Origin of the sequence: Pseudomonas haemolytica (genome assembly GCF_009659625.1) — a bacterium.
Classification (GTDB): domain Bacteria; phylum Pseudomonadota; class Gammaproteobacteria; order Pseudomonadales; family Pseudomonadaceae; genus Aquipseudomonas; species Aquipseudomonas haemolytica.
The window spans coordinates 56,631-169,940 of sequence record NZ_VOIW01000003.1; the positions used below are offsets into that span (position 1 = coordinate 56,631).

The following is a 113,310-nucleotide window of genomic DNA, read 5'->3' on the forward strand; positions in this document are numbered from 1 at the left end:
TGATGCCGAATGCCTTGCACATCACGTCGTAGATCGGCACCAGGGCAAAGCCGAAGGCGAACATTGCCAGCACCAGGATCAACAGGCGGGTGACAAGGCGTTTGATGGGTACGGAGTCAGCCATGACGATCACCCGAGCCGAACTCGGTCAATGTGGGAGCGGGCTTGCTCGCGAATGCGGTAAGCCAGGCGCCACCTGCGGCGACTGATACACCGCTTTCGCGAGCAAGCCCGCTCCCACAGGGGGTATGTGTAGGTATAGCGAACCGGGTATTCACTTGACCTCCGGCGGCGTAGTGAAGGTGTGATACGGCGCCGGCGAAGGCACGCTCCATTCCAGGCCCTCAGCGCCATCCCACGGCTTGGCCGGTGCCGGTGGGCCACCGCGAATGCACTTGATGACAATGAACAGGAAAAAGATTTGCGTGGCACCAAACATGAATGCGCCGATGGACGAGACCATGTTGAAGTCAGCGAACTGCAGGTTGTAGTCCGGCACCCGGCGTGGCATACCGGCCAGCCCCACAAAGTGCATTGGGAAGAACGCCATGTTCATGCCCACAAAGGACAGCCAGAAGTGCAGCTTGCCCAGGGTTTCGTCGTACATGTGGCCGGTCCATTTCGGCAGCCAGTAGTAGGCCGAGGCGAAGATCCCGAAGATCGCGCCGGGCACCAGTACGTAATGGAAGTGCGCCACCACGAAGTAGGTGTCGTGGTACTGGAAGTCCGCCGGCGCAATCGCCAGCATCAGTCCAGAGAAACCGCCGATGGTGAACAGGATCACGAAGGCCACCGCAAACAGCATCGGCGTTTCGAACGTCAGTGAGCCTTGCCACATGGTGCTGACCCAGTTGAACACCTTCACCCCCGTGGGCACAGCGATCAGCAGGGTGGCGTACATGAAGAACAACTCACCCACCAGCGGGATACCCACCACGAACATGTGGTGCGCCCACACGATGAACGACAGGAACGCGATGCTCGCCGTGGCGTAGACCATCGAGGTGTACCCGAACAGCGGCTTGCGCGAGAAGGTCGGGATAATCGAGCTGACGGCACCGAAGGCCGGCAGGATCATGATGTACACCTCGGGGTGGCCGAAGAACCAGAACACATGCTGGAACAGCACCGGATCCCCGCCACCGGCCGCACTGAAGAAACTGGTACCGAAGTGGATATCCATCAGCATCATCGTTACGCAACCCGCCAGCACCGGCATCACTGCGATCAGCAGGAATGCAGTGATCAGCCAGGTCCACACGAACAGCGGCATTTTCATCAGGGTCATGCCCGGCGCGCGCAGATTGAGGATGGTGGCGACCACGTTGATCGCGCCCATGATCGAACTGATGCCCATCAGGTGGATGGCAAAGATGAAGAACGTCACGCTTTCCGGCGCATAGGTGGTGGAAAGGGGGGCATAGAAGGTCCAGCCGAAGTTCGGCCCGCCACCGGGCGTGAACAAGGTGGAGACCAGCAGCAGGAATGCCGCAGGCAGCAACCAGAAGCTGAAGTTGTTCATGCGTGGCAGGGCCATGTCCGGCGCGCCGATCATCAGCGGGATCATCCAGTTGGCCAGGCCGACGAACGCCGGCATCACCGCGCCGAACACCATGATCAGGCCATGCATGGTGGTCATCTGGTTGAAAAACGCCGGCTGCACGATCTGCAGGCCCGGCTGGAACAGCTCGGCGCGGATCACCATGGCGAACGAGCCGCCGAGCAGGAACATGGTGAAGGCGAACCACAGGTACATCGTACCGATGTCTTTGTGGTTGGTGGTCAGCACCCAGCGCATCAAGCCTTTGGCGGGGCCGTGGGCGTGGTCGGCATGACCATGGTCGATCACAGTGCTCATGGCCGTTCTCCTGCAAGCGAGTAAGCGGGGCGATTCAGGGCATTCGCAATGAAGGTAGTCATTTGCTTTCCGCCTGTTTCAGAGCCAGCACGTCTTTGGGCGTAACCATGTCGCCTTTGTTATTACCCCAGGCGTTACGCTCGTAGGTGACCACGGCGGCGATATCCACTTCCGAAAGCTGCTTGCCGAACGCAGCCATCGCGGTGCCGGGCTTGCCGTGATAGACCAGACTCAGGTGATCGGCTGCAGGCCCGGTGGCGATTTTAGAACCCTTGAGCGCCGGGAACATCGGCGGCAAGCCTTGACCTTCGGCCTGGTGACAGGCGACGCAGGTGGTGTGGTAGACCTTGTCACCACGGGCCACCAACTCGTCCAGCGTCCACTCTTTGGAGGTCAGCTCCTTGAGCTTGGATGCTTCCTCCTTGCGCTCGCCAATCCAGGTGTCGTAGTCGGCCTTGGACTTGACCTCGACCACGATGGGCATGAAGCCGTGGTCCTTGCCGCACAGTTCAGCGCACTGGCCACGGTAGATGCCGGGTTTCTCGACGCGTGTCCAAGCCTCGTTGACGAAGCCGGGGATGGCGTCGCGCTTGACCGCAAAGGCCGGCACCCACCAGGAGTGGATCACGTCGGCGGCGGTCACCAGAAAGCGCACCTTGGCGCCCACTGGCAACACCAACGGCTGGTCGACTTCCAACAGGTAATGTTCGCCCTTGGTGGCCTGGTTATGGATCTGCTCGGCGGGCGTGGCCAGGTTGCTGAAGAACTCCACATCCTGGCCCAGGTATTTGTAATGCCACTTCCACTGGTAGCCGGTGACTTGGATATCGATATCCGACTCACTGCTGTCGTAGATGTTGATCAGGGTCTTGGTCGCCGGGATGGCCATGGCCACCAGGATCAGCAGGGGCACCACAGTCCAGAGGATTTCCACGGTAGTGCTTTCGTGGAACTTGGCTGCTACCTGGCCCGTAGACCGGCGGTGCAGGATCATCGACCAGAACATCGCGCCAAACACGACAATGCCGATCACCACACAAATCCAGAAAATGGTCATGTGCAGGTCAAACACAGCGTGACTGACTTCAGTAGCCCCTGGCGCCATATTCGTTGTCCAGGCGGCGTGCGCCTGGCCGAATACCGACCACAAAAGTAGGCCCATCCAAACGTGTGGATGTCGCGTCATTGCGGGTTCCCCTTTATGTTTCTTGTTATCCCGCCGGTTTGCACCTGCGGCGAAGGGAGCGGCTTCCATACTGCTTACAACCGCCAAGCCTTGCCTGCGTCATGCAGTTGGGCGTCATCAGCTAATTGCGTACAAAAACGAGTATAGACAGCCAGGGCAACCCCGCAATGTGTAGGGGGAAATGAGCGAAAACAGACCGGCGGCCCCAATAAAACCGGGGGCGCAAACGTTTATCCGACGAACGATGGCATTTCGATATAACACACATGCATAACCATGAAATAATTATGACAAATGCGTCTTAGGTGCTCGTATAAACGAGCTACCTTTTCCTCTCCCTTTTCCTACGCCTGCTTCACTGGAGCCTTCATGAACACCGCCGCATTGCGCGAGCAGATTTCCCGTGCCCATCAACACGAAGCCAGCACTGGCCAGCTTGCCACCCAGCTGGAAAAACAATTGCCGCACCTGCATTCGGCCATTTCCCTGGCTGACGGTGATAGCACCCAAGTCATGACCCGTTTTGTCACTGCCTACATCGAACTCGTCCCGGAGTTGCTGGAAGCCGCCAACGACGTGGCCCGCGAAGCCGGTATCGAAAGCCAGATCAAACCCGTGCTTAAGATCGCCGAACATTTTTTCCTGCAGCCGCCCGCGATCCTGGCGGGTCATGAAGGGCTCGACGGCCTGCTGGACGAGGCCTACCTGGCCCATCGTTTAGTGGAGGAGGTCAACGATCTGTATATCAAGCACTTCGGCCAACCGTTGATTCCGGCGGATACCACCGTTGCCAACGTCATTGCTCATCGATTGATCGGCGAAAAATTCGCCAACCAATTGGATGAAGCCGTACACCACGCGGTGGATGAAATGCTCAACGAAGACAGCTTTGCGCTGGAGTCGGTCGAGGCGTACCGCGAACAGCTCAAAAGCCCGCAAACAGAAGCGGCGTGGAAGCGCTGGCCATGCCTGTCGCGCCAACTTGGGGTTGAGTTGACGTTGGATCAGATGGCGTAAATCGTCCGGCTTACCAAGATCAAATGTGGGAGGGGGCTTGCCCCCTCCCACATTTTTGATCGGGTTCGTCAGGGAGTAGACGGCGCTGACCCGATCCCCACCGTCGTGCGCACCCGGCCTTCCAATCGGCGCTTCAACCCGCGAGCCTCGATCACCAGTGTCGAGCCCTTGGCCGCATTGGCCCGGCCCCACTCCTCCAGCAACTCCAGGCATGAATGGTCGATGTAACTCAAGTTGCTCAGCGGCACATGCAACGTGGTTCCCGCAGGCACCGTCGACAGTACCTGAGTCAGCGCCGGCACTTTCAGAAAGGTCGCCGCCCCCGTCAAGCGCAACTCCATCTCACCGTCCTGGGGCAGGTCGATCAGGCTGACTTTCAGTCGCGAAGCCTTGAATGCCAGTTTGAGCAACGTCAGCCCGAAGCCCACCAGCACACCAGTCAGCAGGTCGGTAAAGATGATTGCCAGCGCCGTGGCCGCATAGGTAAACATCGGCATCCGCCCATAGCGCCCCAGCGCCTTGAACGCCTTGACGTCCACCAGCTTGATCCCGGTGTACACCAGCACACCCGCCAGGCTAGCGACCGGAATGCTTTGCAGCACGCTCGACAGCAAGAGCACGAAGCCCAGCAGCCACAGGCCATGGAACATCGCCGACAGCCGCGTGGTAGCACCTGCCTGCACGTTGGCCGAGCTGCGTACGATCACGCCAGTCATCGGCAAAGCGCCAACCAGGCCACAGAGCATGTTGCCGACACCTTGGGCAGACAACTCCTTATCGAAGTCAGAACGCTGGCCGCTGTGCATACGGTCCACCGCGGCGGCAGACAACAGGGTTTCAGCACTGGCGATAAAGGCTACGGCGAATGCCGCGATCAACAGTTGTGGATCAGCCAGGTTCAGCAGATCACTGGGACGCAGCCAGTCGATAGCGTCCGCGAGGTTTTCCGGGACCTCCACGCGCTTGACCTCCAAGGCCAGCACCAGGCTGGTGACGGTCGCCAGGCCCACGCCAAGCAAGGCACCTGGAACAAACCGCAACTGTTGTGGACGGAATTTATCCCACACGTACATCACCAACATGGTCGACAGACCGAGCAGACCCGCCTGCCAACCGAGCCCTCCACCGAGGGTAGGAATCGCTTCAGCCACCGCAGCCGGGAAGCCTGCCAGGTTATCCAGCCCAGACGGCTTGGGCGCCCCGTCGAGCATCACATGGATCTGCGATAGCACAATCAACACGCCAATCCCCGCCAGCATGCCGTAGACAACAGCCGGCGCCGTGACACGAAACCAGCAGCCCAGGCGCAGACGCCCGGCCACAAGTTGCAGGAAGCCCGCCAGCAACAGGATCGGTCCTAGCATCAACATGCCATGCTGGCGCACCAACTCGAACACCAACACCGCCAAACCCGCCGCCGGACCACTGACTTGCAGCGGCGACCCCGCCAACCAGCCCACCACCAAGCCACCGATGATCCCGGTGATCAGCCCCTTGGCCGGCGGCATGCCGGACGCGATCGCAATCCCCATGCACAGGGGCAGGGCGACCAGAAACACAACCACGGAGGCGAGCAGCTCCCGTGGCAGTACAGCTTTCAATTGAGCAGCACGCATGATGGCTCTCCCGAGGCATTCGCCGGGCACGGCAAAGCCCGGCTGCATCCATGGCAGCCACCGCTTTACCCGGCAGGGAAGTGTTTTAGAAGCGCGCTCTAGGCGTCGCGGATGGGATGGGCTCAGTGCCGTTCAACGGTCTGAATGCCGACTTTTCCGCATCGTAAGCCCGAATTTCACTGGTCTCGATGTTGTAGATCCAGCCATGGATAAACAGATGACCATTGGCCATGCGCGAAGCTACGGAGGGGTGGGTGCGCAGATGCTGCAACTGGGCGATGACGTTTTCTTCGGTCAGTACCTTCATGCTCTCGCCTTCATTGGCGCAGTCGCAGTTGTCATGGACCATGGTCTTGGCGACCTCGGCGTGACGCAGCCATGCCTTGACCGTCGGCATTTTTTCCAGGCTGTCAGGGTTGAGTACTGCACGCATGGCGCCGCAGTCGGAGTGCCCACACACGATAATGTGCTGTACGCCAAGGGCGAGCACTGCGTACTCGATGGCCGTGGAGACACCACCGTTCATCTGGCCATAGGGAGGCACCACGTTACCGACGTTACGGGTCACAAACAGGTCGCCGGGGGAGCTTTGGGTAATCAGCTCAGGCACGATGCGCGAATCGGCACAGGTAATGAACATCGCCCGCGGGCTCTGGGCCGTGGCGAGTTTCTTGAAGAGTTCTTCCTGCTGGGGGAAGACGTCGTGATGGAAATGCAAAAAGCCGTCAACAATATGCTTCAACGCTGCATCGGCGGACTCCGCCACAGGGGCTGAAGCCGACGCAGCCAACGGCTGTTTATCCTTGTCACTCATGATTCATCCTCTTGATTAATGCAGGGGAGTGTTCAAGTCTGTTCGACGCCGGGAGAGTGGGATAGTTGGAAAAACCCCGACAAACCACGGCGCCGACTTATCAGTCACTCGTGGAACAAGGTAACCGCCGAAACTTAACTCAAACTGAATGAACCGCTCTAGATCGCGGGTTTCGGTGATGTCAAAACGCGACTATTCCTACAAGTGCTTCGCGGTGTTCCTCTTCAGTTTACAGCAATGCCATCTGCCTGCCCGGAGGACAGAACGCCGTGCAATCCAGGTTGAACCCTTCACGACGGTTCAGCCCCAATCGCTTGATCGCCTTGCTGAAGCGTTGCGCCAGCAGATCAGCAAAAGGCCCCTCACCCCGCATGCGCACACCGAAACGGCTGTCATAGACCTCACCACCGCGTACCTGGCGCACCAGGCTCATGACATGGGCCGCACGCTGCGGGTAATGGGCCGCCAACCACTCCTCGAACAACGGCGCCACCTCCAACGGCAGGCGCAGCATCATATACGCTGCGCTTTGTGCACCGGCCGCGTGAGCCTCGGCGAGCAGGCTCTCCAGTTCGCTGTCGTTGATCATCGGAATCATCGGCGAGCACAGCACGCCCACCGGGATACCCGCGTCATGCATCACCCGAATCGCCCGCAGCCGCGCCTTGGGTGCTGCCGTGCGCGGCTCCAGGATGCGCTTGAGCTCGTCGTCCAGGCTGGTGAGGCTGATCATCACCGCCACCAGGCGCTGGCGGGCCAACTCGGTCAGCAGGTCAAGATCGCGCAGGATCAGCGACCCCTTGGTGATGATAGTCACTGGGTGCCGGTAGCGCAGCAGCACTTCCAGGGTTTGCCGAGTGATCCTGTATTCGCGCTCGATAGGCTGGTAAGGGTCGGTATTGGAGCCCAGGTTGATCGGCGCGCACACATAGCCAGGCTTCGACAACTGCTGCTCCAGCACATCGGCCGCGTTGCTCTTGGCGATCAACCTGGTTTCGAAGTCCAGCCCCGGGGACATGTCCCAATAGGCATGGCTGGGCCGCGCATAACAATAGATACACCCATGCTCGCAGCCGCGATAAGGGTTGATCGAGCGATCAAAGGGCAAGTCCGGCGAGTTGTTGCGGGTGATGATGGTCTTGGCCGTTTCGATACGTACTTCGGTGCCTTGAGTCTGGGGCACCTCCTGATACCAGCCGTCGTCCTCCGCCACGCTGACCGTAGGTGCGAACCGATTGTGCAGGTTGGTGGCGGTGCCCCGACCACGGGGCGGCAGCGGAGTAGACATGAAAACGCCTCGATACTGTTTTTATATACAGTATCGAGGCGCAGGGGTTCTGACCAGTGCCGTTTGGCGGTCAGCGAAGGATCAGTGTTTTTGCGTCACCTGCCCCAGGTCATCCCCCGAGGTGGTGCGCATATCACTTTTGCGCAAGTTCGCCACATCACTGGCATTAACCGGTGCACCTTTGTTGCCCCAACTGCCACGGATGAAACTGACCACATCCGCCACTTCCTGGTCCGACAGGCGCCACGCGAACGCCGGCATGGTGAAGGTCGACGGCGCCGCATGCGTCGCCGGCAAGGTGCCGCCGTTCAACACAATGTTGATCAACGACGTGGCATCCGCCGTCTGCAATACCGGGTTGCCCGCCAGCGCCGGGAACACCCGCGTATAGCCATGGCCATCGGTGCGGTGGCAGGCCGCACAGTTGTCGATATACACCGATGCGCCCGGCTTGCTGTCATCACCTTTCCAGAGCGCCTCGGCTACCTGCTTGTCGTACTGGTGCGGCTGGTCCTTGGGGTCGACCGCCGGCAGGCTCTTGAGGTAACGAGCGATAGCGGTCAGGTCGTCTTGCGACATGTACTGCATACTGTGGACAACCACGTCGCTCATACCGCCGAATACCGCGCTGCGGTCACTGCGACCGGTCTTGAGAAACTGCACCAGTTGCTCTTCGCTCCAACTGCCGAGGCCGTCCTTGTGGTCACCGCGCAGGCTTTTCGCGATCCAGCCTTCCAGCGGTGCACTGCCGGACAGAAAAGCGTTGCCGTCTGTGGCACTCAGGGCTTTTTCCTGCATGGTCAGGGCGCGAGGCGTATGGCAGGCGCCGCAGTGGCCCAGACCTTCAACCAGATAAGCGCCACGATCGATCACCGGATCAGCAGCGGCTTGCGCCTGATGTTCCTCGACAGCGGGTGCGAACATCCAGCGCCAAGCCGCCAAAGGCCAACGCATGCTCAACGGCCAGGGTATTTCGCTGTCCTTGTTCTCCTGGGCGACCGGCTCAACGCCCTTCATGAAATACGCATACAACGCCTGCATATCGCTGTCGCTGACACGCGCGTAAGACGGGTAGGGCATCGCCGGGTAAAGCGTACTACCGTTCTTGGCGACGCCATGACGCACGGCCTTGTCGAAATCCTCGAAGCTGTAGTCGCCCAGGCCGGTCTTGTCCGGGGTGATGTTGGTGGAATAGATCACACCGATGGGCGTTTCCATCGGCAGGCCGCCGGCGAAGGGTTTGCCACCCTTGGCGGTGTGGCAGGCCACGCAGTCACCAGCACGTGCCAGGTATTCACCTTGTTTGATCAAGTCGGTTTCGGCGGCGCTTACCGAGCAGCTGCTGAAGAGCGCCAGGGAGGCGATAACGAATGCTTTCATGGTCATCGCTCCTTATGCCTGAACCAGTGGGCCGGGGTTTTTCAGGTATTGCTCGCGGATAGCCCGAGCCGACCAATAGGTCAACGCTGCCACCAGGCCTGTAGGGTTGTAGCCCAAACCTTGTGGGAAGGCGGACGCACCCGGGACAAACACGTTGTGTACATCCCAGCACTGCAGGTAGCGGTTCAACGCGCTGGTTTTCGGGTCGGTACCCATGATCGCGCCACCGTTGAGGTGAGTGGTCTGGTACGAGGCGGTGTTGAAGTGATCACCGACCTTCTTGCCCAGTACGGCGATGGCCTTGGGGTTCATGGCTTGGGCGACCTTGCCCATTTTCTCGATCATGAAGCGGTTCATCTTGATGTCGTTTTCTTGCCAGTCGAAGGTCATGCGCAGCAGCGGCAGGCCGTAGGCATCGCGGTAAACCGGATCCAGATCCAGGTAGTTACTGCGGTAAGACTGATGGGCACCGTGGGCATCCATCGACACCTGATGGGTGTAGTAATCCGCGGTGGCACGCTTCCAGGCGCTGCCCCAGGCCGGTGTGCCCGGTGGGTTGGAGGTACCGGCGATCGGCCGGCTGCCCGCCTGGTTGACCCACATCGGCGAACCACCCACGAACCCGTGAGGGCCATGGTCGAAGTTGTCGGCATTGAAGTCGTCGATGGCCACGCCATTGCCGCCCGCACCGATAAAATTGTTGGTGTGGGTGTCCTTGTCGAAGAACGCCTTGATGGTGCCCATGTTCTGGTAGGCAAAGTTCCTGCCCACCACGCCCTCATTGGTAATCGGGTCGTAGGGCTTGCCGATGCCCGACAGCAGCATCAGGCGCACGTTGTGAAACTGGAATGCGCCAAGGATCACCAGGTCTGCCGGCTGCTCGCATTCGCGGCCCTGGGCGTCGATATAGGTCACGCCGGTGGCTTTTTTCTGGGTGCTGTCCAGGTTGACCTTGAGCACGTGGGAGTTAGGCCGCAGCTCGAAGTTCGGCACCTGGCGCAAGGCCGGCAGGATGTTCACGTTCGGTGATGCCTTGGAATACATGTAGCACACGTAACCACTGCAGAAACCGCAGAAGTTGCACGGGCCCATCTGCGCCCCGTACGGGTTGGTGTACGGCCCGGAAGTGTTGGCCGACGGCAGGTTGTAAGGCTTGTAACCCACTTCAGTCGCTGCTTTCTGAAACAGCTGTGCGGAGACAGTATTTTTCTGCGCCTCCAACGGGAAAGGGTTGGAGCGATCCGGCGCATACGGGTTGCCACCGCGGCCTTCGCCTACCAACTGGCCTTTGACGGTCCAGGCCTGGCCGGAGGTGCCGAAGACTTTTTCCGCATAGTCGAAAAACGGCTCGAGCTCTTCATAGCTGACGCCGAAATCCTGGATGGTCATGTCCTTGGGAATGAAGTTCTTGCCGTAGCGTTCTTCGTAATGGCTGCGCATGCGCAGTTCGATGGGGTCGACGCGAAAGTGTACGCCCGACCAGTGCAGGCCCGCGCCCCCTACGCCATTACCCGGCAGAAATGCACCCAACTGACGGTTGGGCAGGGCAACATCATTCACGCTATGGCGAATGGTCACCGTCTCTTTGGAGATGTCTTGGAACAGCTTCTTACGAACGCTGTAGGTCAATTCGTCGATGACCTGGGGATAGTTGCCGTCCGGATAAGTGTCCTGCATCGGGCCGCGCTCCAGCGCTACCACGTTGAGGCCCGCTTCCGTCAGCTCCTTGGCCATGATCGCGCCGGTCCAGCCGAAGCCCACAATCACCGCATCCACTTTCTTCATGATGGTCGCCACGTTTATGCCCTCTCGCCGCGAATGGAAACAGCCGGGAAGGGGTATTGCTCGTTGCGTTCCACCCAATCCATAAAGTCGGCGCGGGCGCCGGGGAAGCCGATCATGGTCCAGCCGACCATGCCTTTATTGCCGCCGTGGATCGGGTCGCAGAAGAAGCCTTCCTTGGTATTTTGCAGCAGGAGGTTAAAGAACATCTTTGGCGGTACAGCGTCGAAATGCGCCGTCACTTCGCTGCCGCCAGCCTCAAGGCGCCGCAGCATATCGTCTCGGGTAGCGCTGTCTTGCGCGGCAAAAACCTTACCGTTGAACGCCTTCGACCACGCATCCGTAGCGGCAATACCCAAGCGATAGATCTCCTTGGGCACTAATTTGCTCTGCCAGCCCATCTCTGGCGGCGCATCGGCATTGAACGGGCCTTGCATAAACCATAGGGCGCCGCTGGCATACGGTGTGTTCATCTGACGGTCGATGTATTCCGGCGCGCCAGCCTCCAAGGCGCCTGGGCCCTGGGCATCAGCGGGAATCAAGCGCTCGACAGCAGCGTTGATAAACGCCCATTCCTCGGCTGTGAAGTAGCTGGGCTCGTACGCTTTTTCACTCCCCGCAGGTTTGGCCGGCGCCGCCTGGGCTGGCTCCGGCGTGGCCATCAGCATCGAACCGCCAAGGCCGGTACTGGCAACCGTGACCACCGGGATCAAGGTCAAGGATTTGCGTAGAAAGTCACGCCGGGGGTTGTCTTGATCTTGATCAGACATGGGTACACCTCATCATGTGGTCACGGGTTTATCCGCCGCTTCTGGGAGCAACGTGAAGGTTTACCAAGCAATGGGATCCAAAAACATAGAACACACTGGCAAACAATAGTTACAAATGATAGCAGGCTAAGAATTGAGAAGACTCGATCCAGTGACAAAAAACACCGGATCAGATTGGGTGAATCACGATTCTTTGACGAAGACCTCACGCGGCATTGACCCTGCGTAAGTGAATCTGCGCCCCATCAGCCACTTCCTTATGCGGTCACAGAGTTCATGTTCAACACACGATTACTGCCCATTCTCGGCCTGGCGGTCATGACCCTGTTCAACACACTTCAAGCCCAAGCCGATGACGCTGGCTCGATCCGCTCGCCGGAATGGGCCCAACCGGTAGGTGACCAATACAACCTGCATCAAATGACGCCCACGCTTTATCGCAGCGCGTTACCGGACAGGGGTGCGCTGCCGGTATTGGAAAAGCTCAAGATCGGTACGGTAATCAACTTTCTGCCGGAATCTGATTCGGCGTGGCTCAAGTCATCTGATATCAAACAGGTGCAGTTGAGTTATCGCACCAACCATGTCGACGACTCCGACGTGCTGGCGGCGCTTAGGGCGATCCAGGCAGCAGAAGCCGACGGGCCAGTGCTGATGCACTGCAAGCATGGCGCCGACCGCACCGGGCTGATGGCCGCGATGTATCGGGTGGTGATTCAGGGATGGAGCAAGGAAGACGCACTGAACGAGATGACGCTGGGCGGTTTCGGCAGCAGTAACGGCTTCAAGGATGGGGTCCGCTACATGATGAAGGCGGATATCGACAAAATACGCGCCGCTTTGGCCAATGGCGATTGCAGCACCAGTGCATTCGCGTTGTGCTCAATGAAGGACTGGGTGACCACGACGGGCAAGGAAGAGAAAAAACTGTAGGAGCGAGTTCGCCCCTACAGTGAGTCAGGTTTTAGTCTTTTTTGAGCTTCGGATTAGGAAAGAACTGCACCGCCTGCACCTTTGGATCCGCCGGCGCTTTCAATGCCGATGTATTAACCCGCGTGCCCAATTCCTTGGGCACCGAAAGCCCCTGATCATTGAGCGTATCGGTATAGCCGCAGGCCACACATTCGCGGTGCGGCACGTTGTCTTCGGTCCACATCTTCAACTTGTCCGGCTCGCTGCACGCCGGGCAGACCGCCCCGGCGATAAATTGCTTTTTGGTAATCACAGACCCTTCGCTCATGCTGCCGCGTCCTCACTCAGGCCGCTGTGGCGCAAGAGTGCGTCAATCGACGGCGCCCGTCCGCGGAAGTCGACGAACAGCACCATCGGCGCCTGGGAGCCCCCACGGGCCAGGATCGCTTCACGGAACGCTCGGCCCGTCTGGGCATTGAGCACGCCGTCTTCTTCGAACTTGGAGAACGCGTCAGCCGACAGCACTTCAGCCCACTTGTAGCTGTAGTAACCCGCCGCATAACCACCGGCGAAAATGTGCGCAAAGCTGTTGGGGAAGCGGTTGTAGGCCGGCGGGCGCATGACCGAAACTTCATCGCGCACGCCCTCGAGCACCTGCGCCACGCTGCGACCATCGCCATGGGTGGCGTGCAGCTCAAAGTCGAACAGCGAGAACTCCAGTTGACGCACCATCATCAGGCCGGACTGGAAGTTTTTCGCCGCGAGCATTTTTTCCAGCAGGTCCTGAGGCAATGGCTCGCCGGTTTCATAGTGGCCGGAGATCAGCGCCAGGCCTTCGGGCTCCCAGCACCAGTTCTCCATGAACTGACTAGGCAGTTCCACCGCATCCCATGCCACGCCGTTGATACCGGATACGCCGGCATGTTCAACGCGGGTCAGCAGGTGATGCAGGCCGTGGCCGAATTCGTGGAACAGAGTGGTGACTTCATCGTGGGTCAGCAGCGCAGGCTTGCCGCTGTCGGCCGGAGTGAAATTGCACACCAGGTTGGCGACAGGGCTTTGCAGCACGCCATCGACGGTGCGGCGGCGGTCACGGGCACCGTCCATCCAGGCACCGCCGCGCTTGTTGGCGCGGGCGTACAGGTCGAAGAAGAAGCGCCCGACGTGCTCGCCGTTTTCCTTGATTTCAAACAGGCGAACATCCGGGTGCCAGGTGTCGAAGCCTTTCTGTTCGGCGATCTCGATGCCATACAGGCGCTGCACAATGGCAAACAGACCGCCCAGCACCTTGTCGATGGGAAAGTAGGCACGCAGGGCTTCCTGGGACACGCTGTAGCGCTGTTCGCGCAGTTTTTCGCCGTAGAAACCACTGTCCCAGCTCTGCAGGTCGGCGCAGCCTTGTTCGGCGGCGTAGGCCTTGAGCTGTTGCAGATCCTGGGCGGCAAACGGCTTGCTGCGCTTGGCCAGGTCACGCAGGAAGCTGAGCACCTGGTCGCTGGACTCGGCCATTTTGGTCGCCAGGCTCAGCTCGGAGAACGATGCGTAACCCAACAACCGGGCCAGTTCCTGACGCAGGTCGAGGATCTGTTCCATCACCGGGCCGTTATCGTTCTGGCCGGCGTTCGGGCCTTGGTCCGACGCACGGGTGCAATAGGCGGCGTAAACCTCTTCACGCAGGGAACGGTCCTGGGCGTAGGTCATTACCGCGTAGTAGCTAGGAAACTCCAGGGTAATCAGCCAGCCATCAAGGTCTTTGGCCTGGGCCGCGGCGGCCATTTGCGCTTTGGCCGAGTCGGTCAGGCCGGCGAGGGTGACTTCATCGGTGACATGCTTGGTCCACGCCTGGGTGGCGTCCAGCAACTGGTTGGAGAACTTGCTGCCCAGCTCGGAAAGCTTGCTCTGCACTTCGGCATAGCGCTTTTGCTGCTCCGGCGGCAGATCGATGCCCGACAGACGGAAGTCGCGCAGGGCGTGTTCCAGAATGGTTTTTTGCGCCACATCGAAACCGCCAGCTTCGGGGCTGTTGGCCAGGGCTTCAAAGGCCTGGAACAGTTCACGGTTCTGGCCCATCTCGGTTGAGTAGGCACTCAATGCTGGCAGGCAAGCCTCGTAGGCTTCGCGCAGCTCGGCGCTGTTGCACACGGCATTGAGGTGGCTGACAGGGCTCCAGGCAGCCCCGAGGCGATCATTCAGCTCATCCATGGCGAGGACCAGACCGGCCCATGTCGGATTTTTACCCTGGCTTTGCAGGATGTCTGCGATAGCCACACGGTTGTCGGCGAGGATCTGTTCGATGGCCGGCTGGACGTGCTCGGCACGGATCGCCGAGAACGGCGGCAGGTCGTAGGACTGCAAAAGAGGGTTGTTCGCGCTCACGGTTGGCACCTTGGCTGAAGAAACATGTAAGAACAAAGATGGGGCCATCTTAATTACAATCAACACCCACCGCAGCTATCAGCAGAAGAGAGAGAGGCTATCGTGACGCTTCGCACCTATCAGAACCATACGCCAACCCTGGGCGCCGGGGCTTTTGTGGACATTTCGGCGGTGGTGATCGGCGATGTCGAAATCGGCACCGACAGCTCGGTTTGGCCGCTGACCGTGATCCGCGGCGACATGCACCGCATCCGCATTGGTGCGCGCACCAGCGTGCAGGACGGCTGCGTGCTGCACATTACCCATGCGGGGCCGTTCAATCCCGAGGGTTTCCCGCTGCTGATCGGCGACGACGTGACCATCGCCCACAAAGTTATGCTGCATGGCTGCACCGTGGGTAACCGCATCCTGATCGGCATGGGCAGCATTGTGATGGATGGTGCCGTGGTGGAGGACGACGTAATTATCGGCGCCGGCAGCCTGGTGCCGCCAGGCAAGAAACTCGACAGTGGTTTTTTGTACGTGGGCAGCCCGGTTAAACAGGTCCGCGCACTGACAGACAAAGAGCGTGCCTTTTTCACCTACAGCGCCGCGAACTACGTGAAGCTCAAAGACCTGCACCTGGCTGAAGGATTCGATCAATGATTCTGAACTACCCAACCGTCCTGTTCGACCTGGACGGCACGCTCACCGACCCGCGTGAGGGCATTACCCGTTCGATCCAGTATGCCCTTGGCAAACTGGGCATCGACGAGCCCGACCTGACCAAACTCGAACACTTCATCGGCCCACCCTTGCTGCAGGCGTTCATGCAGTTCTACGGCTTCGACGAGGCCAAGGCGTGGGAAGCAGTGAATTTCTATCGCAAGCGTTTCAAGGTCACCGGGCTGTATGAAAACCGTGTATTCGACGGCGTCATGCCATTGTTGGAAGAATTGAACAGCCAAGGGCGCCAGTTGTACGTGGCTACCTCCAAACCGTGGGAATTTGCCCGTGAGATTGCTCGGCATTTCGACTTTGCCAAGCACTTCAAGGTGATCTACGGCAGCGAGCTGGACGGCACGCGCACCAACAAGGTCGAGTTGATCGCCCACTTGATGCGTGAGGAAGGGCTGGACCCGGCCACCACTTTGATGATCGGTGATCGCAAGCATGACCTGATCGGCGCACGCAGTAACGGGTTGGATTCGGCAGCGGTAGGGTATGGGTTTGGCAGTTTTGAAGAGTTGAATGCCGAGGCGCCGACCTGGCATTTCGAGACGTTGGCACAGATGCACCAGGCATTTTTGCAGCGTTCTTGAAACCGCTATCGGGGGCAAGCCCCTCCCACAGTTGGCCTGTGTACACCGCTCAAAATGTGGGGGGGCTTGCCCCCGATGAGGCCCTAACGGCCAACCCCTTCCAACTGCCTCAACGCCGCCTTGCGCTGCACCACCGGCAACCCGCCCAACCTCTCCACAGCCGCATAAAACCTCACCCAATTCCCACCTTCCTGTGCAAACAACGCCGCAAACGCCGGCACCCATTGGTCATACAGCCCGAATGGCAATAACCGCGCATTGTTCATCGGTTGGTTGATCCAGGCGTCATAACGCTTGTCGCCGCCCCATTGGCTATCACGCATCTGCCGGTATTCATTACGCAAGTGCTCGAACCGCGCCGCCTTGGCACGCCGCATCACGTCCACTGCCAACGGCTGCGCGTACAACGCATCCAGGCGTTTGCGGGTATCGAGAATCAGCCGGATAAATTGATCACGTTGCTTCAACGCCGCATCACTGACAGGTGGCAAGCCGCGTGCCGCACGCCATTGGCGGGTGCCTTCCTGCTCGACGAAATTGGCATAAGACTCGTTGAACTCGGTGTCGTCCTTCACATAAAAGCGCTGATGCGCCAGCTCATGAAAGATCAGCGTAGCGAGGCGCTCATCGCCCCAGCTCATCATCGAACTCATGATCGGGTCGTTGAACCAGCCCAAGGTTGAATAGGCCTCGACGCCACCAATCGACACGTCCAGGCCTTGTTGTCGCAGCAGCGCCGCCTCGCCGCGCGCCGCGCCTTGGTTGTAGTAGCCGCGGTAGGCGACGCAACCGGCGATGGGAAAGCAGTGGTTTTCCGGAGACAGAGAAAATTCCTGCGTGGCAAAGACATTCCAGACCACGTAGGGCCGGCCGATATCGGCGTATAGCCGGTAACTTTGATTGTCAGGCAAATGCAGGTGCTCGCTGGCAAAGGTACGAGCTTTTTGCGATTGAGCGAGGTGCTCGCGCAGTAATTGAGGCCGAGAGGGGTCGGCGATGACCTCGGCAACCGGCTCCCGCGCCCGCAACAGCTGCCACTGACCGCTGGCCAACTGGCTGTAATAACTGACGCTGGAGCAGCCGCTGAGTAGCACAACCATCAACCCTGGAAGAAAACGCCTGATCATGCCCCAACTGCTCCCGGGTGATTTGTTCGCCAGACTATCGCGCTTGAAGGGGATTTTTCCACGGCGCGGCATGTTTATACTCAAAGCTCTCCTCGCGTTGAGTACCTGCCATGCGTCAGTTTCTGTTGCCAATCGCCGCCCTGTTGCTCAGCGCTTGCGCCTCGACCCCGATCCCACCCGTTGACCCGCAGCAGGCCTGGGTCGACTTCACCACGCCGACACCGGGTTCCAAGTTGGTCATGGCTCAGCGCCTGGATGGGAAAAACCTCGACGACGGGCGCTATTTCCAAATGCCCCCCGGCCCTCACGAACTGATGGTGCGCTTTGACTTTGAAGTGCCCGCCGGGGGCGGCCTGGGCGGCCTCAGCCAGATGATGTATCGAACCTGCTTCATGACCCTGCAGTACGACCATTTCCAGGCAGGCCAGCGCTATGTGCTCGAAGGCCGCTCGCTGGCGTTCACGCCCAACATCCGCCTGTACGACTCAACACGGCAGTTGCTGGCCGAGGAGCGCAGCGTGAACTGCATCTGAGTCAGTCGTTGTTTTTCTGGTAGATGATGCGCTTGGTACCGTTTTCGCAAGAACCGACAATCATGGCTTCATCATGGTTCTTGGCTTCTTCGGCAGTGATAATTTCCAGGGTGTAGGACGGAATCGCCTTGGCCTGGATCTTCACTTCAATTTCCTTCCTGAGCTCTTCACAATCTTTTGGAGCGGCCACGGCCGAAGTGGCCAATACACCGCAGATGATCGCCAAGGCAAAACGTTTCATGTGTGTAGCTCCCTGAATGCATGCGCACGAGTGTGCACCTAAGGCTGCATAGGCTATAGGACCACATAGGGGAAACACGAGTTCTGATTTAACGCAGAACTAAATGAGAAGAGGGCAAGCCCCCCTCCCACACAGGAAGTGCAGTATTAATTAACCAGCGTGCCATCCAAAGTGATGGTCGCATTCAATACCTTGGAAACCGGGCACCCCTCCTTGGCCTTTTTGCTCAGTTCATCGAACTGCGCCTGGCTCGCGCCTGGGATCTTGGCTTTCAGGATCAGGTGCACCGCAGTAATCGCAAAGCCGCCATCGACTTGATCCAGGGTCACTTCGGCCTGGGTGTCGATGCTGTCTGCCTTGAGCCCGGCATCGCCGAGAATCATGGAAAACGCCATGGAGAAACACCCGGCGTGAGCCGCGCCGATCAGTTCTTCAGGATTGGTGCCTTTACCGCCCTCGAAACGGGCCTTGAAGCCGTAGGGCGCTTCGCGCAGTACGCCGGTTTCCGTCGAAATGGAACCCAGACCAGTCTTCAGATCACCTTCCCAATGCGCGGATGCCTTTTTAACGATACTCATAGCTTTCTCCTCGAACGGTGGTTTTGTTTCAGTAAGGTTCTGAGGATAGACGCACCGGCAAAGTTCACTCGTAAGAGAAACCTAGTGATTAAGTAGGAAATTTCGCACTTACTATTGAATCTCGGGTATATGCCCTCATTGCATAGAGCATGCACATGCAGCGGCAGGTTTTGGTTCGTCTATAAAAGCCTGTGCGCCCCCAATGGAGAAGCAGGCTTATGAAATCGCTGTCCGACGTAAAGTTTTCGACCCTCGACCTGGTGCCCGTGCGCGCCAATGGCAGTCCGGCACAATCGCTGCGCAATTCCCTGGACCTGGCCCAACACGTGGAAAAGTTCGGCTACCACCGCTTCTGGGTGGCTGAGCACCACAATATGGACGGCATCGCCAGTTCGGCCACCTCGGTACTGCTCGGCTACCTGGCCGGTGGTACCTCGACCATCCGCGTGGGTTCCGGCGGGGTGATGCTGCCTAACCACGCACCGCTGGTGATCGCTGAGCAATTCGGTACGCTGGAAAGCCTCTACCCCGGGCGCATCGACCTGGGCTTGGGCCGCGCCCCCGGTTCCGACCAGATGACCGCCCGCGCCCTGCGCCGTGAACGCTCCGGCAGTGCCGATGACTTTCCCGAAGACGTGGCCGAGCTGATGGCGTACCTGGGCCCACGTACGCCCGACCAACGGGTTATCGCTGTACCGGGCACCGGCACCAATGTGCCAGTGTGGCTGCTGGGCTCAAGCCTGTTCAGTGCACAATTGGCCGGCGAGCGTGGTTTGCCCTATGCCTTCGCCTCCCATTTCGCACCGCGCTTGATGCATGAGGCGATTCGCGTGTACCGCAATCACTTCAAGCCTTCGGCCGTGTTGGACAAACCCTACGTGATGCTCGGCATTCCACTGGTGGCAGCGGACACCGATGAACAGGCCGATTACCTGGCCACCTCGGTGTACCAACGCATCCTCGCACTGATGCGCGGCCAGAGCCTGGTGCAACGCCCACCGGTAAAAACCATGGACGGCCTGTGGCTACCCCATGAAAAAGACGCGGTCGGTAGCTTCCTTGGTTTAGCCATGGTGGGCAGCCCGGCGAAGATCCGCGCCAAGCTGGAGGTGTTGATCGAGCAGACCGGCGCCGATGAACTGATCTTCACCTGCGACCTATACGAGCACGCCGATCGGATTCATTCCTACGATCTGCTGGCGCAGGTGATGAAAGGCTGAATGCCAGGCGAAAAAAACGACGCACCTGTGCGTCGTTTTTATGTCTGCAGCACGGGATTAACCGCGCTTGTAGGCAATTTCCTTGGTGCCACCATCGCACGTGCCGACCACTTTGTGATCGCTCGGCGTAGATCCTTTTTCCACCACTTGCAGGGAATAACCCGAGGCGCCATTGGCCTCGATCTTCGCTGCGATCTCGCCTTTCAGCTCCTCACAGTCCTTGGCTGCCATAGCCGTACCTGCAATGCTCAACAAACCCACCGCCAACAGAAACTTCTTCATCCGTTACTTTCCTTGCGCTGATCAAATAGAGCGTGCCGACGCTCATCGCATCGGCACCCGTTGTTTGTAGCGCAGGTTATGGCAATCGGCCAGCGGGCAAAGTTCAATCCACCCGATCAACTACTGGCAATTCGGAATCCCACTTTAAGCGTGACCTGGAAGTGCGCGGCCTTGCCGTCCTTGATGTGCCCGCGGGTTTCGGTTACCTCGAACCACTCCAGATGCTTGATGCTTTTGTTGGCTTCAGCCAGGGCATTGTTGATCGCGTCTTCGATGCTGGTGGTGGAAGAGCCCACCAGTTCGACTTTCTTGTAGGTGTGATGATCACTCATGGCGTTTCTCCTAGGGGGTCGTTAATCAAGACTAGCAGTGAATGTTCTTACTGCTTCTGGCGACCGTTGGGAGGCGAAAGTTCAGAATTACTGCACTTTCTGAAACCGCCGCAGTCGGTATCTACACACGCCACTCAATCACTTCAGGAGATGTCCAAATGGCCAACACTTCTTTACGCAAAGCGTCGCTGGAAAGCATGGAAGCCGAGATTTCGAGCCTGCTCAAATCCCTTGAGAGCCTCAAGGATGACGCGTCCGATGAGTCGCGCAAAACGCTGAAGGCCCTGAAAAGCAATGCCGAGAACGCCCTCAAGCACTCTCGTCACCTGATCAGCGACGCTTACGAAGAAAGCAAAGTCAAAATCCGCGAAACCGGTGCTGCCACCCGGGACTACGCACAAGAGCACCCTTGGACTACCGCAGGCGTCGCCGTTGGCGCGCTGGGCCTGCTGGCGGCTTACCTGCTGTGCAAACGCGGTGACTGATTGACCGGTTATAGCGGTTGGCGCAACAGCTCAGCCTTGAGCCATTGCGCCAACTGCCCAGCGCGCCCATCTGCGGCGCGCTTGGGTAGCCACAACGCCAGATGCGCCGGGGTTTCACTGAAACCCCACGGCGCCACCAGGCGACCCGCACGCAGGTCCTCTGCCACCAGCGGTTCTGGCGCGATCGCCACCCCCAACCCTGCAACGGCCGCCTCCAGCAAATAATACAAGTGCTCAAACCCCTGGCCGAGTTTCAACGCGCCCGGCTCGATGCCATGTTGCCGCGCCCAACTGGGCCAGGCTTGCGGCCGAGACGTGGTGTGCAGCAACGCTTCACCCATCAACGCCGACGCCGGTGCCTCACGCAGTTGTTCATAACCAGAAAAGCGTGGGCTCAGCACCGGGCCGATACGCTCGCTGGTCAGTTCATACACCTGCATATCCGCCGGCCACGGCGGCTCGGTAAATACCAACAAGGCATCCAACCCAGGGCGACGAGGATCCAGATCGCCTTCGCCTGCCGACAGGTGCAGGCGCAAGTCGGGCAAATCTGCATTCAAGCGCCCCAGGCGCGGAATAAACCAACGCGCCAGCAAACTGCCCGAACACCCCAGCACGAAAGGTGCATCGGCGCTGCTCTGGGTGAGCTCAGCGCACACGTCCCGCAAACGCTCGAACGCCTCCGCGCTGGTATCCCGCAGCCGCACGCCCGCATCTGTGAGTTTAAGGCCACGCCCCTCCTTGACGAACAGGCTCACACCCAAGTGTTCTTCAAGCACTTTCAACTGGCGACTCACCGCGCCGTGGGTCACGTGCAGTTGCTCCGCAGCCTGGCTGACGCTGTTGAGGCGGGCAGTGGCTTCGAATGCGCGCAAGGCATTGAGGGGCGGGAGGTCGCGGCTCATGTGTGAGTTTTCCTGACAGGTTACGGCGATCTTATCGGTTTTCAGGCTAAAGCGTGAGGGGTAGAGTGGCCGTCATTGCCTCTCACACACATTCCTTCCTGGAGCGTCCCATGACTCAGTCCCAGACCGACCTTCGCAACGGCCCTGACGCCAACGGCCTGTTTGGTGCGTTCGGTGGCCGCTACGTCGCCGAAACCCTGATGCCGTTGATCCTCGACCTGGCCCGTGAATACGAAGCCGCCAAGGTGGATCCGGCGTTCAATGAAGAATTGGCCTACTTCCAACGCGATTACGTCGGACGCCCAAGCCCGCTGTACTTCGCCGAACGCCTGACCGAGTTCTGCGGCGGCGCCAAGATCTACCTCAAGCGCGAAGAGCTGAACCACACCGGCGCGCACAAGATCAACAACTGCATCGGCCAGATCCTGCTGGCGCGGCGCATGGGCAAGAAACGCATCATCGCCGAGACCGGCGCCGGCATGCACGGCGTGGCCACTGCCACCGTGGCGGCGCGCTTTGGCCTGCAATGCGTGATCTACATGGGCACCACCGACATCGAGCGCCAGCAGGCCAACGTGTTCCGCATGAAGTTGCTGGGCGCCGAAGTGATCCCGGTGGTTGCTGGCACCGGCACCCTGAAAGACGCGATGAACGAAGCGCTGCGTGACTGGGTGACCAACGTCGACAGCACCTTCTACCTGATCGGCACCGTGGCCGGCCCACACCCGTACCCGGCAATGGTGCGCGACTTCCAGGCCGTGATCGGCAAGGAAACCCGCACCCAGCTGCAAGCCCAGGAAGGCCGCCTGCCGGACAGCCTGGTGGCGTGTATCGGCGGTGGCTCCAACGCCATGGGCCTGTTCCACCCGTTCCTGGATGACACCAGCGTCGAGATCATCGGCGTGGAAGCGGCAGGCCACGGCATCGAAACCGGTAAACACGCCGCCAGCCTCAACGGCGGCGTACCGGGTGTGCTGCACGGCAACCGCACCTTCCTGCTGCAGGACGACGACGGCCAGATCATCGACGCCCACTCGATTTCCGCCGGCCTCGACTACCCTGGCATCGGCCCGGAACACGCCTGGTTGCATGATATCGGCCGTGTCCAGTACACCTCGGTGACCGACGACGAAGCCCTCGACGCCTTCCACAAATGCTGCCGCCTGGAAGGGATTATTCCTGCACTGGAAAGCGCCCACGCCCTGGCTGAAGTGTTCAAGCGCGCACCGACTTTGCCCAAAGATCACCTGATGGTGGTTAACCTTTCTGGCCGTGGCGACAAAGACATGCAGACCGTGATGCACCACATGGAAACCGCTAAGCAGGAGAAACACTGATGAGCCGCCTGCAAACCCGCTTTGACCAACTCAAAGAACAAAACCGCGCCGCCCTGGTGACCTTCGTCACCGCCGGCGACCCGGGTTATGACACCTCGCTGGCCATCCTCAAAGGCTTGCCAGCGGCTGGCGCCGACGTGATCGAACTGGGCATGCCCTTCACCGACCCGATGGCTGACGGCCCGGCCATTCAATTGGCCAATATCCGCGCGCTGGAAGCCAAGCAGAACCTGCTCAAAACCCTGCAAATGGTTCGCGAGTTCCGCAAAGACAATAACGACACCCCGCTGGTGTTGATGGGCTACTTCAATCCGATCCACAAATATGGCGTACCGAAGTTCATCGCCGATGCCAAGGAAGCCGGCGTCGACGGCCTGATCGTGGTCGACATGCCGCCTGAGCACAACGGTGAGCTGTGCGACCCGGCCCAGGCTGCAGGCATCGACTTTATCCGTCTGACCACGCCAACCACCGATGACGTACGCCTACCCACCGTGCTCAATGGCAGCTCCGGCTTTGTGTATTACGTGTCGGTCGCCGGTGTGACCGGTGCGGGTGCCGCCACCCTCGAACATGTCGAAGAAGCCGTCACCCGCCTGCGTCGTCATACCGACCTGCCGATCAGTATCGGCTTTGGCATCCGCACCCCGGACCAGGCCGCGGCGATTGCACGCCTGGCCGATGGTGTGGTGGTGGGGTCGGCGCTGATCGATCACATCGCCAACGCCAAGAATGACCAGCAAGCCATTGATGGGGTGTTGAGCCTGTGCGCGGCGCTGTCCGAAGGTGTGCGTAACGCTCGTAAGTAATCCCCTGGTCAGATCGCACCCTCTGAACACTTTCGATTTATACGCTAGGCTCAAAGGGGCGGGCATTTCGCCCCTCCCTTTAACGAACTTCGTGCCCTTTGCCGTCTAACCTCCCTCGCAAGCCCGGCAGTCCTTGCCCCTCGGTCGTTAAGTTAGCCGCATCAGAAGTCATCCTTGGCTCTTTAAGGAGTACATCATGGCATTTGATCTCGTCCCCCCTTCAGATCGCCGTCATTCAACGTTGCAAAAAGGCTTCAACCTGCGCTGGCCGCTAGGCAACGTGCAGGGCCAGTCCTCACCCAATGGCGCCAACCTGATCTACCTCTGCCGTAGCCCCCAAGACATCATTGACGCCGCCGCACAGGCGTTGGCGCAACCCAATGGGCGCATCACCGTACGTAGCGGTGGCCATTGCTACGAGGGTTTTGTCGCCAACAAGATGCCCGACAACCCCCATGAGATGCTGTCGATTCTGGATATCAGTGCGCTGAACCGAGTGGTCTACAGCGCCAACGGGCAACTCGGTTCCGAGCTGGAGCCCAGCGCAACTGAACGCTATAGCTTTCGCCTGGAAGCCGGGGCCCAAAACTGGGATGCCTATGTCACGTTGTACAAATTGGCCAACAAAACCCTGCCCGGTGGCTCGTGTTATTCGGTGGGCCTGGGCGGGCACATTTGTGGGGGTGGCTATGGGCTGCTGTCGCGCAAATATGGATTGGTGTGTGACTGGCTGAGTGGTGTGGATATCCTGGTGCCCGACAGCCACGGCAAAGGCCTCGAACCGCGCCACGTGTCCAGGGACAGCGCCAGCCAGGACGAACTGGACCTGTTCGCTGCGTGCTGCGGTGCGGGCGGCGGACAGTTCGGCATCATCACCAGCTATTACTTCAAAGACCTGCCACCGGCACCGAAAGAGGTGCTGTGGCTGGTGTTGGAATGGGACTGGTCCGTACTGACCAAGCCTGCACTCGACAACCTGCTGGTGGCCTATCAGTCATGGTTCGCCAGCAATCAAGGCAACCCGGACACCTGGGGCCTGGCGACCAAGCTGGAGATGCGCCATCAGCACACGGGCAATGTGACCCTGGGAATTCACTATGTAGACAAGGACGGGGAGCTCAAAGACCGGGCGCCCTTCAATGACTTTGTCGACAAGATGCTCACGGCCATCGGCCTACCCGCCACTGAGTCGCTGGTGCCGTTTCACGTCATCCATCTGCCCCGTAGTACCACCGGCGGGCGCGCCATCAACTCAGTGTCATCTGCCCAAGCAGCGGCCCAACGCCTGGATTGGCTGGTGTGCCAGCAAACATTGAATGGATCGGGGGACAACCAGCGTGGGCGCTATAAATCGGCCTACCAGAAGGGCGAGTTTATCCCTCAAGTGCTGGACGCCATCTGGAAAGCACTGACCTGGCCAGACCCCGATAACCGCCTGACACAAAGCCTTATCCAGATTCAGTCCTTCGGCGGCCAGATCAATGCCGCCAGCGGGCTGGTACGCAAGGAGTCGTCGGCCGTACAGCGCTCGTCATACCTCAAGTGGCAACCACAATGTTACTGGCGTGACGACAGCGCTGCCTCGGACCAAGCTCATGCCGACTGGATCCGAGGGCTGTACTTCAACGCGTTTGCCAATGATCAAGGAGTACCGGTCAACGACGAGTTCGAAGGTTGCTACATCAACTACCCCGACCTCGACATGACCTACGTGGGAGGCAACCCAGCCAATGGCGAAAACCCCCAGTGGTACAAGATCTTCTTTCCCGACCAGAACATCGAAAGGCGCCTGCGGCGTACCAAACAGCGCTGGGACCCGCACAACATTTTCCATAACGAAATGTCGGTGCGGTAATCGCGAAAAAAGGGCGGCCCCAAGGCCGCCCTTTTTTACAGCTCGATCCGCTCGACTTTACCTACAAGCAATATGTAGGAAAGTGCTCCCAGCAACGCCAGTACCGCGATGTAGGTAATCGCTGGCGCAAACGACGAACCACTGGCCAGAAAGCCAATCACGATCGGCGTCGCGATCGCGGACAGGTTACCGATGAAGTTGAACACGCCCCCGGTCAGCCCCAGCAACCGGGCAGGCGCCAAGGTCGACACCAGCGACCAGGTAATCGATGCCAGGCCATTGCCGAAAAACGCCACCGCCAGAAACGCGATGACCCACGCCGTCGAGTCCACATAGTTGGCACCGATGATTGCCGTGGAAATCAGCAGCCCGCTGATGATCGGCAACTTGCGCGCAAAGCCCACCGAGGCACCACGGCGAATCAGCCAATCGGAAAACACCCCCGAACATAGAACGCCCACAAACGCTGCCAGGAACGGCAACGATGCCAGCAAGCCTGACTGGATGAAGTCCATGCCGCGATATTTCACCAGGTAGGTCGGAAACCAAGTCAGGAAGAACCACAGCGTGGAGTTCAGGCAGAACTGGCCCAGGTAAATGCCCCAGAGTTTGCGCTTGCTCAGCACGATGCCGAGGTCGACCCAACTGAAGGGTGCCTTGGACGTTTGCGCCTGCATGTCCACCAGGCCGCCGCCGTCACGGATCAACTGGATTTCAGCGGCATTGACCCCTTTGAAATCCTTCGGCTCGCGATACACCGCGTACCAGATCGCCGCCCACAGGATGCCGACGCCACCGGTAACGACAAATACCATGTGCCAGCCGTAATGGTGCTGAAGCCAGGCCAGTACCGGCGTGAGGAACGCCAGGCCAACGAATTGCCCGGAGGTGTAGACGCCAATCGCGGTCGCGCGCTCGCGCTCGGGAAACCAGGTGGTGACCACACGGCTGTTGATCGGGTAGGCCGGCGCTTCCAGCGCGCCCACCGCCATGCGCAGCACAAACAGCGCGATGAAGCTCGCGGCGAACCCCAGCATGACGGTGGCAATCGACCACAACAGCAGGGCGACCGTATAAAGAATGCGCGGCGGCACGCGGTCTACCAGCCAGCCGCCGGGGATTTGCATGGCGGCGTAGGTCCAGCCGAACGCCGAGAAAATCAGCCCGACCTGCATCGGGTCAATACCCAAGTCGCTGGTCAGCGCCGGGGCAGCAATCGACAGGTTGCTGCGGTCGAGGTAGTTGATCACCACCGTAATGAACAGCAGCACCATGATGAAGTAGCGCTTTCTACTGGGCGTCACTAAAGAAGCCTGCCCAGGGAGGGGTTCAGCGTGCATGGGGTTGCCTCTTCTTGTGTTTATTGAGGATTGGGCTTACTGAGGGAACCGGATCAAATGTGGGAGGGGACAAGCCCCCTCCCACATTTTCAACCGCGTTTCTTCAAGCAGGAATCACCACTCGGCAAAGCTGCCATCGGCATGGCGCCAGATCGGATTGCGCCAGCGATGACCGATGGCCGCACGCTCAACCACATATTCCTCGTTGATCTCAATGCCCAGGCCCGGGCCATTGGGGATCCTCACAAAGCCCTGGTCATAGTCGAATACGCCCGGGTCACGCACGTAGTCGAGCAGGTCATTACTCTCGTTGTAGTGAATACCCAGGCTCTGTTCCTGGATAAACGCGTTGTAGCAAACCGCATCCAGTTGCAGGCACGCCGCCAGGGCGATCGGGCCGAGCGGGCAGTGCAGGGCCAGAGCCACGTCGTAGGCTTCGGCCATGTTGGCGATCTTGCGGGTTTCGGTAATACCGCCCGCGTGGGAGGCGTCCGGCTGGATGATGTCCACATAGCCTTCGCTGAGCACCCGCTTGAAATCCCAACGCGAGAACAGGCGCTCGCCCAGGGCAATCGGCGTACTGGTCAACGGGGCCAGTTCTTTCAGCGCCTCGTAGTTTTCACTGAGCACCGGCTCTTCAATGAACATCAGTTTGTACGGGTCGAGCTCTTTCATCAGCACCTTGGCCATGGGCTTGTGCACGCGGCCGTGGAAGTCGACGCCGATACCCACGTTAGGGCCAACCGCATCGCGCACGGCGGCGACGTTGGCCAAGGCCAGGTCGACTTTTTCGAAGCTGTCGATGAACTGCAATTCTTCGGTGCCGTTCATCTTCACCGCAGTGAAGCCACGGGCCACGGCATCTTTGGCGGCACGGGCAGTGTCGGCGGGGCGGTCGCCGCCGATCCACGAGTACACACGGATCTTGTCACGCACCTGACCACCCAGCAGATCGCTGACCGAGACGCCCAAGGCCTTGCCCTTGATGTCCCACAGCGCCTGGTCGATGCCGGCGAGGGCGCTCATGTGCACGGCACCGCCACGGTAGAAACCACCGCGGTAAAGCACGGTCCAGATATCTTCGATATTGCGTGGGTCTTTGCCGATCAGGTAGTCGGACAGTTCTTCGACAGCGGCGGCAACGGTATGAGCGCGGCCCTCAACCACGGGCTCACCCCAGCCAGTCACACCCTGGTCGGTTTCGACCTTGAGGAAGCACCAGCGCGGCGGGACGATAAAAGTCGTCAGTTTGGTGATTTTCATCTCTTGTCTCTCTTATAGATGCAGCGCCTGTGGGCGCGGAACTTGTTCTCAGCTCAGGGCTTTCCAGGCGGCTACATAAGCCTGGGCTCGGCTCGCGACCTGATCCACTGTCATTCCCGGTTTGAACAAACCGGAACCCAACCCGAACCCCTTGGCGCCGGCGTCAATGAACACCTGCATGTTGTCCGCAGTAATTCCGCCCACCGGCAGCAACAAGGTGCCCGCCGGCAATACCGCCAGCCATGCCTTGATCACCGAAGGGCCCATTTGCTCGGCCGGGAACAGCTTCAATACGTCGGCGCCTTCGGCCAGTGCGGCGAAGGCTTCGGTGGGCGTCGCCACACCAGGCGACAAGTACAGGCCCGCAGCCTTGGCAGCACGCAGTACCTTGGCATCGCTATGGGGCATGACGATCACCTGGCCACCTGCGGTCTTTACCTGATCGACCTGTTCCGCCGTTAACACCGTGCCGGCGCCAATCAGGCAATCGGCGGGCAGGCTGTCGCGCAGGGTGCGGATGCTGGTGTACGGGTCTGGCGAATTGAGCGGGACTTCGATCACGCGAAAACCCGCGTCGTACAGCACCTGGCCGACGGCCTGGGCTTCGTCCGGGCGTATGCCGCGCAGGATTGCGATCAAACCGTTTTGCGCGAGTGCTTGCTTGAGCATGTCAGGCCTCCGTTACAGGTTGAGTGAGCCCAGCCGCCACGGCCAGTTGCCACAGGCCGCGCTCGGTGGCTTCCTGCGCCAGACTCACGTGGGCGAAGCCGCACAAGGCGAGGGCACGTTGATAGCGGGCGCAGAGTGGAGCAGCACCCACCAGGATGATCGGCTTGTGCCTGGCGTGGTCTGGCAAGCCAGCAAGTTCGTGGCCGATCAGCAGGCCAGACAGATAGTCAGGTTGCTGGTCGGGCGAGAGTTCGGCGGTCAGGCCCAGGGTACGGGCACTGAACAGGGTCGACAGCACGCCACGCTGGCCGTCTTTCGAAAGTGCCACCTGCACGCCGCGGTCGAAAGCCTCGGCCTGGAACTGGTCGCACGGCTGCTGGGTACGGCCTAGGATGCTGTGCTTGCTCAATACCGCGAACAGTTCACCGGTCATGAAGGTGTCGAAATGAGTAATGCGACCTTCGATCACCTCAACCCACTTGGAATGGCTGCCGGGCAACCCAATCAACACTTGGGTCCCAAGGCCTTGCAGCACGCCGACCACCTGGGTCTCTTCGCCGCGCATCACATTGGGCAGGCCGACCTGCTCGATCACTCCGGGCACGATATGCACATCCACCCCACGCAGGCTGCGTACACAGTGCAACGCCTGGCCGAGGCTGGCGACATCCACAGGTGTGTTGCGGTAAGCCGCCTCACTCCAGCCCTGGGCGCTGCCGACCATACCGCAAGCGATAACCGGCAACCCGGGCTGTGCGTCGAGCCAATCGCCGCAAGCGGTATCGAACGCCAACTCGAAGCCGTTCGTACAGTAAATGCCGGCGATGTCCCGGGGTTCGATGGGTAAATGCATGATGCCGCAGGCCAACGAGCGCTGTTCCAATACAGCGCCGGCGGGGCCGAGTTTGTAAGCACGAAGGGAGCTGGTCCCCCAATCGAGCGCGATCAATTGCGCTTGCATCGCTTCACCTGAAATAAGTGGGTGCTGAAAAAAGCAGATGGGCGAATATAAACCTACGCTCGGCGATATCTCAATATATAAATAGCAATCCCATATATTGAGATAAAACGAGATGAATCCTACAGCCCTCCCTATTGTTGCAACGGGAACGGCAGGGCTTTAACTGATAAGCAAGGTTAAAAAATCGACAGGTCAAGCTCGCGCATCGCGCCCATCCAGATCGCGTAATCGGTGTGATCCTTCAGGTCATCGCCGGTTTCGGGGTGCAGGAACACCACCAGGCCATTACGATGCAGCGCCAGCCACGGCAGTACCACGCCGATGTATTCCGGGTCGAATGCCAGCTGGCAACTCCAATCCGGGTGCGGACCTACGGGCCGCTCATGCACACGGCCCATGTGTAACGGGAACAGCTTGACCGCATCTTCACAGAGCGTGCGCGCCTGGTCGATGGTGTTGGCGTCAAAGTAGACATGGGCGTGATAGCCCTTGATACGTTGCATGGGGGACTCCGGAACCAATATTCCCCGATCCTAGACCGCAATCGATGGCAGGGCCAGCCCGGTCAACGACTGCGCACTGCTGGCCTGTTCCGCCACCAGCCACTCGACAAAACGCTCGACCAACGGCCCCCGACGTTTGCGCTGGGGCTGCACCACGTAATAGCCGAAGCGTGAGATCACCGTGTCGCTGATCGGTCGGCACAGCCAGTGTTGTTCCAGCAGGTTATCCACCAGATGACGCCAGCCGATGGCAACACCCTGGCCGGCAATCGCGGCCTGGATCAGCAGGGTGTAATTATCGAAACGCAATTGGCCCGGGGTGGGTGCCGCCGTGATACCCAGTTCGCGAAACACCCCGCTCCAGTCGAACCACTGGCTGTTGTTTTCCTGGCGCAGGTGCAGCAGCGGGCAGTCTTGCAAGGTCTGCACGGTCAAGGGCGCGGCCTGGCTCTTGAGCCATAGCGGGCTGCACACCGGGAACACTTCCTCATTGAACAACCACAGGCTGTCGCCCTGCCTGAAACGACCATCGCCGAACAGCACCGCCACATCAATATCGCTGCGCAGGGTGGCGTGGTTGCGCTCGCTGGTGACCAAGCTCACATCCACCTGCGGGTTGGCCTGGTGGAAGCGATGCAGGCGCGGCATCAGCCAATACGCGGCAAAGGCGAAGTCGGTGGCCACTTGCAGCACTTCATGCTGGTCTTGCTGGGAGATAGCACTGAGGCCTTGGTTGATGCTCTGCAAGCCGTTTTGCACGTGCTCGAACAGCAGGGCACCGGCGTCAGTCAGCTCGGTACCGCGATAGATTCTGTCAAACAGGCGGATTGCCAGTTGTTCTTCAAGACGCTTGATCTGCTGGCTGACAGCCGGTTGGGTGGTGCCCAGCTCCGTCGCGGCAGCGGTAAAACTGCGGTGGCGCGCCGCCGCCTCAAAGGCACGCAGCAGGTCGAGAGAGAGGTCGCCAAGCGCTTCATACATAAGCTGTACTTATCCTAGACATTGCTTGCCGTGGGCTTTACCCCATTTTCCATGGGCCGCATGCTCATTCGCATAAACACTGCCTATGGAATGCCGAGAGCCCATGAAGCGCAAGAACATTCTTTTCATCATGGCCGATCAAATGGCCGCGCCGATGCTGCCGTTCTACGGTCCGTCCCCGATCAAGTTGCCTAACCTCAGCCGCCTCGCCGCGCAAGGCGTGGTGTTTGACGCCGCCTATTGCAACAGCCCGTTGTGCGCGCCGTCGCGCTTCACCCTGGTCAGCGGCCAGTTGCCGAGCAAGATCGGCGCCTACGACAACGCCGCCGATTTCCCCGCCGATGTACCGACCTATGCCCACTACCTGCGTCGCCTTGGTTACCGCACCGCGCTGTCGGGCAAGATGCACTTCTGCGGCCCCGACCAACTGCACGGCTACGAAGAACGCCTGACCAGCGACATCTACCCCGCCGACTATGGTTGGGCGGTGAACTGGGATGAACCGGACGTACGCCCCACCTGGTACCACAACATGTCCTCGGTGCTGCAAGCCGGCCCGTGCGTGCGCACCAACCAGCTGGATTTCGACGAAGAGGTGGTGTTCAAGGCCCAGCAATACCTGTTCGACCATATCCGCGAAGACGGCAACCAGCCATTCTGCCTCACCGTGTCGATGACCCATCCCCACGACCCCTACACCATTCCCAAGCCGTTCTGGGACCTGTACGACGACAACGACATCCCAGTGCCAGCGACGCCGGCCCAGTCCGACCTCGACCCGCACTCCCAGCGGCTGCTCAAGGTTTATGACCTGTGGGACAAACCGCTGCCTGTGGATAAGATCCGCGACGCACGGCGCGCCTACTTTGGTGCGTGCAGCTACATCGACAGCAATGTCGGCAAGCTGCTGCAGACCCTGGAAGACACCGGCCTGGCCGACGACACCCTCATCATCTTCTCCGGCGACCACGGTGACATGCTCGGCGAGCGAGGCCTCTGGTACAAAATGCACTGGTTTGAAATGGCCGCACGCGTACCGCTGTTGATCAGTGCGCCGGGGCAGTTCGCGCCGGGGCGCGTGTCCAAAGCCGTGTCCACCGCCGACCTGTTGCCGACCCTGGTGGAACTGGCCGGCGGTGAGCTGGACCCGCGCCTGCCGCTGGACGGCCGCTCTCTGGTCCCGCACTTGCAAGGGCAGGGTGGGCACGACGAAGTGTTCGGCGAGTACATGGCCGAAGGCACCGTCAGCCCGCTGATGATGATTCGTCGGGGCGCCTACAAATTCATCTACAGCGAAGACGACCCTTGTCTACTGTTCGATGTGCACAACGATCCGCACGAGCGGGAGAACCTCAGCCAGTCAGCGGAACACCGATCGCTGTTCGAGGCGTTTTTGCGTGAAGCGCGGGCCAAATGGGACATCCCGGCGATCCACCAGCAGGTACTCGCCAGCCAACGCCGTCGCCGCCTGGTGTTTGAGGCACTGACCCAAGGCAAGCTGAAGAGCTGGGATCACCAGCCACGGGTGGACGCCAGTCAGCAGTACATGCGCAACCATATCGACCTCGACGACCTGGAGCGCAAGGCACGTTATCCACAACCCTGCCAAAACCAATAAAACAAAGAGGGAAGGCCATGCAAAAGTTGACGGTTGTGCTGGGCATGCTGGCGTTGACCAGCGCCAATGTTTACGCGGACGCCACCTGTGAAACGGTAAAAATGGCCGACCCAGGCTGGAGCGACATTGCCGCCACCAACGCCATTACCGGCTTTTTGCTGACAGGCATGGGCTACAAGCCCAAGGTCGATACCCTGGCAGTGCCGATCACCTTTGGCGGCCTCAAGGATGGCCAGGTGGATGTGTTCCTCGGCAACTGGATGCCGGCGCAACAGGGTTTCTATGACAAGTTCGTGGCCAACGGCGATGTGGTGCAGTTGGCGAAGAACCTCGAGGGCACCGAGTTCACCCTCGCGGTACCAGATTATGTGTGGGATGCCGGGGTGCATGACTTTGCCGACCTGAACAAGTTTGCCGACAAGTTCGACAAGAAGATCTACGGCATCGGCTCCGGCGCGCCGGCGAATATATCGTTGCAGGAGATCATCAAGAAGAATGACTTCGACCTGGGCCAATGGAAGCTCATCGAGTCCAGCGAACAGGCGATGCTTGCCGAAGTTTCGCGAGCGGTGAAGAAACAACGTTTCGTTACCTTCCTCGGCTGGACACCACACCCGATGAACGTGCAGTTGAAAATGCATTACCTCAAGGGCGGGGAGAAGTATTTTGGTGACACCGGGAGCGTGTATACCCTGACCCGCAAGGGTTACGCACAAGCCTGTCCAAATGTCGGAAAACTGCTGACCAACCTGAGTTTCACCCAGGAGATGGAGAACAGCATCATGGCGCAAGTGGCCAACAACAAGGTCAGCAATGCCGAGGCGGCGAAAGCGTGGATCAAGGCTAATCCGGGGGTATTGGATAAGTGGCTTGATGGCGTGAAAACCGTGGATGGCCAGGATGCGTTGCCGGCGGTAAAAGCCAAACTGTAAAGATCACACTCCCCCTTGTAGGAGCTGGCTTGCCAGCGAGGAACTCGAAAACGCCGCGTTTTTTCAGACAGCCCGCGTTATCGTTAACCCTCTTCGCGAGCAAGCTCGCTCCTACAGTATTTCGAGCGACTCATGCGCCGGCCCAACCGCCATACACTTTTCCCCTTCCTCAGCTGGCTCCCGCGCCAAACCCGCGCCAGCGTAGGCCGGGATGCAATCGTCGGCCTCAGCGGCGCCGTGCTCGCCCTGCCGCAGTCGATTGCCTACGCACTGATCGCCGGCCTCCCACCAGAGTACGGGCTCTACGCCGCAATCATCCCGGTATTGATCGCTTGCCTGTGGGGCTCTTCCTGGCACCTGATCTGCGGTCCTACGGCAGCGATTTCCATCGTGCTTTACGCCAGCATCAGCCCTTTGGCCGTGCCAGGCTCCCAGGACTACATCACCCTCATCCTGTTGCTGACCTTCCTCGCCGGGGTGTTCCAGTGGTTGCTCGGCCTGCTGCGCTTCGGCGCGTTGGTGAATTTTGTATCGCATTCGGTGGTGTTGGGTTTCACCCTGGGCGCCGCCGTGGTGATCGCCTTGGGGCAGCTGCCTAACCTGCTGGGGCTGGATTTACCGAGCCAGGCGACGGCTATCAATAGCCTGCTGACGCTGATCGACCAGGGTGGCGAGTGGGACCATGCGTCCTTGGCGCTTGGGCTCGGTACGTTGCTGGCAGGCATGCTGCTCAAGTACCTGGTACCTCGCTGGCCGACCCTGTTGATCACTCTGGTCCTGGCCAGCCTGGCGACCTGGCTATGGCCGGCAATGTTCGGGCATGTGGCGCTGGTCAGTTCGTTTATTGGCACAGTGCCGCCGTTCAGCCCGTTGCCGATGGACCTGGACATGGTCCTGCGCCTGCTGCCCAGCGCCGTGGCGGTGGGCATGTTGGGCTTGGTGACCAGCCTGTCGATTGCACGCTCGCTGTCAGCCCGCTCGCAACAGTTGCTCGACGCCAACCAGGAAGTACGCGCCCAGGGTTTATCCAACATCGTCGGTGGATTTTTCTCCGGCTACCTGTCAGCCGGATCCTTCACACGCTCGGGCCTCAGTTACGAGGCGGGTGCCTGTTCACCGTTGGCGGGGGTGTTTTCCGCCTTGTGGGTGGCTTTATTCGCGTTGTTTGGAGCGACATTGATCGCGCATATTCCGATCCCGAGCATGGCAGCGAGCATCCTGCTGATTTGCTGGGGCCTGGTGGACCACCGTGGCATTCGAGCGTTGTTCCGGGTCAGCCGCGCCGAATTCGTGGTGATGAGCCTGACGTGTGTCGCCACCTTACTGCTGGAACTGCAAACGGCGATTTATGCCGGGGTTCTGGCATCGCTGTTTTTCTACCTCAAGCGCACCTCGCAGCCGCGGATTCAGCAATGGCGCGACGGTGAAGAAGACGTGTTGCGGGTAGGCGGCTCGATCTTTTTTGGCGCCAGCCATTACCTGCAGGTGCGCTTGCAAAGCTTGCAGGGCGAGCGGGTGGTGATCGAGGCGCAGCAGATCAATTTTATCGACTACTCCGGAGTGGAGATGCTGCACCAGGAGGCGCGGCGGTTGGCGGGGCTGGGGCGCAGCCTGACGTTGCGTCGAGCCAGGCCGCAGGTAGTCGAGGAGTTAAGAAAACTGGAAGGGGCCGACAACTGCCCCATCCATTTCGAAGACTGAATATGATCAAAACTGTGGGAGCAGCTCCCACACATTGAAGTGGGAGGCTAGGCCAACTGGCGGCGCAGTTCAGCCAACACCGGCGCCGAATCCGGGCGCACACCGCGCCACAGGAAGAAGGCTTCCGCCGCCTGCTCCACCAGCATGCCCAGGCCATCCATTGCCACCGCAGCACCGTGTTGCGCAGCCCAGCGGCAGAACGCAGTGGGTTCCTTGGCATACATCATGTCGTAGCAGAACGTCTTGCCCGGTTCGATCAGGCTGCCGGCAATCGGCGGTACATCGCCCGACAGGCTGGCTGAAGTGGCGTTGATGATCACGTCCACCGGCTCACGCAGCCAGTCGAAACCACTGGCAGACACCGGGCCCAGGTCGTTGAACAGCTCAGCAAGCAACTCGGCCTTTTCCACCGTGCGGTTGGCGATGATCAACGAAGAGGGTTGCTGCGCCAGCAACGGCTCCAGTGCACCGCGCACCGCGCCACCGGCACCCAGCAACAGGATGCGCTTGCCGTGCAGGGTCAACCCGGCATTCACCGTCAGGTCGCGCACCAGGCCGGCGCCGTCGGTGTTGTCACCCAACAACGTGCCGTCAGCCTGTTTGCTCAGGGTGTTCACCGCCCCGGCGCGTTTGGCCCGTTCGGTCAAGGCATTAGCCAGGCGGTAGGCTTCTTCCTTGAACGGTACGGTGACGTTGGCGCCACGGCCCTGTTGAAAAAACTCACGGGCGCAGTTGGTGAAACCCTCCAACGGCGCGAGCAACGTGTTGTAGTCCAGTTGTTCGCCGGTCTGCTCGGCAAACATACGGTGGATCAACGGCGATTTGCTGTGGCCTATGGGGTTGCCGAAGACGACATAATGGTCCATCACACCGCCGCCTTGGGCGCGACAATGCCGAGCCAGTCGCGGTCTTGCAGGAAATAGTCAGTAAGACGCGCTTCTTCGCTGCCGGCCTCGGCCTTCCAGTCGTAGCTCCAACGTACCTGGGGTGGCAGCGACATCAGGATCGACTCGGTGCGCCCGCCCGACTGCAGGCCGAACAGGGTGCCACGGTCATAGACCAGGTTGAACTCGACGTAGCGGCCCCGGCGGAATTCCTGGAACTCGCGCTGTTGCTCGGTATACGCCATGGCCTTGCGACGCTGCACAATCGGCAGGTAGGCGTCGATATAGGCGTCGCCGATGGCGCGGATAAAGGCAAAGCAGGTGTCGAAGCCCCACTCGTTCAAGTCATCGAAGAACAGGCCGCCGATGCCACGGGGTTCATTGCGATGCTTGATGTGGAAGTAGCTATCGCACCAGGCCTTGTAGCGCGCGTAAACGTCCGGGCCAAACGGCGCACAGGCCTGCTCGGCCACGCGGTGCCAGTGGACGCAATCTTCTTCGTTGCCGTAGTACGGCGTGAGGTCAAAGCCGCCACCAAACCACCACACTGGTTCTTCGCCGTCTTTTTCAGCGATGAAAAAGCGTACGTTGGCGTGGGAAGTCGGTATATGCGGGTTGTGCGGATGGATCACCAACGACACACCCAGGGCTTCAAAGCCGCGACCGGCCAGCTCAGGGCGATGGGCACTGGCGGACGGCGGCAGGCCGCTACCGAACACGTGGGAAAAGTTGACGCCACCTTTCTCGATCACCGAACCGTTTTCGATCACACGGGTGCGACCGCCGCCGCCGGCAGGCCGGGTCCAGGCGTCTTCGATAAAGCGAGTGTCCGTCTCGAAGGTTTCCAGGGCGCTGCAAATGCGGTCTTGCAGATCAAGCAGGTAGGCTTTAACAGCCTCGGTGCGGGTAGTCATGGCATCACCTTGAATCGGGCAAAGCTACGCGAGGCCATTGGGCGTCGGCGGCAAATGGGCGCACAGGATACCACTGCAATCCGTTGCGCCGCAGTTGACGAGGATCAAGCTTAGGAGTGGGATAGGGGGCTACGCGAATGCAACCTCAGGAGAAGTGCAGATGGCCAAACGTATCCAGTTCAGTGCCCATGGTGGCCCCGAAGTGCTTGAGTATTTGGACTACACGCCAGCGGAGCCTGGCCCACAGCAGGTTCGCGTGCGTAACGAGGCCATAGGCCTGAACTTCATCGACACCTATTTCCGCAGTGGCCTCTACGCGCCGCCAGCCTTGCCATCGGGCCTGGGCGCGGAAGGCGCCGGGGTGGTTGACGCCGTGGGCAGTGAAGTCACCCAGTTCAAGGTCGGCGACCGCGTGGCTTACGGCAGCGGCCCGCTGGGTGCCTACAGCGAGTTGCATGTACTGCCCGCCGCCAACCTGGTGCACCTGCCGGATGACATCAGCTTTGAACAGGCTGCCGGTGCCATGCTCAAGGGCCTGACTGTGCAGTACTTACTTCGCCAGACCTACGAATTGAAAGGTGGCGAGACCATCTTGTTCCACGCCGCTGCCGGTGGCGTGGGTTCCCTGGCCTGCCAATGGGCCAAGGCCCTGGGCGTGAAGTTGATCGGCACAGTCAGCTCCCCGGAAAAGGCCGCCCTGGCCAAATCCCTCGGTGCCTGGGAAACCATCGATTACAGCAAGGAAAACGTCGCCCAACGCGTACTGGAATTGACCGACGGCAAAAAAGTGCCGGTAGTGTACGACGGCGTCGGCAAGGATACCTGGCTGACGTCTTTGGACAGCGTGGCACCGCGCGGGCTGGTGGTGAGTTTCGGTAATGCGTCGGGCGCGGTGGATGGGGTGAATTTGGGGATTCTGTCAGCCAAGGGTTCGCTGTATGTGACCCGGCCGACACTCGCGACCTACGCCAGCAACCCGCAGGCCTTGCAGGCGATGGCGGATGATCTGTTTTCGATGATCAAGAGCGGCAAGGTGCGCATTGATATCAACCAACGGTTTTCGCTGGCGGATGCGGCGCAGGCGCAGACGGAGTTGTCGGAGCGCAGGACGACGGGGTCGACCATTCTGTTGCCATAAGCCTTGAGACAGGTGGAGGCTTGAAGGGCCTCTTCGCGAGCAAGCCCGCTCCCACATTTGGATGTATTCACAGATCAAAATGTGGGGGCGGGCTTGCTCGCGAAGGACACGCAGCGGTGTCAGGAAGGCCGCACCACATTTCCCGTCGCCAGGTCACGAATCAGGCTCGGGTTCTTGCGCCCACCCAGCGCGCCACCCAGCACCAAGTCCAGCTGACCGCGAAAATACTGCTCAACGCGAATCCGCGTGCGTGCCGCCGGGCGCCCCTGAGGGTTAGCCGAAGTGGAAATCAACGGCCCGACCTGCGCGCACAAATCCCTCACCAGCGGGTGATCGGTGACCCGCAACGCCACCGTGTCATGCACACCCGTGACCCATTCCGGCAGCAAGTCCTGGTGGGGTACCAACCAGGTGTTAGGCCCAGGCCAGGTACTGGCCATGCGTTCGATCCAGGTGTCCGGGAAGTCTTCAAACAGAAAGTCGAACTGACGAATATTGTCCGCCACCAGGATCAGGCCCTTGTCCACCGACCGGTTCTTGATCGCCAGCAGCCGATCCACCGCTTCTTCATTCCACGGGTCGCAGCCAAGGCCCCAGACCGCTTCGGTCGGATAAGCAATCACCGCGCCTGCGCGAATTTCCCGTGCGGCTTCAAGCACACGCCACCTGTTGACCATTGTTTACTCTCCGGACTAAAGCTCTGGGCAGTTTACCGATCTTCGTTACAAAACCTAGCTCCAATAAACTGGCCGCTACAAAAGCTGGCTGCGTGCAACCCAGCGGCCGCTTTCGCAGATCACCTGACCTTCCAGCTCCAGTTCTGTAAGGGTTGCGAGCACGTGGGACAACGGTCGACCGCTGGCAATTGCCAGGGCTTCGCTGCTATGTGGTGCCGCATGCAGCAGCGCGACCAGTGGATGGGTGACCGGCATCGGTACCGGACGCGACAACGCTTGCCAACCGCGCAGGCCTTCAAGGATGTGCTCAATAGTTTCCACCAGCACCGCGCCATCACGGATCAATTGATGACAGCCCTTCGCCCCGGGATGGTGGATGGACCCCGGGATCGCATACACCTCACGCCCTTGCTCCGCGGCCAGCCGTGCAGTGATCAGCGAACCGCTGGCCATACTGGCTTCCACCACCAGAACGCCTAATGAAAGCCCGCTGATAATCCGATTACGCCGTGGAAAATTGGCAGCCTGGGGCGCGGCATCCAGCGGAAACTCGGAAACCACGGCGCTACCTTGGGCAATCATCGCCGCCGCGAGCTTGCGATTACGCTGTGGATAAAAATTTTCCAGGCCAGTGCCGAGCACACCGATTGTATGACCGCCCACATCCAATGCCGCCTGATGTGCCGCCCCGTCAATGCCCAATGCGAGACCGCTGGTGATGACAAAACCGGCGCTTGCCAGGCTGCGGGAAAAGGCAGCGGCAGTGTCCATGCCGGGGCGCGACGCACGCCGACTACCGACCATGGCCAGCTGAGGTTTTTCCAGGATGCCTGGGTCACCCGCGACGAATAGCAGCGGCGGAGCATCATCGATCTGTGCAAGCAGTGCGGGATACTCAGGCTGGTCCCACATCAGCAAATGCTGGGCCGGCTGGGCCAACCAGGCCAATGCCTCACTGGCACCGTCACGGATTTGCGGGCTACGCCGTACATCGGCACTGATGGCGGGCAAGCCGAGGGAACGCCAGGCGCTGGCGGGGGCACTGATGGCCTTGGAGGCGCAGCCGAAGGCTTCGATCAACACATGAAAACGCTTGGGGCCTAGTTCCGGCAGCCTGTGCAAGCGTAGCCGTGCTTCCAGCTCTGCTGGGGAAATTTCACTACTGTTTATCGGATTCATTTGATCATCCTTGACCGTAACAAGCTGTGGATAACTCTGTTGGTAACTTATTTAGCAGGCTATTTATTGCGCTTGTTGAGCAGTCTCAAAACGATCCTGCACCGCCAATGAGCGTGAAGCACTCAGCACCAAGGCATAACTGAGCTTTTCATAAGTACGAAACACCAGCAGGGTGCCGGCCCGCTCATCGGGAAGTTGTGTTGGCATACCGGTGACGGTGTCTCGCACGGTGGCGCCGGCCTTGATGACCGTCAGCAACTGGCCTTCTACCAGGCCATTGCGACGGCCCTTGTTCAGGGTCACGGCATCCAGCACGCCTATCTGAGTGATGCCCTTGGGGATGTCGATGATGTGCCCTTCGATGAAGGATGCTGATTTGGCTGCATCCAGGTTGCCCAGCGCGACAGGCGGTTCGGCGCGAAGCAACCGGTCACCAGGGCGGATTTCCTGGGTAACCCTCTGCACCGCCAACGTGGTGAGATTGTCTGCGAGTAAAAAGCGTGCGGTGCCGATGTCATCGGCATTGATGCCCAGTAGTTCCTGGGTGTCGGGGTCGATGTAGACCTTGCCCCGACGAAAGATGCCGTAGCTGCGCTGGATCGCGTCCAGGTTACCGCGGGCATGTATGCGGTCGCCGTTGGTGCCCAGTACGCGACCGCCCTGTGCTGCGACAATGTAAGGCGCGTTGTCCAAATCCTGGGGCGAGTCAACAACACGGTTGTGCAGTAAAAAGTGCTGGATGGCCTGTTTCGCCGCCTGATCCAGGCGTTCACTGGGCTTAGGAATCAGCGCCGTGGCGAACGGGGCCCACAGCAGCAAGACGAGTAGCGATTTCCTCATGGGGTGAATCTCCTTTATTATGTGCGTTCGCGTGAAATGTCATGGCCTTCGCGGCTTTTGAGCGTTTCACACCGGCCGTGTGGGTCCATCCCACCGCCGATTTGTCTCTACCTCACATGTGCAGCAATTACGCTTATGGCTATTTTGAACATCCTCGAATTTCCCGACTCGCGCCTGCGCACGATCGCCAAGCCGGTGGCCGTAGTGGACGACAAGGTTCGTCAGTTGGTCGATGACATGTTTGAAACAATGTATGAAGCCCCGGGCATCGGCCTCGCCGCCACCCAGGTCAACGTGCATCTGCGCGTCGTGGTCATGGACCTGTCGGAAGATCGCAGCGAACCACGGGTGTATATCAACCCCGAGTTCGAACCGCTGACCGACGAGATGGGCGAATACCAGGAAGGCTGCCTGTCGGTGCCGGAGTTCTACGAGAACGTCGAACGCCCGCTGCGCGTGAAGATCAAGGCCCTGGACCGTGATGGCAAACCGTTCGAACTGGTTGCCGAAGGCCTGCTGGCGGTGTGCATCCAACACGAATGCGACCACCTCAACGGCAAACTGTTTGTCGACTACCTGTCCACGCTCAAGCGTGACCGGATCAAGAAGAAGCTGGAAAAAAAGCATCGCCAGCAAGCTTGATGCCCCTCTTCCAAAGGCTTGCTGCGGCAAGCCTTTTTCTTTTGTGACTGCTTTTAACCGAGAACGCCCATGACCGAGCCACTGCGCATTGTTTTTGCCGGCACCCCTGAATTCGCCGCTGAACACCTCAAGGCGCTGCTTGCCAGCCCTTATGACATCGTCGCGGTGTATACCCAGCCGGATCGCCCGGCCGGTCGCGGGCAAAAACTGATGCCGAGCCCGGTCAAGCAACTGGCGCTAGAGCACAATATTCCCGTGATGCAACCGCCGACCCTGCGTAATGCCGAGGCCCAGGCCGAAATGGCCGCGCTGAAACCAGACCTGCTGGTAGTGGTGGCCTACGGCTTGATCCTGCCCCAGGCGGTGCTGGATATCCCGCGCCTGGGTTGCATCAACAGCCATGCTTCGCTGTTGCCACGCTGGCGCGGCGCGGCGCCGATCCAGCGTGCTGTGGAAGCGGGCGACAAGGAGAGCGGCGTGACCGTGATGCGTATGGAAGCGGGCCTGGACACCGGCCCGATGCTGCTCAAGGCCACTACGCCTATCACTGCCGAAGATACCGGTGGCAGCCTGCACGACCGCCTGGCTGAACTGGGCCCGCCCGCAGTGATCCAGGCGATCGCCGGCCTCGCGACCGGCACCCTGGAAGACGAAGTCCAGGACGACAGCCTGGCCACCTACGCTCATAAGCTGAACAAAGACGAAGCGCGCATCGACTGGAGCCGCCCCGCCGTCGAGCTGGAACGCCTGGTGCGTGCATTCAACCCGTGGCCGATCTGCCACAGCAGCCTCAACGGCGAAGCTTTGAAGGTACTTGCCGCGACCCTGGCCGACGGCAAAGGCGCCCCCGGCGAAATCATCGGCGCCAGTAAAGACGGCCTGCTGGTGGCTTGTGGTGAACAGGCGCTGTGCCTGACTCGTCTGCAATTGCCCGGCGGCAAAGCATTGAGCTTCAGCGATTTGTTCAACAGCCGTCGTGAGAAATTTGCCCTGGGCACGATCCTTGGGGTGGCCGCTCAATGAACCCACGTCTGGCCGCCGCCAAGGCTCTCGCCGCCGTCCTCAACGGCAAGGCTTCGCTGAACAGCTCATTGCCGACACAGCTGGATAAAGTCGAAGACCGCGACCGCGGCTTCACCCAGGACCTGGCCTTTGGCACCGCCCGTTGGCAGCCGCGTTTGTCTGCGCTGGCGGCCAAGCTGCTGCAAAAGCCGTTCAAGGCGGCGGACGCTGACGTCGAGGCCCTGTTGCTGGTGGGCCTCTATCAGTTGCTCTACACCCGCGTGCCGGCCCACGCTGCCATCGGTGAAACCGTCGGTTGCGCCGACAAACTGAAAAAGCCCTGGGCCAAGGCCTTGCTCAATGCCGTGCTACGCCGTGCCCAGCGCGAGAGTGAAGCGCTGCTGGCCGAGCTGGAACATGATCCGGTAGTGCGTACCGCCCACCCACGCTGGCTGCAAAAGTCCCTGAAAGCCTTCTGGCCCGAGCAATGGGAAGCGATCTGCACGGCCAATAACGCACACCCGCCGATGATCCTGCGGGTCAACCGTCGTCACCACAGCCGTGATGCGTATCTGCAGTTACTGGCCGACGCGGGCATCAACGCGACGCCGTGCGTGTACAGCACAGACGGCATCGTGCTCGAAGCTGCCACCGATGTGCGTGGCCTGCCAGGTTTCGCCGAGGGCTGGATCAGCGTGCAGGACGAGGCCGCGCAATTGGCTGCCGACTTGCTCGACCTGGCGCCCGGCCAGCGTGTACTCGACGCCTGTTGTGCGCCCGGCGGTAAGACGTGTCACATCCTGGAGGTCGAAAAAGACCTGGCCGGCGTGGTGGCGGTGGATCTTGAAGCTAAACGGCTGGTGCGCGTACGGGAAAACCTCGCACGACTGGGCTTGAGCGCCGAACTGATCGCCGCCGATGGTCGCGACACCGCCACTTGGTGGGACGGCAAGCCATTCCAGCGCATCCTGCTGGACGCCCCCTGCTCGGCCACCGGCGTAATCCGTCGGCACCCGGACATCAAGCTGACCCGCCAGCCCGACGACATCGCCGCCCTGGCCGTGCTGCAAGGCGAACTGCTCGATGCGCTGTGGCCGACCCTGGAAGTCGGCGGCATCCTGCTTTACGCCACCTGCTCCACCTTGCCCACCGAGAACACCGAGGTTGTCGCAGCCTTCCTCGCCCGCACCAGCGGCGCGCGTGAGCTGGACCTCGCTACCACGGCCGGCCTCAAGCAGCCCCATGGTCGCCAACTGCTTGCGCAGGAAGGCGGGCACGATGGCTTCTACTACGCCAAACTGATCAAGATCGCCGCCGCACGCGGCTGAATGGTTTTAAGGGAGTGACCGGATGAAAATCATCATCCTTGGGGCAGGGCAGGTCGGTGGCACGCTGGCCGAACATCTGGCCGGCGAAGCCAACGACATCACCGTGGTCGACACCGATGCCGAGCGCCTGCGCAACCTGGGCGACCGCCTGGATATCCGTACGGTGCAAGGCCGCGCGTCGTTTCCGACGGTGCTGCGCCAGGCGGGTGCCGACGATGCCGACATGCTGGTCGCAGTAACCAACAGCGACGAGACCAACATGGTCGCCTGCCAGGTGGCCCACACCTTGTTCCACACCCCGACCAAGATCGCCCGGGTGCGCGAAGCGGCCTACCTGACCCGTGCCGGCCTGTTCGATAACGACGCCATCCCCGTGGACGTGCTGATCAGCCCGGAACAGGTGGTGACCCACTACATCAAGCGCCTGATCGAGATTCCAGGCGCCTTGCAGGTGATCGACTTCGCTGAAGGCAAGGCGCAGTTGGTGGCGGTAAAGGCTTACTACGGCGGGCCGCTGGTGGGCCAGCAACTGCGCCAGCTGCGCGAACACATGCCGAATGTGGAAACCCGCGTAGCCGCCATTTTCCGTCGTGACCGGCCGATCCTGCCCCAGGGCGATACGGTGATCGAGGCCGACGACGAGGTGTTTTTCATCGCCGCCAAAGCGAATATTCGTGCAGTCATGAGCGAAATGCGCAGGCTCGACGAGAGCTACAAACGCATTGTGATCGCGGGCGGCGGGCAGATTGGCGAGCGTTTGGCCGAGGCCATCGAAAGTCGCTACCAAGTGAAGATCATCGAGATGAGCCCTGCGCGTTGCCGGCACTTGTCCGACACCCTCGACAGCACCGTCGTACTGCAAGGCAGCGCCTCGGACCGTGACCTGCTGATGGAAGAGAACATCGCCGACGCCGATATCTTCCTGGCCCTGACCAACGATGACGAAGCCAACATCATGTCGTCGCTGCTGGCCAAACGGCTAGGGGCTAAGAAGGTGATGACGATCATCAACAACCCGGCCTATGTCGACCTGATCCAGGGCGGCGACATCGACATCGCCATCAGCCCGCAGCTGGCGACTATCGGCACCTTGCTCGCTCACGTGCGCCGTGGCGATATCGTCAGCGTGCACTCCCTGCGCCGGGGCGCGGCGGAAGCCATCGAGGCGATTGCCCACGGTGACTCGAAGTCGAGCAAGGTGATTGGCAGGGCCATCCGCGATATCGGCCTGCCGCCGGGCACCACCATTGGCGCAATCATTCGCGATGAAGAAGTGATCATTGCCCATGACGACACAGTGATCGCCACGGGTGACCATGTGATTTTGTTCCTTGTGGATAAAAAACATATCCGCGATGTGGAGAAACTGTTCCACGTGGGATTGAGCTTTTTCTGATACGACGGAGTACATCGGCATGCTCGAATCCCTGGAAAAAATGCTCGCCAAGGGTGTGGATAATTCGCTGCTGCGCTTTGGCTTGGGCAAGGGTTATCTGGACCTGAAGGACCACGCCAAGGCGGCGGAGCATCTGCAAAAGTGCGTCGAGTTTGATCCGAAGTATTCGGCGGCGTGGAAGTTGTTGGGCAAGGCGCACGCTGCGCTGGACGATAAAAACGCAGCACGGCAGGCATGGGAGCAGGGGATTGCAGCGGCCCAGGCCCACGGAGATAAGCAGGCCGAAAAAGAGATGACGGTATTCCTGAAAAAGCTCGACCGCCAGGCTTAATGCCGGATTCAAATGTGGGAGGGGGCTTGCTCCCGATAGCGGTAGTCCAGTCAAATATATATTGGCTGACACACTGCTATCGGGAGCAAGCCCTCTCCCACATTTGTTTTGTGCCAACCTTGAGTCAGCGATACATCAGTACCACCGCGCCTCACCCGGTGGGCGCTTCTTGAAGCGCTTCATGCTCCACATGTACTGGCTCGGGTAGGCGCCTACATAACGCTCCACCACCTTGCTCATCGCCGCGCAGGACGTGGCAGTGTCGGTGCTGTACATGTCTTCCGGCGCCGCTTCCAGGATCACCTTGTAGCCCGAGCCATCCGGCAGACGCAGGGCGTGCAGGAATACGCCGACCGCCTTGTGGCCCGCGAGCATGTTCGGCACGAATTTGCTGGTGAGTGCCTGGGTGGCGAAAAACGGTACGAAGATACCGGCGGATTCGGCCGGCTCCGGGTCGGCAGGAATGCCCACCTGGCCGCCTTTGCGCACTTCCTTGATCACGCTGAGGATGCCTTCCTTGGTCGACGCCGCCACGCGGTTGCCCAGTTGCACGCGCTGTTTACGCAGCAATTCGTCCACCGCCTTGAGCTTGGGCGGGCGATAGAAAATGATCGGTTTGCACTGGCTGCAATAGAAGTGGTTCAACACTTCCCAGTTGCCCAGGTGGCTGGTGATACCCACCACGCCTTTGCCGGAGGCCAGGGCTTCGTGCAGCACTTCCAGGCCCTCGACTTCGCGTACCAGGTCGATGGAACGCTGGGCCGGCCAGATCCACGCGCAGGCGCTTTCGGTCAGGGACTTGCCGATGTCCATCAGGCTGCGGCCCACCAGGCGTTCGCGCTCGGCTGGGTCCATGTCCGGGAAGCATTTGGACAGATTGATCCGCACCGTGTCGCGGGAGCGGTTGGGGGTTTTCCACATGATCCAGCCGATGCCCGTGCCGACGGCTTGTACGGCGCGCCAGGGCAGCAGGGCAAATAACCGGAGAGCGCCTACCAGCAAGGCGCCTTTAAACTTTTCCACAGGTCACTCCTGATCGTGTGTGGTGCGCGAAGCCGGCATTCTAACCGGCGTTGGCCAAGTCCGCGTAACGGTCGCAGTCCTGGGTGTGGTCCATGACCATGCCCGAGGCCTGCATGAAGGCGTAGCAGATGGTCGGCCCGACAAAAGTGAAGCCGGCTTTTTTCAAGGCTTTGCTCATGGCTTCGGCCTCGGGGGTAATCGCCGGGACTTCACTGCGATCCTTGAAGTGATTGACCTTGGGCATGCCGCCGACGAACGACCAGAGCAGCCCCACCGGATCTTCCAACGCCAGCCAGGCGGCGGCGTTGCGCCGGGTAGCGTTGAGCTTCAAGCGATTGCGCACGATGCCCGGGTCCAGCATCAGCACCTCGATTTCGTCATCGCTCAACTGCGCCAGACGCTGCGCATCAAAGCCGAACAATACCTTCCGATAATGCTCGCGTTTGCGTAAAACGGTGATCCAGGACAGGCCAGCCTGGAACCCTTCGAGCAAAAGCAACTCGAACAAACCCTGCGCATCGCGCAGCGGCGTTCCCCACTCCTGATCGTGATAAGCCATGTACAGCGGATCTTCAGAACACCAAAAGCAGCGTGGCATAAGGCTCCAGGGGGTGGTGGCAGGGCCGAATCGGGTATACTCCCGCTCTTTAAATCGCAGCCCAAGTAACAGGTGAATTTCGTGAGCCAGCCTACGCCAGCCGTGCGTACCTTCCAAGACTTGATCCTCGCCCTCCAGCAATACTGGGCCGAGCAAGGTTGTGTGGTACTTCAGCCCTACGATATGGAAGTAGGCGCCGGCACTTTCCACACCGCTACATTCCTGCGGGCCATCGGCCCGGAAACCTGGAACGCCGCTTATGTGCAGCCCAGTCGTCGCCCGACTGACGGCCGCTACGGCGAAAACCCGAACCGTCTGCAGCACTACTACCAGTTCCAGGTGGTACTGAAGCCCAACCCGGACAACTTCCAGGAACTGTACCTGGGCTCGCTGAAACATGTTGGCCTGGACCCACTGGTGCACGACATCCGTTTCGTCGAAGACAACTGGGAGTCACCAACCCTGGGCGCCTGGGGCCTGGGCTGGGAAGTCTGGCTCAATGGCATGGAAGTGACGCAGTTCACCTACTTCCAGCAAGCCGGTGGCATCGAGTGCTACCCGGTGACCGGCGAGATCACCTACGGCCTCGAACGCCTGGCCATGTACCTGCAGGGCGTGGACTCGGTCTACGATCTGGTGTGGGCTGACGGCCCGTTCGGCAAAGTCACCTACGGCGACGTGTTCCACCAGAACGAAGTGGAGCAGTCCACCTACAACTTCGAACACGCCAACGTCGAGAAGCTGTTCGAACTGTTCGACTTCTACGAAAGCGAAGCCAAGCGCCTGATCGAACTCGACCAGCCGCTGCCGTTGCCAAGCTATGAAATGGTGTTGAAGGCGTCCCATACCTTCAACCTGCTGGACGCCCGCCGTGCTATCTCGGTGACGGCGCGCCAGCAATACATCCTGCGTGTACGCACCCTGGCGCGTTCCGTCGCCCAAGCCTACCTGCTGGCTCGCGCCAAGCTGGGCTTCCCGATGGCAACCCCGGATTTGCGTGATGAAGTGTTGGCTAAGCTGGAGGCTGCACAATGAGTGCTCAAGATTTCCTGGTTGAACTGGGCACCGAAGAGCTGCCACCCAAGGCACTCAATACCCTGGCCGATGCGTTCCTGGCCGGTATCGAAAAAGGCCTGCAGGGCGCCGGCCTGAAGTTTGAAGCGAAGAAAGTCTACGCCGCGCCGCGTCGCCTGGCTGTACTGCTGACCGCCCTGGAAACCCAGCAGCCGGACCGCAGCATCAACCTGGACGGCCCACCGCGCCAGGCGGCTTTCGATGCCGAAGGCAACCCGACCCAAGCCGCCCTTGGCTTTGCCAAGAAATGCGGCGTCGAGCTGAGCGAGATCGACCAGAGCGGCCCGAAACTGCGTTTCAGCCAGGTCATCACTGGCAAGCCGACCGCCAGCCTGCTGCCGACCATCGTTGAAGACTCCCTGAACGACTTGCCTATCCCTAAGCGCATGCGCTGGGGTGCGCGCAAGGAAGAGTTCGTGCGCCCGACCCAATGGCTGGTGATGCTGCTCGGTGACCAGGTCATCGATTGCACTATTCTCGCCCAGAAGGCCGGTCGTGACTCCCGTGGTCACCGCTTCCATCATCCGGAAAGCGTACGCATCACCTCGCCGGCCAACTACCTCAACGACCTGCGCGCCGCTTACGTGCTGGCCGATGCCAATGAGCGTCGTGAGCTGATCAGCAAACGTACCGAAGAGCTGGCGCGTCTGCAGGAAGGCACTGCCATCGTGCCGCCAAGCCTGTTGGACGAAGTGACCGCCCTGGTGGAATGGCCAGTGCCGCTGGTGTGCTCGTTCGAAGAGCGTTTCCTCGATGTGCCGCAAGAAGCGCTGATCACTACCATGCAGGACAACCAGAAGTATTTCTGCCTGCTGGACGCGGACGGTAAGTTGCTGCCGCGTTTTATCACCGTGGCCAACATCGAAAGCAAGGACCCACAGCAGATCATCGCCGGTAACGAAAAAGTCGTTCGCCCGCGCCTGACTGACGCCGAGTTCTTCTTCAAGCAAGACAAGAAGCAGAAGCTCGAAGACTTCAACCTGCGCCTGCAAAACGTGGTGTTCCAGGAAAAACTCGGCAGTGTCTACGACAAGGCCGCGCGGGTTTCCAAACTGGCGGCCTACATTGCCCCGCGTATTGGCGGCGACCCAGCCTGGGCCGCACGTGCCGGCTTGCTGTCCAAGTGCGACCTGGCTACCGAGATGGTCGGCGAGTTCCCTGAGATGCAAGGCGTTGCCGGTTACTACTACGCCCTCAACGATGGCGAGCCGGAAGAAGTCGCCCTGGCCCTGAACGAGCAGTACATGCCGCGCGGTGCCGGTGCAGAACTGCCGACCACCCTGACCGGTGCGGCCGTGGCCATCGCCGACAAGCTGGATACCCTCGTGGGCATCTTCGGTATCGGCATGCTGCCAACCGGTAGCAAAGACCCGTATGCCCTGCGCCGTGCGGCCTTGGGCGTGCTGCGGATCCTGATCGACAAGAAGCTGGACCTCGACCTGACCCAGGCCGTGGTGTTCGCCGTCGGCCAGTTCGGTGCCAAGGTCAAGCAAGCCGGCCTGGCCGAGCAAGTGCTGGAGTTCGTGTTCGACCGCCTGCGTGCGCGTTACGAAGACGAAGGCGTGGACGTTTCCGTCTACCTGTCGGTGCGTGCCCTGCAACCGGGTTCGGCGCTGGACTTCGACCAGCGTGTACAAGCCGTACAAGCGTTCCGCAAGCTGCCGGAAGCCGATGCGCTGGCCGCCGTGAACAAGCGCGTGTCGAACCTGCTGAGCAAGGCCGACAACCTCGGCAATGCCGAAGTTGACCCGAGCCTGTTTGCCGATGCCAAGGAGTTCTCGCTGAACTCCGCCATCGCCAAGGCTGAAAACGCCGTCAAGCCGCTGATCGCCGAGCGTAACTACGCTGAAGCGTTGGCGCGCCTGGCGTCGTTGCGCGAACCGGTGGACGCGTTCTTTGAGGCGGTGATGATCAATGCCGACGATGCCGGCGTGCGGAAAAACCGCTACGCCATGCTCGCGCGCCTGCGTGGCCTGTTCATCAATATCGCTGACATTTCCGTACTGGGCTGATCATGTTGAAGCTGCTGATTCTCGATCGGGACGGGGTGATCAATTACGACTCCGACGCTTACATCAAGTCGGTGGATGAATGGATCCCGCTGCCCGGCTCGATCGAGGCCATCGCGCAGTTGAGCAAAGCCGGCTGGACGGTGGCCATCGCTACCAACCAGTCCGGCATCGCCCGTGGCTATTACGACATCGCTACCCTGGACGCCATGCACGCGCGTATGCGCACGTTAGTGGCCGAGCAGGGAGGCGAGGTGGGGCTAGTGGTCTACTGCCCCCACGGGCCGGATGAGGGCTGCGATTGCCGTAAGCCCAAGCCTGGCATGTTGAAAATCATTGCAGAACATTACAAGGTGCCGTTGGCTGGGATATGGTTCGTCGGGGACAGCCTCGGTGACCTGGAGGCGGCCAAGGCCGTCGACTCTCAGCCAGTTTTGGTTAAGACCGGAAAAGGCGAAAAGACCCAGGCGAAAAACCTGCCGGTAGGCACCTTGATTTTTGACGATCTGGCGGCCGTTGCCGCAGAACTTATCAACAACTAGCCGCCCTCGACTTCCTGACCAAGGATTGTTCGGGAGTGCGCTTTTAACAGGCGGGCCGTGTCCCGCAACGGTAAATGCCGCCATGTCGATCTTGCAGGCCATCAGAACCTTTTTCTTTTACCTGCTGCTGGGCACCAGTTCGTTTCTCTGGTGCACCCTGAGCTTTTTTATTGCACCGTTCCTACCCTTCAAGGCGCGCTATCGCTTCATCAACGTTTATTGGTGCCGCTGCGCGTTGTGGCTGAGCAAGGTATTCCTGAACATCCGCTTCGAGATCAAGGGCGCTGAAAACGTCCCGGAACAGCCCTGTGTGATTCTCTCGAACCACCAGAGCACCTGGGAGACGTTCTTCCTTTCGGCCTACTTCTCGCCGCTGAGCCAGGTGCTCAAGCGGGAGCTGTTGTATGTGCCATTTTTCGGCTGGGCCATGGCCATGCTCCGGCCGATCGCCATCGACCGCGACAACCCCAAGGCGGCGCTCAAGCATGTCGCCAAGAAGGGTGACGAGCTGCTCAAGGATGGCGTGTGGGTACTGATCTTCCCGGAAGGCACGCGGGTGCCCTACGGCACGGTGGGCAAGTTCTCACGGGGCGGTACCGCGCTGGCGGTCAACGCCAACTTGCCGGTGCTGCCAATTGCGCATAATGCGGGCAAGTTCTGGCCCAAGACCGGCTGGGCCAAACGCCCAGGCACCATCACCGTAGTTATCGGCGAACCTATGTACGCAGAAGGCGAAGGGCCGCGTGCCATTGCCGCGCTGAATGACCGCGCCGCAGCGTGGAATGAAGCGCAGCAGCGGGCCATGGGCTCCTTGCCTCCAGAACCTGTTGTGGTGGAGACGCCAGCGGTTTGAGTATCTGTGGATAACCTGTGTACGCTTTGTTGGCGAATCGGCTTTTTTGCTTCATAAGAAGCTGATTTACTTACATATTTCTAGAGCTCATAAAATCTCGAAAAACGTGCATAAGTTTTTTCTTCATTAAAAAACCGGTCCTTGTGACCGGTTTTTTATGCACAGCAGAAAAGTGCGTTTTTCATTCGTCCAACTGCGGCACTAGCAAGATGAATGTCGAGCCCTTGCCCAGCTCACTTTCACAAACGATGCGCCCGCCATGCCGTTCAACCACGGCTTTAACCATAGTCAGCCCAAGCCCAAGACCGTCACTGCCCTGGGCGGAATCGAAGCGCCGGTATTGGCTGAACAACTCCGGCAAATCCTTGGCTGCAATGCCCGGCCCCTGGTCGCTGATACGGCATTCCAACCAACCTTGCGCGCTGGCATGCCTCAGCCTGACGGTGGTACCGGAAGAAGAGTATTTGATCGCGTTTTCCAGCACATTGAACAATGCCCGGGTGAGCAATGACTGATCGGCGTAAACCATGGCCTCGTCGGCCTCATCCAGATCGTGGACCAGGTGGATGCCCTTGAGTTGCGCAATCACTGCCACTTGATCAAAGGCGTCCATCACCAACATGGCGAACAGGGTCGGTTGGAACTGGTAGCCGTCTGCCTCGGCCTTGGCCAACTGCACAAAAGATTCGGTAAGGCTTAAGGCCCGTCGAACCTGCTGTTCGATTTGAGCAAAGACTGGCGACTCACTGTTATGCACATCCAGCAAAGCAAGGATCGCCGAGTGCGGTGCACGCAGGTCGTGGGAAAGGAAACGCAACATGGTCTCACGGTGCTGCTGGGCTTCGCGCTCCTTGCTCAGGTCAGTCAGGCTCAACAGCCAGCCGAGGGCAAAATCACCTTCGGCCGGAAGCAAAGGTGCAAGCTCCATGCGCAAACTGCGTTGGTGGATGTCGCGGAACTCGACCAGCTCCAGTGCCGACAGGGCAGGGCGTACGCCGTTATGCAGCGGGGGATAACCCAAATCGGCGAGTTGTTCGACGAGGTTTTCGCTGACCAGATCATTGCCGAATACTTCACGGGCCACGCGGTTGGCCAACAGAATACTGCCCTGGGGGTCGGTAATCAGCGTCGCGACGGGCAGGCACTCCAATCCATCGGCCATAAAGCGCCGTGTATCCCGCGTGCGGCTCACTGCTTGCTCAAGGGCAAAGATCCGCCCTTGCAGTACGTCACCTTTACTGGCGGGTGCACGACGACGCTCAGGCAGCACCTTGGGCTCGTTATCCAGGCGGGCCAGCTCCCAGCCGAAGTAGGCAAGGATCACGCTCAAGCGTCGCCAGTTCCAGATCAGATAGCTGAGCAGCAGACCAATCATGCACGCCGCGGGCGACCACCAGTGGCCCAGGCGCAACAGCGCCCATGACCCCACCAACGCCGTGACCATGCCCGCCAATGTCATCCACAGGGCGTAGCGTGGGCGATATAACAGAAGGCCCAGCAGCAACGTTACCAATGACGTTGCCAACAGCGCTGCCAGCCAACCGGGCAGGTCGACAATGCTGCGATCCTGCAGTAAGCCGTTGAGCACATCCGCCTGGATCTCCACACCCGCTGTCGTGCCAACGGTGGAGGAGAGTGGTGTAACGAAACGATCAGCCATTCCATAGGCGGTAGCGCCTATTAGAATCAGCCGGCCACGCAGCAACTCGGGAGGCACCTCACCGTGTAGTAGGCTGACGTAGGACACGCTGGGAAAGTGGTCAGCCGTGGAGGTGAAAGGTACACGAATCTCATGTTCCTGGTGCCACCGTTCGCTGCTGGGCGCTTGCGTCAGCCCAGGCATGATCCGCGCCTGCCCATTCAATGTGAATGCCAGCCATGCCAATTGCGGGAGCGTCCTGCCGGGAGGACCTTCACGCAGATACATGCTGCGTACGACACCGTCTTTATCTGCTTCGACGTTGATATGCCCGACGCCTTTGGCGCACTTGAGCAGTGGTGACAACGGCTCTTCTGGGGGGCTAGGGCTCACACTGCTGTCACCGATGACAGGCAGCAATACATTGCCGGCCTTGCATACGGCATCGGCCAATCGCTGGTCATCGGCATCACTGCCGGGCTCACTGAAGATTACATCAAACAAAATGCCCGCCGGCTGGGCGCTGCTCAGGCGTTCAATCAGGTCGGCATGCACGCTACGCGGCCAGGGCCATGGGCCGAGTAATTCCAGGCTGGGGGCATCAATGGTCACCAGCAAAATTCGTGGATCTACCGGCAAAGGTGTCAGCCGGCGCAAGCTATCGTAGAGCGGGTTATTGAGGGCCAGTCCTGAGCTCAAGGATAAGTAAACAGTAAAGGGCAGCAATACCAAGCCGATCAGCAGCCATTCGCGCACCAAACCATGAAACAGAAGCTGTGCCTGGGTAGGTTGGCGTTTCTCGGCCTTGCTCCATAGTTTCACAGGACTAGTTCCCTCTCCAGATGGTTACGATGAAGCGCATGCGATGTTCTGAAACCAGTGAAGCTTATTTCGGTCTCATTGGAGGACTTTGTGCAGGACAGCGTAATAATCCATACCGCACATAAGAGTATGGGCATCACGTACCGGCGAGGCTATTGGCAGCGAACCTTTTCCTTATAGACGGGAGTCGGTATCTTTCCCTGAGGAAGAAAGGCTCTTGAAGTTGATATCAGCGTATCGAGAGAACCAGGGATCTTAGAATCCGTCCATAATTATTCAGATTCAGAGACCGGCCTTTGCGCAGCATGTGCCTCCCATTGAAGCTGTCGTATTTTTTGTAGGAAGGACCCACCCATGCGAGTCGCAATACTGGATGACGAACCCGCCGAATTGCGACGGGTGGAACAGACACTGCGACAAATTCCCAGCCCTGCGGAGCAGCCATGGTCCCTGCATTTCTTCGAACGCGGTGAAGACCTGCTGCGCCAGTTGCGTCGGGAAACCTTTGACCTACTGATACTTGACTGGCAACTGCCGGATATCTCGGGCATTGCATTATTGCGCTGGACCCGCGAGCACATGGAATCGCCCCCTGCCGTGATCATGCTCACCAGTCGCGATGCCGAGAGCGATATCGTCACAGCGTTGAACAGCGGGGCGGATGATTACGTCAGCAAGCCCTTTCGACCCAACGAACTCAAAGCCCGAGTCAGCGCTGTTTTGCGTCGCCACGGCCTGCAGAAGTCGGCTACCCAGGAAGTGCAGAGCTTCAATGATCTGACCTTCGACGACGCTGAACTGACCGTCACCCGCGCAGGCAAACCCATCAACCTGACGGAACGGGAATACCGTCTGGCCAGTTGCCTGTTCGCCAACTTGGCCCGACCGCTGTCTCGCGAGTATCTGTATGAGCGGTTCTGGAGCCACGAGGAAATGGTTTCGTCACGACCTTTGGATACGCACATCTACCGTCTGCGCAACAAACTTGGGCTGACGGCGGACCGCGGTTGGCAACTGTTGACGATCTATGGGTACGGGTATCGGTTAGAGAGCGTGGCGACTGCCACAGAGAGTTAAAACCGTTGATGTTCCACGTGGAGCATTTTAAAAGGCTCAACCAGCAGCCAATAAAAAAGGCCAACGCTAGCGTTGGCCTTTTTGTTTTAGCAGTGAGCCTGTTCAGAAGTCCAGGTTAGACACGGCCAAGGCATTGCTCTCGATGAAGTCACGACGAGGCTCGACCGCATCACCCATCAGGGTGTTGAAGATCTGGTCTGCGCCAATGGCGTCTTCGATGGTCACGCGCAGCATGCGACGCTGAGCCGGGTCCATGGTGGTTTCCCACAACTGATCCGGGTTCATCTCGCCCAGACCTTTGTATCGCTGGATGGTATGGCGCTTGGTGCTTTCGGCCATCAACCAGTCCAAAGCTTCCTTGAACTCCTTGACTGCTTTCTTACGCTCGCCACGCTGAATGTATGCACCGTCGTCCAGCAGGGTGCTCAGTTGCGCGCCGAGGGTGACTACAGTCTTGTAGTCGTTGCTGCCGAAGAAGTCGCGGTTGAAGGTGACATAGTTCGACAGGCCGTGTGAGATCAGTTCGACCTCTGGCAGCCATACGTTACGTTCACGGTCTTCACGCAGGCTGGCTTTGTATACCAGGCCGGACTTCTCGACGGTACGCAGACGCACTTCGTATTGGGCCAGCCAATCCTGCATGTGTGCGTGGTCACCCAACTGCTCCAGGCTCACCGATGGCAAGTAGATGAAGTGCTCGGTCAGCTCCTGAGGGTACAGGCGTGACAAACGCTTGAGCGTTTTCATCACCATACGGAAGTCGTTAACCAGGCGCTCCAGCGCCTCACCGGAGATACCCGGGGCTTCGTCGTTCAAGTGCAGGCTCGCATCTTCCAGGGCCGACTGCGTCATGTACTCTTCCATGGCGTCGTCGTCTTTGATGTATTGCTCTTGCTTGCCTTTTTTCACTTTGTACAACGGCGGCTGGGCGATGTAAATGTAGCCACGCTCGATCAGCTCAGGCAACTGACGGAAGAAGAAGGTCAGCAGCAGGGTACGGATGTGCGAACCGTCGACGTCAGCATCGGTCATGATGATGATGTTGTGGTAGCGCAGCTTGTCGATGTTGTACTCGTCACGGCCAATACCGCAGCCCAATGCCGTGATCAAGGTGCCGACTTCCTGGGAGGAAATCATCTTGTCGAAGCGAGCCTTCTCGACGTTAAGGATCTTACCCTTCAACGGCAGGATGGCCTGGGTGCGACGATTGCGACCCTGCTTGGCGGAACCGCCAGCAGAGTCACCTTCCACCAGGTACAGTTCGGAGAGGGCAGGGTCCTTCTCCTGGCAGTCAGCCAGTTTGCCCGGCAGGCCAGCAATATCCAGCGCGCCTTTACGGCGGGTCATCTCACGGGCTTTACGCGCGGCTTCACGGGCGCGGGCAGCATCGATCATCTTGCCGACGACCAGCTTGGCTTCGTTCGGGTTTTCCAACAGGAAGTCGGAGAAGTACTTGCCCATTTCCTGCTCAACCGCAGTCTTCACTTCGGAAGACACCAGCTTGTCTTTGGTCTGGGAGCTGAACTTCGGATCCGGAACCTTGACCGAGATAATCGCAGTCAGACCTTCACGAGCATCATCACCCGTGGTGGCGACTTTATGCTTCTTCGCCAGGCCTTCCGCCTCGATGTAGGTGTTCAGGTTACGCGTCAGCGCAGAACGGAAACCCACCAGGTGAGTACCGCCATCGCGCTGTGGAATGTTGTTGGTGAAGCACAACAGGTTCTCGTTGAAGCTGTCGTTCCACTGCAGGGCGATTTCCACGCCGATGCCGTCTTCACGCTGGATGTTGAAGTGGAACACCTGGTTGACCGCAGTCTTGTTGGTGTTCAGGTATTCAACGAACGCACGCAGGCCGCCTTCGTACTTGAACAGTTCTTCCTTGCCGCTGCGCTCATCCTTGAGGACGATGCCGACACCGGAGTTGAGGAAGGACAGTTCGCGAATCCGCTTGGCCAGAATGTCCCAGCTGAAGTGGATGTTCTTGAAGGTTTCAGCCGAGGGCTTGAAGTGGATCTGGGTACCGGTGGTTTCACTGTCGCCAACAATTTTCATCGGCTCCTGTGGCACACCATGGACGTAGGTCTGCTCCCAGATCTTGCCGCTGCGGCGAACGGTAAGAATCAACTCTTCGGACAGTGCGTTCACTACCGACACACCCACACCGTGCAAACCACCGGATACTTTATAGGAGTTGTCGTCGAACTTACCGCCGGCGTGGAGCACGGTCATGATGACCTCTGCCGCCGAAACGCCTTCTTCTTTGTGTACGTCTACCGGAATGCCACGACCGTTGTCACGCACGGTAATGGACTCATCCGGGTGGATGATAATGCTGATGTCGTCGCAGTGACCGGCCAGAGCTTCGTCGATGGAGTTATCGACCACCTCAAACACCATGTGGTGCAGACCGCTACCATCATCGGTGTCGCCAATGTACATACCGGGACGTTTGCGTACGGCATCCAAACCTTTCAGCACTTTAATGCTGGTCGAGTCGTACGTGTTTTCTTCGCTCATGCCTTCACTCCCGATGGTCGTGGGTCTGGGTGATACGGCCTTGTTCCACGTGGAACAAAGCGACTGGCGTTTCCGTCTGCCAGCCTTCCCTCAATAATTCGTGGTCTACACAGGTGATAAACACCTGGCAGCGTAAGTCTTCCAACAAGCGGCATAGCGAACGGCGGTGCTGCTCGTCGAGCTCCGACGGCAAGTCATCCACCAGATAAATACACTGACCGCGTCGGGCCTGGCTAACCAGATGCCCTTGTGCGATACGCAGCGCACACACCACCAACTTCTGCTGGCCACGGGACAAGATATCCGCAGCATTATGTGCGCCTAATCTAAGGCGCAAGTCAGCGCGTTGGGGTCCGGCCTGGGTGTGTCCGATTTGCTGATCCCGCTGCAGAGACGTCGCAAGCACTGCACTCAGCTCACGTTCTTTGTCCCAACCCCGGTAGTAACTCAGCGTCAGTCCCTCGAGATCCAACAATTCGCTCAAGGTCTGCTCAAAGACTGGTTTCAAGGCTTTGATATAGGCACGGCGGTATTCATCTATTTCGTCGCTGGCCAGGCACAGTTCCCGGTCCCAGGCTGCTTGCGAAGCGGCGTCAAGTGTACCACGCCGCAGCCATGAGTTCCGCTGCCGCAGGGCCTTCTGCAGGCGCTGCCAAGTGGCCATGAAGCGTGGTTCCACGTGGAACACGCCCCAATCAAGGAATTGCCGGCGAATTTTAGGTGCGCCTTCCAACAATCGGAAACTGTCGGGGTTGATCAACTGCAACGGCAAAATTTCAGCCAGTTGCGCTGCACTACGAGCGTTTTGCCCGTCAATTCGGATTTGAAACTCACCGCCGCGATCACGGGATATGCCCAGGCTGCTATGACCGCCCTCCGCCAGTTCAACTTGGCCAAACACGGTGCAGGCCAATTGCTCGTATTGAATCACTGGTAACAGGCGGGCACTGCGGAAAGAACGGGCAAGCCCCAGCAAGTGGATGGCTTCCAGCACGCTGGTTTTGCCACTGCCGTTGGCGCCATGGAGGATATTGATGCGGGGGGAAGGGGAGAAGGTCACCGGGTGCAGATTGCGCACCGCGGTGACCGAGACGCGACTGAGGGACATCTAGCTTCTGCTGAGCATGATTACAGGCGCATCGGCATGACAACATACGCCGAGTCGTCGTTGTCAGATTCTTGCACCAGGGCGCTGCTGTTGGAATCCGACAGGATCAGGCGAACCTGTTCGGTCGTCATGACACCCAGCACGTCCAACAAGTAGCTCACGTTGAAGCCGATCTCTAGCGAACCGCCGTTGTAGTCGACGCCCACTTCTTCTTCCGCCTCTTCCTGTTCCGGGTTGTTGGCCTGGATTTTCAGTTGGCCGTTGGCCAGTTGCAGGCGAATGCCACGGTACTTTTCGTTCGACAGAATCGCAGTACGGCTGAACGCTTCACGCAGCGCCTGACGATCACCAATCACCAGCTTATCGCCACCTTTAGGCAACACGCGCTCGTAATCCGGGAACTTGCCGTCAACCAGTTTGGAAGTGAAGGTGAACTCACCCGTGGTTGCGCGGATGTGGTGCTGACCTAGAACAATACTGACGTTGCCATCCGGTTCGGTGAGCAGACGTGCCAGCTCGAGGATACCTTTGCGCGGCACAATCACCTGATGACGATCCGGCTGACCAATATCGGCACGCATCGAGCACATCGCCAGGCGGTGGCCGTCAGTGGCCACGGCACGGATGATGCCTTCCGACACTTCCAGTAGCATGCCGTTGAGGTAGTAGCGTACGTCCTGCTGGGCCATGGCGAAGCTGGTACGCTCGATCAAGCGACGCAGTTTGCTTTGCTCCAGGCTGCAGGTCAGCGAACCCGGCCCTTCTTCCACGGTAGGGAAATCATTGGCCGGTAAAGTGGACAACGTGAACCGGCTGCGACCGGCCTTAACCACCAACTTCGCCTCATCAACCTTGATGTCGATCAGCGCGTCGTTCGGAAGGCTCTTGCAGATGTCCATCAGCTTGCGCGCTGGCACAGTGATCTCGCCTGGTTCGGCGGGCTCTTCGAGTTGGACGCGACCAACCAGTTCGACTTCCAGGTCGGTACCCGTCAGAGACAATTGCTGGCCTTCGACTACCAGCAATACGTTAGAGAGCACCGGCAAGGTCTGTCGGCGCTCGACGACGCCTGCGACCAGTTGCAGGGGTTTCAACAGGGCTTCGCGTTGAATGGTGAAATGCATGGTCTAGTCCCTTGCCTTAATAAGCTGCGCTGGTGTCATCAAGTTGTCAGTGTACGCAGCAGGTTCTTGTAGTCCTCGCGAATATCCGCGTCGGATTCCTTAAGTTCGTTGATCTTGCGGCATGCGTGCAAGACCGTGGTGTGGTCGCGCCCGCCAAACACATCACCGATTTCCGGCAAGCTGTGGTTGGTCAACTCCTTGGAGAGGGCCATGGCCACCTGACGGGGACGCGCGACCGAGCGCGAACGGCGCTTGGACAGCAGGTCGGAAATCTTGATCTTGTAGTACTCGGCCACGGTGCGCTGGATGTTATCCACACTTACCAGTTTGTCCTGCAGAGCCAACAAGTCTTTGAGGGATTCGCGAATCAGCTCGATGGTGATATCGCGGCCCATGAAGTGCGAGTGAGCGATGACCCGCTTGAGTGCGCCTTCCAGCTCGCGCACGTTGGAGCGAATGCGTTGGGCGATGAAGAACGCCGCGTCATGGGGCAGGTCGACTTTCGCCTGGTCGGCCTTTTTCATCAGGATCGCGACGCGGGTTTCCAGTTCCGGCGGTTCTACCGCCACGGTCAAGCCCCAGCCAAAGCGCGATTTCAAGCGTTCTTCCAGGCCCTCGATTTCCTTCGGGTAACGGTCACTGGTCAAGATGACCTGCTGGCCGCCTTCGAGCAGGGCGTTAAAGGTGTGGAAGAACTCCTCCTGGGAACGTTCCTTGCGAGCGAAGAATTGAATGTCATCGATCAGCAAAGCGTCAACGGAGCGGTAGAAACGCTTGAATTCGTTGATTGCATTGAGCTGCAGGGCCTTGACCATGTCAGCCACGAAGCGCTCCGAGTGCAGGTACACAACCTTGGCATTCGGATTCTTCTTTAATAGATGGTTACCCACAGCGTGCATCAAGTGCGTCTTACCCAAGCCAACGCCACCATAAAGGAAGAGTGGGTTGTAACCATGCTTGGGATTATCGGCAACTTGCCAGGCAGCCGCTCGAGCCAGCTGGTTTGACTTACCTTCGACGAAGTTTTCAAAGGTAAAGGTGCGGTTCAGGTAGCTGGTGTGCTTGAGCGCACCCTCAACCTGCACGGTGCGCTGTTCAGCGCGGATCGGTGCTTGCTGGGAGCTGGCGCCCGCCATCGGGTCGAAGCTGTCACGGGACGGCTCTTCATTCGCTGGCGCATTTTTTTGCGCAGAGGATTTGGACTGCATCGCGGTAGGAGCGGCGGAAGCGGCAACCGGTGCCGATGCGGCCTGGGCTTGCGATGCTGCAGCTGCCAAAGGCGCATTCGGCGCAGCACGCGGTGCCGAGCTACGTTTGCTGCCTATTAATAAGGAGAGCACGGGCGCGAGGCCATTACCGTGTTCGTCGAGCAATTCGAGAACGCGGCTCAGGTACTTCTCGTTGACCCAGTCGAGAACAAAACGATTGGGTGCGTAGACACGCAACTCGTCGCCTTCGGCTTCGACCTGTAGCGGACGGATCCAGGTGTTGAATTGCTGGGCAGGCAGCTCATCGCGCAAAAGCTCCACGCACTGCTGCCAAAGTTCCACTGACACGGATATCCCCTAAGTTGAAAGCCGGTGAGGCAAAAACAGCCGCCATTGTAGCGGCCAGCCGCCCACTTATCCACATGTAGGTTGCTCACAGGGCAGCCAAAATCAATGCCTTAACCGCGAAAAAGGCGACCAGTGGTCTGTGCATAAGGTCTGTGGATAAGCGCCCTTAAGCTCGTTGTACAAGTGGGGTCGAAAGTCTGTGGGTAACTGGCCTGTGGATAACAACCCATTCCACACACAGCTTATCCGATAGCGCAGCACAGGCAGAGCACCGCTTCTCCCCCGTGTTGTCATTCTTTGTACATCACGTAGAACAAGGGATAGAGGTAGTTATCCACAGATGATCGCGCCCCTAGCTTTTATAAGCTTTACAGAAAAGCTTTAAATAACTTCCTTCTTTATTTTTATATCTATGGGGTCGCTGATGAAAGCTGGATGCCTCGTAGGACCAGATAACCGCCTGGAGATCTAATTAAAGGAAAAGCTGGTTGGAAATTGACCTAGAGGCTTGCTTTCTCTAGAATCGCCGGTCTCTTAAAACGGGGGCCATTCCGGCCCGTTGTGGACGAACCAGGTAACAACGCCATGAAACGTACTTTCCAACCAAGCACCATCAAACGCGCCCGTACTCACGGCTTCCGTGCTCGCATGGCTACCAAGAACGGCCGTGCTGTCCTGTCGCGTCGCCGCGCCAAAGGTCGTGCGCGTCTGGCAGTTTGATAATCCGGTACTGGTGGTGAGTCAGGACTTCAGTCGGGAAAAGCGTCTGCTAACTCCCCGGCATTTCAAGGCAGTCTTTGACTCCCCCACCGGCAAGGTTCCGGGGAAAAATCTCCTGCTCCTTGCGCGTAACAACGATCTTGATCACCCCCGTCTCGGGTTGGTGATCGGCAAGAAGAGCGTAAAGCTCTCCGTTGAGCGCAATCGCCTCAAGCGTCTGATGCGCGAATCGTTTCGCCTCCACCAGGACACTCTGGTTGGTTGGGATATTGTTATCGTCGCGCGCAAAGGCTTGGGTGATGTAGAAAACCCCGAATTGATTCAGCATTTCGGCAAGCTCTGGAAACGTTTGGCGCGTACCCACAAGCCAGCACCAGCAGTCAGCACCGAAACTGTAGGGGTAGACAGCCTTGATGCGTAAACTGGCAATCGTTCCGATCCAGTTTTATCGCTATGCCATTAGTCCCCTGATGGCAAACCACTGTCGTTTCTACCCCAGTTGTTCCTGCTACGCGTTAGAGGCCATAGAAAATCATGGTCTTCTGCGCGGTGGCTGGCTGACCTTTCGTCGTTTAGGTCGCTGTCATCCGTGGAATCCCGGTGGTTATGACCCGGTTCCACCTATCCCTACCTCCCGTTCTTCTTCGATGGCCGAGTAATCATGGATATTAAACGCACGATCCTGATCGTCGCCCTGGCAATCGTGTCCTACGTCATGGTTCTTAAGTGGAACCAGGACTACGGCCAGGCTGCCCTGCCGACTCAGAATGTTGCTACCAATCAGGCCGCGCCGGCTATCCCGGACGCCCCGCTGGGTAATAATGCGTCCGCGAATGCCGATGTTCCCAGCGCGAATGGCGAAACCAGCGCCCCTGTAGAAACGCCAGTGGTCACCAATAAAGACCTCATCCACGTGAAAACGGATGTGCTCGACTTGGCTATCGACCCGCAAGGTGGTGATATCGCGCAGTTGAAACTGCCGCTGTATCCACGTCGCCAAGACCATCCGGATGTTCCGTTCCAACTGTTCGATAACGGTGGCGAGCGTGTTTATCTGGCGCAAAGTGGCCTGACCGGCACCAATGGTCCGGATGCTCGTGCTACCGGTCGTCCGGTTTATTCGACCGAACAGAAGACTTATCAACTGGCTGACGGCCAGAACCAGTTGAACGTCGACCTGAAATTCAGCCTCGACGGCATCAACTACATCAAGCGTTTCAGCTTTACCCGTGGTTTGTACGACTTGAAGGTCACTTATCTGATCGACAACGAAAGCGACAAACCCTGGAGTGGCAACCTGTTTGCCCAGCTCAAGCGTGATGGCAGCTCCGATCCTTCTTCCAGCACCGCCACCGGCACCGCGACTTACCTGGGCGCCGCCCTGTGGACAAGTGGTGAGCCGTACAAAAAAGTGTCGATGAAAGATATCGACAAGGGTTCGCTGAAAGAAACCGTTCAAGGTGGCTGGGTTGCCTGGTTGCAACACTACTTCGTGACCGCTTGGATCCCGAACAAGGGTGAAGCCAACCTGGTTCAGACCCGTAAAGACAGCCAAGGCAACTACATCATTGGTTTTACCGGCCCGGCGTTGAGCGTCGCTCCAGGTGCCAAGGCTGAAACCAGCGCCACTCTGTACGCCGGCCCGAAAAGCCAGGCCGTACTGAAAGAGTTGTCCCCAGGTCTGGAGCTGACTGTGGACTACGGCATTCTGTGGTTCATTGCCCAGCCAATCTTCTGGTTGCTGCAACATATCCACAGCATCGTCGGTAACTGGGGCTGGTCGATTATCTTCCTGACCATGCTGATCAAAGGGATTTTCTTCCCACTGTCGGCAGCCAGCTACAAGTCGATGGCCCGTATGCGTGCCGTGGCACCTAAACTGGCCGCGCTGAAAGAACAACATGGTGACGATCGGCAGAAAATGTCGCAGGCCATGATGGAGCTGTACAAGAAAGAGAAGATCAACCCGCTGGGTGGATGCTTGCCGATTCTGGTGCAGATGCCGGTGTTCCTGTCGCTGTACTGGGTACTCCTGGAAAGCGTGGAAATGCGCCAGGCGCCGTTCATGCTGTGGATAACTGACCTGTCGATCAAAGACCCGTTCTTTATCCTGCCGATCATCATGGGCGCGACCATGTTTATCCAGCAGCGTCTGAACCCAACACCGCCGGATCCGATGCAGGCCAAGGTAATGAAAATGATGCCAATCATCTTCACCTTCTTCTTCCTGTGGTTCCCTGCTGGCTTGGTACTGTACTGGGTGGTCAACAACGTGTTGTCGATCTCTCAACAGTGGTACATCACACGTAAAATAGAAGCGGCTACCAAAAAAGCCGAGGCGTAATTTACTCTGTGGATAACCACTCAAGACGCCCCCTAGTGGGGCGTTTTGCTTTCCGTCACTTTTGTTCTGGAACCTGCTGATGAGTGCTCCTCGTGAAACCATCGCTGCTGTGGCCACCGCTCAGGGTCGAGGTGGTGTGGGTATCGTTCGTATTTCCGGACCGCTTGCCGGCATTGCAGCCAAGGCCATCAGCGGTCGCGAATTGAAGCCGCGCTATGCGCATTACGGTCCGTTCCTGGATGCTGACGAAAGCGTTTTGGACGAGGGTCTGGCGATTTATTTCCCGGGGCCTAATTCCTTCACCGGCGAAGATGTCCTTGAATTACAAGGTCACGGCGGCCCGGTCGTATTGGATATGTTGTTGCACCGCTGCCTGCAACTGGGCTGCCGCCTGGCCCGCCCTGGCGAATTCAGCGAACGCGCATTTTTGAACGACAAGCTTGACCTGGCCCAGGCTGAAGCCATTGCTGACTTGATCGAAGCCAGTTCCGCACAAGCCGCACGGAATGCATTGCGCTCGCTGCAGGGCGCTTTTTCCCTACGTGTGCATAACTTGACCGAGCAACTGATCAGCTTGCGCATCTACGTTGAAGCGGCGATTGATTTTCCGGAGGAAGAAATCGACTTTCTCGCCGACGGTCACGTATTGGCGATGCTGGATAAGGTTCGCGACGAGTTATCCACAGTCCTGCGCGAAGCCGGGCAGGGTGCCTTGCTGCGGGACGGCATGACAGTGGTGATCGCGGGCCGGCCAAACGCGGGCAAATCCAGCCTGCTCAATGCACTGGCGGGGCGTGAAGCAGCCATTGTCACCGAGATTGCCGGCACGACCCGGGATATCCTGCGCGAACATATCCACATCGACGGCATGCCGCTGCACGTGGTCGACACTGCGGGTTTGCGTGATACCGATGACCAGGTCGAAAAAATTGGCGTAGAGCGCGCACTCAAAGCCATCGGCGAAGCCGATCGGGTGCTGCTGGTCGTAGATGCCACGGCGCCTGAGGCTGTGGATCCTTTTGCCCTATGGCCTGAGTTTCTTGAGCAACGGCCAGACCCGGGCAAGGTCACGCTGATTCGCAACAAAGCCGATTTGACGGGTGAAGCGATTGCGATGGAAACCAGCACGGATGGCCACGTCACCATCAGTCTGAGCGCCAGATCGGCGGGAGAGGGCCTGGAATTGCTGCGTGAGCACCTCAAAGCTTGCATGGGCTATGAGCAGACGTCGGAAAGCAGCTTCAGTGCGCGCCGCAGGCACCTGGAGGCGTTGCGCCACGCGAGCGCAGCCTTGGAACACGGTAGGGCTCAATTGACACTGGCAGGGGCAGGGGAGCTGCTGGCTGAGGATTTACGTCAGGCGCAGCAGCTGTTGGGGGAAATTACCGGCGCATTTAGCTCCGATGATTTGCTGGGGCGGATCTTCTCCAGCTTTTGCATTGGTAAATAAGCGAGTTATCCACAGTGCCTCACCAGTTGTAGGACACCGTACCGAGCAAGGTACGGCTGTCACCCCAGTAGCAACGCCCCGCATCGTTGCAACCAGATACATATTCCTTGTCGAACAGGTTCTTGGCGTTTAGATCGACCGACCAGTGTTTGTCGATCTGATAGCCAACCGCTGCGTCCACCAGCGTGACGCTGCCCGCATCCAATTTCCCGTATAGGCTGGGGGCCGTGTAGGAAGAGGTACTGTCGAAGTAACGCACACCGCCGCCCAGGGACAGACCTTTGAGTTGACCATCGAGGAAACGGTACTTGCCCCACACCGACGCCTGATTACGTGGAACACCCGTCATCTGATGCCCTTCAACCAGCGAGGTAGCCGAATCCTTGGTAATCCGCGCGTCCGTGTAGGTGTAGGCCGCTGTCACGTTCAGGTTGGGCGTGAGGTTGCTGTTCACCTCAACTTCCACCCCCTTGGCCCGGCTTTCGCCGACTTGGCGATAGCTGTTGGTGGTGGCATCGAGGTAAGTGTCGTCCTGCTTGCGCAAGTCATACACCGATAGCGTCATCGCGGTGTCCCAGCCGATCGGCTCGTATTTCACGCCCACTTCATATTGGCTGCTGGTGATCGGCTTCAACGGTGAGCCGGCGTTGGAGATCTGCTGCACCGGGACGAACGCGGTGGAGTAGCTGACATACGGCGTTAGGCCGTTGTCGAACTGGTACATCACCCCGCCCTGGTAGGTGAACTTGCGGTCTTCGGAGCCGGTGTTGCTGGCCTTGTTCACCTTGTCGCGAAAATCACTGTCGACCCAGTCCTGACGGCCGCCGAGCAGGAATAACCAGTGGTCATACTTGCTCTGGACCTGTGCATAAACCCCTTTCATCTGCTGTTCGAGCAAGGTGTTTTGCACAGCCACAGGGGTCAACGGATCTCGCAGGTACACGGGGTTATATGCATTGATGGTGCCGGCAGAGCCTGCGTCCCAATCCTGGTTAAATGAAGTGCGGTCATAACTGGCGCCGAACAGCAGCGTAGTTTCCAGGTCGCCCAGCTGGAACTTACCCTCCAGCTGGTTATCCAGGGAGTAAACCATCGACTTGTTGTAGCGGTCGTAGGCGGTCATGTTCAGTTGAGTACCAAAGCCGCGGTTATTCAGCGTGCCAGGCCATGTTTCATGGCGGTTGATGCGCGACTGCATATAGCGCGAATTCCGACGGAACTGCCAATCGTCGTTGAAGCTGTGGCTGAACTCGTAGCCGGTGCTCCAGGATTCACGTTCAAAGGTGTTCCAATCCGGGTTACCGAGCATGGTGTGTTTGGAAAGCTTGCCATTTGGATTTGTGAGCAACGTGCCAGCCGCCGGTAGGCCGAGTTCGAGGTTGGTGTGGTCCTTCTGGTAGTTGGCCAACAGCGTCAGCGTGTTGTAGTCGTCGAAATTCAGCGTCAGCGAAGGTGCGATGTAGAGGCGGTCGTCCGGGACGTGATCGGTCTGTGTATCGGACTTGCGGCCGAGCATCACTACCCGCCCAAGGATGTTGCCGCTGTCATTGAGCGGGCCAGAGATATCCACACCCACCTGGCGTCGGTTATTTGAGCCGTAACCCAGCTGCACCTCACCTTGCGGCGTGGCAGTAGGGTGTTTGCTGACTAGGTTCACCAGGCCGCCTGGGGCGTTTTCACCGTAGAGCAGAGAAGACGGGCCACGGAAAACCTCGACCCGCTCCAGGCCGTAAGGCTCACTGGAGGTGTCATACCGATTACCTTGTAGGCGTAGGCCGTCTCTCAGTAGGCCGTAGCCGTAGTCCGTTGCGTTGAAACCGCGGATAAAAAACAGATCCCCCGCCAAACCATCGCCAGCTGCAAAAGGTGGCGCAAAAATACCTGGCACATAGCCCAGCACCTCAGTCAGGGTCTGGGATTTCTGGTCTTTGATACGCTGACCCGTAACGACCGATACCGAGCGCGGCGTTTCCGACAAAGGTGTACTGGTCTTGGTGCCGATGCGGCTGTTTTGCGCCTTGTAGCCCACGTCACCGGCGATCTCCTGGTTGAAACCCTCCTGTTGATAAGTGCTTACCGTGGTGGTCGCAAGCGTAAGTTGGCCAGCGGGCGCGGCCTGCAGGACATAGCTACCGGGCATCTGGGCTACCGCCTGCAGCCCCGAATCTTGCAGCAGCAGCGCAAAACCTTGGTCCACCGAATAATCACCTTGCAGCCCTGGCGTGTTCAGGCGCGTGGTTTGCTGGGGTGAAAAAGACAGAATCACATTCGCCCTAGCGGCGAATTGGCTCAAGGCATTGTCCAGCGGGCCGGCTGCGATGGCGTAGTGTTGCACCGTGCTGGCGGCCATGGCGCCGGTTGACAGCAAAACACCGGCCAAGGCCGCGCTACTGAGCAGCAGGCTGCCGGTCAAACCGTGGGAGGAAAGTCGCTGGCGGAACTTGGTAGGGAGGCGCATAGGTGGGTAAGCCCTGAAGGTTGCGTCGTGATTACCTGTAGGGCCGCGCCAGGTAAGAAAAAGATAACCCCTGTGTGGGATATTTTTCCCGATCAGCCGATGTGCTTCACCGACACCCAATAGCGGGTGAAATACTTCACCCCAATCGGCAGGGTCGCTTGCAGATTGGCCAGCACTGCATCGGTAGAGTCCAGGCGGAACGTACCGGAAACCCGCAAACGTGCCGACGCCAGATCGCATTGCAGGACGCCCGGACGATACCGCGCAAGCTCGTCGATCACGTTCCCGAGTCGAGCATCCAATACGATCAACTGGCCATCGACCCAGGCAGCCTGGGATCCACTATATGCACTTTTATCGCTCACATTTTGGCGATCAAAGTCAGCGCTTTCACCTGCTTCGAGCAAGCGGACGTGGTTGGGCTGGTCAGCGGGCGACACGCTCACCCGGTCCTCCAGAACTCCGACACGCGTGGAACTCGACAGCTGGCGCACGGTGAATCGAGTACCCAATGCCTGGATGCGGCCTTGACGTGTTTCGACATAAAAGGGCGTTTGCACACCTAATTTGCCGGTGCGGATAAGTACTTCACCTTCGCGCAGATGGATCAAACGCTGGCTTGCGTCGAATACCACATCAATCGCCGTGCCGGTGTTGAGATCAAGTTGCGTGCCATCAGCCAACTCGATACGTCGGTGTTCACCCACGCAAGTCCGGTAGTCAGCCCAGACATTGCCCAGGGACGTGTGCTGCTGAACATTCCAGCCCAAGTACCCGGTACCGCCCAGCACCAGCATCCACTTCAGCACCTGGCGACGTTGCTGCGTGGTTGATAAGGCGCGGCGGGTTAAATCCTGGGGCAGCGCGCCAAGGCTGCGTTGCAATTGTTCCATCTGGTTCCACGCAGCCTGATGTGACGGATCGGCGTTCAGCCATTGTTGCCAGGCCAGGCGTTCTACGGGCGTAGGCAGTTGGGCTTGAAACTGCACATACCAACTGGCGGCGGCCTCGAAGGTCTGGCGATCGGGAATCGCCATTACCGGCTGGCCATGATCAGCGAACATTCCGTCAAGGCACGGATCATGTGCTTCTTCACAGTGGTCAGCGATACCTGCAACCGATCCGCGATCTGTTGATAAGTCAGCCCCTCGATCTGCGACAACATGAAGATCCGCCGCGCACGTTCGCCGAGTGAAGACAGGGCTTTATCCACAGCCACCAGGGTCTCAATGATGATGGCCTTGTCTTCTTCGCTGATGGTGGTGGCTTCAGCCCGTTCAGCCAGCGTTTGTCTGTAGGCCTGTTCGATCGAGTGCCGACGATAGCGGTCAATCACCAGGCCCCTGGCGATGGTCGCCAAATAGTCTCGTGGTTCAACGATTTGCGCCGCATGCCGCCCGCCCAAGATCCGCACGAACGTATCGTGCGCCACATCGGCCGCATCGCAGGCGTTATGCAACTTGCCTTTGAGCCACCCGTGCAACCAGGAATGGTGTTGCTCATAGATGTGCTGGACGGCGACGGTGTGTGAAGGAGGGGACATAGGAATGACAAGTCAAGTTAATGATAATCGCTATTATTAACCGACCTGCTGTATCCGACAATAGATCTCTACTTTTGTGCGCTTACCCACGAATTAGAGGATTTGGTTAGCCTCGGCGTGAGCGAAATACACACCTTTTCAACCATTTCTGTGGATTAAGCCCTGTGAATAACCGCGCCTGTGCCCAGTTGATAACAGGGCCTGAAACCTGCGCAAAAACCCCTCTGTGGATAACCACCTGTTTAATCCACAGGCTTAAAGCACTTATCCAAGGGCCTCATTGGCACATGACCACAGACTTTTGAATCTCTGTACACAGCGTAAATAAAGGCCTACAGGAATCTATCCACAGAAAGGTGGCTCAGTATAAATAAACATAAAAACAAAGATTTAATAAATTTCTCTCTTTTAATTTCTATTGTCCGTGATTCATCCACAGCTGGTTAAATTTTGTGCAAAGGGTTCTTTAGGAAGGGCTAAGTCCCTATACTTGCCGCCAAAGCTCTAAAACTCTTTCAACAAACAATTCCTGATTACCTACATAAGCAGGCACGAGGTGCGTGGTGGATTTCCCTTCCCGTTTTGAAGTGATCGTCATCGGCGGCGGTCATGCCGGTACCGAGGCAGCACTGGCGTCAGCGCGCATGGGCGTAAAAACCCTGTTGCTCACGCACAACGTGGAAACCCTCGGTGCCATGAGTTGCAACCCCGCTATTGGCGGGATTGGCAAAAGCCATCTGGTCAAGGAAATCGACGCCCTTGGCGGCGTAATGGCAATGGCCACCGACAAAGGTGGTATTCAGTTCCGTGTGTTGAACAGCCGCAAAGGCCCGGCCGTACGCGCAACTCGAGCACAAGCAGACCGAATTCTGTACAAGGCTGCAGTGCGCGAAACCCTGGAGAACCAGCCGAACCTTTGGATATTCCAGCAAGCCGCTGATGACCTCATCGTCGAACAGGACCAGGTCCGCGGTGTTGTCACGCAAATGGGCCTGCGTTTCTTCGCAGAATCCGTGGTGTTGACCACCGGTACCTTCCTCGGCGGACTTATCCACATCGGCATGCAGAACTATTCCGGTGGCCGCGCCGGTGATCCACCGTCGATTGCCCTGGCAAAACGCCTGCGTGAATTGCCTCTACGCGTTGGTCGCCTGAAAACCGGGACCCCGCCACGTATTGACGGGCGTTCTGTGGATTTTTCGGTCATGACCGAGCAAGCCGGCGATACGCCGATTCCAGTCATGTCTTTCATGGGTTCCAAGGAGCAGCACCCGAAACAGGTCAGCTGCTGGATTACCCACACCAACGCCCGTACCCACGAAATCATTGCTGCGAACCTTGATCGTTCGCCGATGTATTCCGGTGTGATCGAAGGCATTGGCCCGCGTTATTGCCCGTCGATCGAAGACAAGATCCACCGCTTTGCCGACAAGGAAAGCCACCAGGTCTTCATCGAGCCCGAAGGCTTGACCACGCACGAGCTGTACCCGAACGGGATCTCCACTTCCTTGCCGTTCGACGTGCAAATCCAGATCGTGCAGTCCATTCGCGGTATGGAAAATGCCCACATCGTGCGGCCCGGCTACGCCATCGAGTACGACTACTTCGATCCACGAGACTTGAAATACAGCCTGGAAACCAAAGTGATCGGCGGCTTGTTCTTTGCTGGCCAAATCAATGGCACCACCGGTTACGAAGAAGCCGGCGCCCAGGGTTTGCTGGCCGGGACCAATGCCGCATTGCGTGCACAAGGGAAAGACAGCTGGTGCCCGCGTCGCGATGAAGCGTACATCGGCGTTTTGGTTGATGACCTGATTACCCTGGGGACCCAGGAACCGTACCGGATGTTCACGTCCCGGGCCGAATATCGCCTGATCCTGCGCGAAGACAACGCCGACCTGCGTCTGACCGAAAAAGGTCGCGAACTGGGCCTGGTCGACGATGCGCGTTGGGAAGCCTTCTGCAAAAAACGCGAAAGCATCGATCTGGAAGAGCAACGGCTGAAAAGTACCTGGGTTCGCCCTGGCACCGAGCAGGGCGACGCGATTGCCGAAAAATTCGGCACGCCGCTGACTCACGAGTACAACCTGCTGAACCTGCTGTCTCGTCCGGAAATCGACTACGCTGGCCTGGTCTCGGTAACCGGCGGCGGCGCAGAAGATCCACAGGTCGCCGAGCAGGTCGAAATCAAGACCAAATATGCCGGTTATATTGACCGTCAGCAGGACGAAATCGCCCGTCTGCGCGCCAGTGAAAACACCAAGCTGCCTGTGGATATCGACTACACCGGGATTTCCGGATTGTCGAAAGAGATTCAAAGCAAGCTGGGGATAACTCGGCCGGAAACGCTCGGCCAAGCTTCACGTATCCCCGGCGTTACCCCGGCAGCCATTTCGCTGTTGATGATTCATTTGAAAAAACGCGGCGCGGGCCGTCAGTTGGAGCAAAGCGCTTGAGTTCGTTGGTCACCTCGCAACACGCCGAAGAGTTATCCACAGGAGCGCGCCAACTGGGCGTGGCCCTGACCGAAGCCCAGCATGAGCTACTGCTGGGCTATCTGGCCCTGTTGATCAAATGGAACAAGGCTTACAACCTTACCGCCGTGCGTGATCCGGACGAGATGGTGTCGCGGCATTTGCTCGACAGCCTCAGCGTGATGCCGTTTATCGAAAACGGTCGCTGGCTCGACGTAGGCAGTGGCGGCGGGATGCCTGGCATCCCACTGGCGATCCTGTTTCCCGAGTCTCAAGTGACGTGCCTGGACAGCAACGGCAAGAAGACCCGCTTCCTGACCCAGGTCAAACTTGAACTCAAGCTGGACAACCTGCAAGTTATCCACAGTCGCGTCGAAGCCTTCACGCCTGAGCAGCCTTTCAACGGCATTGTGTCCCGGGCGTTCAGCAGCATGGAGAACTTCAGCAACTGGACCCGCCATCTAGGCGACCGTGACACCCGCTGGCTGGCAATGAAGGGCGTCCATCCAAGCGACGAGCTGTTAGCATTGCCGGCAGACTTCCACCTCGATAGCGAACACGCCTTGGCCGTACCCGGTTGCCAAGGCCAACGCCATCTGCTGATACTGCGCCGCACGGCATGATTGGGAACACAAGCAAGAATGGCTAAGGTATTCGCGATAGCGAACCAGAAAGGTGGCGTGGGTAAAACCACCACCTGTATCAACCTCGCAGCATCCCTGGTCGCCACCAAGCGTCGGGTGCTGTTGATCGATCTCGATCCACAGGGCAACGCCACCATGGGTAGCGGTGTGGATAAACACGGCTTGGAAAACTCGGTCTACGATTTGCTGATTGGTGAATGTGACCTGGCCCAGGCCATGCACTATTCCGAGCACGGCGGTTACCAACTGCTGCCGGCCAACCGCGATTTGACCGCGGCGGAAGTGGTGCTGCTGGAAATGCAGATGAAAGAAAGCCGTCTGCGCAGCGCCCTGGCACCTATTCGTGAGAATTACGACTACATTTTGATCGACTGCCCACCGTCGCTGTCGATGCTCACGCTTAACGCGCTGGTTGCTGCCGATGGGGTGATTATTCCCATGCAGTGCGAGTACTTCGCCCTTGAAGGCTTGAGCGACCTTGTGGATAACATCAAGCGTATCGCCGAGTTGCTCAACCCGAACCTCAAAGTCGAAGGCTTGCTGCGGACCATGTATGACCCGCGCCTGAGCCTGATGAACGACGTGTCGGCGCAGCTCAAGGAACACTTTGGCGACCAGTTGTACGACACCGTGATTCCCCGCAACATCCGCCTGGCCGAAGCGCCAAGCTATGGCATGCCGGCGTTGGCGTACGACAAATCTTCGCGTGGTGCCATTGCCTACCTGGCATTGGCCGGCGAGATGGTTCGCCGTCAACGCCGCAATTCACGCACCGCTGCAGCCCAGCCAACTTAAGGAATCCCCATGGCCGTCAAGAAACGAGGTCTCGGACGTGGACTGGATGCACTGCTGAGTGGTCCGACCGTCACATCGCTTGAAGAACAAGCGGTGCAGGCCGACGAGCGCGAGCTGCAGCACTTGCCCCTGGACTTGATCCAGCGCGGCAAATACCAGCCACGCCGGGATATGGATCCCCAGGCGCTGGAAGAACTGGCCAACTCGATCAAGGCCCAGGGTGTGATGCAGCCCATCGTGGTGCGCCCGATTGGCGGTGGCCGCTTTGAGATCATCGCCGGTGAGCGTCGCTGGCGCGCCAGCCAACAGGCTGGCAAGGAAACCATCCCGGCGATGGTGCGTGATGTGCCGGATGAAACTGCCATCGCTATGGCGCTGATCGAGAACATCCAGCGTGAGGACCTCAACCCGATCGAAGAAGCGATCGCGTTGCAGCGTTTGCAGCAGGAATTTCAGCTGACCCAGCAACAAGTGGCCGAGGCGGTGGGTAAATCCCGCGTCACCGTGTCCAACTTGCTGCGCCTGATCGCGCTGCCCGAAGTCATCAAGACCATGCTGTCCCACGGCGACCTGGAAATGGGCCACGCCCGTGCTTTGCTCGGTTTGCCGGAAAATCAACAGGTTGAAGGGGCGCGACACGTTGTCGCACGAGGTCTTACTGTGCGTCAGACCGAGGCGCTGGTTCGCCAGTGGCTCAGCGGCAAACCTGCACCGGTCGAAACGGCCAAACCTGATCCGGATATCGCACGACTTGAGCAGCGCCTGGCCGAGCGCCTGGGCTCTGCGGTGCAAATTCGCCACGGCAAGAAGGGCAAAGGGCAATTGGTCATCGGATATAACTCTCTCGATGAGCTTCAGGGCGTCCTTGCCCACATCCGCTGAAACATTTACTCATGTAGCGTGTGATCGGAAATCACTACCCGACAGTTGAATAGGGGCAGAACCGCCCCTATACTCTGCGCGCATTTTGTCGGCACAAATTATGCCAAGTTATTGATTTCCGGCAGCCGACCATTGAGGAGCAAGAGTGATGGAAACCCGCACGCCAAACACGTTGCCGTTCCATCGCTTGGCTGTTTTCCCGGTTTTATTGGCTCAATTTGTCATTCTGCTGATCGCCGCATTGGCGCTTTGGTATTGGCATGGAGTCGTAGCCGGATATTCAGGACTCTGCGGAGGCCTGATAGCCTTGCTGCCCAATATGTATTTTGCTCACAGGGCCTTTCGGTTTTCCGGCGCCCGAGCAGCCCAGGCTATCGTCCGGTCTTTTTATGCCGGCGAGGCGGGGAAACTGATTTTGACGGCAGTGCTGTTTGCACTGACCTTTGCAGGTGTGAAGCCATTGGCGCCGCTAGCTGTATTCGGCGTCTTCGTGTTGACCCAACTGGTCAGCTGGTTCGCTCCCCTGCTAATGAAAACAAGACTTTCGAAACCTTAGGGCGTTTGAGGCAACCATGGCAGAAACAACCGCTTCGGGCTATATCCAGCACCACTTGCAGAACCTGACCTTCGGTCAGCTTCCTAATGGCGGCTGGGGCTTTGCCCACACCGCAGCAGAAGCCAAAGAAATGGGTTTCTGGGCTTTCCACCTGGATACTCTGGGTTGGTCGGTCGCATTGGGCCTGATCTTCGTCCTGATTTTCCGCATGGCGGCAAAGAAGGCGACTTCCGGTCAGCCAGGTGCTTTGCAGAACTTCGTTGAAGTATTGGTCGAATTCGTCGATGGCAGCGTGAAAGACAGCTTCCATGGCCGTAGCCCGGTGATTGCACCGCTGGCACTGACCATCTTCGTCTGGGTGTTCCTGATGAACGCCATCGACTTGATTCCGGTGGACTGGATTCCTCAGTTGGCCATGGCGATCTCTGGCGATCCGCACATTCCATTCCGTGCCGTATCGACCACTGACCCTAACGCCACCCTGGGCATGGCCCTGTCGGTGTTCGCGTTGATCATTTTCTACAGCATCAAGGTCAAGGGCATCGGCGGCTTCATCGGCGAACTGACCCTGCACCCGTTCGGCAGCAAGAACATCTTCGTTCAAGCCCTGCTGATCCCGGTGAACTTCCTGCTGGAGTTCGTCACCCTGATCGCCAAGCCGATTTCCCTGGCCTTGCGACTGTTCGGCAACATGTATGCCGGCGAGCTGGTGTTCATTCTGATCGCTGTGATGTTCGGCAGCGGCCTGCTCTGGCTTAGCGGCCTGGGCGTAGTTCTGCAGTGGGCGTGGGCTGTGTTCCACATCCTGATCATTACCCTGCAGGCCTTCATCTTCATGATGCTGACCATCGTCTACCTGTCGATGGCGCACGAAGAGAACCATTAAGGCCAGTCTCGACTAGTCTGATGTCCTTCCCGGTCAAACGGGAAGGTGGCCCACCAGGGCTATGAAACGATTTGTTTTACCGCTTTAAAATCTAAAAAACCTAAACCATACGACGTAAAAGTCGGGAGGAAAGATGGAAACTGTAGTTGGTCTAACCGCTATCGCTGTTGCACTGTTGATCGGCCTGGGCGCCCTGGGTACTGCCATTGGTTTCGGCCTGCTGGGCGGCAAATTCCTGGAAGGCGCAGCGCGTCAGCCAGAAATGGTCCCAATGCTGCAAGTTAAAATGTTCATCGTCGCCGGCCTGCTCGACGCCGTGACCATGATCGGCGTTGGTATCGCACTGTTCTTCACCTTCGCGAACCCCTTCGTTGGTCAACTCGCTGGCTAATCACTCGAATTTTCGAGTGATTGGGGTGATGGACAACGAATGAGCGAGGTGTTGGCGTGAACATTAATGCAACCCTGATTGGCCAATCCGTTGCGTTCTTCATTTTTGTAGTGTTTTGCATGAAGTTCGTGTGGCCTCCGGTCATCGCGGCTTTGCACGAACGTCAGAAGAAGATCGCGGATGGTTTGGACGCTGCCAGCCGTGCAGCTCGCGACCTGGAGTTGGCCCACGAGAAAGTGGGTCAGCAACTGCGCGAAGCTAAAGCACAGGCAGCTGAAATCATTGAGCAAGCCAAGAAACGCGGTAACCAGATCGTCGAAGAGGCTGTTGAAAAAGCCCGCGTCGAAGCTGACCGTGTGAAGGCTTCGGCTCATGCCGAGATCGAACAGGAACTGAACGGCGTCAAAGACGCGCTGCGTGCCCAACTGGGTGCTCTGGCGGTCGGCGGTGCTGAGAAGATCCTCGGTGCCACAATCGATCAAAACGCGCACGCGGAGCTGGTTGACAAACTGGCTGCTGAAATTTAAGCGAGGGCGATCATGGCAGAACTGACCACGTTGGCCCGACCTTACGCTAAGGCAGCCTTCGAGCACGCCCAGGCCCACCAGCAGCTGGCCTCTTGGTCAGCCATGCTCGGCCTGGCTGCAGCAGTGTCGCAAGACGACACCATGCAGCGCGTGCTCAAGGCCCCGCGCCTGACGAGCGCAGACAAGGCCGCCACTTTTATTGAAGTGTGCGGCGACAAGTTTGATGTGAAAGTGCAGAACTTCATCCACGTCATTGCCGAAAACGACCGTCTCCCGCTATTGCCGGAGATCGCCGCTCTGTTCGACCTGTACAAGGCCGAAGCAGAGAAATCGGTAGACGTTGAAGTGACCAGTGCTTTTGCATTGAACCAAGAACAGCAAGACAAACTCGCCAAGGTTCTCAGTGCACGACTCAATCGGGAAGTGCGCCTGCAAGCTTCGGAGGACGCATCCCTGATTGGTGGTGTCGTTATCCGTGCCGGCGACCTGGTTATCGATGGCTCGATTCGCGGCAAAATCGCGAAACTTGCCGAAGCATTGAAATCTTGAGTTTGAAGGGGCAGCAGAGCAATGCAGCAACTCAATCCTTCCGAAATAAGTGAAATTATCAAGGGCCGCATCGACAAGCTCGATGTGACCTCCCAAGCCCGTAACGAAGGCACTGTCGTCAGCGTATCTGACGGCATCGTGCGGATTCACGGTCTGGCCGACGTTATGTACGGCGAGATGATCGAGTTTCCGGGCGGCGTCTACGGTATGGCCCTCAACCTGGAGCAAGACTCCGTAGGTGCCGTTGTATTGGGCGCGTACACCAGTCTGGCTGAAGGCATGAGCGCCAAGTGCACCGGCCGCATCCTGGAGGTTCCAGTTGGTAAGGAACTGCTGGGTCGCGTAGTCGACGCACTGGGTAACCCTGTTGACGGCAAAGGTCCACTGGGCAACACCGAGACCGACGCGGTCGAGAAAGTTGCTCCAGGCGTGATCTGGCGTAAGTCGGTAGACCAGCCTGTACAGACTGGCTACAAGGCTGTTGATGCCATGATCCCAGTCGGCCGTGGCCAGCGTGAGCTGATCATCGGTGACCGTCAGATCGGTAAAACCGCCCTGGCGATCGACGCGATCATCAACCAGAAAGACAGCGGCATTTTCTGCGTCTACGTAGCCATTGGTCAGAAGCAATCGACCATCGCCAACGTGGTTCGCAAGCTGGAAGAAAACGGCGCCCTGGCCAACACGATCATCGTGGCTGCCAGTGCTTCGGAATCTCCTGCGCTGCAGTTCCTGGCACCGTACTCCGGTTGCACCATGGGTGAATTCTTCCGCGACCGCGGTGAAGACGCGCTGATCGTTTATGACGATCTGTCCAAGCAAGCAGTGGCTTACCGCCAGATTTCCCTGCTGCTGCGCCGTCCACCAGGCCGTGAAGCTTACCCAGGCGACGTGTTCTATCTCCACTCCCGTCTGCTGGAGCGCGCATCCCGCGTTTCGGAAGAGTACGTAGAGAAGTTCACCAACGGCGCAGTGACCGGCAAAACCGGTTCCCTGACCGCACTGCCGATCATCGAAACCCAGGCTGGCGACGTTTCCGCGTTCGTTCCGACCAACGTGATTTCCATCACTGACGGTCAGATCTTCCTGGAATCGGCCATGTTCAACTCCGGGATCCGTCCTGCAGTGAACGCCGGTGTTTCGGTATCCCGTGTGGGTGGTGCCGCTCAGACCAAGATCATCAAGAAGCTCTCCGGTGGTATCCGTACCGCTCTGGCTCAGTACCGTGAACTGGCGGCATTCGCCCAGTTCGCTTCTGACCTGGACGAAGCGACCCGTAAGCAACTTGAGCATGGTCAGCGCGTTACCGAGCTGATGAAGCAGAAGCAATACGCCCCAATGTCGATCGCTGACATGGCGTTGTCGCTGTATGCCGCTGAGCGTGGGTTCCTGACCGACGTTGAAATCGCCAAGGTCGGCAGCTTTGAACAAGCGCTGATTGCTTACTTCAACCGCGATCACGCCGAATTGATGGCGAAGATCAACGTGAAGGGTGACTTCAATGACGATATCGACGCTGGCATGAAAGCCGGTATCGAGAAGTTCAAGGCCACCCAAACCTGGTAAGCCGCAGCGGGAGCCGCAAGGCTCCCGCTTGCTAACCTGATAGGTGTTACATGGCAGGCGCAAAAGAGATTCGCAGTAAGATTGCGAGCATCAAAAGCACGCAAAAAATTACCAGCGCCATGGAAAAAGTGGCGGTCAGCAAAATGCGCAAGGCACAAATGCGCATGGCTGCTAGCCGTCCTTATGCGGAGCGTATCCGCCAGGTAATTGGGCATCTGGCCAACGCCAACCCGGAATACCGCCACCCGTTCATGATCGAGCGCGCCGTCAAGCGTGCAGGTTATGTGGTAGTGAGCAGTGACCGTGGTTTGTGCGGTGGTTTGAATACCAACCTGTTCAAGGCCCTGGTCAAGGACATGGCGGTAAACCGCGAAAACGGCGTCGAGATCGATCTGTGTGTTGTTGGTAGCAAGGGTGCGGCCTTTTTCCGCAACTTCGGCGGTAACGTCGTTGCAGCTATCAGCCACCTGGGTGAAGAGCCGTCGATCAATGATTTGATCGGCAGTGTGAAGGTGATGCTGGATGCGTACCTGGAAGGCCGGATTGACCGCCTGTCCGTGGTATCCAACAAGTTCATCAACACCATGACCCAGCAGCCAACCGTGGAGCAATTGATTCCACTGGTGGCGACCCCGGATCAGGAACTCAAGCACCACTGGGACTACCTCTACGAACCAGACGCCAAAGAGCTGCTTGACGGCTTGATGGTGCGCTACGTGGAGTCGCAGGTGTACCAGGCGGTGGTCGAGAACAACGCAGCTGAACAAGCGGCGCGGATGATCGCGATGAAAAACGCTACCGATAACGCCGGTGATCTGATCAGCGATTTGCAGCTGATCTACAACAAGGCGCGTCAGGCTGCGATCACCCAAGAGATCTCGGAAATCGTCGGCGGCGCTGCCGCGGTTTAACGGTTCAAATATTCAGAGGATCCAGCTATGAGTAGCGGACGTATCGTTCAAATCATCGGCGCCGTTATCGACGTGGAATTTCCACGCGACAGCGTACCGAGCATCTACAACGCGCTGAAAGTACAAGGCGCGGAAACTACCCTGGAAGTTCAGCAGCAGCTGGGCGACGGCGTAGTTCGTACCATTGCGATGGGTTCCACCGAAGGCTTGAAGCGCGGTCTGGACGTTGTCGACACTGGCGCTGCCATCTCCGTACCGGTCGGTAAAGCGACCCTGGGCCGGATCATGGACGTACTGGGCAACCCGATCGACGAAGCTGGCCCGATTGCCACCGAAGAGCGCTGGGGCATTCACCGTCCAGCACCATCGTTCGCTGAGCAAGCTGGCGGCAACGACCTGCTGGAAACCGGCATCAAGGTTATCGACCTGGTTTGCCCGTTCGCCAAGGGCGGTAAAGTCGGTCTGTTCGGTGGTGCCGGTGTAGGCAAGACCGTAAACATGATGGAACTGATCCGTAACATCGCCATCGAGCACAGCGGTTATTCCGTGTTCGCCGGTGTGGGTGAGCGTACTCGTGAGGGTAACGACTTCTACCACGAGATGAAGGACTCCAACGTTCTGGACAAAGTGGCACTGGTTTACGGTCAGATGAACGAGCCGCCGGGAAACCGTCTGCGCGTAGCACTGACTGGCCTGACCATGGCCGAGAAGTTCCGTGACGAAGGTAACGACGTTCTGCTGTTCGTCGACAACATCTACCGTTACACCTTGGCCGGTACTGAAGTATCCGCACTGCTGGGCCGTATGCCTTCTGCAGTAGGTTACCAGCCGACCCTGGCCGAAGAGATGGGCGTTCTGCAAGAACGTATCACTTCGACCAAGGAAGGTTCGATCACTTCGATCCAAGCGGTATACGTACCTGCGGATGACTTGACCGACCCGTCGCCAGCTACCACCTTCGCCCACTTGGACGCCACCGTCGTTCTGTCCCGTGACATCGCTTCCCTGGGTATCTACCCAGCGGTCGATCCACTCGACTCGACTTCGCGCCAACTGGACCCGAACGTGATCGGCCAGGAGCACTACGACACCGCTCGCGGCGTTCAGTACGTGCTGCAGCGCTACAAAGAACTGAAGGACATCATTGCGATCCTGGGTATGGACGAGCTGTCGGAAGCCGACAAGCAGTTGGTAAACCGTGCTCGTAAGATCCAGCGTTTCTTGTCGCAGCCGTTCTTCGTGGCTGAAGTCTTCACCGGTGCCTCGGGTAAATACGTTTCCCTGAAAGACACCATTGCTGGCTTCAAAGGCATCCTCAACGGTGACTACGACCACCTGCCAGAACAAGCGTTCTACATGGTCGGCGGCATCGAAGAAGCGATCGAGAAAGCCAAGAAACTGTAATCCAGGCGCCCGGCAACGGGCGCTCATCAGGTTGAGGCAATCAGATGGCTATGACAGTCCATTGCGATATCGTCAGCGCGGAAGGGGAAATTTTCTCCGGTCTGGTCGAGTTTGTAACAGCGCACGGTGACTTGGGTGATCTTGGTATCGCCATGGGTCACGCTCCGCTGATTACCAGCTTGAAACCAGGTCCGATCACTCTGACCAAGCAAGGCGGGGAAAAGGAGGTGTTCTACATCTCCGGTGGTTTCCTCGAGGTTCAGCCGAACATGGTCAAGGTACTTGCCGACACCGTGCAACGTGCTGGCGACCTGGATGAAGCCTCCGCTCAGGAAGCCGTCAAGGCTGCCGAGAAGGCCCTGAACGAAAAAGGTGCAGACTTCGACTACAGCGCTGCTGCAGTACGTCTGGCCGAGGCTGCAGCTCAGCTGCGCACGCTCCAGCAGATCCGCAAGAAGTAAGCGGCCCCTCCGTGATGCTTTCTGTGTGATTGATTAAAAAGGGTAGCCTCGGCTACCCTTTTTCTTTTTTTGCAAAACACTTCTCTGGTCTGAACCCGGACCGCCCAGGATTGGTAGCCATTCATGTCTCTTGAAATCGTCATTCTCGCCGCAGGCCAGGGCACCCGCATGCGTTCCGCTCTGCCCAAGGTGCTGCACCCGGTCGCGGGAAACTCCATGCTGGGCCATGTTATCCACAGCGCCCGGCAGTTGGATCCGCAACGTATTCACGTGGTAATCGGCCACGGTGCTGACGTAGTACGTGAGCGTTTGGCTGCGGACGATTTGAATTTCGTATTGCAAGACAAGCAACTGGGCACCGGCCATGCCACCGCGCAAGCCGTGCCCTTCATCACCGCCGACACGGTGCTGATCCTCTATGGCGATGTACCGCTGATTGAAGTGGAAACCCTGCAGCGCCTGCTCAAGCACGTAGTGCCCGGCCAGATGGGCCTGCTCACCGTTGAATTGGACGACCCCACCGGATATGGCCGTATCGTGCGTAATGCCGACGGCAAGGTCGCCGCGATCGTCGAGCACAAGGATGCCAGCGAAGCCCAGCGCGCCATTACTGAAGGCAACACCGGCATTCTCGCCGTGCCTGCCGATAAGCTTGGCGACTGGATGAGCCGCCTGTCCAACAACAATGCCCAAGGTGAGTACTACCTCACCGATGTGATCGAAATGGCTGTTAGCGATGGCCTGCTGGTCGCCACCGAACAGCCCCACGACCCAATGGAAGTGCAGGGCGCCAACGACCGCAAGCAGCTTGCCGAACTGGAGCGTCACTACCAACTGCGCGAAGGTCTGCGTCTGATGGCCCAGGGTGTGACCCTGCGAGACCCGGCGCGTTTTGATGTGCGTGGCGAAGTGACTGTAGGGCGCGACGTGCTGATCGATATCAACGTGATCCTTGAAGGTCGCGTGATCATTGAAGACGACGTGGTCATTGGCCCTAACTGCGTGATCAAGGACAGTACCTTGCGCAAAGGCGTGGTGATCAAGGCCAACAGCCATATCGATGGCGCCGTGATGGGCGAGGGCAGTGACGCCGGCCCATTCGCACGCTTGCGTCCCGGTACTGTAATGGGCGCCAGAGCGCATGTTGGTAATTTCGTCGAGCTGAAAAATGCGCGTATGGGCGACGATGCCAAGGCAGGCCACTTGGCTTACCTCGGTGATGCGGTGATCGGTGCTCGCAGCAACATTGGCGCGGGTGCAATTACCTGTAACTACGACGGTGCCAACAAATACCAGACGACGATTGGTGAGGACGTCTTTATCGGCTCCAACAACTCGCTGATTGCACCGGTTTCCATCGGTGATGGTTCAAACACAGCAGCAGGTTCTACCATCAACCAGGATGTGGATAAGTCCCAGCTGGCCGTAGCCCGCGCCCGTCAACGCAACATCGACGGTTGGAAGCGCCCGGTCAAAATCAAGAAAACCTGAGTTATCCAAAATCTCACCAGCAACAAAATTCCAATGTGGGAGGGGGCTTGCTCCCGATAGCGGTGGTTCAGTCACATATGCATTGGCTGACACACCGCCATCGGGAGCAAGCCCCCTCCCATATTTGTGTGCGCTATTTCCAAAAATGTCACTTGACGATCTTCCATCAATAGGTTTTGATTGCCTTCGTTATCTTTCGAAACGAAACTTATCATCACCATGTCGAAACGAAATACACCTCAACGGCGCCACAATATCCTGACCTTGCTCAATGAACAGGGCGAAGTCAGTGTGGACGAGTTGGCCAAGCGTTTCGAAACTTCGGAAGTGACCATCCGCAAGGATCTGGCCGCCCTCGAAAGTAACGGCCTGCTCCTGCGTCGCTACGGTGGTGCGATCACCATGCCCCAAGAGTTGGTAGGCGATTCAGCCCAACCCATCTCGGCCTACAAGCGCGCCATCGCCCGTGCGGCCGTGGTGCGGTTGCGTGAACACGCGCGCATCATTATCGACAGCGGCAGCACCACCGCCGCCATGATCCCCGAACTGGGCCATCAGCCCGGCCTGGTGGTGATGACCAACTCCCTGAACGTGGCCCGCGCCTTGAGCGAACTGGAGCACGAACCAGTGCTGTTGATGACTGGCGGCACCTGGGACCCGCATTCGGACTCGTTCCAGGGCCAGGTCGCCGAGCAAGTGCTGCGCTCCTACGATTTTGATCAGTTGTTCATCGGCGCCGACGGCATCGATTTGCAGCGCGGTACCACCACCTTCAACGAATTGCTGGGCCTGAGCCGCGTCATGGCCGAGGTTGCCCGTGAAGTGGTGGTGATGGTCGAGTCCGACAAGATCGGCCGCAAGATTCCCAACCTGGAACTGCCCTGGAGCAGCGTCCATACCCTTATTACCGATGATCGCCTGCCGCTTGAGGCCCGCGACCAGATCCAAGCCCGCGGCATTACGCTGATATGCGCGGCCGTCATCTAGGAGAAACATCATGTGTGGAATTGTTGGCGCAGTCGCCGAACGTAACGTTACTGCCATCCTGATCGAGGGCCTCAAGCGCCTTGAATACCGCGGCTATGACAGCGCCGGTGTGGCGGTTTTCACCAATGCCGGCAAGCTGGAGCGCATGCGCCGCCCGGGCAAGGTCAGCGAGTTGGACCAGGCCCTGGCTGGCGAGCCGCTGGTGGGTCGCCTGGGCATTGCCCACACGCGTTGGGCCACCCACGGTGCGCCGTGCGAGCGTAACGCCCACCCGCACTTCTCGGGTGACCTGGCCGTGGTGCACAACGGCATCATCGAAAACCATGAAGTCCTGCGTGAACAACTCAAGGGCCTGGGCTACGTATTTACCTCGGACACCGACACCGAAGTCATCGCCCACCTGCTCAACCACAAGCTCAAGGACCACAGCGACCTGACCACGGCCCTCAAGGCCACGGTCAAGGAACTGCATGGCGCTTACGGCCTGGCAGTGATCAGCGCCAGCCAGCCTGACCGCGTAGTGGCCGCCCGTAGCGGTAGCCCGCTGGTGATCGGCCTGGGCCTGGGTGAGAACTTCCTTGCCTCCGACCAACTGGCGCTGCGCCAGGTAACTGACCGCTTCATGTACCTGGAAGAAGGCGATATTGCCGACATCCGCCGTGAAAGCGTGCAGATCTGGGACGTTAACGGGCAGTCGGTCGAGCGTGAAGCTGTGCAATACCGCGATGGCGCCGAAGCCGCTGACAAAGGCGAGTTCCGCCACTTCATGCTCAAGGAAATCCACGAGCAGCCGTCCGTGGTGCAACGCACCCTGGAAGGTCGCCTGAGCCAGAACCAGGTACTGGTCAACGCCTTCGGCCCGCAAGCCGCCGAATTGTTCGCCAAAGTGCGCAATGTGCAGATCGTGGCCTGTGGTACCAGCTACCACGCCGGTATGGTCGCTCGTTACTGGTTGGAAGAACTGGCCGGTATTCCATGCCAGGTCGAAGTCGCCAGTGAATTCCGCTACCGCAAAGTGGTGGTGCAGCCCGACACTCTGTTCGTGACTATCTCCCAGTCCGGCGAAACCGCCGACACCCTGGCCGCTCTGCGCAACGCCAAAGAGCTGGGCTTCCTCGGCAGCCTGGCGATCTGCAACGTCAGCATCAGCTCCCTGGTGCGTGAATCCGACCTGACTCTGTTGACCCAGGCTGGTCGCGAAATCGGCGTGGCCTCCACCAAAGCCTTCACCACCCAACTGGTAGGCCTGTTGCTGCTGACCCTGTCCCTGGGCCAAGTGCGCGGCACCCTCGCCGAAGGTGTCGAAGCCACCCTGGTGGAAGAACTGCGCCGCCTGCCGGCCCGCCTGGGCGAAGCCTTGGCCATGGACAGCACCGTGGAAAAAATCGCCGAGCTGTTCGCCGACAAGAACCACACTTTGTTCCTTGGCCGTGGCGCGCAATACCCGGTAGCAATGGAAGGCTCGCTGAAACTCAAGGAAATCTCGTACATCCACGCCGAAGCCTACCCGGCCGGCGAGCTGAAGCACGGCCCATTGGCCCTGGTGGATGACGATATGCCGGTGGTCACCGTCGCGCCAAACAACGAACTGCTGGAGAAGCTCAAGTCCAACCTGCAGGAAGTACGCGCCCGTGGTGGCCAACTGATCGTCTTCGCAGATGAGAAGGCGGGTATGACCAATGGCGAAGGCACTCACGTCATCAACATGCCGCACATCCACGACACCCTGTCACCGATCCTCTACACCATCCCGCTGCAGTTGCTGTCGTACTACGTCGCCGTGCTCAAGGGCACCGACGTTGACCAGCCACGTAACCTGGCGAAGTCGGTGACTGTGGAGTAAGGCTTACTGGCGTATCGAAAAAGGGGCTGTTTTCAACAGCCCCTTTTTACGTTTTGGATCTATCGAGGTGGTTGGATTACGCCTGTAAACCATGTCCCCGGCTTGTACCGGGGCTACCCCTCCCACATTTTGATCTGCATTGGGTTTGAGAAAGGGGCGACTCAGGTCCACCAATACCGCACAAGATGAAAGAAAATCGGTGCCGCAAAGCACACCGAATCCAGCCGATCCAACATCCCACCGTGCCCTTCGATCATGTGCCCCCAGTCCTTCACGCCGCGGTCACGTTTGATCGCCGACATCACAATCCCGCCGGCAAAGCCAAGCAGGTTGATCAACAGCGCAATCAAGAACGACTGCCAGGGGTTGAACGGTGTGGTCCACCACAGCGCCGCACCGATCAGGGATGACAGCAGAATCCCGCCCACAAACCCTTCCACGGTTTTCGACGGTGACAGGTTGGGCGCGATCTTGTGTTTGCCGAACAGCTTGCCGCATACGTACTGCAGCACGTCCGAGAGTTGCACGACGATCACCAGGTAGGCGATCAGCAGCAGGTTACGGCCTTCGTAGCCGGGGATGTCCAACGTCAGCAGAGCAGGGACGAAGGATACGCAGAACACTGCGATCATCAGCCCCCATTGCACTTTCGATGCGCGTTCCAGGAAGTGGGTGCTGTCGCCGCCGAATGAGGCGAGGATCGGCAGCAGCAGGAACACGTACACAGGAATGAAGATCGAGAACAGCCCATACCAGTCGGCGTAAATCAGCACATATTGCAACGGCAGGGCCAGGTAGAACGCAGCCACCAGGGCCGGGTAGTCGCTGCGCCGGGTCGGGGTGAGGGTAAGGAATTCGCGCAGGGCGTAGAACGATACGGCGTAGAACAACAGGATTACTGCGCCGGTGCCGAGCCAGAAGGCTACGCCGATCACTACCACCATCACCCACCAGGCGTTGATACGGGCGTTGAGGTTGTCGATCACCGCGTTGGGGTTGCCACGGGTGCGCAGTTTGAGGATCAGGCCGATCAGCGAGGCGATGACCAGGATTGCGCCGATGCCGCCGAATAACATCAGGGTTTGGCTATCCATTTCAGGAATGCTCCGGGGCAAGGGCGAGGAGGGCGTCGCGGGTGCGGGCAAGGAATGCGGCCTTGTCTTCGCCGTCTTCCAATTGCAGGGGGGCACCGAAGCTGGTCGTGCATAACAACGGCAGTGGCAGTACGCGGCCTTTGGGCATGACCCGGTTGAGATTGGCTATCCACACCGGGACCAGTTCGGCCTGTGGGTAACTTTTTGCCAAGTGGTACAGGCCGCTTTTAAAAGGCAGCAAGCCATCTTCCAGATTGCGTGTGCCTTCCGGAAAGAGGATCAGTGAGTCGCCGCCTTCCAGGGCCGCAAGCATGGGCTGCAAAGGGTTATCCATCGGGTCCTTGCGTTCGCGGTCGATCAGCACGCCATTGAATACGCGGTTGATGATGTAGCGGCGCAGGGCGCTCTTGTTCCAGTAATCGCTGCCGGCCACCGGGCGTGTGAATTTGCGCAGGTTCTGCGGCAGCGACGCCCATACCAGCACGAAGTCGCCGTGGCTGCTGTGGTTGGCGAAATAGATGCGTTGTACCGGCACCGGCGCGCACCCCAGCCACAGGCTGCGGGCGCCGGTGACGGTGCGGGCCATGGAGGTAATCAGCGTGGCGACCACGGGTTCGAACATGGGGATTCCTTATCCGGCGAAAGGTAGCCAGGGGCTGGCGAGGATGACGCCCAGGGTCAGCAGGGCTTGCGCGCCCAGCAACCAGGCTTGTTTGCGCAACAGTTTGAGGGCGCCGCGACGGCGCTCGGTCCAGGGCCGGCCAGCCCGCTTGGGTGATTGCAGGTCAAGGGTTTGCAACGCCTCGTCGAGATCTGGCGTGCGTGTGGTATCGCGGGCCAGCAGGGCGAATAGGTCAGCGTCGAAGGCTACGCGCAACGCCCAGTATTTTTGCAACAGGCCCAACACAATCATCCACAGGGCCAGCAACAGGCAGATCGTTGAAATACTGGCCAACAACAACTGGGCAAGGCCGAACAGTACGCCGAGCAACGTCAGGCCTGTGGATAACTGATCCAGTGAGCGGCCACGGCGCAGCAGGCTGGCAACCACCTGGAGTTCCATATCAGCGGGCATGGGGCAAACCCTCCAAAGCTTTACGGTGGGCGGGGTGAAGAACCACAGTGGCCCTTGCTGTACGAATAATAGACAGCGCTTGATCAACCGTAGCGGCACGCCCTGTGTTCAACAACCAGGCGGCGACGGCGGTGGCGCTGCGGGAGTAACCGAGGGCACAGCACACCAGCAAGGGGCCATGCTGGCGCAGTTGCTCGATAGCGTGTGCGGCTTTCAGGCATTCGTCGGGTGTCGGTGCGATCAGGTCAAGCACTGGTACGCAGGTATAGGCACGGCCCTGTGGATTAATCGGCAGTTCGGCGCACAGATCGACAATGGCTTTGAATGAATTCTGCTCGTGCGCCGTAGGAATGCGCCCAAGCCAGACGTTATCCACAATCTGGTCGGGCTGTGGATGTTTGCGTGTCCATAGGCGCGAGTTGACCCACGCGCCAGCTAGATACGGGGCATACAGCCAGCGTGCGGCGGGCGTAAGACGGCCATCTGCGCGTTTTTGAAAGCCCGGAGCGCCGAGCACGCAGTAATTGGCCTTGATCAACCCCAGGGAAACCGCAGGCCACAGTAGCCATAGCCACGCGCCGCCGAGCATGAAGGCAAGTATCACCAGTATCAACGCGCCCAGCCCATAGCGCATACCCAGCCGCCAACGTTGGGTATCCCGCGTCAGTCGCGCATTCAACAACGGGCTCGGATGTTCCACCGGCCATAACCACACGCATAACCACCCCGCGAGGGCGCCTGTGGGTAAGTCGATAAAGTGATGTTGATAAGTGGTCAGCACCGAAATGCCGATCAACGCGAACCAGCCATGCACCACCCAACGCCAGAATCCTTGGGTGTGCCGCTGATACATGACCCACAGGATCACCAGCAGCGCGATATGCAGCGACGGCGCCTGGTTGAACGGCTTGTCAAAACCGGCCAGCACTGCGAATAGCCAGCCGAATACGCCGTCCAGTTCAGGGCGCTCGAAGGTAAATCGCAGCGGCCAGATCAGGAAGCAGCTGACAGCAATCAACTGGGCACTCAGCAGGCGCAGGGCATGTTGTTTCAACTCATGACGCGTATTGGGCAGCAGCAGGGAGAAGCCGTAGAGCAGGTCGATGGACCAATAGGGCACGATGGTCCAGGCCCAGAACGGCATATGGGTTTCCCAGCCGAACACCAGTGTGCCGACGTCGCTGCGCTGGCTGGTAACCCAGGTGGCGAAGCCGTAGGTGCTGAAAAACAGCGGCGCCAACAGCAGCAACCAAAGGACCGCGGGTTTCAATAAACCGGGTTCGCGCATGTTCAGATCTTCTGTGCCAGGGACACCGTGAAGATGCCCCACTCATCCACGCGCTGGGTGATCTTGCGAAAGCCCGCGGCCTCGACCAACTGGTCCATTTCCGCCTGGCTGCGCCGCCGCATCACCCAGGCCTGGCCCTGGCGGTGGCTGGTGAGCGCGCGGGCAATCAGCTCCAGCTGTGGGTGCCATGGCTGGCCGGTGTACACCAGGTAACCGCCAGGCTCCACCGCTTCGGCCAGGCCCGCCAGTGAACCGCCGACCATGGCGTTATCGGCAAACAACTCATATAACCCGGACACCACGGCCAAGGTCGGCTTGGGGTCCAGGGCGGCCAGGTCGGAGCGGTCGAACGCATCGCCTTTGACGAACTGGGCGATGTCCCCCAAGCCCTTCTCGCGAATCAGCGCGCCACCGTCGCGCACGTTGATGTCGCTGTAGTCGCGCAGCAGGATCGACTCCGGCAACGGTGAAACGCCTTGCAAGGCTTCAAGGATGTAGCGGCCGTGGCCGGCGGCGATGTCGACGATACGGACTTCGCGGTGATCGTCACGCAGCTTGGCCATGGCCAGGCGCAGCAACTCCTCGACGTTGAGCTTGCGCTGGCGAATGCCGCGCCAGCCGATGGAGTTGAGGTAATTGGTGTCGATCATTCTCCCCAGCGCGCCCTTGCCGGTGGGCGTGTTGCGGTACACGTAGTCCAGGGTGCTGCCGGAGTCGAAGCCGGTGTCAAAGCCCAGCTTTACCCCGTCCGACAGGTTCTTGCCCAGGCCCATGCTGGCGCGCGTCATGCGCCAGTACAGGTCGCGCAGAGAGTTGCGCGGCAGCGGCGCGGCCAGGGATTCGGATTCGGCGCAGGTGGCGCCGAGTTTGTCGGCGTCCAGCAGGGACGCTCGGTCCAGCGGGTGGGCGAAGTTCTGCAGGATAAAGCGCTTGGCGCTGCTCACGGCCACGGCGCGATCGCGTTCGCCGAGGGTGTCGTGGAAGAAACCGGGGAGGATATGCAGCTCTTTTTTCAGGCTGCCGAGGCAGTCGAAAAACTGCTGCTGGGGTTTGCGGTGCACCACAAAGTCGGAACCGGAGATCAACAGTTGCGTCGGCACCTGGATCGCCTGGGCATCGGCCACAACCCGGTCGGCCGCCTCGTACAGGCCCAGCAGCACATTCACCGAGATGGCCTTGGTGATCAGCGGGTCGCTGTCGTAGGACGCCACGCGCTCTGGGTCATGGCTGAGGAACTTGGCCTTGACGTAGCTGTTGACGAAAAAGTTGCCACGAAACCTGCGCATCAAGGCCAGCCCAGGGCGGGCGAAGGGCACGTACAGCTTGACCTTGAAGGCCGGCGAGGCGAGCACCAGCGCGCGAATCTTTGGTGCGTAATCGTGGACCCAGGTGGCCGCGATCACCGCGCCGACGCTTTGGGCGATGACGGCGAGGTGTTCCTCTTCGATGCCGTAGGTGGCGCCGATGTGGTCGCAGAAGGTCTGCACATCGCGGGCGCTGGTGGCGAAGCTGGGGCTGTCGCCACGCTCGCCGGGGGATTGGCCGTGGCCACGGGCGTCCCAGGCAAAGAAATCAAACTCCGGTAGGCCCAGTTCATCTACCAGGTGGGCAATACGCCCTGAGTGCTCATGGCCGCGATGGAACAGCAGAATCGCCTTGCGCGGCCCGGCGCCTGCCGTGGCCGGCCAGTGCCGGTAGAAAAGCTCGACGCCATCATGGGTACTGAAGGTGTGCTCTTGCTGTTCGCGCATCGCAAAATCCTTATGCAGAAGGGGGAGTTTGAGGTTGTTCTTTGAGGCCCTGACGCACCCGGTTGACCAAGGTGTAGGCGAGCAGCGCGGCAACCAGCCACATCACCGCCTCGACCCAACCGGCGCCGAGCCAGCCCAGCGCCACGCCGGTGGCCAGTACACCGAGTACAAACGCTCGATCACTCTTGCCCATCGGCCCGTCGTAGCGACGCGATGCGCCCACCATTGGCCCCAGCACCCCGGCGTACTCGCTGAATATCGCGAGCAGCGTCACCAGCAACACTGGCGCCAGGCTCACGCCGGGGATCAGTGCAAAGGGCAGGATCAACGCGCTGTCGGCGATCACGTCGCAGAGTTCATTGAGGTAGGCGCCGAGGCGTGAATGCTGGCCGAATTCCCGGGCGAGCATGCCGTCGATGGCGTTGAGGGCCATGCGCACAATCATCCACAGCGGGATCAGTACAAACAGCCAGAGGTGCTGGGCAAAGCCTGCGATCAACACGCCCACCAGCAGGGAAATTACCCCGGCCAGCACGGTGATCTGGTTGGCGGTGGTGCCGTTGTCATAGAGGCGCTGCACGAGGGGGCGCAGCAGGTTTTGAAAACGCGGCTTGAGTTGGTAGATGGAAATCATGGGGGTGGCGCTTCCTTGTCCGTGAACCCGCGAAAAACTGTTCTGGAGTGTGCCGACTTATTGTTGCCGACACTAGTGATGGCTCGTGTTTATAGGGGGTTAGTCACATTCCAGAGAACACAGAGAAAAAATGTGGGAGGGGGCTTGCCCCCGATAGCGGGTTCAAAAGCGAACAAAAATTTCACGCTTCGTGTTATATCGTAACGAATTGTGTGCAAGCGGGCGTTGAGTGGATGCAAGTGGATCTAGAAGCTGATGGCGCCTCGGTAGAGGGCCTTCCGCGTTTTCAGCAAGGGTTGTTCCATGCCCGTCGATTGCGCCAAGCCGGTATCAGCCTGACGACCCTGGCCATTTGCGGTTGGGTACTGGCGATGTTCGTGGCGTTGTTTGCGCCGCTGTCGATCTGGCCGGTAGTGTTGATCAACTGTGCTTCGGCCTTGTTGGTGCTGGTCGCCGGCTTGCAGTCGGCCTGGTGGGTGGCCGACTGGCGTGCCCAGGCGCTGGAGGCGCCAAGCGCTGAGCTGATCGAACCACCCAGTGATCCCACTGCCTGGCACAAGGGCTTGATCAATCGTTTCGGCAACGGCCTGTTGGCGCAGGTTGGCGCCCCGGTGTTGTGGTTGGGCGGCTGGTCGCTGCTGGCGCTGGTCAGCATCATCGAGTTCTGGAACCTGGCCTTGCCGGCTGCGGCCATTGGCCAATCAGCCAGCATCGGCGCAGCGCTGGCGTTGGCCCTGGCGTTTGGCTTGCTGGTGTTCGAGCGCCGCCTGGCCCAGGAAACCGTCGCCCAATGGCCGGAAGCTTCACAACTGGCGCAGTTGAGCCGGGTGGCGATTATCTGCCTGGTGATCAGTGCAATCTGCCTGCTGTTTGCCAATGCCGAGTCGGTTTGGCCACTGCGCCTGGCGACACTCATCGGCCTGTTGCCGGCGCTGGTGGCGCTGGAGTTCCTGCTGCGGGGCGTGCTGTCGCTGTTCAGCCCGCGCCAGCCGCGCCTCGAACCGCGCTTGATGGCGCAGAGTTTTATCGCCGGCCTGCTGCGTTGGCCGCCACAACCCTTGCTGGCGCTGCAGCATGAGCTGCACAACCGTTTCGGTATCGACCTGCGCCAGATCTGGGCCTTTACCTACATGCGCCGGGCGTTTATGCCGGTGTTGCTGGTAGTGCTGGCGGTCGGCTGGGCGCTGACCGGCGTGCATGAAGTGCCCCTGCAAGGCCGTGGGATTTATGAGCGTTTTGGCAAACCGGTCGAAGTGTTCGGCCCTGGCCTGCATGCGGGTTTGCCGTGGCCGTTGGGCCGCGTACTGAGCGTGGAGAACGGCGTGGTGCATGAACTGGCGACCAGCGTCAGCGAAGCCGCCACTCCGGAGTTGGCCGCCGCCGAAGGCCCGGCGCCGTTGATCGCCAACCGCCTGTGGGACGCCAGCCATGTGAACGACAAATCCCAGGTCATTGCCAGCAGCAGTGGTGATAAACAGGGCTTCCAGATCGTCAATATGGACGTGCGCTTTGTCTACCGAATCGGCCTTACCGACCAGGCCGCGCTCGCCGCCACCTATAACAGCGCTGATATCCCGACCCTGATTCGCAGCACCGCTAGCCGCATCCTGGTGCATGACTTTGCCTCGCGCACCCTCGACCAATTGCTCGGCGAACAACGCACCAGCCTCGCCGACGAGATTGGCCGCAGCGTGCAAGCCGACCTGCAAGCACTCCACAGCGGCGTGGAAATCCTCGCCACGGTAGTCGAAGCAATCCACCCTCCGGCCGGCGCCGCCAACGCTTACCACGGCGTGCAAGCCGCGCAGATCGGCGCCCAGGCCCTGATTGCCCGTGAACGCGGCGCAGCCAGCGAGCAGACCAACCAGGCGCTGTTGCAAGCCAGCACTGCTCGGGATCAGGCCCAGGCCAGCGCTCGCGAAGTGAATGCCGGCGCGCAAGCGGCGAACCTGCGCTTTGCCGCCGAACAAAAAGCCTACGCCGCTGCGGGCCAAGCCTTCGTGCTGGAACAGTATTTGGGCCAACTGAGCCAGGGCCTTGCCCACGCCAAGCTGCTTATTCTGGATCATCGTTTGGGCGCCGACAGTGCGCCGACGATCGATCTGCGTTCTTTTACTTTGCCCGCCGATCCAATGGCGCCGCGTAAAGCCGTTCAATAAGGAGTCTGTCTGTTGAGCGCTCATTCTCACGATCACGGTCATCACCACCATCACGGCCACCACCATCACCATCACGGCGATGAGCAGGCGGCCGGGCCGTTCCCTTGGCGCCGCATGGCCTGGGCGGTGTTGCTGGTGCTGTTTGCCGTGGCAGCGGCGAGCCTGGTGCAGGTGCGTTCCGGCGAGGCCACGGTGATTACCCGCTTCGGCAACCCTGCACGGGTGCTGCTGGAGCCGGGCCTTGGCTGGCGCTGGCCGGCGCCGTTCGAAGCGGCGATCCCGGTGGACCTGCGCCTGCGCACCACGTCCAGCGGCTTGCAGGATGTGGGCACCCGCGATGGCCTGCGGATTATTGTGCAGGCCTATGTGGCGTGGCAGGTGCAGGGCGATGCCGACAATGTGCAGCGCTTCATGCGAGCGGTGCAGAACCAGCCGGATGAAGCGGCGCGGCAGATTCGTACCTTTGTCGGTTCGGCGCTGGAAACCACCGCAGCCAGCTTTGACCTGTCCAGCTTGATCAACACCGATGCCGGCCAAGTGCGCATCGCCGATTTCGAAGCGCAGTTGCGCCAGCAGATTGATCAACAATTGCTCACCACCTATGGCGTGCGCGTGGCGCAGGTCGGCATCGAGCGTCTGACGTTGCCGTCGGTGACCCTCACCGCTACGGTTGACCGCATGCGCGCCGAGCGTGAAACCATCGCCACCGAGCGCACAGCCGTGGGCAAGCGCGAAGCGGCGCAAATCCGTTCTGCCGCCGAGCGCGATGCGCGCATTGTGCAGGCCGATGCCACGGTGAAAGCCGCCGAGATCGAAGCGCAGTCGCGTCTTGAAGCCGCGCAGATTTATGGCCGCGCCTACGCCGGTAATCCGCAGCTGTACAACCTGCTGCGTTCGCTGGACACCTTGGGCACAGTGGTCACGCCGGGCACCAAGATCATCCTGCGCACTGACGCCGCGCCGTTCCGCGCCCTGGTGGACGGGCCGAAGGACATCCAGCCATGAGCGAGCGTGACAGCCCGGACAGCCCATGGATCCAGGCTGGGCGCCTGACCTTCCTGGCGCTGTACGCGGTCACTGTGTTGGCGGCATTGGCCTGGGCCTTTTCCAATGTGCGCCAGATCGACCCGCAGAATCGCGCCGTGGTCCTGCATTTCGGCGCCCTTGATCGCATTCAGAACGCCGGGCTGTTGCTGGCCTGGCCGCAGCCCTTCGAGCAAGTTGTGCTGCTGCCGGCGGCGGACCGGGTGATCGAGCGCCGGGTGGAAAACCTGTTGCGTTCCGATGCGGCGCTGCAGGCTGATCGCGTGGCCAGTTTCGCCACGCCATTGAGCGATGCCCTGGCCGGTTCCGGCTATCTGTTGACCGGCGATGCCGGCGTGGTGCAGTTGGATGTGCGGGTGTTTTACAAGGTGACCGAGCCCTACGCCTTCGTGTTGCAGGGCGACCATGTGCTGCCCGCCCTGGATCGGCTGGTGACGCGCAGCGCCGTGGCCCTCACTGCGGCGCGGGATCTGGACACTATTCTGGTGGCGCGCCCGGAACTGATCGGCAGCGACAATGGCGCCGCCGAACGCCGTGAACGGCTGCGCGGCGATCTGGTGCAAGGCATCAATAAGCGTTTGGCCGAATTGGCCGCCAGCGGTTTGGGCCTGGGCATCGAAGTCACCCGCGTCGATGTGCAATCGAGCCTGCCGGGGCCGGCGGTGAATGCCTTCAATGCGGTGCTGACCGCCAGCCAGCAAGCCGACAAAGCGGTAGCCAACGCCCGCACCGAAGCAGAAAAGCTCACCCAGACCGCGAACCAGGACGCTGACCGCCAGGTGCAAGTCGCCCACGCCCAGGCCAGTGAGCGCCTGGCCAATGCCCAGGCGCAAACCGCCACCGTCGCCAGCCTGGCCCACGTAAAAGACCCTGGCTTGCTGTTGCGCCTGTACCGCGAGCGCATGCCGAAAATTCTCGGCCAGGCCGGCTCCGTGACCACGGTCGATCCCAAAGACGACTCCCGCTTGATCATCCAGGGAGCCGAACAATGAGCGCACCTATGCTGACCACCGCGGAACAGCGCAGCGCTGCCCGCCAATTGACCCTGGCCATGCTCGCCTTGGGGCTGCTGGTACTGGGCCTGGTGTGGCGCTGGCTGGCGCCGGACCAGAGCGGTGTGAGCCAGTTGTTGCTTGGCGTGGCGTCGCTGTTGGTGGCGGTGCCGGTGATGCGTTCGGCCTGGTACAGCCTGCGCTTCCCCAGCCTGCACGGCATCACCGACCAATTGATCGCCCTGGCCATGCTCGGCGCCTGGGCCACCGGCGATCTGCTCACCGCCGCGCTGCTGCCGATCATCATGATCTTCGGCCATGTGCTGGAAGAGCGCAGCGTGATCGGCTCCCAGGAAGCGATCCATGCCCTGGGCAAACTTACCCGCAGTCACGCGCGCCTGGTGCAGGCGGACGGCACCGTCACCGAAGTGGATAACGGCACGCTGAACACCGGCGATATCGTCGAAGTGCGCGCCGGTGATCGCGTGCCGGCCGATGGCGTGGTGCTGTCCGGCCAGGCGAGCCTGGACACGGCGCCGATCACGGGTGAGTCGGTACCGTTGGAAGCCAGCGCTGGCGTGCAGGTGTTCGGTGGTGCGATCAACCTCGATGGCCTGTTGCGCCTTGAGGTGACGCGTACCGGCAACGAGTCGACCTTGGGCAAAGTCATCGCGCTGATGCAGAACGCCGAACGCTCCAAGCCGCCGATCACCCGGCTGCTGGAGCGTTATGCCGGCAGTTATATGGTGCTGGTGCTGTTGCTGGCGGCGGTGACCTGGTTTGTCACCAATGATGCCCAGGCGATGCTCGCCGTGCTGGTGGCGGCGTGTCCTTGCGCGCTGGTGTTGTCGGCGCCGGCCACGGCGATTGCCGGGATCGCCGTGGCGGCGCGCCATGGGATCCTGATCCGCAGCTCGGCGTTTCTCGAAGAGTTGGCCGACCTGACGTCGCTGGTGGTCGACAAGACCGGGACCCTGACCTTCGGCACCCTGCGCCTGCAGTCCATCGACACCACCGCGCCGGATCGCCAGGTATTGCTGAGCTTGGCGGCCAGTCTCGGTTCGGCGAGCAGTCACCCGGTCAGCCGAGCGTTGGCGGGGTTGGCGACCCAGGAGCAGATGCTGGTGCTTACCGACATTCGCGAGCGCCAGGGCCTGGGCGTGGTGGCACAGACCGAGCAGGGCGAGGCGGCACTGGGGCGGCCGGAGTTGTTCGAACAGTTAGGCATCGTCACTACCCGCGTTCCCACCCATGACGGTCCGATAGCCGGGCTGGCGTTGAACGGGGAGTTCCTGGCCTGGCTGTTGCTGGCCGACAGTGTCAAGCCGGAGGCGCGCCAGGCCCTGCAGGAACTGCGTGAGTTGGGCCTGGGCCGCCAACTGCTGCTGACCGGCGACCGCCAAAGCGTGGCCGATAGCCTGGCGCTGGACGTGGGCATCAGTGATGTCGAAGCCCAAGCCCTGCCGGAAGACAAGCTCAATCGCGTGCTGGGGGAAATCAGCAGTGGCTTCCGGCCGATGGTGGTGGGCGATGGCATCAACGACTCCCTGGCACTCAAGGCCGGTGTGGTCGGCGTGGCGATGGGCGCGGGCGGTGCGGACATCGCCCTGGCGTCGGCGGATGTAGTGTTGATCGGCAGCGATTTGCGCCGCTTGGGCACTTGCGTGCGCTTGAGTCGCCAGTGCCGGCAGACGTTGCAGGTGAACGTGATCATCGGTTTGGGCTGGACGCTGGCCATCGTAGTGTTCGCGGCATTTGGCTGGCTGGGTGCGGCGGGCGCCATGATTGCGGCGGTGCTGCATAACCTCAGTACCTTGCTGGTACTGGGTAACGCCGGGCGTTTGTTGCGCTTCCAGGAGCCGCTGTTGAAGCTCGAGGAATAATTTCAGAAATATGTGCACACGGCTGTAACGCCGATGGGGGGCCTCACTCTAGTGGTGTGTCGAGACTGCGCAATCCGTTCAGACCGACTCCACTACCGATTTATGAGGACTACACAATGAACATCAAACAAGCCGTTTCCGGTGCTGCCCTGGCTATCGCTGCTGCTTCCATGTTTGCCGGTGTCGCCACCCAGGTACAGGCTGCCGACGCACCTACGGTTCATTGCTACGGTGTCACCTCCTGCAAAGGCATGAACGATTGCAAGACCGCCGAAAACGCCTGCAAAGGTCAGGCTGTCTGCAAAGGCCACGGCTTCAAGGCCATGACCAAGGCTGCTTGCGACGAGGCTGGCGGCAAAGTCGGCGAGTAAGCGACAACCGAGTGCAACCGCAGCGGTTTCCCTGCGCCGCTGCGGGCACTTTTGCCGGAGTTCATGATGACCAATTCCTTCCCCTCCCTGGGTTATGGCCTGGGTTTACGCAACGAATACTATGAGCAGATCCTGGAGCAATCCCCTGCGGTGGATTGGTTCGAAGTTGTCTCCGAGAATTATCTGGTGCAGGGCGGCAAAGCCTTGTACTACCTGGATGCGATAGCCGAGCGTTATCCCCTGGTGATGCACGGGGTGTCCCTATCCATCGGCGGGCCCCATGCCCTTGATACCGATTACCTTAAGCAAATCAAACAGCTCGCAGAGCGCATTCAGCCGGCGTGGATTTCCGACCACCTGTGCTGGAGCCGTGGCAGCGCGCACCAGTTGCATGACCTGCTGCCTCTGCCTTACACCGAAGAAAGCCTCTACCATGTGGCCGGTCGTGTGCGTCAGGTGCAGGATGTATTGCAGCGCCCGCTGGTGCTGGAAAACGTCTCCAGCTATGTGCGCTCCAAGGCCGATGAATTCACCGAGTGGGAGTTCCTCAACGCCTTGGCCCACCTGAGCGGTTGCCAGTTGCTGTTGGACGTTAACAACGTCTACGTCAGCTCGCGTAATCATGGGTTTGATGCCTGGACGTTTATTCGCAACCTGCCGCCCGAGAGCATTCGCCAGCTGCACTTGGCGGGGCATATGGACTACGGCGACTACGTGGTCGACACCCATGACCATCCGGTGTGCGACCCGGTATGGGCACTGTATCAGCAGACCCTGGAGCATCTAGGGCCGGTGTCGACGTTATTGGAACGCGATGACCATTTCCCGCCGTTCGAGGAGCTGCTCACCGAATTGAGCAAGGCCCGTGAACTGGGCGCAAACGCATTGGCCCGGAGATCGCTATGCGCTTGATCGACTGGCAATTGGCTTTTGAGCAGCATCTGTTGTCCGAAACATCCGTGGCCAACAGTGGCTTTGCCGCCACCTTGTTGGGTGGCCCGGCACTGGATGTAGACACGGGCCTGGCGATTTACCACAACGCCTACCTGTCGCGATTGCAGGAAGTATTGCGCCATGACTTCAGTGCCATTTGGTATTGGCTGGGGGATGAAGAATTTACCTCGCTGACCGACGCCTATGTCCGTCGTTATCCTTCGGCCCATTACAGCCTGCGCTGGTTGGGCGAGCGCTTTGCGATGTTTATCCTTGAGCATTTGGTCGCTGAACAGAGTGCGCCGCTGGCGGAATTGGCGCGCCTGGAGTGGGCGTTCACCTTGGCGTTTGATGCACCACAAGGTGCGCCGCTGACCCTCGATGACATGGCGCAACTGGCGCCTGAGGACTGGCCAGCGTTGCAGGTAACCCTGGCGTCTTCAGTGCAGCAGTTGCTTTGCCGCTTCAACACGGTGGCGATCTGGCGCGCCAGCAAGGATGAATCGGAGTTCCCCGGCAGCCAGGCGCTGGAGCTGGCTCAAATCTGCCTGGTGTGGCGCTCTGAAAATGTGTGCCGCTACCGTAGCCTGGAGCCCGGTGAAGCCTGTGCACTGGCGGGGATGGTGACCACCGGTTGGAGTTTTTCAGAACTGTGCACTGAGCTGGCGGTCACTTATGCAGAGGGTGCACCACTGCAGGCAGCCACGTGGCTGAAACAGTGGATCCAGGATGGTTTGCTCGAGCGCCGAGCCCCATAGAAAGGTGCTATCGATAGATAGCTTCCTACTTTGTTTAGCATGGTCTACCCTCTCAGCAGACGTCTGAAACAAGGGGGGACTATATATGCTCGCGCAACTTCCACCGGCCTTACAGAATCTTCAGCTACCGCTGCGTCTTCGACTCTGGGACGGCCATGAATTCAACTTGGGCCCCGAGCCCAGTGTGACCATCGTGGTCAAGGACCCCACGGTCGTGTCCAGGCTGACCCATCCAACGCTCGATTCACTGGGCCAAGCCTTCGTCGAGGGCAAGCTGGAGCTGGAAGGCTCCATCTCCGAGGTCATCCGGGTATGTGACGAGTTGAGTCACGCCTTGGTCGCTGACGATGAGGGCAGTCGTCCGGTACGCTCGATCCATGACAAGGCCACCGACGCGGCGGCCATTTCCTATCATTACGACCTGTCCAACGAGTTCTACCAGCTATGGCTGGACCAGGACATGGCTTACTCCTGTGGTTATTTCGAAACCGGCAGCGAGTCCATCGACCAGGCCCAACAGGACAAATTCCGCCACTTGTGCCGCAAGCTGCGGTTGCAGCCGGGTGAGTACCTGCTCGATGTGGGGTGCGGTTGGGGCGGACTAGCGCGGTTTGCGGCGCGGGAATTCGGGGTCAAGGTGTTTGGTATCACCTTGAGCAAGGAGCAACTGGCGCTGGCCCGGGAGCGGGTGAAAGCCGAAGGCCTGGAAGATCAGGTTGACCTGCAATTGCTCGACTACCGCGACCTGCCCCAGGACGGCCGTTTCGACAAAGTGGTGAGCGTGGGCATGTTTGAACATGTGGGCCACGCCAACCTGGCGCAATACTGCCAGACCCTGTTCGGCGCCGTGCGTGAAGGCGGCCTGGTAATGAACCATGGCATTACCGCCAAGCACACCGACGGTCGCCCGGTAGGCCGTGGCGCCGGGGAGTTTATCGAGCGCTACGTGTTCCCCAACGGCGAACTGCCGCACCTGGCGATGATGACCGCTGAGATCAGTGAAGTCGGGCTGGAGGTGGTCGATGTCGAAAGTTTGCGTTTGCACTACGCACGCACTCTGGACCACTGGAGCGAGCGCCTGGAAGACAACCTGGAAGCGGCGGCGAAAATGGTGCCGGAGCAGGCATTGCGCATCTGGCGGTTGTACCTGGCGGGTTGTGCTTATGCGTTTGCCCGGGGCTGGATCAATTTGCACCAGATCCTGGCGGTGAAACCTCACGCCGATGGTGGCCATGAACTGCCGTGGACGCGGGAAGATCTTTACCGCTGAAACACGTTTACAAAAATGATCAAGGGCTAAATGTGGGAGGGGGCTTGCTCCCGATCGCGGTGTATCAGTAACTAATCAGTTGGCTGACCCACCGCGATCGGGAGCAAGCCCCCTCCCACTTTTTCCCTATTCTGTCTGTCAGAGAATTGGTGAGATCAAGCGCGCCACCCGCATCCCCAGTTGTTGCAGGCGTCGCGTCTCGCGGCTTTCTTCCTGGCTGACTTCATGGGCCAGGGCGAAATCGTCCAATAACATGTGCTCCACCTCGCTGGCGAAGGCGGCATCTACCGTCAGCAACATCACTTCGAAATTCAGCCGGAACGAACGGTTGTCCATATTGGCACTGCCGATGGCGCTGATTTCGCTGTCCACCAACACCACCTTCTGATGCAGAAACCCTGGCTTGTAGCGGAACACCCGCACGCCTGCGCGCACCGCTTCGATGGCGTACAGGCTGGAGGCGGCATAGACGATACGGTGGTCGGGCCTTGATGGCAGCAACAGGCGCACGTCCACGCCACGCAACACCGCCAGGCGCAGGGCGGCAAATACGGCTTCGTCGGGAACGAAGTACGGGCTGGTGATCCATACCCGTTCGGTCGCTGCGTGGATGGCCTCGACGAAAAACAGCGAGCAGGTTTCATACGGGTCGGCCGGGCCGCTGGCGAGCAGTTGGCAGAGCACGCCGTCCTCCGGGTAGGCGTCTGGCAGAATCAGCGGCGGCAGTTCCCGCGCGGCCCAGAACCAATCCTCGGCAAACGATTCCTGCAGGCACGCCACAACCGGGCCGGTGACCTGCACATGGGTATCGCGCCATGGCGCCAACGGCGGCTTCTTGCCCAAGTACTCATCGCCGACGTTATGCCCGCCGACAAACCCGGTGATACCGTCCACCACCACGATCTTGCGGTGGTTACGGAAGTTGACCTGGAAACGATTGAGCCAGCCGCCGCGAGTGGCGAACGCCTTGACCTGCACCCCGGCGTCGCGCAGCGATTGTACGTAGCGATGGGGCAGGGCGTGACTGCCGATGCGGTCGTACAGCACATAAATGGCCACGCCTTGGGCGGCCTTTTCCTTCAATAGGGTCTGCAACTGGCGGCCCAGCTCATCGTCATGAATGATGAAGAATTGGAACAGCACGGCAGTCTTGGCGTTGCGAATGGCCTCGAAAATCGCGCCGAAAGTGGCGTCGCCATTGATGAGCAAGCGCACTTCGTTATTGGCCAGGCACGGCATGCGGCCGAGCTTGGGCATGGCTCGCAGGGAGGCATAGGCGCTGGAGTTGCGCGCAGCGAGCGCTTCCTCTACCCACGGGCGCCAGTTCAGTTCGGTGATCGCCGTGTGCATTTCCTGGTTGGCCTGGCGGCGGGCCTGGATGTACGCGTCGAAGGTGCTGCGGCCGAAGATCAGGTAAGGGATCAGCGTCAGGTAAGGCATGAACATCAGCGACAAGGCCCAGGCGATCGAGCCTTGGGCGGTGCGGACGGTCAGTACTGCGTGGATCGCGGCGAGGGACCCGAGAACGTGCAACGTGGCAATGAAGTAGGCGAGCAGGTGCGGGCCAAAGAAATCCATGAACGACTTAACTCCAGGCAGTCCAGTGCGTAACAGACCATGAACGGCAGTGAATGTCGCTATTTTATTTGCCGTGCAACACTCGCGGCTTTGCGACGTCTAACGCCGACAATTACCCAGGAGTTACCCGATGAATGCTCGTCTGCTTGGTTTGGCCATGGTTGTTGGGTTGTCGCTGCCGGTGGCGGCGCAGGCGCAGATGCTAGCGCCAGGCTTGTGGGAATTGACCACCAGCAATATGAAGGTCGATAATCAGGACCTGCCGGACTTGTCGCTGATCCTCGGTCAGCTCAAGCAACAGATGACCCCTGAACAACGCGCCATGCTCGAAAAGCAAGGCATCAACATGGCTGGCAAGGGTGTGCAGGTATGCTTGACCCCGGCCCAGGTTGCCTCTGATTCGATTCCCCTGACTGACCCTCAATCGGGCTGCAAACAGGAAGTGACCGACAAGAGCGGCAACCAGTGGAAATTTCGTTTCAGCTGCCCGAAAGCCCAAGGCACAGGCGTAGCGACGTTCCAGAGCCAGAAAGAATTTACCACCACCGTCAACGGTACCTTCAATGCCACCGGCATCCAGCAGAAGGGCAGCCTGGACAGCCACGCCCAGTGGCTGGGCAACGATTGCGGTACTGTTAAACCCCGCGCTTAACGCAGGAAATGCAGGAGTCAGAACTCGTTTTGCAGGGCTTTGTAGCCGCGTACCAGGTCAACGTTCGTGCGCGCCACGTCTTCGGAAAACTCCGAGGCGCTGACACTCACCGGCGGGAATTGCGACAAGTCAGTGTTGGGCCCGATGCGGGTAGTGGAGGGCACGTAGAAGGCGGCGGGCAGGTCGCGGCCGTCGACCACCGAGTTGTGGCGCACCACGCAACCATCGCCCACGGCGCAGTTGAACAGCACGCTGTTGAAGCCGATAAACACGCGGTCACCGACCGTGCAGGGGCCGTGGACGATGGAACGGTGGGCGATGGAGGTGAATTCGCCGATGGTCACCGCCGCGCCGGACTTGGAGTGGATGACCACGCCGTCCTGGATGTTGGAGTTGGCGCCGATGGTAATCGGGTCCATGGCGCCGCTGGCATCGACTTCGTCAGCGCGGATCACGGCGTAGGGGCCGACGAACACGTTCTCGCCGATGATGACTTTGCCGCAGATGATTGCGGTCTTGTCGACGTAGGCCGATTCGGCGATCACCGGCAGATCGCCGGAAGGGTTTTTACGGATCATGGCTTGCTCAAGGCTGCGCAGAGGGTGTTGAGGTTGTATTCGAAGAGGCCGATAAAGGTGCTGGCCGGCCCTGCTGCGGCGAGGGCGTCGGAGTACAGCGTGCCGCCGACCTGTGCGCCGCTTTCGTCAGCGATCTGCTTGAGCAGACGCGAGTCCTTGATGTTTTCCATGAACACGGCTTTGACCTTGTCCTTGCGAATCTGGGTGATCAGCGCGGCGACTTCGGCCGCTGAGGGGTCACGTTCGGTGGACAAGCCTTGGGGTGCGAGGAACTGGATGCCATAGGCCTGGCCCAGGTAGCCGAAAGCGTCATGGGAGGTGACGATGCGACGGTTACCCGGTGGCAGCGCGCCGAACTTGGCCTTGGCTTCGGCCAGCAGGCTGTGGATTTGCTTCAGGTAGGCCTGGCTGTTACGCAGGTAGGCGGTGGTGTTGGCCGGGTCAGCGGCGACCAGCGCCTTGGTGATGTTGCTCACATAGATTTCGGCGTTGGCCAGGTTGTGCCAGGCGTGTGGGTCGGGAATGGTTTCGCCATCCTCATCCATGGTGTGGGAAATCACGCCTTTGCTGGCGGTGACCACCGTCGCCTTTGTTTCGGTGCTGGTGACCAGGCGATCCAGCCACGGCTCGAAACCGAGGCCGTTCTTGATGATGACCTTGGCCTTGAGCAGCGCCTTGGCGTCATCCGGTGTGGGTTCGTAGGTATGGGCGTCGGCGTCCGGGCCGACCATGTTGCTGATCTGGATGTGATCGCCACCGATCTGGTGGGTGATGTCATCGAGAATACTGAAGCTGGTGACCACCTGAAGCTTGTCTGCGGCGTGAGCCATCGAAAGCGGCAACAGCAGACTGAACAGCACGAGTAGAGCGCGCATCGGGAAACACCTCATTGGGATGTAAGCAAAGGCGGGCGGCGCAACAAGCCGTGCACCGGACCGAACACCACGGACAACACATACCCAGCACCCGCCACCAGCACGATCGCCGGGCCGCTGGGCAGTGAGTAGTAGAACGACAACAACAACCCCAGCCACACCGACAGGCATCCCAGCACCGCCGATACCGCGATCAGCACCGGCAGGCGCCGGCTCCAGAAGCGTGAAGCGATAGCCGGCAGCATCATCAAGCCCACCACCATTAACGCGCCGATGGCCTGGAAGCCGATCACCAGGTTCAGCACCACCAGCGTCAGGAACACGCCATGGGCCAGCGGCCCGAGGCGGCTGACGGTTTGCAGGAACAGCGGATCAAGGGTGTCGAGCAGCAGCGGTTTGTAGATCAACGCCATGGCGATCAAGCTGAAACCCGAGACCCAGAGCATGCCGGTGAGGGTGGTTTGATCCACGGCCAGGGCTGAACCGAACAGCAGGTGCAGCAGGTCCAGGCGCTTGCCGGCCAGGCCCAGGATCAGCACACCGGCAGCGAGGGAGATGGGGTAGATGGCGGCGAGGCTGGCGTCTTCGCGCAGACCGGTGCGGCGGGTTATCCACGCGGCCAGGCCGGCCATGCCCAGACCGGCGCCCAGGCCGCCGATGGTCAGCGCGGGCAGGCTCAGCCCGGCAAACCAGAAGCCCAGCGCTGCGCCCGGTAGGATGCCGTGGGCGACCGCGTCGCCGATCAGGCTCATGCGCCGCAGGATCAGAAACACCCCCAGCGGTGCGGTGCTGCAGGCGAGCACCAACCCGCCGATAAGCGCGCGGCGCATAAATACGAAGTCATGAAACGGCATCCACAGCTGGGCGGTGAGGTGCATCACGCCACCTGCATATGCGGTTGCGGGCGGATCAGCTCTTGGCTGGGGCCGAATACGCAGCCGGTGTTTTTGATCTGTACTACTTGCTGGGTGTGATGGCGCACAGACGCCAAGTCATGGCAGACGACCACCAGCGTGCGGCCTTGGTCATGCCAGGCGTGGATGTGTTTCCAGCACAGCGCCTGGCCGTCTTCGTCGAGGGCCGCGTGGGGTTCGTCGAGCAACAGGATGGGCGCGTCGGCCAGGCTCATGCGGGCGAGCAGGGCGCGTTGCAGTTCGCCACCGGACAATGCCATCAACGGTCGATGTTCAAGACTACTGAGGCACCAGTCTTCCAATACCGCTTGCAGGCGTTGGCTGCGTTGTTGCGCAGTGTGCTGGGTACCCCAGAAGCCAGCGGCGACTAGCTCCTGCAGGCTGATGGGGAACTGGCGATCCAGGTATTGCTGCTGGGGCAGGAACGACAGGCCGCCGCGACGAGGAACACCCACGGTGACTTTACCCGCCAGCGGCTTTTGCAGGCCGGCAATGACTTTGAGCAAGCTGCTCTTGCCGGTGCCGTTGGCGCCGATTATGCCGGTGAGGCTGCCTTTTTCCAGCGTCAAGTCCAGCGCCGGCGTCAGTGGTTGCCCGGGAGCTCCCCAGCGCAGAGCATTACAGGTGATCATGCGGGGTCTCTCGTCCAGCGGCTCTCAGCCACGGCATCGTGCGCGTGCAGGCTTTCGGCGTGGATCACTTTGAGGTGGAAGGCTTTGACGGCATCCGAGCGTTTCAAGGCGAGGTGCAGGCGGCGAGCGGCGTCTTCGCAGAACATCAAGTTCTGCCCATTGGCCAGGGCGAAGGCTTGTTCGTCCGCACGTTTCACCGCGGTTTGCACGGCGGTGCCGAGGGCGGCTTCGGCGTTGTCGATCAGCTCAGTCAGCGGTAGGTCGGGCTGTTGCTCGTCCAGTTGGATGGATAGCTGCGCACTGCTGCGCTGGCTGTGAGGCGTGGCGAGAATGCCATTGGCGCTGCCGAGCCAGGTCAACACGTCTTCGTGCTGCAACGGTATATTGGCGAAATCATCGAGAAACTGCTGCTGAATCAACTGCCTGGCGAGGGCGGCGGAGCATGGGCACGTTGAGGAATAAGTAACGTCAATTTTTAGTTCCACGTGGAACATCTGGTTTTCCAGACGTGCCTCGATGCTCACCGGGTAGCCTTTCCAGCCAGCTAATGGGCTGACCAGTGCCGGGCGTTTAAGCAGCACATCGGTGTAGATGCGCAGGTAGGCGTTCTTAGATAAACCTTCATGACTGTCGAGAAATCGAAGCAGTACATTACGCAGAAGTGCAGGTGTAAGCGGCTGCTGGTCGAGCATCTCCAAGGCCAGGTAAAGGCGTGACATATGAATGCCACGGGCCGTGCCGTCGTCCAGGCTCACGCCTGCATCGGCGGTGGCGGTCAGGCGCTGACCGTCAATCAGGATAGGCAAGGCGATGCCGCACATGCCCACCCAGTCGAGTGGCAAGGCTTGGCGTGAAGCCTGCGCGGCGATATCCGGCAGAGTCAGCGCATTCATAGACAGGTCCATCGTTGGAAATAATTAGTCATGTTATAGTATAACAATTACCGTTACGATGAAATTTCTGATCCAGCCTTTATTCAGTCATGTCGAGTAGGGACGCTCCTTTATCTGCGGTATATGCCATGCACCGACGTCAGCTCCTCAACCTGCTGCTGGTCAGCCCCCTGTTCACTTTGCCTTTAGGGGCCTACGCCACGCAGATTCGCAATGCACGCGTGTGGCGCTCGGACGACAAGCTGCGTTTAGTGTTCGATCTCAGTGGCCCGGTGCAGTACAAGACTTTTTCCCTGACTGCACCGGATCGCTTGATCATCGACTTGAGTGGTGCCGGCCTCAGTGGCGACTTCTCCCAGCTGGCGCTGAAGAACAGTGGGATTACCTCGATCCGTTCCGGGCATTTTGGTAAGAGCGATACGCGCATCGTGTTGGACTTGGTCGCGCCGATGCAGCTCAACAGCTTCGTGCTGCCGCCCCAGGATGGACAAGGTCACCGCTTGGTATTGGACCTGACCAGTGTTACTCGCGCACCCCGTCAAATCGCTGCTGAGCCCTTGCCGTTAGTGGCGCCGGTGGGCAAGGGGCACCCAAAACGCGACATCATTGTGGTGGTCGATCCCGGCCATGGCGGCAAGGACCCAGGCGCCGTCGGTTCCAAGGGCCAGCGCGAAAAAGATGTGGTGCTGTCGATCGCCCAGTTGCTGGCTAAACGCTTGAAACGCGAAAAGGGCTTTGACGTAAAACTGGTGCGCAATGACGATTTCTTCGTGCCTTTGCGCAAGCGCGTGGACATCGCTCGCCAGCACAAGGCCGATATGTTCATTTCGGTGCATGCCGACGCCGCGCCACGGCTTACCGCATCGGGCGCTTCGGTGTATGCGTTGTCTGAAGGCGGCGCCACCTCCGCCACGGCGCGTTTCATGGCCCAGCGCGAAAACGGCGCAGACCTGCTGGGCGCCACCACCTTGCTCAATCTGAAGGACAAAGACCCGATGCTGGCCGGGGTGATTCTCGACATGTCGATGAACGCTACCATCGCCTCCAGCCTGCAACTGGGCAGCTCGGTATTGGGCAGCCTGCAAAGCATCACCAGCTTGCATCAGAAGCGCGTCGAGCAGGCAGGGTTCGCGGTACTCAAGTCACCGGACGTGCCTTCGATCCTGGTGGAAACCGGGTTTATCTCCAACGCTCGAGACGCCCAGCGGCTAGTGACGGCACGTCATCAACAAGCGGTGGCGGACGGCCTTTTCGAAGGTCTGAAAAATTATTTCCAGAAGAACCCTCCGATGAACAGCTACATGGCCTGGGTGCAGGAACAGAAGAAAGCCCAGGCCTAGCAGCCGGTCAGTCGGCTGCAGGTGAATTTGACGCTGGCGCCACCTGAGCTGGAAAACCGGTTGATGGTGGTCCAGCCCACGCGCCGCGTGTAACCGACCCACGCCTCACCATCGGATGCCAAGCCGGTAAAGAACGTCAGTTGCCCATAGCGGCTGTTGGTCTGCGCCCAGTAGCGTTTGCCGATCACTTCAAAACCGCGCAGATACGTCGTGCTGCCCACGGTCGCCACGCTGTAGGCATTCCCCAACGGGTCCACGCAAGCCAGCACGTTGGCGCTGCGCGTGCAGTTAGCCAAAAGGCTGGGCGCTTGGGCACAGGCCGGCCCTGCGGCTACCAATAGCAGGGCGCACAAGAGGTATCTCATCGAGTTTCTCGGAATGTTTAACGTGATCAAGCATTACGCCCTTCGTTGCGACGAGTAAGAGAGATTGGCTTATTTGTATTGTTATACTATAACATTAAACAACAGCCTGACCCGTGAACCGCTTCCCATGACTGAACAAGACCTCCTGGCCCAGCCGCCCGCCGATTACATGAATGACGTCCAGCAAGGTTTCTTCCGTGAGCTGCTGCTGACTCAGCGCTACGAACTCCAAGCACGCATTGAAGCCGAGTTCCTGATACTGCGCGAGCAGGAAACCAACAGCGACCTGGCGGATATCGGCAGTGCCGAAGAGCAACGCCAATGGCAACTGCGCCTGCTGGAGCGGGAAAAGAAGCTGTTGGACAAGATCGATGACGCCCTGGAACTGTTGGCCCGCGGTGAATACGGCTGGTGCCGTGAAACCGGTGAACCCATCGGCCTGCAACGCTTGCTGCTGCGCCCCACCGCGACCCTGTGTATCGAAGCCAAAGAACGTGAAGAGCTGCGCGAACGCCATAAACGGGCAGTTTGACCGGCCAACCCTGATGAGGAATACCTGATGCCCAATCGTCTCCCCGTGACCGTGTTGTCCGGCTTTCTCGGCGCCGGTAAAAGCACGCTGCTCAACTACGTCCTGCGCAACCGCGAAAACCTGCGGGTGGCGGTGATCGTCAACGACATGAGCGAAATCAACATCGACGGCAGCGAGGTGCAGCGCGACGTCACGCTCAATCGCTCGGAAGAAAAACTGGTAGAGATGAGCAACGGCTGTATCTGCTGCACCTTGCGTGAAGACTTGCTGGAAGAAGTCGCAAAGCTCGCCAAGGAAGGTCGGTTCGATTATCTGCTGATCGAATCCACCGGTATTTCCGAGCCTTTGCCGGTGGCCGAAACCTTCACTTTCCGCGATGAAAACGAGCAAAGCCTGGCCGACATCGCACGGTTGGATACCATGGTCACCGTGGTCGACGGCATGAACTTCCTGCTCGACTACCAGGCCGCCGAAAGCCTGGCTTCACGCGGCGAAACCCTTGGTGAAGAGGACGAGCGCTCCATCACAGACCTGTTGATCGAGCAGATCGAATTCGCTGACGTCATCCTGATCAGCAAGATCGATCTGATCAGTCGCCGTGAGCGCGAAGAGTTGATGGCTATTCTCGAGCGCCTCAACGCCCAGGCGGAAATCATCCCGATGGTCATGGGCGAAGTGCCGCTGCACAAGATCCTCAACACCGGCCGCTTCGACTTCGAACGTGCCGCCCAGGCCCCGGGCTGGTTACAGGAGTTGCGCGGTGAACATGTGCCGGAAACCGAAGAGTACGGCATCGCGTCCACTGCTTACCGTGCGCGCCGGCCCTTCCACCCACAGCGGTTTTTCGACTTTATCGACCGCCCGTGGGTGAACGGCAAGCTGCTGCGTTCCAAGGGCTTCTTCTGGTTGGCCAGCAAACATCAGGACGCTGGCAGTTGGTCCCAGGCCGGCGGCTTGATGCGCCATGGGTTTGCCGGGCGCTGGTGGCGCTTTGTGCCGAAAAGCCAGTGGCCTCAGGACGAAGAAAGCGTGGCGGCGATCATGGGTAACTGGCAATTGAGCACTGGTGACTGCCGCCAGGAACTGGTGTTTATCGGGCAAAACATCGACTTCAACCAGATGCGTGCCGAGCTGGATGCGTGCTTGCTCAACGATGAAGAAATGGCGCTGGGCGTCGAAGGTTGGCGTTTGCTGCTCGATCCTTTTGGCCCTTGGTATGAGCAGGTAGCCTGATGTTGGCCCCGGTTATTCCCCTGCGCCCCATGATCCGCCAGGCCCGTGGGGAAACCCCGCTGGCGCTGTCCGATATCCTCAACGATGGCGTCAACCTGGCGGTCTGGCAGCGCCAACTGCCCCTGCATATCGCCGAATTCGGTGCCTTGCAGGTTGCACTCAATGAGCCGTTGGCTGAATCCTTGGTGATTGAGCTCGACAGCGAAGACGCCGTACCGAACTTGCAGGGGTTGGCGTCCAGTTGTCGCGATCTTGAGGGCTACGCCGGTTTTATCGCCGATGTGTCGTGGTTGGTCAGCGCGTTTGCCTGCCTGCTCGGCGCCAAGCGTATTGGTGTGCGTCTGCGGCTGCTGGACAAGGCCATGTGCCCGCGTTTTCACGTCGATCATGTACCGGTTCGGTTGATCACCACCTACGCCGGTATTGGCAGCCAATGGTTGCGCGAAGGCGTCATGGACCGCCGCAACCTGGGCCAAGAGGACGCCGAGCCTACCGAGCGTATCGAGCAGATCCATTGCGGCGAAGTGGCATTGCTCAAGGGTACGAAATGGCACGGTAACGAAGGGCACGGCCTGATCCACCGCTCGCCAGCGCTCCAGGCCAATGAACGGCGGTTGATCCTGACGCTGGATTGGCTGGCATAACCGGGTAGGATCAAGCTCTCTACACTGTCTGAATGATGCCTCTCATGCTGCAGAACATTCCCACTCACGTGATTGCCGGGCCCTTGGGCGCCGGCAAGACCAGCCTGATCCAGCACCTGCTTGCCCAGCGCCCGGCCAACGAGCGCTGGGCGGTACTGATCAACGAGTTCGGCCAGATCGGCCTGGACGCCGCCTTGCTGACTCAAGACGATGACGGTATCGCTCTGGGAGAAGTGGCGGGAGGCTGCCTGTGTTGTGTGAATGGTGCACCTTTCCAGGTAGGGCTGGGTCGCTTGCTGCGTAAGGCCAAGCCGGATCGGTTGTTTATCGAACCGTCAGGCTTGGGCCATCCGGCGCAGTTGCTCAAACAACTGCGGGAGGCGCCCTGGCAAAACGTGTTGGCAGTGCAGCCCTGTGTGCTGGTGCTGGATGCCCAGGCGCTGGCGGCGGGCAAGCCGTTGCCGCAGGCACAGCAAGAGGCGTTGGCCAGCGCCGGCCTACTGGTATTGAACAAGGATGAGGCGCTGGATGCTGCGCAACGTCAGGCGATTGAGGGGCAATTACCCCATTGCGCGCTCTATTGGACACGCCGGGCGCAATTGCCGCTTGAACGGTTGCCAGGCTTGAATGCGCAGGCGCAAGAGGCAGTGGATAACGTCGAGCTCCCTCAAGGGCTGGCGCAAATGCCGGCC

Annotated in this window: 110 protein-coding genes (2 of these 110 running past the window's edge); 59 read left to right on the forward strand and 51 right to left on the reverse strand. The window is 59.5% G+C overall.

The features are described from left to right. From FRT59_RS10635 to coxB, 3 genes are all read right to left on the reverse strand, one after another. On the reverse strand, nucleotides 1-124 hold the 5' portion of the coding sequence (locus FRT59_RS10635; protein ID WP_034116636.1) for a cytochrome c oxidase assembly protein. Its footprint begins 428 nt before the window's first position; only the first 124 of its 552 coding nucleotides appear in the window; the start codon lies at nucleotides 122-124; its stop codon lies beyond the left edge, outside the window. A gap of 150 nt (nucleotides 125-274) precedes the next feature. Next, entirely contained in the window at nucleotides 275-1,858 is a 1,584-nt protein-coding gene (gene ctaD / locus FRT59_RS10640) for a cytochrome c oxidase subunit I (RefSeq protein ID WP_003187339.1), read from the reverse strand. 58 nt (nucleotides 1,859-1,916) lie between these two features. Continuing rightward, complete coding sequence (coxB, locus tag FRT59_RS10645) at nucleotides 1,917-3,044, reverse strand: cytochrome c oxidase subunit II (RefSeq protein ID WP_153871179.1); 1,128 nt, start codon at nucleotides 3,042-3,044, stop codon at nucleotides 1,917-1,919. A 369-nt stretch (nucleotides 3,045-3,413) separates the two neighbouring features. Here coxB and FRT59_RS10650 point away from each other — a divergent pair, with 369 nt between their 5' ends. Further along, nucleotides 3,414-4,061, forward strand: a complete 648-nt coding sequence (locus FRT59_RS10650) for a hypothetical protein (protein WP_034116634.1) — start codon at nucleotides 3,414-3,416, stop codon at nucleotides 4,059-4,061. A 68-nt stretch (nucleotides 4,062-4,129) separates the two neighbouring features. Here the strand turns inward: FRT59_RS10650 and FRT59_RS10655 are convergent, their stop codons facing one another. The 6 genes from FRT59_RS10655 to FRT59_RS10680 all read right to left on the reverse strand — a co-directional run bounded on the left by FRT59_RS10655 (nucleotide 4,130) and on the right by FRT59_RS10680 (nucleotide 11,711). Next, nucleotides 4,130-5,677 carry a SulP family inorganic anion transporter gene (locus FRT59_RS10655; protein WP_153871180.1) on the reverse strand — a complete coding sequence of 516 codons (1,548 nt, stop codon included), beginning with the start codon at nucleotides 5,675-5,677 and terminating at the stop codon, nucleotides 4,130-4,132. An 85-nt stretch (nucleotides 5,678-5,762) separates the two neighbouring features. Then, nucleotides 5,763-6,491 carry a carbonic anhydrase gene (locus tag FRT59_RS10660; protein ID WP_153871181.1) on the reverse strand — a complete coding sequence of 243 codons (729 nt, stop codon included), beginning with the start codon at nucleotides 6,489-6,491 and terminating at the stop codon, nucleotides 5,763-5,765. 229 nt (nucleotides 6,492-6,720) lie between these two features. After that, a complete protein-coding gene (locus FRT59_RS10665) occupies nucleotides 6,721-7,779 on the reverse strand; it encodes a PA0069 family radical SAM protein (RefSeq protein ID WP_153871182.1) in 1,059 nt (352 codons plus the stop codon). Between the two features lie 81 nt (nucleotides 7,780-7,860). Further along, entirely contained in the window at nucleotides 7,861-9,159 is a 1,299-nt protein-coding gene (locus tag FRT59_RS10670) for a cytochrome c (protein WP_153871183.1), read from the reverse strand. Nucleotides 9,160-9,171: 12 nt separating this feature from the next. Next, nucleotides 9,172-10,956, reverse strand: coding sequence for a GMC family oxidoreductase (locus FRT59_RS10675; protein ID WP_034116629.1), 1,785 nt, complete (start codon nucleotides 10,954-10,956; stop codon nucleotides 9,172-9,174). A gap of 2 nt (nucleotides 10,957-10,958) precedes the next feature. Next, a complete protein-coding gene (locus tag FRT59_RS10680) occupies nucleotides 10,959-11,711 on the reverse strand; it encodes a gluconate 2-dehydrogenase subunit 3 family protein (RefSeq protein ID WP_153871184.1) in 753 nt (250 codons plus the stop codon). Nucleotides 11,712-11,987: 276 nt separating this feature from the next. Between FRT59_RS10680 and FRT59_RS10685 the strand changes: the two genes are divergently transcribed. Further along, nucleotides 11,988-12,644 (forward strand): dual specificity protein phosphatase family protein, encoded by a 657-nt coding sequence (locus tag FRT59_RS10685; protein ID WP_153871185.1) that lies wholly within the window; start codon nucleotides 11,988-11,990, stop codon nucleotides 12,642-12,644. 31 nt (nucleotides 12,645-12,675) lie between these two features. Here the strand turns inward: FRT59_RS10685 and FRT59_RS10690 are convergent, their stop codons facing one another. Both FRT59_RS10690 and prlC read right to left on the reverse strand, forming a co-directional pair. Further along, nucleotides 12,676-12,951: a YheV family putative zinc ribbon protein gene (locus FRT59_RS10690; protein ID WP_153871186.1), complete on the reverse strand. Its 276-nt coding sequence runs from the start codon at nucleotides 12,949-12,951 to the stop codon at nucleotides 12,676-12,678. Next, nucleotides 12,948-14,999, reverse strand: a complete 2,052-nt coding sequence (gene prlC, locus FRT59_RS10695) for an oligopeptidase A (protein ID WP_325167957.1) — start codon at nucleotides 14,997-14,999, stop codon at nucleotides 12,948-12,950. The genes FRT59_RS10690 and prlC overlap by 4 nt, the downstream gene beginning before the upstream one ends. A gap of 102 nt (nucleotides 15,000-15,101) precedes the next feature. On the opposite strand from prlC, the gene FRT59_RS10700 reads away from it, so the two are divergent. Together FRT59_RS10700 and FRT59_RS10705 are read left to right on the forward strand one after the other, a co-directional pair. Then, nucleotides 15,102-15,644, forward strand: a complete 543-nt coding sequence (locus tag FRT59_RS10700) for a gamma carbonic anhydrase family protein (protein WP_034116625.1) — start codon at nucleotides 15,102-15,104, stop codon at nucleotides 15,642-15,644. Then, complete coding sequence (locus tag FRT59_RS10705; protein WP_153871188.1) at nucleotides 15,641-16,300, forward strand: HAD family hydrolase; 660 nt, start codon at nucleotides 15,641-15,643, stop codon at nucleotides 16,298-16,300. The genes FRT59_RS10700 and FRT59_RS10705 overlap by 4 nt, the downstream gene beginning before the upstream one ends. 83 nt (nucleotides 16,301-16,383) lie before the next feature. Here FRT59_RS10705 and FRT59_RS10710 read toward each other — a convergent pair whose 3' ends face one another. After that, nucleotides 16,384-17,427, reverse strand: coding sequence for an aminopeptidase (locus tag FRT59_RS10710; protein WP_034116623.1), 1,044 nt, complete (start codon nucleotides 17,425-17,427; stop codon nucleotides 16,384-16,386). A 110-nt stretch (nucleotides 17,428-17,537) separates the two neighbouring features. On the opposite strand from FRT59_RS10710, the gene FRT59_RS10715 reads away from it, so the two are divergent. Then, nucleotides 17,538-17,960, forward strand: a complete 423-nt coding sequence (locus FRT59_RS10715; protein ID WP_034116622.1) for a PA0061/PA0062 family lipoprotein — start codon at nucleotides 17,538-17,540, stop codon at nucleotides 17,958-17,960. Between the two features lies 1 nt (nucleotide 17,961). Here the strand turns inward: FRT59_RS10715 and FRT59_RS10720 are convergent, their stop codons facing one another. Both FRT59_RS10720 and FRT59_RS10725 read right to left on the reverse strand, forming a co-directional pair. Further along, entirely contained in the window at nucleotides 17,962-18,201 is a 240-nt protein-coding gene (locus FRT59_RS10720) for a DUF1161 domain-containing protein (RefSeq protein WP_003187312.1), read from the reverse strand. 146 nt (nucleotides 18,202-18,347) lie between these two features. After that, complete coding sequence (locus FRT59_RS10725) at nucleotides 18,348-18,779, reverse strand: OsmC family protein (protein ID WP_003170750.1); 432 nt, start codon at nucleotides 18,777-18,779, stop codon at nucleotides 18,348-18,350. 218 nt (nucleotides 18,780-18,997) lie between these two features. Between FRT59_RS10725 and FRT59_RS10730 the strand changes: the two genes are divergently transcribed. Next, on the forward strand, nucleotides 18,998-19,999 hold the full coding sequence (locus FRT59_RS10730) for an LLM class flavin-dependent oxidoreductase (RefSeq protein WP_153871189.1): 1,002 nt from the start codon (nucleotides 18,998-19,000) through the stop codon (nucleotides 19,997-19,999). 57 nt (nucleotides 20,000-20,056) lie between these two features. On the opposite strand, the gene FRT59_RS10735 is transcribed toward FRT59_RS10730, so the two are convergent. Continuing rightward, the gene (locus FRT59_RS10735) at nucleotides 20,057-20,281 is read right to left on the reverse strand and encodes a DUF1161 domain-containing protein (RefSeq protein WP_153837274.1); all 225 of its coding nucleotides are present in this window, start codon (nucleotides 20,279-20,281) and stop codon (nucleotides 20,057-20,059) included. Between the two features lie 116 nt (nucleotides 20,282-20,397). Continuing rightward, entirely contained in the window at nucleotides 20,398-20,613 is a 216-nt protein-coding gene (locus FRT59_RS10740; protein WP_005783406.1) for a dodecin, read from the reverse strand. Between the two features lie 158 nt (nucleotides 20,614-20,771). On the opposite strand from FRT59_RS10740, the gene FRT59_RS10745 reads away from it, so the two are divergent. Beyond that, entirely contained in the window at nucleotides 20,772-21,098 is a 327-nt protein-coding gene (locus tag FRT59_RS10745; protein WP_016969656.1) for an ElaB/YgaM/YqjD family protein, read from the forward strand. Nucleotides 21,099-21,106: 8 nt separating this feature from the next. Here the strand turns inward: FRT59_RS10745 and FRT59_RS10750 are convergent, their stop codons facing one another. Continuing rightward, a complete protein-coding gene (locus tag FRT59_RS10750) occupies nucleotides 21,107-22,003 on the reverse strand; it encodes a LysR family transcriptional regulator (protein ID WP_153871190.1) in 897 nt (298 codons plus the stop codon). A 110-nt stretch (nucleotides 22,004-22,113) separates the two neighbouring features. Between FRT59_RS10750 and trpB the strand changes: the two genes are divergently transcribed. The 3 genes from trpB to FRT59_RS10765 all read left to right on the forward strand — a co-directional run bounded on the left by trpB (nucleotide 22,114) and on the right by FRT59_RS10765 (nucleotide 26,004). Continuing rightward, nucleotides 22,114-23,340, forward strand: coding sequence for a tryptophan synthase subunit beta (trpB, locus tag FRT59_RS10755; protein ID WP_034116617.1), 1,227 nt, complete (start codon nucleotides 22,114-22,116; stop codon nucleotides 23,338-23,340). Beyond that, entirely contained in the window at nucleotides 23,340-24,149 is an 810-nt protein-coding gene (gene trpA, locus FRT59_RS10760) for a tryptophan synthase subunit alpha (protein ID WP_034116616.1), read from the forward strand. Before trpB ends, trpA begins: the two co-directional genes overlap by 1 nt. Nucleotides 24,150-24,345: 196 nt before the next feature. After that, nucleotides 24,346-26,004 (forward strand): FAD-binding oxidoreductase, encoded by a 1,659-nt coding sequence (locus FRT59_RS10765; protein WP_153871191.1) that lies wholly within the window; start codon nucleotides 24,346-24,348, stop codon nucleotides 26,002-26,004. 35 nt (nucleotides 26,005-26,039) lie between these two features. Here FRT59_RS10765 and FRT59_RS10770 read toward each other — a convergent pair whose 3' ends face one another. The 6 genes from FRT59_RS10770 to FRT59_RS10795 form a co-directional block, all read right to left on the reverse strand. Continuing rightward, on the reverse strand, nucleotides 26,040-27,344 hold the full coding sequence (locus FRT59_RS10770; RefSeq protein WP_153871192.1) for an MFS transporter: 1,305 nt from the start codon (nucleotides 27,342-27,344) through the stop codon (nucleotides 26,040-26,042). A 114-nt stretch (nucleotides 27,345-27,458) separates the two neighbouring features. Beyond that, nucleotides 27,459-28,607: a galactonate dehydratase gene (dgoD, locus tag FRT59_RS10775; RefSeq protein ID WP_153871193.1), complete on the reverse strand. Its 1,149-nt coding sequence runs from the start codon at nucleotides 28,605-28,607 to the stop codon at nucleotides 27,459-27,461. 48 nt (nucleotides 28,608-28,655) lie between these two features. Continuing rightward, nucleotides 28,656-29,276, reverse strand: coding sequence for a 2-dehydro-3-deoxy-6-phosphogalactonate aldolase (locus tag FRT59_RS10780; RefSeq protein ID WP_153871194.1), 621 nt, complete (start codon nucleotides 29,274-29,276; stop codon nucleotides 28,656-28,658). A gap of 1 nt (nucleotide 29,277) precedes the next feature. Further along, nucleotides 29,278-30,237, reverse strand: a complete 960-nt coding sequence (locus FRT59_RS10785; RefSeq protein ID WP_153871195.1) for a 2-dehydro-3-deoxygalactonokinase — start codon at nucleotides 30,235-30,237, stop codon at nucleotides 29,278-29,280. 176 nt (nucleotides 30,238-30,413) lie between these two features. After that, a complete protein-coding gene (locus FRT59_RS10790) occupies nucleotides 30,414-30,740 on the reverse strand; it encodes a DOPA 4,5-dioxygenase family protein (protein ID WP_153871196.1) in 327 nt (108 codons plus the stop codon). A gap of 30 nt (nucleotides 30,741-30,770) precedes the next feature. Further along, the gene (locus FRT59_RS10795) at nucleotides 30,771-31,721 is read right to left on the reverse strand and encodes a choline sulfate utilization transcriptional regulator (RefSeq protein WP_153871197.1); all 951 of its coding nucleotides are present in this window, start codon (nucleotides 31,719-31,721) and stop codon (nucleotides 30,771-30,773) included. Nucleotides 31,722-31,824: 103 nt separating this feature from the next. On the opposite strand from FRT59_RS10795, the gene betC reads away from it, so the two are divergent. The 3 genes from betC (at nucleotide 31,825) to FRT59_RS10810 (ending at nucleotide 35,972) form a co-directional block, all read left to right on the forward strand. Then, nucleotides 31,825-33,339 carry a choline-sulfatase gene (gene betC / locus FRT59_RS10800; RefSeq protein WP_153871198.1) on the forward strand — a complete coding sequence of 505 codons (1,515 nt, stop codon included), beginning with the start codon at nucleotides 31,825-31,827 and terminating at the stop codon, nucleotides 33,337-33,339. 17 nt (nucleotides 33,340-33,356) lie between these two features. Next, nucleotides 33,357-34,271, forward strand: a complete 915-nt coding sequence (choX, locus tag FRT59_RS10805; protein ID WP_153871199.1) for a choline ABC transporter substrate-binding protein — start codon at nucleotides 33,357-33,359, stop codon at nucleotides 34,269-34,271. Nucleotides 34,272-34,403: 132 nt separating this feature from the next. After that, complete coding sequence (locus FRT59_RS10810; RefSeq protein WP_153871200.1) at nucleotides 34,404-35,972, forward strand: SulP family inorganic anion transporter; 1,569 nt, start codon at nucleotides 34,404-34,406, stop codon at nucleotides 35,970-35,972. 47 nt (nucleotides 35,973-36,019) lie between these two features. Here FRT59_RS10810 and aroE read toward each other — a convergent pair whose 3' ends face one another. Both aroE and hemF read right to left on the reverse strand, forming a co-directional pair. Next, nucleotides 36,020-36,838 carry a shikimate dehydrogenase gene (aroE, locus tag FRT59_RS10815; RefSeq protein ID WP_153871201.1) on the reverse strand — a complete coding sequence of 273 codons (819 nt, stop codon included), beginning with the start codon at nucleotides 36,836-36,838 and terminating at the stop codon, nucleotides 36,020-36,022. Further along, on the reverse strand, nucleotides 36,838-37,770 hold the full coding sequence (gene hemF, locus FRT59_RS10820) for an oxygen-dependent coproporphyrinogen oxidase (protein WP_034116604.1): 933 nt from the start codon (nucleotides 37,768-37,770) through the stop codon (nucleotides 36,838-36,840). Before hemF ends, aroE begins: the two co-directional genes overlap by 1 nt. Nucleotides 37,771-37,930: 160 nt before the next feature. On the opposite strand from hemF, the gene FRT59_RS10825 reads away from it, so the two are divergent. Further along, a complete protein-coding gene (locus FRT59_RS10825; RefSeq protein WP_153871202.1) occupies nucleotides 37,931-38,908 on the forward strand; it encodes an NADPH:quinone reductase in 978 nt (325 codons plus the stop codon). Nucleotides 38,909-39,027: 119 nt separating this feature from the next. Here the strand turns inward: FRT59_RS10825 and tsaC are convergent, their stop codons facing one another. From tsaC to FRT59_RS10840, 3 genes are all read right to left on the reverse strand, one after another. Further along, complete coding sequence (tsaC, locus tag FRT59_RS10830; RefSeq protein ID WP_034116602.1) at nucleotides 39,028-39,585, reverse strand: L-threonylcarbamoyladenylate synthase type 1 TsaC; 558 nt, start codon at nucleotides 39,583-39,585, stop codon at nucleotides 39,028-39,030. A 75-nt stretch (nucleotides 39,586-39,660) separates the two neighbouring features. Continuing rightward, the gene (gene dprA / locus FRT59_RS10835; protein WP_153871203.1) at nucleotides 39,661-40,764 is read right to left on the reverse strand and encodes a DNA-processing protein DprA; all 1,104 of its coding nucleotides are present in this window, start codon (nucleotides 40,762-40,764) and stop codon (nucleotides 39,661-39,663) included. A gap of 63 nt (nucleotides 40,765-40,827) precedes the next feature. After that, nucleotides 40,828-41,604, reverse strand: coding sequence for a peptidoglycan-binding protein (locus FRT59_RS10840; RefSeq protein ID WP_153871204.1), 777 nt, complete (start codon nucleotides 41,602-41,604; stop codon nucleotides 40,828-40,830). Between the two features lie 135 nt (nucleotides 41,605-41,739). Between FRT59_RS10840 and def the strand changes: the two genes are divergently transcribed. From def to FRT59_RS10865, 5 genes are all read left to right on the forward strand, one after another. After that, nucleotides 41,740-42,246, forward strand: a complete 507-nt coding sequence (gene def, locus FRT59_RS10845) for a peptide deformylase (RefSeq protein ID WP_034116599.1) — start codon at nucleotides 41,740-41,742, stop codon at nucleotides 42,244-42,246. A gap of 69 nt (nucleotides 42,247-42,315) precedes the next feature. Next, a complete protein-coding gene (gene fmt / locus FRT59_RS10850; RefSeq protein WP_153871205.1) occupies nucleotides 42,316-43,269 on the forward strand; it encodes a methionyl-tRNA formyltransferase in 954 nt (317 codons plus the stop codon). Continuing rightward, nucleotides 43,266-44,576: a 16S rRNA (cytosine(967)-C(5))-methyltransferase RsmB gene (rsmB, locus tag FRT59_RS10855; RefSeq protein ID WP_153871206.1), complete on the forward strand. Its 1,311-nt coding sequence runs from the start codon at nucleotides 43,266-43,268 to the stop codon at nucleotides 44,574-44,576. Before fmt ends, rsmB begins: the two co-directional genes overlap by 4 nt. A gap of 22 nt (nucleotides 44,577-44,598) precedes the next feature. Then, nucleotides 44,599-45,972, forward strand: a complete 1,374-nt coding sequence (trkA, locus tag FRT59_RS10860) for a Trk system potassium transporter TrkA (protein ID WP_034116596.1) — start codon at nucleotides 44,599-44,601, stop codon at nucleotides 45,970-45,972. 19 nt (nucleotides 45,973-45,991) lie between these two features. After that, nucleotides 45,992-46,303 (forward strand): tetratricopeptide repeat protein, encoded by a 312-nt coding sequence (locus FRT59_RS10865; RefSeq protein ID WP_153871207.1) that lies wholly within the window; start codon nucleotides 45,992-45,994, stop codon nucleotides 46,301-46,303. Nucleotides 46,304-46,438: 135 nt separating this feature from the next. On the opposite strand, the gene FRT59_RS10870 is transcribed toward FRT59_RS10865, so the two are convergent. Further along, entirely contained in the window at nucleotides 46,439-47,326 is an 888-nt protein-coding gene (locus FRT59_RS10870; RefSeq protein WP_014716285.1) for a lysophospholipid acyltransferase, read from the reverse strand. Between the two features lie 40 nt (nucleotides 47,327-47,366). Beyond that, nucleotides 47,367-47,924: a DNA-3-methyladenine glycosylase I gene (locus FRT59_RS10875; protein WP_153871208.1), complete on the reverse strand. Its 558-nt coding sequence runs from the start codon at nucleotides 47,922-47,924 to the stop codon at nucleotides 47,367-47,369. A gap of 81 nt (nucleotides 47,925-48,005) precedes the next feature. On the opposite strand from FRT59_RS10875, the gene glyQ reads away from it, so the two are divergent. The 4 genes from glyQ (at nucleotide 48,006) to FRT59_RS10895 (ending at nucleotide 52,402) form a co-directional block, all read left to right on the forward strand. Next, entirely contained in the window at nucleotides 48,006-48,959 is a 954-nt protein-coding gene (gene glyQ / locus FRT59_RS10880; protein WP_003213601.1) for a glycine--tRNA ligase subunit alpha, read from the forward strand. Beyond that, nucleotides 48,956-51,010, forward strand: coding sequence for a glycine--tRNA ligase subunit beta (gene glyS / locus FRT59_RS10885; RefSeq protein ID WP_153871209.1), 2,055 nt, complete (start codon nucleotides 48,956-48,958; stop codon nucleotides 51,008-51,010). Before glyQ ends, glyS begins: the two co-directional genes overlap by 4 nt. Further along, nucleotides 51,010-51,549 (forward strand): D-glycero-beta-D-manno-heptose 1,7-bisphosphate 7-phosphatase, encoded by a 540-nt coding sequence (gene gmhB / locus FRT59_RS10890; protein ID WP_198809685.1) that lies wholly within the window; start codon nucleotides 51,010-51,012, stop codon nucleotides 51,547-51,549. The genes glyS and gmhB overlap by 1 nt, the downstream gene beginning before the upstream one ends. Nucleotides 51,550-51,631: 82 nt before the next feature. Then, nucleotides 51,632-52,402, forward strand: coding sequence for a lysophospholipid acyltransferase family protein (locus tag FRT59_RS10895; RefSeq protein WP_153871210.1), 771 nt, complete (start codon nucleotides 51,632-51,634; stop codon nucleotides 52,400-52,402). A 181-nt stretch (nucleotides 52,403-52,583) separates the two neighbouring features. Here FRT59_RS10895 and FRT59_RS10900 read toward each other — a convergent pair whose 3' ends face one another. Further along, nucleotides 52,584-54,863 (reverse strand): CHASE2 domain-containing protein, encoded by a 2,280-nt coding sequence (locus FRT59_RS10900; protein ID WP_198809679.1) that lies wholly within the window; start codon nucleotides 54,861-54,863, stop codon nucleotides 52,584-52,586. A 354-nt stretch (nucleotides 54,864-55,217) separates the two neighbouring features. Between FRT59_RS10900 and FRT59_RS10905 the strand changes: the two genes are divergently transcribed. Further along, nucleotides 55,218-55,940: a response regulator transcription factor gene (locus FRT59_RS10905; RefSeq protein WP_034116590.1), complete on the forward strand. Its 723-nt coding sequence runs from the start codon at nucleotides 55,218-55,220 to the stop codon at nucleotides 55,938-55,940. Nucleotides 55,941-56,042: 102 nt separating this feature from the next. On the opposite strand, the gene gyrB is transcribed toward FRT59_RS10905, so the two are convergent. From gyrB to dnaA, 4 genes are read right to left on the reverse strand one after another with little or no spacing between them, the layout of a single operon-like run. Beyond that, nucleotides 56,043-58,460: a DNA topoisomerase (ATP-hydrolyzing) subunit B gene (gene gyrB / locus FRT59_RS10910; protein WP_046070218.1), complete on the reverse strand. Its 2,418-nt coding sequence runs from the start codon at nucleotides 58,458-58,460 to the stop codon at nucleotides 56,043-56,045. Between the two features lie 4 nt (nucleotides 58,461-58,464). After that, complete coding sequence (recF, locus tag FRT59_RS10915) at nucleotides 58,465-59,568, reverse strand: DNA replication/repair protein RecF (protein WP_153871211.1); 1,104 nt, start codon at nucleotides 59,566-59,568, stop codon at nucleotides 58,465-58,467. A gap of 20 nt (nucleotides 59,569-59,588) precedes the next feature. Continuing rightward, complete coding sequence (gene dnaN / locus FRT59_RS10920) at nucleotides 59,589-60,692, reverse strand: DNA polymerase III subunit beta (RefSeq protein WP_034116587.1); 1,104 nt, start codon at nucleotides 60,690-60,692, stop codon at nucleotides 59,589-59,591. A 38-nt stretch (nucleotides 60,693-60,730) separates the two neighbouring features. Then, nucleotides 60,731-62,248 (reverse strand): chromosomal replication initiator protein DnaA, encoded by a 1,518-nt coding sequence (gene dnaA / locus FRT59_RS10925; RefSeq protein ID WP_034116586.1) that lies wholly within the window; start codon nucleotides 62,246-62,248, stop codon nucleotides 60,731-60,733. A gap of 585 nt (nucleotides 62,249-62,833) precedes the next feature. Here dnaA and rpmH point away from each other — a divergent pair. The 5 genes from rpmH (at nucleotide 62,834) to mnmE (ending at nucleotide 66,762) form a co-directional block, all read left to right on the forward strand. Further along, a complete protein-coding gene (gene rpmH / locus FRT59_RS10930) occupies nucleotides 62,834-62,968 on the forward strand; it encodes a 50S ribosomal protein L34 (RefSeq protein WP_003213577.1) in 135 nt (44 codons plus the stop codon). 13 nt (nucleotides 62,969-62,981) lie between these two features. Continuing rightward, a complete protein-coding gene (gene rnpA, locus FRT59_RS10935) occupies nucleotides 62,982-63,389 on the forward strand; it encodes a ribonuclease P protein component (protein WP_020302575.1) in 408 nt (135 codons plus the stop codon). After that, on the forward strand, nucleotides 63,382-63,627 hold the full coding sequence (yidD, locus tag FRT59_RS10940) for a membrane protein insertion efficiency factor YidD (protein ID WP_080752880.1): 246 nt from the start codon (nucleotides 63,382-63,384) through the stop codon (nucleotides 63,625-63,627). Before rnpA ends, yidD begins: the two co-directional genes overlap by 8 nt. 2 nt (nucleotides 63,628-63,629) lie before the next feature. Further along, complete coding sequence (gene yidC, locus FRT59_RS10945; protein ID WP_034116585.1) at nucleotides 63,630-65,312, forward strand: membrane protein insertase YidC; 1,683 nt, start codon at nucleotides 63,630-63,632, stop codon at nucleotides 65,310-65,312. Nucleotides 65,313-65,391: 79 nt separating this feature from the next. Further along, a complete protein-coding gene (mnmE, locus tag FRT59_RS10950) occupies nucleotides 65,392-66,762 on the forward strand; it encodes a tRNA uridine-5-carboxymethylaminomethyl(34) synthesis GTPase MnmE (RefSeq protein WP_034116584.1) in 1,371 nt (456 codons plus the stop codon). Between the two features lie 19 nt (nucleotides 66,763-66,781). Here the strand turns inward: mnmE and FRT59_RS10955 are convergent, their stop codons facing one another. The 3 genes from FRT59_RS10955 to FRT59_RS10965 all read right to left on the reverse strand — a co-directional run bounded on the left by FRT59_RS10955 (nucleotide 66,782) and on the right by FRT59_RS10965 (nucleotide 70,763). Continuing rightward, on the reverse strand, nucleotides 66,782-69,220 hold the full coding sequence (locus tag FRT59_RS10955) for a TonB-dependent siderophore receptor (protein WP_153871212.1): 2,439 nt from the start codon (nucleotides 69,218-69,220) through the stop codon (nucleotides 66,782-66,784). Between the two features lie 92 nt (nucleotides 69,221-69,312). Next, nucleotides 69,313-70,257, reverse strand: coding sequence for a FecR domain-containing protein (locus FRT59_RS10960; protein ID WP_153871213.1), 945 nt, complete (start codon nucleotides 70,255-70,257; stop codon nucleotides 69,313-69,315). Then, nucleotides 70,257-70,763, reverse strand: coding sequence for a sigma-70 family RNA polymerase sigma factor (locus tag FRT59_RS10965; protein WP_034116581.1), 507 nt, complete (start codon nucleotides 70,761-70,763; stop codon nucleotides 70,257-70,259). The genes FRT59_RS10960 and FRT59_RS10965 overlap by 1 nt, the downstream gene beginning before the upstream one ends. A gap of 563 nt (nucleotides 70,764-71,326) precedes the next feature. Here FRT59_RS10965 and mnmG point away from each other — a divergent pair. The 16 genes from mnmG (at nucleotide 71,327) to glmS (ending at nucleotide 87,130) form a co-directional block, all read left to right on the forward strand. After that, nucleotides 71,327-73,219, forward strand: coding sequence for a tRNA uridine-5-carboxymethylaminomethyl(34) synthesis enzyme MnmG (gene mnmG / locus FRT59_RS10970; protein WP_034116707.1), 1,893 nt, complete (start codon nucleotides 71,327-71,329; stop codon nucleotides 73,217-73,219). Next, the gene (rsmG, locus tag FRT59_RS10975) at nucleotides 73,216-73,860 is read left to right on the forward strand and encodes a 16S rRNA (guanine(527)-N(7))-methyltransferase RsmG (RefSeq protein WP_020302581.1); all 645 of its coding nucleotides are present in this window, start codon (nucleotides 73,216-73,218) and stop codon (nucleotides 73,858-73,860) included. Before mnmG ends, rsmG begins: the two co-directional genes overlap by 4 nt. 18 nt (nucleotides 73,861-73,878) lie before the next feature. Continuing rightward, nucleotides 73,879-74,676, forward strand: coding sequence for a ParA family protein (locus FRT59_RS10980; RefSeq protein ID WP_005792605.1), 798 nt, complete (start codon nucleotides 73,879-73,881; stop codon nucleotides 74,674-74,676). A 9-nt stretch (nucleotides 74,677-74,685) separates the two neighbouring features. Continuing rightward, the gene (locus FRT59_RS10985) at nucleotides 74,686-75,558 is read left to right on the forward strand and encodes a ParB/RepB/Spo0J family partition protein (protein WP_016970690.1); all 873 of its coding nucleotides are present in this window, start codon (nucleotides 74,686-74,688) and stop codon (nucleotides 75,556-75,558) included. Nucleotides 75,559-75,706: 148 nt separating this feature from the next. Next, nucleotides 75,707-76,114, forward strand: a complete 408-nt coding sequence (locus FRT59_RS10990; protein ID WP_010565865.1) for a F0F1 ATP synthase subunit I — start codon at nucleotides 75,707-75,709, stop codon at nucleotides 76,112-76,114. Between the two features lie 16 nt (nucleotides 76,115-76,130). Further along, entirely contained in the window at nucleotides 76,131-77,000 is an 870-nt protein-coding gene (gene atpB / locus FRT59_RS10995; RefSeq protein WP_034116579.1) for a F0F1 ATP synthase subunit A, read from the forward strand. A gap of 133 nt (nucleotides 77,001-77,133) precedes the next feature. After that, the gene (gene atpE / locus FRT59_RS11000) at nucleotides 77,134-77,391 is read left to right on the forward strand and encodes a F0F1 ATP synthase subunit C (RefSeq protein WP_002555987.1); all 258 of its coding nucleotides are present in this window, start codon (nucleotides 77,134-77,136) and stop codon (nucleotides 77,389-77,391) included. Nucleotides 77,392-77,447: 56 nt separating this feature from the next. Next, complete coding sequence (locus FRT59_RS11005) at nucleotides 77,448-77,918, forward strand: F0F1 ATP synthase subunit B (RefSeq protein WP_034116578.1); 471 nt, start codon at nucleotides 77,448-77,450, stop codon at nucleotides 77,916-77,918. A gap of 12 nt (nucleotides 77,919-77,930) precedes the next feature. Continuing rightward, on the forward strand, nucleotides 77,931-78,467 hold the full coding sequence (locus tag FRT59_RS11010) for a F0F1 ATP synthase subunit delta (protein WP_003195833.1): 537 nt from the start codon (nucleotides 77,931-77,933) through the stop codon (nucleotides 78,465-78,467). A 21-nt stretch (nucleotides 78,468-78,488) separates the two neighbouring features. Further along, on the forward strand, nucleotides 78,489-80,033 hold the full coding sequence (gene atpA / locus FRT59_RS11015) for a F0F1 ATP synthase subunit alpha (RefSeq protein WP_003195831.1): 1,545 nt from the start codon (nucleotides 78,489-78,491) through the stop codon (nucleotides 80,031-80,033). Between the two features lie 50 nt (nucleotides 80,034-80,083). Then, nucleotides 80,084-80,944, forward strand: coding sequence for a F0F1 ATP synthase subunit gamma (atpG, locus tag FRT59_RS11020; RefSeq protein WP_005792602.1), 861 nt, complete (start codon nucleotides 80,084-80,086; stop codon nucleotides 80,942-80,944). Nucleotides 80,945-80,971: 27 nt separating this feature from the next. Beyond that, a complete protein-coding gene (atpD, locus tag FRT59_RS11025; protein ID WP_032857187.1) occupies nucleotides 80,972-82,348 on the forward strand; it encodes a F0F1 ATP synthase subunit beta in 1,377 nt (458 codons plus the stop codon). Nucleotides 82,349-82,392: 44 nt separating this feature from the next. Then, nucleotides 82,393-82,809 (forward strand): F0F1 ATP synthase subunit epsilon, encoded by a 417-nt coding sequence (locus tag FRT59_RS11030; protein ID WP_005792601.1) that lies wholly within the window; start codon nucleotides 82,393-82,395, stop codon nucleotides 82,807-82,809. A 123-nt stretch (nucleotides 82,810-82,932) separates the two neighbouring features. Beyond that, on the forward strand, nucleotides 82,933-84,300 hold the full coding sequence (glmU, locus tag FRT59_RS11035; RefSeq protein ID WP_153871214.1) for a bifunctional UDP-N-acetylglucosamine diphosphorylase/glucosamine-1-phosphate N-acetyltransferase GlmU: 1,368 nt from the start codon (nucleotides 82,933-82,935) through the stop codon (nucleotides 84,298-84,300). A gap of 219 nt (nucleotides 84,301-84,519) precedes the next feature. After that, on the forward strand, nucleotides 84,520-85,287 hold the full coding sequence (locus tag FRT59_RS11040) for a DeoR/GlpR family DNA-binding transcription regulator (protein WP_153871215.1): 768 nt from the start codon (nucleotides 84,520-84,522) through the stop codon (nucleotides 85,285-85,287). Between the two features lie 10 nt (nucleotides 85,288-85,297). Further along, a complete protein-coding gene (gene glmS, locus FRT59_RS11045; RefSeq protein WP_153837293.1) occupies nucleotides 85,298-87,130 on the forward strand; it encodes a glutamine--fructose-6-phosphate transaminase (isomerizing) in 1,833 nt (610 codons plus the stop codon). A gap of 161 nt (nucleotides 87,131-87,291) precedes the next feature. Here the strand turns inward: glmS and FRT59_RS11050 are convergent, their stop codons facing one another. From FRT59_RS11050 to FRT59_RS11075, 6 genes are read right to left on the reverse strand one after another with little or no spacing between them, the layout of a single operon-like run. Further along, nucleotides 87,292-88,224, reverse strand: coding sequence for a phosphatidate cytidylyltransferase (locus FRT59_RS11050; RefSeq protein ID WP_034116539.1), 933 nt, complete (start codon nucleotides 88,222-88,224; stop codon nucleotides 87,292-87,294). A 1-nt stretch (nucleotide 88,225) separates the two neighbouring features. After that, nucleotides 88,226-88,846 carry a lysophospholipid acyltransferase family protein gene (locus tag FRT59_RS11055; protein WP_153871216.1) on the reverse strand — a complete coding sequence of 207 codons (621 nt, stop codon included), beginning with the start codon at nucleotides 88,844-88,846 and terminating at the stop codon, nucleotides 88,226-88,228. 9 nt (nucleotides 88,847-88,855) lie between these two features. Next, nucleotides 88,856-89,299: a hypothetical protein gene (locus FRT59_RS11060; protein WP_153871217.1), complete on the reverse strand. Its 444-nt coding sequence runs from the start codon at nucleotides 89,297-89,299 to the stop codon at nucleotides 88,856-88,858. Beyond that, the gene (locus tag FRT59_RS11065) at nucleotides 89,289-90,587 is read right to left on the reverse strand and encodes a phosphatase PAP2/dual specificity phosphatase family protein (protein WP_153871218.1); all 1,299 of its coding nucleotides are present in this window, start codon (nucleotides 90,585-90,587) and stop codon (nucleotides 89,289-89,291) included. Before FRT59_RS11065 ends, FRT59_RS11060 begins: the two co-directional genes overlap by 11 nt. Before the next feature lie 2 nt (nucleotides 90,588-90,589). Then, nucleotides 90,590-92,338, reverse strand: a complete 1,749-nt coding sequence (locus FRT59_RS11070) for a bifunctional alpha/beta hydrolase/class I SAM-dependent methyltransferase (RefSeq protein ID WP_153871219.1) — start codon at nucleotides 92,336-92,338, stop codon at nucleotides 90,590-90,592. Between the two features lie 10 nt (nucleotides 92,339-92,348). Beyond that, the gene (locus FRT59_RS11075) at nucleotides 92,349-92,972 is read right to left on the reverse strand and encodes a CDP-alcohol phosphatidyltransferase family protein (RefSeq protein WP_153871220.1); all 624 of its coding nucleotides are present in this window, start codon (nucleotides 92,970-92,972) and stop codon (nucleotides 92,349-92,351) included. Nucleotides 92,973-93,205: 233 nt separating this feature from the next. On the opposite strand from FRT59_RS11075, the gene hflK (FRT59_RS11080) reads away from it, so the two are divergent. The 8 genes from hflK (FRT59_RS11080) (at nucleotide 93,206) to cfaB (ending at nucleotide 102,382) form a co-directional block, all read left to right on the forward strand. Further along, nucleotides 93,206-95,131: a protease modulator HflK gene (hflK, locus tag FRT59_RS11080; RefSeq protein WP_153871221.1), complete on the forward strand. Its 1,926-nt coding sequence runs from the start codon at nucleotides 93,206-93,208 to the stop codon at nucleotides 95,129-95,131. Nucleotides 95,132-95,140: 9 nt separating this feature from the next. Further along, nucleotides 95,141-96,136 carry a protease modulator HflC gene (gene hflC / locus FRT59_RS11085; protein WP_167524273.1) on the forward strand — a complete coding sequence of 332 codons (996 nt, stop codon included), beginning with the start codon at nucleotides 95,141-95,143 and terminating at the stop codon, nucleotides 96,134-96,136. Next, on the forward strand, nucleotides 96,133-97,167 hold the full coding sequence (gene hflK / locus FRT59_RS11090) for a protease modulator HflK (RefSeq protein ID WP_034116531.1): 1,035 nt from the start codon (nucleotides 96,133-96,135) through the stop codon (nucleotides 97,165-97,167). The genes hflC and hflK (FRT59_RS11090) overlap by 4 nt, the downstream gene beginning before the upstream one ends. Further along, complete coding sequence (locus FRT59_RS11095) at nucleotides 97,164-99,050, forward strand: cation-translocating P-type ATPase (protein ID WP_153871223.1); 1,887 nt, start codon at nucleotides 97,164-97,166, stop codon at nucleotides 99,048-99,050. Before hflK (FRT59_RS11090) ends, FRT59_RS11095 begins: the two co-directional genes overlap by 4 nt. A gap of 116 nt (nucleotides 99,051-99,166) precedes the next feature. Further along, nucleotides 99,167-99,421, forward strand: coding sequence for a BufA2 family periplasmic bufferin-type metallophore (gene bufA2, locus FRT59_RS11100; RefSeq protein WP_034116529.1), 255 nt, complete (start codon nucleotides 99,167-99,169; stop codon nucleotides 99,419-99,421). Nucleotides 99,422-99,487: 66 nt separating this feature from the next. Beyond that, nucleotides 99,488-100,333, forward strand: coding sequence for an MNIO family bufferin maturase (gene bufB, locus FRT59_RS11105; protein ID WP_034116528.1), 846 nt, complete (start codon nucleotides 99,488-99,490; stop codon nucleotides 100,331-100,333). Continuing rightward, on the forward strand, nucleotides 100,324-101,112 hold the full coding sequence (locus FRT59_RS11110; RefSeq protein ID WP_153871224.1) for an HvfC/BufC N-terminal domain-containing protein: 789 nt from the start codon (nucleotides 100,324-100,326) through the stop codon (nucleotides 101,110-101,112). The genes bufB and FRT59_RS11110 overlap by 10 nt, the downstream gene beginning before the upstream one ends. 85 nt (nucleotides 101,113-101,197) lie before the next feature. Continuing rightward, nucleotides 101,198-102,382: a C17 cyclopropane fatty acid synthase CfaB gene (gene cfaB / locus FRT59_RS11115; RefSeq protein WP_034116526.1), complete on the forward strand. Its 1,185-nt coding sequence runs from the start codon at nucleotides 101,198-101,200 to the stop codon at nucleotides 102,380-102,382. A gap of 138 nt (nucleotides 102,383-102,520) precedes the next feature. On the opposite strand, the gene cls is transcribed toward cfaB, so the two are convergent. Next, a complete protein-coding gene (cls, locus tag FRT59_RS11120; protein WP_034116525.1) occupies nucleotides 102,521-103,960 on the reverse strand; it encodes a cardiolipin synthase in 1,440 nt (479 codons plus the stop codon). A gap of 130 nt (nucleotides 103,961-104,090) precedes the next feature. Between cls and FRT59_RS11125 the strand changes: the two genes are divergently transcribed. Then, nucleotides 104,091-104,612, forward strand: a complete 522-nt coding sequence (locus tag FRT59_RS11125) for a DUF3617 domain-containing protein (protein ID WP_034116524.1) — start codon at nucleotides 104,091-104,093, stop codon at nucleotides 104,610-104,612. A gap of 17 nt (nucleotides 104,613-104,629) precedes the next feature. On the opposite strand, the gene FRT59_RS11130 is transcribed toward FRT59_RS11125, so the two are convergent. Genes FRT59_RS11130 through folE2 form a run of 5 tightly spaced genes read right to left on the reverse strand, consistent with a single transcriptional unit; the run spans nucleotide 104,630 to nucleotide 108,504 of the window. Continuing rightward, nucleotides 104,630-105,190: a gamma carbonic anhydrase family protein gene (locus FRT59_RS11130; protein WP_005792581.1), complete on the reverse strand. Its 561-nt coding sequence runs from the start codon at nucleotides 105,188-105,190 to the stop codon at nucleotides 104,630-104,632. Further along, complete coding sequence (locus tag FRT59_RS11135; protein ID WP_153871225.1) at nucleotides 105,187-106,065, reverse strand: metal ABC transporter substrate-binding protein; 879 nt, start codon at nucleotides 106,063-106,065, stop codon at nucleotides 105,187-105,189. Before FRT59_RS11135 ends, FRT59_RS11130 begins: the two co-directional genes overlap by 4 nt. Nucleotides 106,066-106,076: 11 nt before the next feature. Then, complete coding sequence (locus tag FRT59_RS11140) at nucleotides 106,077-106,943, reverse strand: metal ABC transporter permease (protein ID WP_034116521.1); 867 nt, start codon at nucleotides 106,941-106,943, stop codon at nucleotides 106,077-106,079. After that, the gene (locus tag FRT59_RS11145; RefSeq protein WP_153871226.1) at nucleotides 106,943-107,611 is read right to left on the reverse strand and encodes a metal ABC transporter ATP-binding protein; all 669 of its coding nucleotides are present in this window, start codon (nucleotides 107,609-107,611) and stop codon (nucleotides 106,943-106,945) included. Before FRT59_RS11145 ends, FRT59_RS11140 begins: the two co-directional genes overlap by 1 nt. Continuing rightward, entirely contained in the window at nucleotides 107,608-108,504 is an 897-nt protein-coding gene (folE2, locus tag FRT59_RS11150; protein WP_153871227.1) for a GTP cyclohydrolase FolE2, read from the reverse strand. The genes FRT59_RS11145 and folE2 overlap by 4 nt, the downstream gene beginning before the upstream one ends. Before the next feature lie 128 nt (nucleotides 108,505-108,632). Between folE2 and FRT59_RS11155 the strand changes: the two genes are divergently transcribed. Further along, nucleotides 108,633-109,844 (forward strand): N-acetylmuramoyl-L-alanine amidase, encoded by a 1,212-nt coding sequence (locus tag FRT59_RS11155; RefSeq protein WP_153871228.1) that lies wholly within the window; start codon nucleotides 108,633-108,635, stop codon nucleotides 109,842-109,844. Here FRT59_RS11155 and FRT59_RS11160 read toward each other — a convergent pair. Further along, nucleotides 109,841-110,209: a glutamine synthetase gene (locus FRT59_RS11160; RefSeq protein WP_153871229.1), complete on the reverse strand. Its 369-nt coding sequence runs from the start codon at nucleotides 110,207-110,209 to the stop codon at nucleotides 109,841-109,843. The two genes, FRT59_RS11155 and FRT59_RS11160, sit on opposite strands and share 4 nt — an antisense overlap. 127 nt (nucleotides 110,210-110,336) lie before the next feature. Here FRT59_RS11160 and dksA point away from each other — a divergent pair, with 127 nt between their 5' ends. The 4 genes in view from dksA to FRT59_RS11180 are tightly spaced (at most 44 nt apart) and all read left to right on the forward strand, a layout consistent with a single transcriptional unit that may run on beyond the window. Further along, a complete protein-coding gene (gene dksA / locus FRT59_RS11165) occupies nucleotides 110,337-110,741 on the forward strand; it encodes an RNA polymerase-binding protein DksA (protein WP_153871230.1) in 405 nt (134 codons plus the stop codon). A gap of 27 nt (nucleotides 110,742-110,768) precedes the next feature. Next, complete coding sequence (gene zigA, locus FRT59_RS11170; protein WP_034116515.1) at nucleotides 110,769-111,974, forward strand: zinc metallochaperone GTPase ZigA; 1,206 nt, start codon at nucleotides 110,769-110,771, stop codon at nucleotides 111,972-111,974. After that, nucleotides 111,974-112,618: a DUF1826 domain-containing protein gene (locus FRT59_RS11175; protein ID WP_153871231.1), complete on the forward strand. Its 645-nt coding sequence runs from the start codon at nucleotides 111,974-111,976 to the stop codon at nucleotides 112,616-112,618. The genes zigA and FRT59_RS11175 overlap by 1 nt, the downstream gene beginning before the upstream one ends. A gap of 44 nt (nucleotides 112,619-112,662) precedes the next feature. Beyond that, nucleotides 112,663-113,310, forward strand: the 5' portion of a protein-coding gene (locus tag FRT59_RS11180; RefSeq protein WP_153871232.1) for a CobW family GTP-binding protein. The gene runs 315 nt beyond the window's last position; the window shows 648 of its 963 coding nt (coding positions 1-648); its start codon is at nucleotides 112,663-112,665; its stop codon lies off the right edge, out of view.

Coding starts and splice junctions, on each gene's coding strand:
- ctaD (WP_003187339.1), bottom strand. CDS start 1,858: ATGAGCACTGTGATCGACCATGGTCATGCCGACCACGCCCACGGCCCC.
- coxB (WP_153871179.1), bottom strand. CDS start 3,044: ATGACGCGACATCCACACGTTTGGATGGGCCTACTTTTGTGGTCGGTA.
- FRT59_RS10650 (WP_034116634.1), top strand. CDS start 3,414: ATGAACACCGCCGCATTGCGCGAGCAGATTTCCCGTGCCCATCAACAC.
- FRT59_RS10655 (WP_153871180.1), bottom strand. CDS start 5,677: ATGCGTGCTGCTCAATTGAAAGCTGTACTGCCACGGGAGCTGCTCGCC.
- FRT59_RS10660 (WP_153871181.1), bottom strand. CDS start 6,491: ATGAGTGACAAGGATAAACAGCCGTTGGCTGCGTCGGCTTCAGCCCCT.
- FRT59_RS10665 (WP_153871182.1), bottom strand. CDS start 7,779: ATGTCTACTCCGCTGCCGCCCCGTGGTCGGGGCACCGCCACCAACCTG.
- FRT59_RS10670 (WP_153871183.1), bottom strand. CDS start 9,159: ATGAAAGCATTCGTTATCGCCTCCCTGGCGCTCTTCAGCAGCTGCTCG.
- FRT59_RS10680 (WP_153871184.1), bottom strand. CDS start 11,711: ATGTCTGATCAAGATCAAGACAACCCCCGGCGTGACTTTCTACGCAAA.
- FRT59_RS10685 (WP_153871185.1), top strand. CDS start 11,988: ATGTTCAACACACGATTACTGCCCATTCTCGGCCTGGCGGTCATGACC.
- FRT59_RS10690 (WP_153871186.1), bottom strand. CDS start 12,951: ATGAGCGAAGGGTCTGTGATTACCAAAAAGCAATTTATCGCCGGGGCG.
- FRT59_RS10705 (WP_153871188.1), top strand. CDS start 15,641: ATGATTCTGAACTACCCAACCGTCCTGTTCGACCTGGACGGCACGCTC.
- FRT59_RS10710 (WP_034116623.1), bottom strand. CDS start 17,427: ATGATCAGGCGTTTTCTTCCAGGGTTGATGGTTGTGCTACTCAGCGGC.
- FRT59_RS10715 (WP_034116622.1), top strand. CDS start 17,538: ATGCGTCAGTTTCTGTTGCCAATCGCCGCCCTGTTGCTCAGCGCTTGC.
- FRT59_RS10720 (WP_003187312.1), bottom strand. CDS start 18,201: ATGAAACGTTTTGCCTTGGCGATCATCTGCGGTGTATTGGCCACTTCG.
- FRT59_RS10725 (WP_003170750.1), bottom strand. CDS start 18,779: ATGAGTATCGTTAAAAAGGCATCCGCGCATTGGGAAGGTGATCTGAAG.
- FRT59_RS10730 (WP_153871189.1), top strand. CDS start 18,998: ATGAAATCGCTGTCCGACGTAAAGTTTTCGACCCTCGACCTGGTGCCC.
- FRT59_RS10735 (WP_153837274.1), bottom strand. CDS start 20,281: ATGAAGAAGTTTCTGTTGGCGGTGGGTTTGTTGAGCATTGCAGGTACG.
- FRT59_RS10740 (WP_005783406.1), bottom strand. CDS start 20,613: ATGAGTGATCATCACACCTACAAGAAAGTCGAACTGGTGGGCTCTTCC.
- FRT59_RS10745 (WP_016969656.1), top strand. CDS start 20,772: ATGGCCAACACTTCTTTACGCAAAGCGTCGCTGGAAAGCATGGAAGCC.
- FRT59_RS10750 (WP_153871190.1), bottom strand. CDS start 22,003: ATGAGCCGCGACCTCCCGCCCCTCAATGCCTTGCGCGCATTCGAAGCC.
- trpB (WP_034116617.1), top strand. CDS start 22,114: ATGACTCAGTCCCAGACCGACCTTCGCAACGGCCCTGACGCCAACGGC.
- trpA (WP_034116616.1), top strand. CDS start 23,340: ATGAGCCGCCTGCAAACCCGCTTTGACCAACTCAAAGAACAAAACCGC.
- FRT59_RS10765 (WP_153871191.1), top strand. CDS start 24,346: ATGGCATTTGATCTCGTCCCCCCTTCAGATCGCCGTCATTCAACGTTG.
- FRT59_RS10770 (WP_153871192.1), bottom strand. CDS start 27,344: ATGCACGCTGAACCCCTCCCTGGGCAGGCTTCTTTAGTGACGCCCAGT.
- dgoD (WP_153871193.1), bottom strand. CDS start 28,607: ATGAAAATCACCAAACTGACGACTTTTATCGTCCCGCCGCGCTGGTGC.
- FRT59_RS10780 (WP_153871194.1), bottom strand. CDS start 29,276: ATGCTCAAGCAAGCACTCGCGCAAAACGGTTTGATCGCAATCCTGCGC.
- FRT59_RS10785 (WP_153871195.1), bottom strand. CDS start 30,237: ATGCAAGCGCAATTGATCGCGCTCGATTGGGGGACCAGCTCCCTTCGT.
- FRT59_RS10790 (WP_153871196.1), bottom strand. CDS start 30,740: ATGCAACGTATCAAGGGCTATCACGCCCATGTCTACTTTGACGCCAAC.
- FRT59_RS10795 (WP_153871197.1), bottom strand. CDS start 31,721: ATGTATGAAGCGCTTGGCGACCTCTCTCTCGACCTGCTGCGTGCCTTT.
- betC (WP_153871198.1), top strand. CDS start 31,825: ATGAAGCGCAAGAACATTCTTTTCATCATGGCCGATCAAATGGCCGCG.
- choX (WP_153871199.1), top strand. CDS start 33,357: ATGCAAAAGTTGACGGTTGTGCTGGGCATGCTGGCGTTGACCAGCGCC.
- FRT59_RS10810 (WP_153871200.1), top strand. CDS start 34,404: ATGCGCCGGCCCAACCGCCATACACTTTTCCCCTTCCTCAGCTGGCTC.
- aroE (WP_153871201.1), bottom strand. CDS start 36,838: ATGGACCATTATGTCGTCTTCGGCAACCCCATAGGCCACAGCAAATCG.
- hemF (WP_034116604.1), bottom strand. CDS start 37,770: ATGACTACCCGCACCGAGGCTGTTAAAGCCTACCTGCTTGATCTGCAA.
- FRT59_RS10825 (WP_153871202.1), top strand. CDS start 37,931: ATGGCCAAACGTATCCAGTTCAGTGCCCATGGTGGCCCCGAAGTGCTT.
- tsaC (WP_034116602.1), bottom strand. CDS start 39,585: ATGGTCAACAGGTGGCGTGTGCTTGAAGCCGCACGGGAAATTCGCGCA.
- dprA (WP_153871203.1), bottom strand. CDS start 40,764: ATGAATCCGATAAACAGTAGTGAAATTTCCCCAGCAGAGCTGGAAGCA.
- FRT59_RS10840 (WP_153871204.1), bottom strand. CDS start 41,604: ATGAGGAAATCGCTACTCGTCTTGCTGCTGTGGGCCCCGTTCGCCACG.
- def (WP_034116599.1), top strand. CDS start 41,740: ATGGCTATTTTGAACATCCTCGAATTTCCCGACTCGCGCCTGCGCACG.
- fmt (WP_153871205.1), top strand. CDS start 42,316: ATGACCGAGCCACTGCGCATTGTTTTTGCCGGCACCCCTGAATTCGCC.
- rsmB (WP_153871206.1), top strand. CDS start 43,266: ATGAACCCACGTCTGGCCGCCGCCAAGGCTCTCGCCGCCGTCCTCAAC.
- trkA (WP_034116596.1), top strand. CDS start 44,599: ATGAAAATCATCATCCTTGGGGCAGGGCAGGTCGGTGGCACGCTGGCC.
- FRT59_RS10865 (WP_153871207.1), top strand. CDS start 45,992: ATGCTCGAATCCCTGGAAAAAATGCTCGCCAAGGGTGTGGATAATTCG.
- FRT59_RS10875 (WP_153871208.1), bottom strand. CDS start 47,924: ATGCCACGCTGCTTTTGGTGTTCTGAAGATCCGCTGTACATGGCTTAT.
- glyS (WP_153871209.1), top strand. CDS start 48,956: ATGAGTGCTCAAGATTTCCTGGTTGAACTGGGCACCGAAGAGCTGCCA.
- FRT59_RS10895 (WP_153871210.1), top strand. CDS start 51,632: ATGTCGATCTTGCAGGCCATCAGAACCTTTTTCTTTTACCTGCTGCTG.
- FRT59_RS10905 (WP_034116590.1), top strand. CDS start 55,218: ATGCGAGTCGCAATACTGGATGACGAACCCGCCGAATTGCGACGGGTG.
- gyrB (WP_046070218.1), bottom strand. CDS start 58,460: ATGAGCGAAGAAAACACGTACGACTCGACCAGCATTAAAGTGCTGAAA.
- recF (WP_153871211.1), bottom strand. CDS start 59,568: ATGTCCCTCAGTCGCGTCTCGGTCACCGCGGTGCGCAATCTGCACCCG.
- dnaN (WP_034116587.1), bottom strand. CDS start 60,692: ATGCATTTCACCATTCAACGCGAAGCCCTGTTGAAACCCCTGCAACTG.
- rpmH (WP_003213577.1), top strand. CDS start 62,834: ATGAAACGTACTTTCCAACCAAGCACCATCAAACGCGCCCGTACTCAC.
- yidD (WP_080752880.1), top strand. CDS start 63,382: ATGCGTAAACTGGCAATCGTTCCGATCCAGTTTTATCGCTATGCCATT.
- yidC (WP_034116585.1), top strand. CDS start 63,630: ATGGATATTAAACGCACGATCCTGATCGTCGCCCTGGCAATCGTGTCC.
- mnmE (WP_034116584.1), top strand. CDS start 65,392: ATGAGTGCTCCTCGTGAAACCATCGCTGCTGTGGCCACCGCTCAGGGT.
- FRT59_RS10955 (WP_153871212.1), bottom strand. CDS start 69,220: ATGCGCCTCCCTACCAAGTTCCGCCAGCGACTTTCCTCCCACGGTTTG.
- FRT59_RS10960 (WP_153871213.1), bottom strand. CDS start 70,257: ATGGCGATTCCCGATCGCCAGACCTTCGAGGCCGCCGCCAGTTGGTAT.
- FRT59_RS10965 (WP_034116581.1), bottom strand. CDS start 70,763: ATGTCCCCTCCTTCACACACCGTCGCCGTCCAGCACATCTATGAGCAA.
- FRT59_RS10980 (WP_005792605.1), top strand. CDS start 73,879: ATGGCTAAGGTATTCGCGATAGCGAACCAGAAAGGTGGCGTGGGTAAA.
- FRT59_RS10985 (WP_016970690.1), top strand. CDS start 74,686: ATGGCCGTCAAGAAACGAGGTCTCGGACGTGGACTGGATGCACTGCTG.
- FRT59_RS10990 (WP_010565865.1), top strand. CDS start 75,707: ATGGAAACCCGCACGCCAAACACGTTGCCGTTCCATCGCTTGGCTGTT.
- atpB (WP_034116579.1), top strand. CDS start 76,131: ATGGCAGAAACAACCGCTTCGGGCTATATCCAGCACCACTTGCAGAAC.
- atpE (WP_002555987.1), top strand. CDS start 77,134: ATGGAAACTGTAGTTGGTCTAACCGCTATCGCTGTTGCACTGTTGATC.
- FRT59_RS11010 (WP_003195833.1), top strand. CDS start 77,931: ATGGCAGAACTGACCACGTTGGCCCGACCTTACGCTAAGGCAGCCTTC.
- atpA (WP_003195831.1), top strand. CDS start 78,489: ATGCAGCAACTCAATCCTTCCGAAATAAGTGAAATTATCAAGGGCCGC.
- atpG (WP_005792602.1), top strand. CDS start 80,084: ATGGCAGGCGCAAAAGAGATTCGCAGTAAGATTGCGAGCATCAAAAGC.
- atpD (WP_032857187.1), top strand. CDS start 80,972: ATGAGTAGCGGACGTATCGTTCAAATCATCGGCGCCGTTATCGACGTG.
- FRT59_RS11030 (WP_005792601.1), top strand. CDS start 82,393: ATGGCTATGACAGTCCATTGCGATATCGTCAGCGCGGAAGGGGAAATT.
- glmU (WP_153871214.1), top strand. CDS start 82,933: ATGTCTCTTGAAATCGTCATTCTCGCCGCAGGCCAGGGCACCCGCATG.
- FRT59_RS11040 (WP_153871215.1), top strand. CDS start 84,520: ATGTCGAAACGAAATACACCTCAACGGCGCCACAATATCCTGACCTTG.
- glmS (WP_153837293.1), top strand. CDS start 85,298: ATGTGTGGAATTGTTGGCGCAGTCGCCGAACGTAACGTTACTGCCATC.
- FRT59_RS11050 (WP_034116539.1), bottom strand. CDS start 88,224: ATGGATAGCCAAACCCTGATGTTATTCGGCGGCATCGGCGCAATCCTG.
- FRT59_RS11055 (WP_153871216.1), bottom strand. CDS start 88,846: ATGTTCGAACCCGTGGTCGCCACGCTGATTACCTCCATGGCCCGCACC.
- FRT59_RS11060 (WP_153871217.1), bottom strand. CDS start 89,299: ATGCCCGCTGATATGGAACTCCAGGTGGTTGCCAGCCTGCTGCGCCGT.
- FRT59_RS11065 (WP_153871218.1), bottom strand. CDS start 90,587: ATGCGCGAACCCGGTTTATTGAAACCCGCGGTCCTTTGGTTGCTGCTG.
- FRT59_RS11070 (WP_153871219.1), bottom strand. CDS start 92,338: ATGCGCGAACAGCAAGAGCACACCTTCAGTACCCATGATGGCGTCGAG.
- FRT59_RS11075 (WP_153871220.1), bottom strand. CDS start 92,972: ATGATTTCCATCTACCAACTCAAGCCGCGTTTTCAAAACCTGCTGCGC.
- hflK (WP_153871221.1), top strand. CDS start 93,206: ATGCAAGTGGATCTAGAAGCTGATGGCGCCTCGGTAGAGGGCCTTCCG.
- hflK (WP_034116531.1), top strand. CDS start 96,133: ATGAGCGAGCGTGACAGCCCGGACAGCCCATGGATCCAGGCTGGGCGC.
- FRT59_RS11095 (WP_153871223.1), top strand. CDS start 97,164: ATGAGCGCACCTATGCTGACCACCGCGGAACAGCGCAGCGCTGCCCGC.
- bufA2 (WP_034116529.1), top strand. CDS start 99,167: ATGAACATCAAACAAGCCGTTTCCGGTGCTGCCCTGGCTATCGCTGCT.
- bufB (WP_034116528.1), top strand. CDS start 99,488: ATGACCAATTCCTTCCCCTCCCTGGGTTATGGCCTGGGTTTACGCAAC.
- FRT59_RS11110 (WP_153871224.1), top strand. CDS start 100,324: ATGCGCTTGATCGACTGGCAATTGGCTTTTGAGCAGCATCTGTTGTCC.
- cfaB (WP_034116526.1), top strand. CDS start 101,198: ATGCTCGCGCAACTTCCACCGGCCTTACAGAATCTTCAGCTACCGCTG.
- cls (WP_034116525.1), bottom strand. CDS start 103,960: ATGGATTTCTTTGGCCCGCACCTGCTCGCCTACTTCATTGCCACGTTG.
- FRT59_RS11125 (WP_034116524.1), top strand. CDS start 104,091: ATGAATGCTCGTCTGCTTGGTTTGGCCATGGTTGTTGGGTTGTCGCTG.
- FRT59_RS11130 (WP_005792581.1), bottom strand. CDS start 105,190: ATGATCCGTAAAAACCCTTCCGGCGATCTGCCGGTGATCGCCGAATCG.
- FRT59_RS11135 (WP_153871225.1), bottom strand. CDS start 106,065: ATGCGCGCTCTACTCGTGCTGTTCAGTCTGCTGTTGCCGCTTTCGATG.
- FRT59_RS11140 (WP_034116521.1), bottom strand. CDS start 106,943: ATGCACCTCACCGCCCAGCTGTGGATGCCGTTTCATGACTTCGTATTT.
- FRT59_RS11145 (WP_153871226.1), bottom strand. CDS start 107,611: ATGATCACCTGTAATGCTCTGCGCTGGGGAGCTCCCGGGCAACCACTG.
- folE2 (WP_153871227.1), bottom strand. CDS start 108,504: ATGAATGCGCTGACTCTGCCGGATATCGCCGCGCAGGCTTCACGCCAA.
- FRT59_RS11155 (WP_153871228.1), top strand. CDS start 108,633: ATGCACCGACGTCAGCTCCTCAACCTGCTGCTGGTCAGCCCCCTGTTC.
- FRT59_RS11160 (WP_153871229.1), bottom strand. CDS start 110,209: ATGAGATACCTCTTGTGCGCCCTGCTATTGGTAGCCGCAGGGCCGGCC.
- dksA (WP_153871230.1), top strand. CDS start 110,337: ATGACTGAACAAGACCTCCTGGCCCAGCCGCCCGCCGATTACATGAAT.
- zigA (WP_034116515.1), top strand. CDS start 110,769: ATGCCCAATCGTCTCCCCGTGACCGTGTTGTCCGGCTTTCTCGGCGCC.
- FRT59_RS11175 (WP_153871231.1), top strand. CDS start 111,974: ATGTTGGCCCCGGTTATTCCCCTGCGCCCCATGATCCGCCAGGCCCGT.